Annotated in this window: 95 protein-coding genes, 1 pseudogene and 1 other annotated feature; of the genes and pseudogenes, 34 read left to right on the top strand and 62 right to left on the bottom strand. The window is 43.8% G+C overall.

The genetic code is table 11. The features are described 5' to 3' along the window. Positions 1–191 precede the first annotated feature (191 nt). Entirely contained in the window at positions 192–635 is a 444-nt protein-coding gene (locus tag JFC07_RS02145; protein WP_198328000.1) for a MarR family winged helix-turn-helix transcriptional regulator, read from the bottom strand. Between the two features lie 213 nt (positions 636–848). Between JFC07_RS02145 and JFC07_RS02150 the strand changes: the two genes are divergently transcribed. Further along, on the top strand, positions 849–1,376 hold the full coding sequence (locus JFC07_RS02150) for a cytochrome b (protein ID WP_191692129.1): 528 nt from the start codon (positions 849–851) through the stop codon (positions 1,374–1,376). 91 nt (positions 1,377–1,467) lie between these two features. Next, positions 1,468–1,662 (top strand): annotated as a pseudogene (locus JFC07_RS02155) (IS1595 family transposase); the annotation flags it as partial. A gap of 199 nt (positions 1,663–1,861) precedes the next feature. Here the strand turns inward: JFC07_RS02155 and JFC07_RS02160 are convergent. Beyond that, positions 1,862–3,042, bottom strand: a protein-coding gene (locus tag JFC07_RS02160; protein WP_198328001.1) for an IS3 family transposase whose coding sequence is annotated in 2 segments (ribosomal slippage) — positions 1,862–2,757 and positions 2,757–3,042 — 1,182 coding nt in all. Because the reading frame shifts where the segments join, the coding sequence is not laid out codon by codon here. Continuing rightward, positions 2,651–2,767, bottom strand: a sequence feature (AL1L pseudoknot). It overlaps the preceding gene by 117 nt. Positions 3,043–3,076: 34 nt before the next feature. On the opposite strand from JFC07_RS02160, the gene JFC07_RS02165 reads away from it, so the two are divergent. Continuing rightward, the gene (locus JFC07_RS02165; protein ID WP_227678241.1) at positions 3,077–3,508 is read left to right on the top strand and encodes a transposase family protein; all 432 of its coding nucleotides are present in this window, start codon (positions 3,077–3,079) and stop codon (positions 3,506–3,508) included. A 156-nt stretch (positions 3,509–3,664) separates the two neighbouring features. On the opposite strand, the gene JFC07_RS02170 is transcribed toward JFC07_RS02165, so the two are convergent. The 9 genes from JFC07_RS02170 to rluF form a co-directional block, all read right to left on the bottom strand. Beyond that, complete coding sequence (locus tag JFC07_RS02170) at positions 3,665–3,964, bottom strand: AtuA-related protein (protein WP_198328003.1); 300 nt, start codon at positions 3,962–3,964, stop codon at positions 3,665–3,667. After that, positions 3,965–5,308, bottom strand: a complete 1,344-nt coding sequence (locus tag JFC07_RS02175) for an acyclic terpene utilization AtuA family protein (protein WP_198328004.1) — start codon at positions 5,306–5,308, stop codon at positions 3,965–3,967. A gap of 22 nt (positions 5,309–5,330) precedes the next feature. Beyond that, positions 5,331–6,620 (bottom strand): CitMHS family transporter, encoded by a 1,290-nt coding sequence (locus tag JFC07_RS02180; protein WP_198328005.1) that lies wholly within the window; start codon positions 6,618–6,620, stop codon positions 5,331–5,333. A 368-nt stretch (positions 6,621–6,988) separates the two neighbouring features. Further along, positions 6,989–8,344, bottom strand: a complete 1,356-nt coding sequence (locus tag JFC07_RS02185) for an aminotransferase-like domain-containing protein (protein ID WP_198328006.1) — start codon at positions 8,342–8,344, stop codon at positions 6,989–6,991. A gap of 126 nt (positions 8,345–8,470) precedes the next feature. Beyond that, entirely contained in the window at positions 8,471–11,596 is a 3,126-nt protein-coding gene (locus tag JFC07_RS02190) for a site-specific integrase (protein ID WP_198328007.1), read from the bottom strand. Beyond that, on the bottom strand, positions 11,593–13,833 hold the full coding sequence (locus tag JFC07_RS02195) for a site-specific integrase (RefSeq protein WP_198328008.1): 2,241 nt from the start codon (positions 13,831–13,833) through the stop codon (positions 11,593–11,595). The genes JFC07_RS02190 and JFC07_RS02195 overlap by 4 nt, the downstream gene beginning before the upstream one ends. Then, positions 13,817–14,368, bottom strand: coding sequence for a hypothetical protein (locus JFC07_RS02200; RefSeq protein WP_198328009.1), 552 nt, complete (start codon positions 14,366–14,368; stop codon positions 13,817–13,819). The genes JFC07_RS02195 and JFC07_RS02200 overlap by 17 nt, the downstream gene beginning before the upstream one ends. Positions 14,369–14,850: 482 nt before the next feature. Next, a complete protein-coding gene (ppiC, locus tag JFC07_RS02205; RefSeq protein WP_193031961.1) occupies positions 14,851–15,129 on the bottom strand; it encodes a peptidylprolyl isomerase PpiC in 279 nt (92 codons plus the stop codon). A 169-nt stretch (positions 15,130–15,298) separates the two neighbouring features. Further along, positions 15,299–16,291, bottom strand: coding sequence for a 23S rRNA pseudouridine(2604) synthase RluF (rluF, locus tag JFC07_RS02210; RefSeq protein WP_198328010.1), 993 nt, complete (start codon positions 16,289–16,291; stop codon positions 15,299–15,301). 429 nt (positions 16,292–16,720) lie between these two features. Between rluF and JFC07_RS02215 the strand changes: the two genes are divergently transcribed. Next, positions 16,721–17,716, top strand: a complete 996-nt coding sequence (locus JFC07_RS02215) for a diaminopimelate dehydrogenase (protein WP_198328011.1) — start codon at positions 16,721–16,723, stop codon at positions 17,714–17,716. A gap of 139 nt (positions 17,717–17,855) precedes the next feature. Here JFC07_RS02215 and JFC07_RS02220 read toward each other — a convergent pair whose 3' ends face one another. From JFC07_RS02220 to JFC07_RS02265, 10 genes are all read right to left on the bottom strand, one after another. Next, the gene (locus tag JFC07_RS02220) at positions 17,856–18,569 is read right to left on the bottom strand and encodes a DarT1-associated NADAR antitoxin family protein (RefSeq protein WP_198328079.1); all 714 of its coding nucleotides are present in this window, start codon (positions 18,567–18,569) and stop codon (positions 17,856–17,858) included. A gap of 248 nt (positions 18,570–18,817) precedes the next feature. Then, positions 18,818–20,137: a short-chain fatty acid transporter gene (locus tag JFC07_RS02225; protein WP_198328012.1), complete on the bottom strand. Its 1,320-nt coding sequence runs from the start codon at positions 20,135–20,137 to the stop codon at positions 18,818–18,820. 232 nt (positions 20,138–20,369) lie between these two features. Beyond that, positions 20,370–21,623 (bottom strand): NAD(P)/FAD-dependent oxidoreductase, encoded by a 1,254-nt coding sequence (locus tag JFC07_RS02230; RefSeq protein ID WP_198328013.1) that lies wholly within the window; start codon positions 21,621–21,623, stop codon positions 20,370–20,372. Positions 21,624–21,699: 76 nt separating this feature from the next. Next, positions 21,700–22,728 carry an ornithine cyclodeaminase family protein gene (locus JFC07_RS02235; RefSeq protein WP_198328014.1) on the bottom strand — a complete coding sequence of 343 codons (1,029 nt, stop codon included), beginning with the start codon at positions 22,726–22,728 and terminating at the stop codon, positions 21,700–21,702. A 237-nt stretch (positions 22,729–22,965) separates the two neighbouring features. After that, positions 22,966–24,252, bottom strand: a complete 1,287-nt coding sequence (gene amaA, locus JFC07_RS02240; RefSeq protein WP_198328015.1) for an L-pipecolate oxidase — start codon at positions 24,250–24,252, stop codon at positions 22,966–22,968. A 14-nt stretch (positions 24,253–24,266) separates the two neighbouring features. Further along, positions 24,267–25,727 carry a Na+/H+ antiporter NhaC gene (gene nhaC, locus JFC07_RS02245; RefSeq protein WP_198328016.1) on the bottom strand — a complete coding sequence of 487 codons (1,461 nt, stop codon included), beginning with the start codon at positions 25,725–25,727 and terminating at the stop codon, positions 24,267–24,269. A gap of 151 nt (positions 25,728–25,878) precedes the next feature. Beyond that, positions 25,879–27,369, bottom strand: coding sequence for an L-piperidine-6-carboxylate dehydrogenase (gene amaB, locus JFC07_RS02250; RefSeq protein ID WP_198328017.1), 1,491 nt, complete (start codon positions 27,367–27,369; stop codon positions 25,879–25,881). 141 nt (positions 27,370–27,510) lie between these two features. Continuing rightward, positions 27,511–28,962 (bottom strand): 2-oxoadipate dioxygenase/decarboxylase HglS, encoded by a 1,452-nt coding sequence (gene hglS / locus JFC07_RS02255; RefSeq protein WP_227697949.1) that lies wholly within the window; start codon positions 28,960–28,962, stop codon positions 27,511–27,513. A 152-nt stretch (positions 28,963–29,114) separates the two neighbouring features. Continuing rightward, positions 29,115–30,386 carry a 2-aminoadipate transaminase gene (locus JFC07_RS02260; protein ID WP_198328019.1) on the bottom strand — a complete coding sequence of 424 codons (1,272 nt, stop codon included), beginning with the start codon at positions 30,384–30,386 and terminating at the stop codon, positions 29,115–29,117. A gap of 290 nt (positions 30,387–30,676) precedes the next feature. Next, complete coding sequence (locus JFC07_RS02265; RefSeq protein WP_198328020.1) at positions 30,677–31,633, bottom strand: LysR substrate-binding domain-containing protein; 957 nt, start codon at positions 31,631–31,633, stop codon at positions 30,677–30,679. 232 nt (positions 31,634–31,865) lie between these two features. Between JFC07_RS02265 and JFC07_RS02270 the strand changes: the two genes are divergently transcribed. Then, positions 31,866–32,279 carry a hypothetical protein gene (locus JFC07_RS02270; RefSeq protein WP_198328021.1) on the top strand — a complete coding sequence of 138 codons (414 nt, stop codon included), beginning with the start codon at positions 31,866–31,868 and terminating at the stop codon, positions 32,277–32,279. A gap of 141 nt (positions 32,280–32,420) precedes the next feature. Here JFC07_RS02270 and JFC07_RS02275 read toward each other — a convergent pair whose 3' ends face one another. After that, entirely contained in the window at positions 32,421–32,861 is a 441-nt protein-coding gene (locus JFC07_RS02275) for an MgtC/SapB family protein (protein ID WP_102076692.1), read from the bottom strand. 291 nt (positions 32,862–33,152) lie between these two features. Between JFC07_RS02275 and JFC07_RS02280 the strand changes: the two genes are divergently transcribed. Continuing rightward, positions 33,153–33,629, top strand: a complete 477-nt coding sequence (locus tag JFC07_RS02280) for a CinA family protein (protein ID WP_193031940.1) — start codon at positions 33,153–33,155, stop codon at positions 33,627–33,629. Here JFC07_RS02280 and JFC07_RS02285 read toward each other — a convergent pair. From JFC07_RS02285 to JFC07_RS02340, 12 genes are all read right to left on the bottom strand, one after another. After that, the gene (locus JFC07_RS02285; protein ID WP_198328022.1) at positions 33,626–34,306 is read right to left on the bottom strand and encodes a DUF421 domain-containing protein; all 681 of its coding nucleotides are present in this window, start codon (positions 34,304–34,306) and stop codon (positions 33,626–33,628) included. The two genes, JFC07_RS02280 and JFC07_RS02285, sit on opposite strands and share 4 nt — an antisense overlap. Positions 34,307–34,554: 248 nt before the next feature. Further along, on the bottom strand, positions 34,555–35,121 hold the full coding sequence (tehB, locus tag JFC07_RS02290; RefSeq protein WP_191692090.1) for a tellurite resistance methyltransferase TehB: 567 nt from the start codon (positions 35,119–35,121) through the stop codon (positions 34,555–34,557). Positions 35,122–35,161: 40 nt separating this feature from the next. Continuing rightward, positions 35,162–35,836 carry a glutathione S-transferase gene (locus JFC07_RS02295; protein WP_198328023.1) on the bottom strand — a complete coding sequence of 225 codons (675 nt, stop codon included), beginning with the start codon at positions 35,834–35,836 and terminating at the stop codon, positions 35,162–35,164. A 260-nt stretch (positions 35,837–36,096) separates the two neighbouring features. Next, positions 36,097–36,732 (bottom strand): hypothetical protein, encoded by a 636-nt coding sequence (locus JFC07_RS02300; protein WP_198328024.1) that lies wholly within the window; start codon positions 36,730–36,732, stop codon positions 36,097–36,099. 281 nt (positions 36,733–37,013) lie between these two features. Then, the gene (locus tag JFC07_RS02305) at positions 37,014–37,598 is read right to left on the bottom strand and encodes an alpha/beta hydrolase (RefSeq protein ID WP_198328025.1); all 585 of its coding nucleotides are present in this window, start codon (positions 37,596–37,598) and stop codon (positions 37,014–37,016) included. A gap of 57 nt (positions 37,599–37,655) precedes the next feature. After that, positions 37,656–38,021 carry a hypothetical protein gene (locus tag JFC07_RS02310; RefSeq protein WP_198328026.1) on the bottom strand — a complete coding sequence of 122 codons (366 nt, stop codon included), beginning with the start codon at positions 38,019–38,021 and terminating at the stop codon, positions 37,656–37,658. A 42-nt stretch (positions 38,022–38,063) separates the two neighbouring features. Beyond that, positions 38,064–38,585 (bottom strand): hypothetical protein, encoded by a 522-nt coding sequence (locus JFC07_RS02315; RefSeq protein WP_198328027.1) that lies wholly within the window; start codon positions 38,583–38,585, stop codon positions 38,064–38,066. A gap of 864 nt (positions 38,586–39,449) precedes the next feature. After that, positions 39,450–41,495, bottom strand: coding sequence for a choline BCCT transporter BetT (gene betT / locus JFC07_RS02320; RefSeq protein ID WP_198328028.1), 2,046 nt, complete (start codon positions 41,493–41,495; stop codon positions 39,450–39,452). Between the two features lie 330 nt (positions 41,496–41,825). After that, positions 41,826–43,526, bottom strand: coding sequence for a choline dehydrogenase (betA, locus tag JFC07_RS02325; protein ID WP_198328029.1), 1,701 nt, complete (start codon positions 43,524–43,526; stop codon positions 41,826–41,828). Between the two features lie 258 nt (positions 43,527–43,784). After that, positions 43,785–45,299, bottom strand: a complete 1,515-nt coding sequence (gene betB / locus JFC07_RS02330) for a betaine-aldehyde dehydrogenase (protein ID WP_227678237.1) — start codon at positions 45,297–45,299, stop codon at positions 43,785–43,787. 112 nt (positions 45,300–45,411) lie between these two features. After that, positions 45,412–45,987 (bottom strand): TetR/AcrR family transcriptional regulator, encoded by a 576-nt coding sequence (locus JFC07_RS02335; protein WP_191692074.1) that lies wholly within the window; start codon positions 45,985–45,987, stop codon positions 45,412–45,414. 461 nt (positions 45,988–46,448) lie between these two features. Continuing rightward, the gene (locus JFC07_RS02340; RefSeq protein ID WP_198328030.1) at positions 46,449–47,177 is read right to left on the bottom strand and encodes a cupin domain-containing protein; all 729 of its coding nucleotides are present in this window, start codon (positions 47,175–47,177) and stop codon (positions 46,449–46,451) included. 323 nt (positions 47,178–47,500) lie between these two features. Between JFC07_RS02340 and JFC07_RS02345 the strand changes: the two genes are divergently transcribed. Further along, positions 47,501–48,700, top strand: a complete 1,200-nt coding sequence (locus JFC07_RS02345) for a sugar transporter (RefSeq protein ID WP_198328031.1) — start codon at positions 47,501–47,503, stop codon at positions 48,698–48,700. Between the two features lie 117 nt (positions 48,701–48,817). Here JFC07_RS02345 and arfB read toward each other — a convergent pair whose 3' ends face one another. Next, positions 48,818–49,231, bottom strand: coding sequence for an alternative ribosome rescue aminoacyl-tRNA hydrolase ArfB (arfB, locus tag JFC07_RS02350; RefSeq protein ID WP_198328032.1), 414 nt, complete (start codon positions 49,229–49,231; stop codon positions 48,818–48,820). A 330-nt stretch (positions 49,232–49,561) separates the two neighbouring features. On the opposite strand from arfB, the gene uvrA reads away from it, so the two are divergent. Beyond that, positions 49,562–52,129 carry an excinuclease ABC subunit UvrA gene (gene uvrA / locus JFC07_RS02355; RefSeq protein WP_198328033.1) on the top strand — a complete coding sequence of 856 codons (2,568 nt, stop codon included), beginning with the start codon at positions 49,562–49,564 and terminating at the stop codon, positions 52,127–52,129. Between the two features lie 120 nt (positions 52,130–52,249). Here the strand turns inward: uvrA and JFC07_RS02360 are convergent, their stop codons facing one another. The 4 genes from JFC07_RS02360 to JFC07_RS02375 form a co-directional block, all read right to left on the bottom strand. Next, complete coding sequence (locus tag JFC07_RS02360) at positions 52,250–53,014, bottom strand: SDR family oxidoreductase (RefSeq protein WP_265088591.1); 765 nt, start codon at positions 53,012–53,014, stop codon at positions 52,250–52,252. Positions 53,015–53,056: 42 nt separating this feature from the next. Then, a complete protein-coding gene (locus JFC07_RS02365; RefSeq protein WP_198328035.1) occupies positions 53,057–53,839 on the bottom strand; it encodes an SDR family NAD(P)-dependent oxidoreductase in 783 nt (260 codons plus the stop codon). Positions 53,840–53,842: 3 nt separating this feature from the next. Then, positions 53,843–54,862, bottom strand: coding sequence for an NADP-dependent oxidoreductase (locus JFC07_RS02370; RefSeq protein ID WP_198328036.1), 1,020 nt, complete (start codon positions 54,860–54,862; stop codon positions 53,843–53,845). A 220-nt stretch (positions 54,863–55,082) separates the two neighbouring features. Then, positions 55,083–56,888 carry an acyl-CoA dehydrogenase family protein gene (locus tag JFC07_RS02375; RefSeq protein ID WP_198328037.1) on the bottom strand — a complete coding sequence of 602 codons (1,806 nt, stop codon included), beginning with the start codon at positions 56,886–56,888 and terminating at the stop codon, positions 55,083–55,085. A gap of 201 nt (positions 56,889–57,089) precedes the next feature. On the opposite strand from JFC07_RS02375, the gene JFC07_RS02380 reads away from it, so the two are divergent. Beyond that, entirely contained in the window at positions 57,090–58,112 is a 1,023-nt protein-coding gene (locus JFC07_RS02380) for a GlxA family transcriptional regulator (RefSeq protein WP_198328038.1), read from the top strand. Between the two features lie 221 nt (positions 58,113–58,333). Here JFC07_RS02380 and JFC07_RS02385 read toward each other — a convergent pair whose 3' ends face one another. Continuing rightward, positions 58,334–59,557, bottom strand: a complete 1,224-nt coding sequence (locus JFC07_RS02385; protein ID WP_198328039.1) for an LD-carboxypeptidase — start codon at positions 59,555–59,557, stop codon at positions 58,334–58,336. Positions 59,558–59,817: 260 nt separating this feature from the next. Here JFC07_RS02385 and JFC07_RS02390 point away from each other — a divergent pair, with 260 nt between their 5' ends. Next, on the top strand, positions 59,818–60,270 hold the full coding sequence (locus JFC07_RS02390; RefSeq protein WP_198328040.1) for a YkvA family protein: 453 nt from the start codon (positions 59,818–59,820) through the stop codon (positions 60,268–60,270). A gap of 118 nt (positions 60,271–60,388) precedes the next feature. Here JFC07_RS02390 and JFC07_RS02395 read toward each other — a convergent pair whose 3' ends face one another. Together JFC07_RS02395 and JFC07_RS02400 are read right to left on the bottom strand one after the other, a co-directional pair. Further along, positions 60,389–60,694 carry a hypothetical protein gene (locus JFC07_RS02395; RefSeq protein ID WP_068408862.1) on the bottom strand — a complete coding sequence of 102 codons (306 nt, stop codon included), beginning with the start codon at positions 60,692–60,694 and terminating at the stop codon, positions 60,389–60,391. Positions 60,695–60,796: 102 nt separating this feature from the next. Continuing rightward, entirely contained in the window at positions 60,797–61,294 is a 498-nt protein-coding gene (locus JFC07_RS02400; protein WP_390625393.1) for a hypothetical protein, read from the bottom strand. A gap of 346 nt (positions 61,295–61,640) precedes the next feature. Here JFC07_RS02400 and dnaQ point away from each other — a divergent pair, with 346 nt between their 5' ends. The 9 genes from dnaQ (at position 61,641) to JFC07_RS02445 (ending at position 71,061) form a co-directional block, all read left to right on the top strand. Then, complete coding sequence (dnaQ, locus tag JFC07_RS02405) at positions 61,641–63,245, top strand: DNA polymerase III subunit epsilon (RefSeq protein WP_198328042.1); 1,605 nt, start codon at positions 61,641–61,643, stop codon at positions 63,243–63,245. 180 nt (positions 63,246–63,425) lie between these two features. Continuing rightward, positions 63,426–65,108, top strand: coding sequence for a hypothetical protein (locus tag JFC07_RS02410; RefSeq protein WP_198328043.1), 1,683 nt, complete (start codon positions 63,426–63,428; stop codon positions 65,106–65,108). A 125-nt stretch (positions 65,109–65,233) separates the two neighbouring features. Next, on the top strand, positions 65,234–66,292 hold the full coding sequence (nudC, locus tag JFC07_RS02415; RefSeq protein WP_198328044.1) for an NAD(+) diphosphatase: 1,059 nt from the start codon (positions 65,234–65,236) through the stop codon (positions 66,290–66,292). 121 nt (positions 66,293–66,413) lie between these two features. Further along, complete coding sequence (locus JFC07_RS02420) at positions 66,414–67,265, top strand: RnfABCDGE type electron transport complex subunit B (RefSeq protein ID WP_198328045.1); 852 nt, start codon at positions 66,414–66,416, stop codon at positions 67,263–67,265. 65 nt (positions 67,266–67,330) lie between these two features. After that, complete coding sequence (nth, locus tag JFC07_RS02425; protein ID WP_198328046.1) at positions 67,331–68,026, top strand: endonuclease III; 696 nt, start codon at positions 67,331–67,333, stop codon at positions 68,024–68,026. Between the two features lie 54 nt (positions 68,027–68,080). Then, complete coding sequence (locus JFC07_RS02430) at positions 68,081–68,677, top strand: DJ-1/PfpI family protein (RefSeq protein ID WP_198328047.1); 597 nt, start codon at positions 68,081–68,083, stop codon at positions 68,675–68,677. Positions 68,678–68,821: 144 nt separating this feature from the next. Next, a complete protein-coding gene (gene metK, locus JFC07_RS02435) occupies positions 68,822–69,988 on the top strand; it encodes a methionine adenosyltransferase (protein WP_198328048.1) in 1,167 nt (388 codons plus the stop codon). Positions 69,989–70,216: 228 nt separating this feature from the next. Continuing rightward, entirely contained in the window at positions 70,217–70,513 is a 297-nt protein-coding gene (locus JFC07_RS02440; RefSeq protein WP_102077162.1) for a DUF3144 domain-containing protein, read from the top strand. A gap of 218 nt (positions 70,514–70,731) precedes the next feature. Further along, the gene (locus JFC07_RS02445; RefSeq protein WP_144297078.1) at positions 70,732–71,061 is read left to right on the top strand and encodes a hypothetical protein; all 330 of its coding nucleotides are present in this window, start codon (positions 70,732–70,734) and stop codon (positions 71,059–71,061) included. A gap of 356 nt (positions 71,062–71,417) precedes the next feature. On the opposite strand, the gene JFC07_RS02450 is transcribed toward JFC07_RS02445, so the two are convergent. The 7 genes from JFC07_RS02450 to JFC07_RS02480 form a co-directional block, all read right to left on the bottom strand. Next, positions 71,418–73,067 (bottom strand): BCCT family transporter, encoded by a 1,650-nt coding sequence (locus JFC07_RS02450; protein WP_102077144.1) that lies wholly within the window; start codon positions 73,065–73,067, stop codon positions 71,418–71,420. A 132-nt stretch (positions 73,068–73,199) separates the two neighbouring features. Next, positions 73,200–74,450, bottom strand: coding sequence for a PQQ-dependent sugar dehydrogenase (locus JFC07_RS02455; RefSeq protein WP_198328049.1), 1,251 nt, complete (start codon positions 74,448–74,450; stop codon positions 73,200–73,202). A gap of 210 nt (positions 74,451–74,660) precedes the next feature. Beyond that, on the bottom strand, positions 74,661–77,258 hold the full coding sequence (gene clpB / locus JFC07_RS02460; RefSeq protein ID WP_198328050.1) for an ATP-dependent chaperone ClpB: 2,598 nt from the start codon (positions 77,256–77,258) through the stop codon (positions 74,661–74,663). 387 nt (positions 77,259–77,645) lie between these two features. Further along, a complete protein-coding gene (locus tag JFC07_RS02465) occupies positions 77,646–78,209 on the bottom strand; it encodes a L,D-transpeptidase family protein (RefSeq protein ID WP_198328051.1) in 564 nt (187 codons plus the stop codon). A gap of 131 nt (positions 78,210–78,340) precedes the next feature. After that, the gene (locus JFC07_RS02470; protein WP_198328052.1) at positions 78,341–79,132 is read right to left on the bottom strand and encodes an SDR family NAD(P)-dependent oxidoreductase; all 792 of its coding nucleotides are present in this window, start codon (positions 79,130–79,132) and stop codon (positions 78,341–78,343) included. 223 nt (positions 79,133–79,355) lie between these two features. Further along, on the bottom strand, positions 79,356–81,080 hold the full coding sequence (locus JFC07_RS02475) for an AMP-binding protein (RefSeq protein WP_198328053.1): 1,725 nt from the start codon (positions 81,078–81,080) through the stop codon (positions 79,356–79,358). Between the two features lie 210 nt (positions 81,081–81,290). Next, on the bottom strand, positions 81,291–82,424 hold the full coding sequence (locus JFC07_RS02480; RefSeq protein WP_198328054.1) for a DNA topoisomerase IB: 1,134 nt from the start codon (positions 82,422–82,424) through the stop codon (positions 81,291–81,293). A gap of 190 nt (positions 82,425–82,614) precedes the next feature. Between JFC07_RS02480 and JFC07_RS02485 the strand changes: the two genes are divergently transcribed. Then, positions 82,615–83,070, top strand: coding sequence for a GNAT family N-acetyltransferase (locus JFC07_RS02485; RefSeq protein WP_265090552.1), 456 nt, complete (start codon positions 82,615–82,617; stop codon positions 83,068–83,070). Between the two features lie 90 nt (positions 83,071–83,160). Here the strand turns inward: JFC07_RS02485 and ppnP are convergent, their stop codons facing one another. The 3 genes from ppnP to JFC07_RS02500 all read right to left on the bottom strand — a co-directional run bounded on the left by ppnP (position 83,161) and on the right by JFC07_RS02500 (position 85,591). After that, positions 83,161–83,445, bottom strand: coding sequence for a pyrimidine/purine nucleoside phosphorylase (gene ppnP / locus JFC07_RS02490; protein WP_198328056.1), 285 nt, complete (start codon positions 83,443–83,445; stop codon positions 83,161–83,163). 232 nt (positions 83,446–83,677) lie between these two features. After that, positions 83,678–84,773, bottom strand: a protein-coding gene (gene prfB / locus JFC07_RS02495; RefSeq protein ID WP_198328057.1) for a peptide chain release factor 2 whose coding sequence is annotated in 2 segments (ribosomal slippage) — positions 83,678–84,700 and positions 84,702–84,773 — 1,095 coding nt in all. Because the reading frame shifts where the segments join, the coding sequence is not laid out codon by codon here. 116 nt (positions 84,774–84,889) lie between these two features. After that, complete coding sequence (locus tag JFC07_RS02500) at positions 84,890–85,591, bottom strand: HAD family hydrolase (protein ID WP_198328058.1); 702 nt, start codon at positions 85,589–85,591, stop codon at positions 84,890–84,892. Positions 85,592–85,786: 195 nt separating this feature from the next. Between JFC07_RS02500 and JFC07_RS02505 the strand changes: the two genes are divergently transcribed. Further along, positions 85,787–86,233 (top strand): hypothetical protein, encoded by a 447-nt coding sequence (locus JFC07_RS02505; protein ID WP_198328059.1) that lies wholly within the window; start codon positions 85,787–85,789, stop codon positions 86,231–86,233. A 19-nt stretch (positions 86,234–86,252) separates the two neighbouring features. Here JFC07_RS02505 and JFC07_RS02510 read toward each other — a convergent pair whose 3' ends face one another. Further along, positions 86,253–86,789: a gamma carbonic anhydrase family protein gene (locus JFC07_RS02510; protein ID WP_191691413.1), complete on the bottom strand. Its 537-nt coding sequence runs from the start codon at positions 86,787–86,789 to the stop codon at positions 86,253–86,255. Positions 86,790–87,031: 242 nt separating this feature from the next. On the opposite strand from JFC07_RS02510, the gene JFC07_RS02515 reads away from it, so the two are divergent. From JFC07_RS02515 to JFC07_RS02550, 8 genes are all read left to right on the top strand, one after another. After that, a complete protein-coding gene (locus JFC07_RS02515) occupies positions 87,032–87,580 on the top strand; it encodes a phosphatase PAP2 family protein (RefSeq protein WP_198328060.1) in 549 nt (182 codons plus the stop codon). A gap of 329 nt (positions 87,581–87,909) precedes the next feature. Continuing rightward, on the top strand, positions 87,910–89,142 hold the full coding sequence (gene carA, locus JFC07_RS02520; RefSeq protein ID WP_191691396.1) for a glutamine-hydrolyzing carbamoyl-phosphate synthase small subunit: 1,233 nt from the start codon (positions 87,910–87,912) through the stop codon (positions 89,140–89,142). 162 nt (positions 89,143–89,304) lie between these two features. Continuing rightward, positions 89,305–92,559, top strand: coding sequence for a carbamoyl-phosphate synthase large subunit (gene carB, locus JFC07_RS02525; RefSeq protein WP_198328061.1), 3,255 nt, complete (start codon positions 89,305–89,307; stop codon positions 92,557–92,559). A 375-nt stretch (positions 92,560–92,934) separates the two neighbouring features. Further along, the gene (gene greA / locus JFC07_RS02530) at positions 92,935–93,411 is read left to right on the top strand and encodes a transcription elongation factor GreA (RefSeq protein ID WP_144297093.1); all 477 of its coding nucleotides are present in this window, start codon (positions 92,935–92,937) and stop codon (positions 93,409–93,411) included. A gap of 497 nt (positions 93,412–93,908) precedes the next feature. Then, entirely contained in the window at positions 93,909–94,859 is a 951-nt protein-coding gene (locus JFC07_RS02535; RefSeq protein WP_227678238.1) for a hypothetical protein, read from the top strand. A gap of 230 nt (positions 94,860–95,089) precedes the next feature. After that, positions 95,090–96,358, top strand: a complete 1,269-nt coding sequence (locus tag JFC07_RS02540; RefSeq protein ID WP_198328062.1) for a putative DNA modification/repair radical SAM protein — start codon at positions 95,090–95,092, stop codon at positions 96,356–96,358. A gap of 57 nt (positions 96,359–96,415) precedes the next feature. Then, entirely contained in the window at positions 96,416–97,288 is an 873-nt protein-coding gene (locus JFC07_RS02545; protein WP_198328063.1) for a TIGR03915 family putative DNA repair protein, read from the top strand. A gap of 170 nt (positions 97,289–97,458) precedes the next feature. Next, positions 97,459–98,877 (top strand): glycosyltransferase, encoded by a 1,419-nt coding sequence (locus JFC07_RS02550; RefSeq protein WP_227678240.1) that lies wholly within the window; start codon positions 97,459–97,461, stop codon positions 98,875–98,877. A gap of 120 nt (positions 98,878–98,997) precedes the next feature. Here JFC07_RS02550 and JFC07_RS02555 read toward each other — a convergent pair whose 3' ends face one another. From JFC07_RS02555 to JFC07_RS02565, 3 genes are all read right to left on the bottom strand, one after another. Further along, positions 98,998–100,437: an APC family permease gene (locus JFC07_RS02555; RefSeq protein WP_193030807.1), complete on the bottom strand. Its 1,440-nt coding sequence runs from the start codon at positions 100,435–100,437 to the stop codon at positions 98,998–99,000. A 211-nt stretch (positions 100,438–100,648) separates the two neighbouring features. Continuing rightward, the gene (gabT, locus tag JFC07_RS02560) at positions 100,649–101,947 is read right to left on the bottom strand and encodes a 4-aminobutyrate--2-oxoglutarate transaminase (protein ID WP_198328064.1); all 1,299 of its coding nucleotides are present in this window, start codon (positions 101,945–101,947) and stop codon (positions 100,649–100,651) included. A 174-nt stretch (positions 101,948–102,121) separates the two neighbouring features. After that, positions 102,122–103,594, bottom strand: a complete 1,473-nt coding sequence (locus JFC07_RS02565) for an NAD-dependent succinate-semialdehyde dehydrogenase (RefSeq protein ID WP_198328065.1) — start codon at positions 103,592–103,594, stop codon at positions 102,122–102,124. A 278-nt stretch (positions 103,595–103,872) separates the two neighbouring features. Between JFC07_RS02565 and JFC07_RS02570 the strand changes: the two genes are divergently transcribed. Then, on the top strand, positions 103,873–104,637 hold the full coding sequence (locus JFC07_RS02570) for an IclR family transcriptional regulator (protein WP_198328066.1): 765 nt from the start codon (positions 103,873–103,875) through the stop codon (positions 104,635–104,637). Here the strand turns inward: JFC07_RS02570 and JFC07_RS02575 are convergent. Next, entirely contained in the window at positions 104,634–105,833 is a 1,200-nt protein-coding gene (locus JFC07_RS02575; protein ID WP_198328067.1) for a CaiB/BaiF CoA transferase family protein, read from the bottom strand. The two genes, JFC07_RS02570 and JFC07_RS02575, sit on opposite strands and share 4 nt — an antisense overlap. 163 nt (positions 105,834–105,996) lie before the next feature. Then, on the bottom strand, positions 105,997–107,181 hold the full coding sequence (locus JFC07_RS02580; RefSeq protein ID WP_198328068.1) for an acyl-CoA dehydrogenase: 1,185 nt from the start codon (positions 107,179–107,181) through the stop codon (positions 105,997–105,999). Positions 107,182–107,356: 175 nt separating this feature from the next. On the opposite strand from JFC07_RS02580, the gene JFC07_RS02585 reads away from it, so the two are divergent. Next, positions 107,357–108,184 (top strand): IclR family transcriptional regulator, encoded by an 828-nt coding sequence (locus JFC07_RS02585; protein ID WP_198328069.1) that lies wholly within the window; start codon positions 107,357–107,359, stop codon positions 108,182–108,184. A gap of 180 nt (positions 108,185–108,364) precedes the next feature. Beyond that, positions 108,365–108,823, top strand: coding sequence for a DIP1984 family protein (locus tag JFC07_RS02590; protein WP_198328070.1), 459 nt, complete (start codon positions 108,365–108,367; stop codon positions 108,821–108,823). A 43-nt stretch (positions 108,824–108,866) separates the two neighbouring features. On the opposite strand, the gene JFC07_RS02595 is transcribed toward JFC07_RS02590, so the two are convergent. Then, positions 108,867–109,019: a hypothetical protein gene (locus tag JFC07_RS02595; protein ID WP_190295508.1), complete on the bottom strand. Its 153-nt coding sequence runs from the start codon at positions 109,017–109,019 to the stop codon at positions 108,867–108,869. A 387-nt stretch (positions 109,020–109,406) separates the two neighbouring features. On the opposite strand from JFC07_RS02595, the gene JFC07_RS02600 reads away from it, so the two are divergent. Both JFC07_RS02600 and JFC07_RS02605 read left to right on the top strand, forming a co-directional pair. Continuing rightward, positions 109,407–111,209, top strand: coding sequence for an FMN-binding glutamate synthase family protein (locus JFC07_RS02600; protein ID WP_198328071.1), 1,803 nt, complete (start codon positions 109,407–109,409; stop codon positions 111,207–111,209). A gap of 56 nt (positions 111,210–111,265) precedes the next feature. Further along, positions 111,266–112,108 carry a phosphodiester glycosidase family protein gene (locus tag JFC07_RS02605; protein ID WP_198328072.1) on the top strand — a complete coding sequence of 281 codons (843 nt, stop codon included), beginning with the start codon at positions 111,266–111,268 and terminating at the stop codon, positions 112,106–112,108. 136 nt (positions 112,109–112,244) lie between these two features. Here JFC07_RS02605 and JFC07_RS02610 read toward each other — a convergent pair whose 3' ends face one another. From JFC07_RS02610 to JFC07_RS02620, 3 genes are all read right to left on the bottom strand, one after another. Next, on the bottom strand, positions 112,245–113,468 hold the full coding sequence (locus tag JFC07_RS02610) for a vWA domain-containing protein (RefSeq protein WP_198328073.1): 1,224 nt from the start codon (positions 113,466–113,468) through the stop codon (positions 112,245–112,247). An 81-nt stretch (positions 113,469–113,549) separates the two neighbouring features. Then, a complete protein-coding gene (locus JFC07_RS02615) occupies positions 113,550–114,413 on the bottom strand; it encodes an AAA family ATPase (RefSeq protein WP_198328074.1) in 864 nt (287 codons plus the stop codon). Between the two features lie 258 nt (positions 114,414–114,671). Further along, positions 114,672–115,289: a hypothetical protein gene (locus tag JFC07_RS02620; protein WP_144297109.1), complete on the bottom strand. Its 618-nt coding sequence runs from the start codon at positions 115,287–115,289 to the stop codon at positions 114,672–114,674. Positions 115,290–115,343: the final 54 nt, after the last annotated feature.

Consider the following 115,343-nt stretch of genomic DNA (forward strand, 5'->3'; position numbering starts at 1 on the left):
CAACGCTAAATCCTGTAAAAGAGCAACAACAGCAAAGATTACAAGCCGCTTAATTTAGCTTGATGGTGACAACTACCTTGAAAAACTCCGATTCTTTATGTTTTATAGGTTTTTACTATTATGATTTATGTCGTTACTACTGATTGTTCTAATTCTTTAGAGGAGTTTGTCCGGCAAATCAGCAGTATTTTTTACCCATCAAGAATGCAGCTATTCTTAACATTATCTATCATGGCGCGACTGACTCGAAAGAATAACGCAAGCTCAACGGCGGTTAAATCCTGCGTGAGCTGGTTTTTAGCCCACACTTCTGCAGCGTTGAGCTTTACCATAATGTCCTCGCCTTTAACCGTCAGTTCGAGCAGTCGACTGCGACCATCTTGCGGATTATCTGTCTTAATAATCAAATCGGCCGCTAAAAGGTCATTCAATGCCCGAGTAATTTGTGCTTTATCACGCTCGATGTAATCTGCAATTGATTTTGCAGTGCTGTGAGGGTTATAACATACGACTTTTAAAGTTCTGATTTGCGTTACTGTTAATTCAAGCCCTTGTCGTTTGATGCCTTCGTGCAATAAATTGATGTAGGTATGCATCAATTGATGTAGCGTTTCACTCATCAAATTTTTAGCCATATAGAAACCTTTATGTAGTTGACTAAGGCAACTATATAAATTAAAGTTGATGGTGTCAACTATATTATGGTTTCTATATACTGATATTCTATACTTACGTTTTATAAGATAACAAAATGGCAATTGAGGTAATTTTTCTGAGTTTGTCGTTTTATATTTGGCAATTTAACTATCTTAAGTGGATTTTTAATAAACTATTTGCAGAGATTTATTATGAATAAGGTTCAACCCCGTATCCAGAAGTGGCCCGCAACGAGTCGTTTATTGCATTGGCTGAGCGCATTACTCTTGCTAGTAACGTGGTGTTTAATTTTGCTTTACGGTAATAATGAGAATCCGCTATACATTAGCCTACACAAAGCATTTGGTATCAGTATTTTATTCTGGACGATTATTCGGTTAATGAATCGATTCTTAACTAACGCACCTCCTGCAGTTCCAATGCCCAGATGGCAAAGCATCATAGCTAGGCTTACGCATTTTGCTCTTTATGCGCTGTTAATAGCAATGCCCATAGCCGGGTTATTAATGTCAGTATATGGTGGTCGTCCTGTTGATATATTCGGATTGTTCGAGATTCCAGTTTTTGTAACACCCGACCGTAGTGCGGCTCGTTTCTATAATGATTTACACACCAATATTATTTGGCCAATGATTATTATATTTACCATAGCCCACGTTGGGGGAGCGTTGTATCATCAGTTTATAAAAAAGGACAATTTAATTAAGCGTATGAGTTAGATTTTAAGAACGCTAGAAAATATTTAAAAAATGGGTTTATAACAACGTTTTTGAGATATTGAACTAAACGAGGCTTTCAATAATTTTTGAGTATACCCTAGCAGAACGAGACTATAATGCCTTAGATATCAGTGAGTTTACCCATTATTGTATTAACCCCTCCAAAAACTTTGTCCATGATAAAAATCATATCAATGGAATAGAGAGTTTTTGAAATCAAGCTAAGCATCATCTGCGTAAGTTTAACGGGATGCCAAAAGAGTATTTCTACCTGTATTTAAAGGAATAAGAGTGGCGTTTTAACGGCAGTGTCCCAAAGTTGCAATTATTAGGGCTAAACTAGTCACCTAGGATAGCTCCTGATAGTAATTATTAAAATTTTGGTGGTGTTCTAAAAAGTATGCTGGCGATAGAAGTCAATAAGAAATCTATGCTAAGTTCTCTGTTTCTATAGGGCTTTCAAGGCTTCAAAAATTTTTCAAGTTTTAATCAGCATACTTTTTGACACACCACCAACCAATCGTGCTATGTAGACGCTTCTTGTTAAACCAGTCTACCCATTCTAGGGTTGCTAATTCAACATCATTAACGCCAGTCCAGCTCTCTTTTAAGTAATGAATCACCTCAGACTTATACAGCCCATTGACCGTCTCAGCTAAAGCATTATCGTATGAATCACCCGTCGTGCCCACAGAGGCTATAAGGCCTGAGTCAGCCATTTTATCAGTGTAGCGAATGGATAAGTACTGAACCCCGCGATCGCTATGATGAATCACATCCTTAGGGTTGTTTCTATCTGCTATTGCTTGATTGAGTGCTGCCATCACCATATCCGTGTTCATACGATTAGACACCTTCCAGCCCACAATAGCACGGGCAAACACATCAATGATAAAAGCGGTATAGACCCAGCCACTCATGGTCTTGATATAGGTAAAATCTGCAACCCAAAGCTGATTAGGACGATGAGCATTAAAGTTACGATTGACTAAATCATTCGCCCGCAGCTGCTCATCACGACTGTTAGTAGTAATCCTACCCTTACCACGCCAGACACCTTGTAAGCCATGCTGTCTCATTAAACGCTCTACGGTGCAACGAGCAACCTTTAACCCGTCAGATTTCATCTGCTGCCAAACCTTACGCGCACCATAACGGCATTTACTGTCCTGCCAGATGCGTTTAATCTCGCTGACATAATAGTCGTCATACTGACTGCGCAGTGAACGCTTGTGTGGGTTGTCGCTTAAGTCTTGAGCACGATAATAAGTTGACGGGGCAATCGGTAATACTCTACAGATTGGCTCGACCTCATACTCAGCTTTGTTATCATCAATAAAACTGATCATTACTTGTGTGGACGGTCGAGCTCCGCCTGGGCGAAAAAAGCAGCAGCCTTACGTATAATCTCATTGGCTTGCTTGAGTTCTCTATTCTCACGTTCAAGCGCTTTGATGCGCTCTTTGTCACTTTGAGCTTGCACTGAGGCAGGTATGGTTTGGTCTATGTACTTCTTGTGCCATGAGCGCAGGGTTTCAGGCGTACAACCAATCTTAGGGGCAATGGCTTGAATAGCTGACCAGGTGGAGGGATAATCACCCGACACTTCAATCAGCATGCGAACGGCGCGGTCTTTAATCTCGGGGGTGTAGTGTCGTGTTTTCATCGTTGTATTCTCTCAGAATGTTGAGTCTCCGACAATACCGGGGCGGTTCAGTAAGAAAAAACAACACACCTTGAAAGCGCAGGTTATCGTTCATTGGCAAACAGGGTTGATACTTGATGTGCAAACCTGCAAAGGGTCAATCCACGATTTTAAGCTCTATAAAGATACTTGTCCTGATTGGCTTCCTGACAATGCTAAATTACTAGCAGATAGTGGCTATCAGGGCATTGCAAAGTTACATGAACAGAGCTTCACCCCCTTTAAAAAGCCACGTGGGGGTCAGCTGTTAGAGATATGCAAACAAGCCAATCAGTATCTCGCTAAGTTTCGCATTATGGTTGAACACAAAATAGGCTTAATCAAATTGTTCAAAATTGTCGCTCATAAATATCGCAATCGTCGTCAGCGCTATGATCTTAGAATGAAGCTGTTTGCTGGTATCATTAATTTCGAGCTAAACCTATGACTTTTGCAAGAGGTCTATTACTTACTGTTTAAATCACCGTCTTAATATTGCAATTGCTACTCGGTTGGCTGCTCTATCCTGACCTGGCCTATAAATTTAAGCGATGTACACTTTTTCTCTATCGAACATAGCACTCTATTGAAGAATCTTGTCCATTTATATGTCTAAATCCAATAATTTAGAACTTAAACTTTTCCCGTGCATATCCTGTGCTAAGGATTTTGTAACACCACCACCTAAGGCTCCATACATAACAAAGTTGAATGCATTAAGGTTTGGCAGTTCATAGCGGACGACCTTTCCTTGCACAATACCCTTGAGCCATTCTTTTACTACCCTCTCAGTAACTTTCTCTTTAATCAACTCATAGTCTTCGCTTTTGAATGCTATAAGCGAAATATTTGATATATCACCTTTATCACCGGTTCGAGAATGAGCTATTTCACGCAATTTCATTTATGTCACCTCACAATATGAAATTTTAATATTTGTATCTTCTTCTGGAATCAAAATTGAGCCTATTGAAACGATCTCTTTAATGTTTGAGCGAATCCCACCACCACCTGCGGGACCATTTGTATAAAGTGACTCTACTTCTCGAATAATAGCTTCAGCCATTACATCATTTTCGACTCTTGTAGCAATACGAAGTCTGACCTCATCCGCTTCCTGCGTACTCAGTATTTTATTTCCATATAATGAGTTAAGTCCGATAAAATCATAACGAATTTCATTGGGTTCTATGTTTTGAGCGGCCAGCCTTTTTTGAATAATTTCTTTTGCTAAATTGGCTCTTTGAACTGAGCCTGAACCCCCATAGCTGATTTCTGCCTCAGCAATATAGCCATCTTTATATCCTATACTGGTTTTTAGCAAACCTGTTTTTGGCTTACCAGACCCGCCAAATACCTTAATAACATTACTCTCTACTTCTTCGACTTGAATCTTGGAAAAGTCAGCAATAACATCGGGAGTCAGATAGTTGGCTGGATCATGGATTTCATACAGTAATTGTTCTTTTACAGTTGCTAGAGAAACCAAACCGCCAGCGTCATCCAGTTTAGTAATGTTATAATCACCTTTTTCATCCACTTCCATAATCGGGAACCCTACGTTCCAAAGTTCTGGCACTTCTTTATATCCAGGATCTGCAAAATAGCCACCCGTGATTTGAGCACCGCACTCCATAAGATGGCCACCTATGGTACCTTTCCCTAGCAGTTCAGTATCTTCAAAAGACCAGCCAAACTCATACATCATAGGTCCAAGAAATAGGGACGGATCAGCTGCTCTACCAGTAATCACAATGTCAGCCCCCGATTCAAGCGCTTGAACAATTCCTCTTGCGCCAATATACGCGTTAGCAGATACAATTGACGAGACAAGGTCTTTGATCTGTTTGTTGTTTTCTAGCAGCGTTTCATTCTGATAATAATTAATTCTTGAAAATACATCATCGCCTGTGACTGCTGCTATTTTCAGATTATGTAGCCCTTGCTTTTGTGCAATATTTTTGATCATTTCGGCAGCCGCTTCTGGATTAGCAGCACCCATATTGGTGACTATTTTTACTTTATTTTTTACACAAAGCGGTAAAACCTGCTCCATGCGATATTCAAGCAAGCTATCATAACCTTGTTTTGGGTTCTTCATTTTTCGTTGCTGTGCAATGGCAATCGTACGTTCTGCAAGACATTCAAAAACAATGTAATCGACTTCTCCGTACTGAATGATATCAAGTGCAGGTTGTAGCCTGTCATCTGAATAACCTGCGCCCGACCCTATTTTGATAGATTTCATAGCATACTCCATTTTATTCTATTTATATAATGACACCGGTAATAACGGCCACTACAGTCATAACTATTGTGGTACCAAACGCCCATTTGAATACGAATTTTTGGTGGTCAGCCAGTTCTACCCCTGCCAAACCAATTAATAAAAAGGTTGACGCTGTCAGCGGGCTCAATGGAAATCCCGTTGTCATTTGTCCCAGCATCGATGCTTGACCAATTTGTATTGGATCAAGTCCGTAGGCACTGGCTGTTTGCGCGAGAATTGGCATGACACCAAAATAATAAGCATCTGGCGTGAAAATTAAACTTAATGGCATACCTATTACGGCGACAATAACGCCCATAGAGCCACCCACAGCCTCTGGAATGATATTGACCAGTGAAGTGGCCATAGCCGTGATCATACCAGTACCTGAAAGAATACCTGTAAAAATACCTGCTGCAAAAATAATAGAAACAACGGTAATCATGCCTACGGATTGGGTTCTTATTTGATCCATCTGATCATTTGGTTTAGGGTAATTTATGAGGACAGCGACTGCGAACGCCACCATAAAGACGATCGGTAAAGGCAACCAAACTTGAACCAAGGCCACAATGGTTAGAATGGTTAAAACCAAGTTGAACCAAAACAGTTTCGGACGGCGCATACTGCGCTCTTCTTCCGTCATCTCATCATGTAAACTGTGCTCCATCTCTTGAACGCCTAAGCGCTTACGCTCTTTTTTTCCCACCAGATATGCTACAAAAATAATCCAAACGATACCCGCTATAAAGGCCGGGATGATAGGATTAAATAATTGTGCCGTACTGACATCTAGTGCGGCTGCGGCTCTTGCGGTCGGTCCGCCCCAAGGCGTTAAATTCATAGTACCTGCGCCAAGAGCCACCATACCCGCCAGTACAATTCTGCTCATCCCTAACTTATTGTATAGAGGTAGCAGCGCAGGAATGGTAATCAAAAAAGTGGAAGCTCCAGATCCATCTAAGTGAGCAACCATCGCAATAATAACCGTCCCTATGGTAATTTTTACTGGATCTCCTTTAACCAGTTTTAAGATCCTCGAAATCATCGGATCAAATAAACCTGCATTGTTCATCACGCCAAAAAACAAAATAGCAAATCCTAACATGATGCCTGTGGGTGCGACACTGACAATACCATCCAACATAAAGGTTCCCAGCTCACTGCCAAAACCGCCAATTAAGGCAAAAACAATCGGTACTAAAATTAGCGAAACAATTACGGATACTTTCTTAGTCAGTATCAATCCCAAAAATACAGCAATCGTCAAAAACCCCAATAAAGCTAACAAATTTACTCTCCTTTTAAAAGTTAACTTCTTCCCTGTAATATCCCTACCAGTCCGCCTTGGCATAAGATAATAACTTGCATCAGACTCTAATAGAAATACCACGGACGGAATACGCTTCCAAGGGTACAGAGATGATTCTTCACATAAAACTGTACCCATTTTTAGTTAAAACCTATGCTTCAAGACAGGTAGTTGATAGAAAAAACGGAGATGTGGAGAGGTAAAAGATTTCTGCAGCAATATCATCAAATATCGCTGTATTCTTAGAGGCTATTTACTGCCTTGGCTTTTTGAAATTACAGGCTAAATGATTTTTAAAGACATTAAAAATAGAGTTGGTGCTGGTAAATGCTGAGAATGAGAAGGCTTTAGTGATTATTAAATATGATTGTCTTAATGAATTTAACAGTGGCTTTATCTATATAGAATTTATTAACCCTTAAGGCAAAATAAGCGGGGTCGGATGGAAAAAACAGATTGCCTGGAGCAATAAAAATATTATTACTTTTTGCATCGTTCACTGCTCTTTTGTCATCCATCGGAATACGAAACCATAAAAAATTACCGCTGGGATTGTGAGGATAAAGCGTGAGTCCGTCAATTTTTTTCAGCGCAGTGATGGCAGCGGCTGACTTCTCATAAGATATGCTTTTAAGGGCTTGTAGATGATTGGCTAAAGCACCGCTGGTGATGAGATGATTGAGAATGTTTTCAGTGATTGAGGAGGTGTTAATGACGGTGATCATTTTTAACCGTGTGAGTGATTTGATCACAGGTTTAGAAGCAGCTATAAAACCGCACCTGAGTGAAGCCGACACTGTTTTTGAAAAACTACTCACATAAATAACTGGACAATCTTTATTAAAAAAGTAACTTGCAGCGTTATTTCTTGTCAATAAAAACGGATCATTTTCAACAATGAGCACATTATAATTCATGCATAGTGCCTGAATAGCCGTCATATTGGGGACAGTCAAGTCTGTCCCTGTCGGATTATGGGCAAAAGGCTGTAAAAATAAAATCTTAGGATGATTTTTTTGGATGACTGACTCTAAATTGTTTAAATCTAAACCAAATCTAGTTCGCTTGATAGCATTTATATGGACTTGATGTAAGTCAAGCTTACTAAATAATGGATAATATCCAGGAGACTCTACGATGACATGATCGTCTTTGGTTAAAAAGTGCCTAATGATCAAGTCCAAACTGTGATTCGTACCATAGGTCATCAATAAGTTCTGAGACTCAACAGTCAACGCGCGCCTACTCAGGATATCCACAATTAGTCCTCGAAGTAAGATATTACCAGATGGATCACCATTACCACGGTCGAAGTGTAATACTTCATCGCTGTCACTTACCTGCCCTAAGTAGCTTTCGAGGTTGAGCCTATCCATATACTCTTTAGGGTAGCGGCCCGCACCAGGTTTATGGTAAGACTCATTGATCATCTGTTGTTCTAATAAATCAATGCCAGTATAAAAAGAGGTTGAATTCAGCATCGGTGTATTGGACAAATCTTCACCGACATAAAATCCTGATTTCGGTAGCGCCTTGATCCAATGTTGCTCGAGTAAGATATTATAAGCATTTACTACTGTATTCTTGGACACCTTGTGTTTTTCTGCCATCGCTCTAATCGAAGGTATTTTATCCCCCACTTTTTTTCTACCAGACTTGATGTCATCAATAACTAATAGGCATATTTCTTCGAACTTCTTCACCTTTCAACTCCAATTTGAATAGAAGACTCATTAAATATCATATTAAACCTTGATAAGCATATCCCTTAAACTTCCTAGTAAGACTGAGCTATGCTGAAGAAACCGTAGAGATAAACTTGGGAGGTATCAATTAGCCAAACCATCAATAATCAGCAAAAAATGCAAAACATAACTCATTAAAGCCGAAGACAATTTTGATTTACCCTTCTGCTTAAGTGGACTAATAACCGTTAGTGCATAACCGTTGTATGTACCTAAGCTAGTAACCTCACCTTCAAAACTAGGGAGTTTTTTTCCGAATTCTTCTACGCTTTTAAGCTGAGCAGCTTTATTGACAACAGGACGATACGTTTTTTTATTCTTCTCATTAATATAGGACTCGGATTCAATACAGCTGATATTTACCCGCCAATACTTGCTTGGTAGAATCTGGCACATGGTATCTAAGTATTTATAAAAACCTTTTTTTTGTTTAAAGGTAAAACGAATCTCACTTTTTGAGGTATTGGTTTTTTCGTAGAATAATTTAAGAATGTGTTTAATCTCATGCCTACTCGCTTTGGATTTATAAAGCGTCTCAAGATTGTCAAAACATTGATACACAAGCGCTTGCTCTTCATGATAATGCAGCGGTGTTGGTGCGATTAAAATATGATTGGAGCGTTGTTTACGTCTTTTAGATATGAGCTTATGATTAAGTGTTCCATCTTCATTTTTCACCAAGCTCAACGCGCGTTCATAAATCATCAACGCATCATCGTACATAAAGTTTAAACTACTGGCCGCACCTAGCATTTGGCCATCCTCAATGTCCCATAGAAGCTTTTCTATCATTTCACGGCTATATCTACCAAACATTGCTGAATACTGCTTTTTATCAATACCAATAGGACCACTACTTAACAGAGATGTCTTCACCTTATCAGCAAACATTAACCTTTCACAATCAACCTTACGATTCACGTATTGCCTAATATTACTGAGATTGACAGCGTTATCTCTACTCTCTAAGGCATATTTATTGTGCTGCTTTAGGTCCATACGACTAGTACCAATCAACTTATTCACAACATCTAAAGGCAGGGTCAATTTAGCCTGCTGCAATTGATGACTTGCGATAATATCAGCGGTATGAATATATGAGCTAAAAGTCGTAATGAGGTTGGCATGACCTGCAAACTCCATTAGCGCATCCCAGTGATTTGTTGAAACGCTGCGCACTTTACCTAAAAAATGAGTTTTAATATCATGGATTTTTATCTCATCATAATCTGTGAATTGCATGACAAGCATTGGGTTACACCTGATTATAAGCGCCATATTCGATATCGCATTATGACGAAAGCTATGTAGGGTAAGATCGTGATAAGCCGTATTTTCTAATATGCGTTTTATTGGCTGCTCAATACTATAACGAGACAATGGAGTGGACTGATACGCTAAAGTAAATAAATAGCGAGAAGACTGACCCTCTTTTAGATGAAAGAACCTTTTAAAATCTTCTAGCTCTTCTGGCAAAAGCAATACTGATAAATAAATTCGCCGCGTACCATCATCTGATTTCAAATCACGATGAGCGTTAGGGCGAACAATGAGGTTGTACTCCATAAAACCTTGATTGTCATATTCGATATCTTTAACCTGCAACCCTAATATTTCACTGATACGCATGCCAGTACGGTATAGCAGTATTGTCACGATGCTAAGCGCTTGTTTATAGTATTCACTCAGCGTCTCTTGCTCAGCGATACAACTAAGAATAGCGTGATAAACCTGATTAGGTATGAGATAACTAGACACTATTTGCGGATCGCCGCCGCCTCTGATGTCGATATCAGGCGCTTGGTAATGCTTCTTTAAAGAATGATGCAGTGAGCAAATAACCGTCTTGGTAAACCCTAGTTTATTTGGATTCTTCTCGGCAATAATTTCGTTGTATATATAGTGATAGTCATGTTTTGAGGAGTGTGAAAAATCAGCTGTACGAGTCCCTGCGATAAAGCCATTACCGATCTCAGACAAATATCGCTTCAAGGTATTGATTTTATTACCACTGGTGAGCAGATCAAGCATCCATCTCACCAGTCGTTCTTGGTTGGGATATAGATTTTGAGTCAATAAGTTTATTAGCTGTGGTTGCGCCTGCTTTTTATCGCCATTGAGTATGGTTCGTATTTCTTTAACTGCATCAGACCTAAAGCGTGCGACTTTGATAGTATCAAGTGAGTCCTCAGTGCTATTGCTAGATTCAATCACTAATTTACTGACGTGTTCATCTGATAGAACCGCACTGGGTGTTTTAATACCCTGAAAATATCTAAGCCATTGCGATGTTGATATTGAGGTTTGTTTTTGCTGACCTGTTAGCACCTGGACCAATTGAACGTCTAAATATACTTCTGGTAGCGTTTGCCAATAGATTGCAATATGTCGTAAGTAGCTAGATCTATTGATGGACTTAACCGTGAATTTCTCTCCAATAAACTCCCCCAGCCTTTTTATCACTTGATGGTATTTAGGAAATTCGTTTTGCGCTTGATGCTGGCGTTGTAGTTTGAGCAGCCATAAGCGACTGATATCATCTATGATAATCAGGCGTGTGTGATACACTTCATCTAAATCGTTTTCTATAGTAACAAGCTCATTGCCATAGTCGGATGATAGTAGCCTGATCGGCATGACCATCATGTCATCAGACATCTGATAAATAGGCTTTTTTTGTTCTAGATAGTTATAAATCTCTCTAAGCATCTTCTCATCGTTATATCCTGCAAAACTAATGAGCGAGAATAAAAACCAGCTGACGCTCTCAAGTAATGAAAAGGTATTCTTTTGCTGCCATCTATCAAACGCTTGTGCGACAATACTCTGAGCTTTTGATAAATATAAAAACGTATCAAAATCATTGATATTTTTTGGACGCTGTGGACGTACAGCAATGATGGGCTTTGGTAATAACGGCAGGTGTCTTTTTTTACGCGCTTCATTAATGTTATCGAAAAAACGCTTGCGCTCGAATAGTGCAAACGGGATAAGATGCGCTGAAACGCTCTTTTCGATGTCATCATAAAGTGCTTCATATAAACCGTTTATCTGCTCGTCTGTGATTAACTCTGGCGACTGATGCTCTTTAATAAAAGCATTCCAAGCGCGTTGGCACATCTCTTTTGTATGCTGTAATGCCTGCTTACGCTTATCCTGCGCTTTTGCTGAGCGCCTCAAATGACCATGTAAAGTCTCTAACTGTGTCATAAAGTCACCTGCTGTAATTCAAGTTCTTCTGCCAGCTGCTGATAAGGTTTTTTAGCAGCTACTATATGCCCTATAGCCAGTGCTGAGTTTTTTCTCCATGCTTCCTGACCCATCATTTCATGACCAAAAATCGCCAAAATAACTGCTTCATCTACTCCCTGCTCATGTAAAAACCTTTGTCCCACATGGCGTGTCCAATCTGGCTTAAAGCGAAAATGAGTATCTAATTCTTTGATAATAATAGCCGGCCTGAGCGCATGAAACTCGCCTTTTTTATCTATAAAATTTAGTAGCGGCCGCTGGCAATCAAAGATTTTATTCACGTCAGTGCTGATATTAGAATCTAAGCGTCCATAGCGCTTAGCAAAGCTTTCTAGATAACGTAAGAAATTTTGCATGGCGTCGTGCAAAAATGAACAAATAGGCACTAAGCGCTGACTGTTAGCGGTCGCCCGCTCCTCCTTATCAGAAATCCAAATGATGCCTGCCTCAAGGTTGATCTGGTTGAGATAACCTGGTGCGCCTTCTACCGCTCTTATTGAAGTTAGTAAAAGAGAGATATGCCATAACCATAAATTATAAAAATTGAATTTCTCTCTATAGTCATGAGCAGTTACTACTTTTTGCTGTAAGTAGCTCATGAATAGACTTACTATCGGATAATCAGGGCTGTTTTGACTACCCATAGCATCATCACTGAGCACTACCTTGGACAAATAATCGACAATGCTGGATTTGTTTTTATGACAGCGAGCGGTAAGGATCTTAATCGCATCGTGGTAGACTTCTTTTATCACCTTAATCTCATGAGAGCTATACCAAGTATCTGCTCTCTTTCTACTATTGCGTGAGGTGATGATAGTGGCCAACTGCGTGCTGCTGACTTCATAGATAAGGATTGTGTATAGTGACTTTTCTATCCTGCCCAAGCTAATTAACGGTAGCTGTAGCGTTGCTCGTAGATCAGTAATGACTTCATTGATCAATACTGAATCTGGGTATCCTTTATAGGTTAAAAATACTCCCAATGGCTCAGGTAATGGGAGTTTGAACTGCGTCAATCGGTTAGCAATAACTGACTCTACCCCTTCTGTTCTAATACGTAGCGGTGTAATATCTAAGTTAATAATAAACTCATACTTTGCTTTACGAACACCAATATCAGTGATTTTTTTATAATTGTTATTGATATCTTCAGCCAACCTTGCAACTGAATGACCGGTGTATAAAGAAAGCAATAAATAGACGATCGCTCGTTTCTTGTCCCTATCGCCTTCACCGTCACTATAATCATCAAACCATTGCCACAGCTTAGAGGCTATATTTTGAATAGCAATGAGCGATAACTGACGAATATTGTTGCTTACAAACCGCTCATTTTTATTAGCATGAGAATATTTTGCCTGTGTTCTTCGATAAATCTGATCGTATGAGAACTTTTCAGTATCTTTTAACTTTGTTTGCTCGAGATGAAAGAAGTCAGGTACGGGATTATCTAACCGCTCACGATAAATATCGTTATCATTTTTTGATTGCTCAAAACTTGTGACTGATACCAGCTCATCAGTATCATCATCCACGTCTGTGTGCGTGACATACTGAATACTTGGCTCATAAATTTTGCCCTTTTTGGTTTGTTTTCTGCCGTAGGAAGTTCGCGTTATGCTATCTCTATTATTAAACGCAAAATCGATGGTTAGATACATCTTGATAAATGATATGAGATTAGGATCATTCTTACTTTCAAGTTCAACTCGATAACGCTCAAACCTCTCATAGGTAGTCTGTAAGCTATCAGCTTGTAGCGTCGAGTAACAATGCCGCCAAATACTGTGATTACGACTTACTGGATTCATCCATTTTCTAGCTTCAATATTAGTCTCACTAATACGTCTAGGTAGATTATTTTGTACAAAATAGAGGAGTAGATGGCATAATTTTGCGACCCACAGCCATTCTTTACTTGGATTGCTGGTATCAAGATTTGGTAGAAGATGGGTACTGGCGATAAATGCTCGAGTTAGATTTTCGGACTTAGTCAGCTTACCTCTATAGGAGTCGTATATTTTTTTGAGATGTTCTGAAGTTAAAGGTTTTGACTGTTCCGCCTCTACGCTAATGTCCATAAAATCATTTGAGACTAAACTGGCTATGGTTATAAAGAAATAACGAATATCAGCAGTATAGATGTCTTCAGTATCTGGTATCAGCGTTTGCACATTATTTGTTATTGACATAGAGAACCTTATCAATTAGTTCAGAGAAGGATGGTATCTTGGTGGGCTGCTGATTAGGGCATAGACTTAACTGGTAGTCATAGTGATGACGCTTGAGGTCTTTAATATCTAAAATATACTGTATGGTCAGAGGTTTATTAAATAGTGCTTGTTGCACTCGATCAGGCATACTAGTTTTTATAGCCGCAAAAAATTTTGGGTTGATAGGATCTAAATTTGTAAACTCATTCATAAGGCAAGACCAAGCGCGCCTTTCAATCTCAGATTTAGAAATATCGACTCTTCTAATAGAGATTTCAGCACCGTCACTCAGTGACCCCACTTCTTTAAAACCCTCAAAAAAGCAATACTGATCATCGATTTCAATAACTTCAAATAATAGTGTCCTACCCGAAGAGAAATCATTAATCTCATCATCGATCCATTCACAAAATATCTGATACGGTTTAATAGCACATTCATGCACTATCAGATTATCCTTTACGTTAATACTTTTGACATTTTTTCTTATTGCCTTCTTAGTGCGCTTCGACATAATCAATGACCTATATTTCAGAGGTGTATACGACCAAAACCACTTACCCTCGATGGGGTAGGCATGCTAAAATATATTTTGGTTGGTATCATATTACCACGATATACTGGTGTCCATAAATATATCTATATTATTATTATACCTGTTATTTATAAATATTCTTATACATAAAAAAACCTGAAGCCCTTTAAAATAATGGGTTTCAGGTTTATAGACATCAACGTTAATTTGGTCGGCGTCCTTGCCAAGGTTGGGGTTTCTTTTATCCTACTTGAAGTCAGTTGCCAATGCTGCGGAGCAATAATTTCACCTTCTATCATCAAAAATTCAGCCAATAGCTCATGTTGTGACGTATTAATACCAAACTTTCAGTGATACCTGGAGGTAATGTGCTTTTTTTGAGTGATGGGCTTATCGTTATTATTTAAGCGACTGGCGTTTTTATATAACTCTCGTGCATTGAGTAAATAAATACCTAACGCTTACGTTCTATAAAGCACTTTAACCACATGCCAGCCAAATTTGGTTTTCACTAAATGTGGGGTAAAAAGTTCGCCGTTAAAGCAAACTTTATCAAATGCTGGTACCATTTGACCTTTTTTAAACTCACCTAAGTTGCCGCCTTTTTTACCTGATGGGCAAGTTGAGTGTTTCTTAGCCAGCACGTCAAACTGCGCACCTTTTTTAAGTTTGGCCATAATGTCATCAGCCAGTTCTTTGTCTTTTACTAAAATGTGTAAGGCGCTAGCGGTACGAGCCATAATGTAAACCCTTTATAAAATATCGATTATCGCGGCATTATATCACTACTGAGTTTGGTGACTAACCTAACTTAAATGCTCTACTGCATCAAAAGTCATTATCCACACAGGCGCTACTCTTTGGATAAGAATTAGTGCCTTTTGAGTAGCGCTGCCACTACCTATCAATTTATCGTTTTGAGGACCGCGAAGAACCTCGACCTTTTGCAGGACGCTTACCATTAGCAGCAGGTTTGCCATTGCCGCCAGCCTTCTTGCTATCCCCGAAAGGACGCTTACCTTTAGAACCCGCTGGTTTTCTAGCGCCATCTTTAGAGTGTTTAGCATTACCCTTTGCTGCGCCCGCTGGTTTTGCCGACTCTTTTGATTTTGATGAAGTATCAGTACGCGGTTTTTTTCGTGGCGACTTACGCGATTTCTTAGCCGCAGTATTGTCTTCCGAAGAAGAGTCTTCTATAGATTTCAGTAAAACAGACAACTCTTTTGGGGTTAAATCTCGCCAGTCTCCAACCGGAATACCCTTTAGGCTCACATTCATAATCCGTGTGCGTTCAAGCTTTACGACTTCATAGCCAAAATGCTCACACATACGGCGAATTTGACGGTTTAATCCCTGCACTAGCGTAATATTAAACACGGTAGGCGCTACCTTAGTCACCGGGCACTTTTTCGTCATCCTGCCCAAAATAGGTACGCCACCTGCTAGACCTTCAATGAAATTATCGGTTATCGGCTTATTGACTGTCACCACATAATCTTTTTCATGGTTATTACCCGCACGTAACACCTTATTAACCAAATCGCCATTGCTCGTTAAAAAGATTAAACCTTGGGAATCTTTATCCAAACGTCCAATCGGGAAAATACGATCGCTATGTCCAACAAAATCAACGATATTGTTTTTCTCAGAGCTTTCTGTGGTGCTCACAATCCCTACTGGTTTGTTCAACGCAATAAAAATGAAATCGTCTGCTTCTCGTGGCTCAATAAGTTGTCCGTTAACTTTTACCGTATCTCCAGCAACCACTTGCGCACCTACTTGAGCACGTTTGCCATTGACGTACACGTTACCTTGTTCAATAAAACGGTCAGCGTCGCGCCGAGAGCAAATACCGCTTTCGCTAATATATTTATTTAAACGAGTCGAGGAAGTGTTAAACATAAAGTGCCATTTTCACCTAATAAAAAGCTTTTTGTACTAAGAAAAAGACTGAATTGAATGAATAATCAATAACGAGATGGCTGACATTATATAGGAAATTCAGTACCTATTTTAAGAGAGATGAACCCAAACCTATTTATCATTACTAAAAACAACTTAGCGACTCATTGAGGCAGTCATATTATATAAAGTACATACTTAAACTCATCTGAAATTTAGTATGACCGCGCCCTATCACTTGTAAACATAATCCTCTAAAATAGATGCCATTTCTACCAATCAGTTATTTATTACAGGGCAGATTACTGCGCATACTTTATCTCACAGTAAGTATGAACTGCATAGCATTGTTACTTGTTACTTGTTACTTGTTACTTGTTACTTTAGCAATAACGGACTGTCCGCTTCATCAACGTAAGGCTAATCATAATGACATCAATAATTAGAGTCGCCATCGCCGGTTACGGTAACCTTGGCCGCGGCGCCCAAGCCGCCATTAAGCAAAGCCCAGACATGCAGCTAGTCTGTGTATTCAGCCGCCGCGATCCTGCCTCCGTCATCCTGATTGACGACAGCGTGCCCGTTTATGCGATGGATGATATTGCCCAATATAAAGACGACATAGACGTGTTGATATTGTGTGGCGGCTCTAAGTCAGATCTGCCTGAGCAAGGCCCAGCGCTTGCTGGTTTGTTTAATATCGTCGACAGTTTTGATACTCACGCCAAAATCCCTGAGTACTTTGCCGCGCTTGATACGCCTGCCAAAAAAGCCAATAAAGTCGCCATGTTGTCTGTTGGTTGGGATCCCGGTTTGTTTTCTATCAACCGCTTATACGGCGAAGCCATTTTACCGGTCGGCGAAACCTACACCTTTTGGGGCAAAGGCTTAAGCCAAGGACATTCAGATGCCGTACGCCGCGTCGACGGCGTCAAATCTGGCGTACAATATACCATTCCCTCAGAATCTGCGATGGAAAAAGTACGTAATGGTGAGCAGCCAACGCTAAGCACCCGCGAGAAACATACCCGCGAATGCTATATCGTGCTCGCCGATGGCGCCGATAGCGATAGCGTACGCAACACCATCGTCACCATGCCGGATTACTTTGCCGACTACGATACCACAGTGCACTTTATTGACGAGCAGACGTTTGAGTGTGACCATCAAAAAATGCCGCATGGCGGATTCGTTATTCGCAGTGGCGTAAGCGGTATGGATAATGCGCAAAACAACCAAGTATTAGAGTTTTCGTTAAAGCTTGGCAGCAACCCTGAATTTACCGCCAGCGTGCTCGTGGCTTATGCCCGCGCTGCTTATAAAATGAATCAAGCAGGAGAGAATGGCGCAAAAACCGTCCTCGATGTCGCACCTAGCTTGTTGTCGCCTAAAACGCCTGCCCAGCTGCGTAAAGAGTTGCTATAAGTACTGGCTATGAATTAGAAATAAAAAAAATCTCCACGCTAAAAACAAAAAGCACCAAGCCATGCAAGCTCGGTGCTTTTTTTATGCTTAACTTTCTTTCTGCTTACTTTCTGCTCAGTAACTTAATTAAAAACATCAATTACAGCAGACCATTTTCTAAAAGTTTAGCCGTATTACTGACTTTAAAGTCATGATATAAATCATAAAACACAATCGGGTCTTCAACGCCATCAAACAACCCACGTTTATTGAGCGCGACAAACATCGCTAGCGAATAGGCCGCACAATAGATAGATTTTTTGGGATTAAACTCACGATCGGTAAAAGCCTGATACTGCATGACCTCCTCATGTAGCTGAGGATTTTGCTTGAGCGCATTGACATACAGCCAATCATAAAACGCAGTCAATGGCTCAAGACTCCACTCCATGCCAAAATAATCATAGCCAATCAGCTCACCAGAGGTTGTTAAACGCTCGTCTTTTTTGGCCTGTCTTGGTGCGACGGTCAGTAAGTCAAGATACGGCCCACCATGTTCGAATACTTTACTAGCTTGCAAGGCATTTTCGACACTATAGGCTTGACCGTCATGCTCATTGGTAATTTTTAAGCTTAATGGACTGAGCGGGAAACTCAGTTTATTGCCAGATTTGCTAGACAGCTCTAAGACATGGCTAAAGCCATATTTTTTGCGAATGACTTGATGCATATCATTGATGGATTTTTTCTTTTGTCTACTGGCAAACCCCACATGGCGCTCAAACCACACCATGTCCGTTTTGACCAAATTGTCACTATTGACTCTAGGCATAAAGACCGGTTGATGCTCTACCGCGTTTGGCGTTTGTTCCATAGGATTCTGTCTTTGTTGCATGGCAATACGCCTTATATCAATGGTCTGGTATAAATATTTGGTTAAGAGAATTGATATGCTGCTTTATCAATGCTGCTTTAAGCGATTCATTTAATTTTAGGATAGCTATGATACCCCATTAGGGTGCGCATTTCATGGGGCGATATTGTTTTTTGCGTGAGGCGTTTTGGTTTTTCAAAAAAAAGCCTCACCTATAAACTAGGCAAGGCGGTTAACTACAGTCTTATTTATAAAAACAACAACCCCAGCCCAATCACAACGCCGCTTACAATCAGCACAATGACACAAAAACCCATGATATCCTTGGCTTTGAGTCCAGCGATTGCCAAGGCAGGCAACGCCCAAAACGGTTGAATCATATTTGTCCAAGCGTCACCCCACGCTACCGCCATCGCAACTTTAGCTGGATCACTACCGAGCATCTCCGCCGCCTCTAACATAATTGGCGCTTGCACGGCCCATTGTCCGCCACCTGAGGGGACAAAAAAGTTAACCAGTCCTGCACTTAAAAAAGCAAAAAGCGGAAGCGTATCCACTGTCGAGACGTTGACAAACGCTTCTGACATCACTCCGGCCAAACCAGAAGCCGTCATCATACCCATAATCCCGGCATAAAACGGGAATTGGACGATAATCCCGCCCGCCCCTTCGACTGCCTCTTGAATAGCAATCAAATACTTACGCGGCGTTCCATGGAATATAATCCCAAGGAATAAAAACATGAAATTCACCAAGTCGAGCGTTAAAGCAAAGCCGTTCTGCACGAAATAGTAAACGATAAAAGCAATACCCAATAAGCCGATGACCATGGATAAAATCCAACTATTCTCTAAGCGCTCCGCTGGGGTCATCGCTGTCTTTGCTGGAAGCGCTTCAACGATAGGGTCTATTAAAAGTTTTGGATCTACCGTAATCGTATCTTCTTGTTTTGGCATCATCAAACGATTTAATAACGGCACGATAATGACCAATGCCGCGACGATAATTAAGTTATAGCTCGCAAAAATGGTAGCACTCGTTGGAATCACCCCAATCTTATCGACGAATGGATGGCCTTCTGTTGCAATGGATAACGGAATCGAACCAGAGAATCCTGCATGCCAAATGATAAAACCAGAATACGCACTGGCAATAAGCAAACGGTAATCCACATTTTCGACACGTTTTGCCAATTCTTTTGCGAATAACGCGCCAATCACCAAGCCAAAGCCCCAGTTTATCCAGCTAGCGGCAAGGGATACCAAGGTGACCAATATAATCGCGCTACTGGGCGACTTTGCAAAGCTTGCCAGTTTGCCGAGCCCTTTTTTAAATATCGGACTACTGGCCAACACATAACCCGTAACCAGCACCAACACCATTTGCATCGAAAATGCCAGTAGTGCCCAAAATCCTTCGCCCCAAAACGCCACCATCTGTATCGGTGAGGAATCGGTCAGACCCAAGCCCATGACAAAAATAACCAAGGTCAAGATAATGACAAACAAAAATGGATCGGGTAAATATTTCTCCATTAAGCTGTTTGAGAAGCGTGTGATTCCTTTCATTTTAAACTCCCTTTTTATTTACATTTACACCTCTTTTCTAAGCTTAATATTACCTCATTTCCATTTTTTTAGGGTGGGTGTTTGACTATCAATGATGCTAACGATATGCCTTAAGCGTTACGATAGAGCACCGTATCTTGCTTATTAATCAGTAGGAATGAAAATAAAATAGATAATGCAAGAAGGAAAGATAGGAGAAGCAGAAGAGTCAGGAAGTTGCTGCGGAAAACGGTTAAAAACTAGCAGTAAAACGATGACTACTAAAGGGCTTGGAATCGATAAATAATGGCTTATTATGGATCATCTCTTCGATAAGACGCCCTGTGACTGGTCCTAATGTCAGCCCCTGATGAGCATGACCAAACGCAAACCACAAGTTATCATGTTTTGATGCAGGGCCAATCACTGGCTTCATATCTGGCATACAAGGCCTTGTCCCGCACCATGCTTCAGACTCCACGGCATCTTCAAGTGGCACAAGTTTTCTTGCATGAGTCAGCACGGCTTCTAGTTGGGCGAATTTTTTTGGCGCGTCTAAATTTGCCATTTCAGCACCCGTAGTAACTCTGATGCCTTGCTCCATTGCACCCATCACAAACCCTTTATCGACATCAAATAAGCTGTGTGAAAGGGCGTTTTTGGGTGTGATCTTAAAATGCTGATGGTAGCCACGCATAGGAAACATCGGTATGTTATAACCCAGTGGCTTGATAAGCTCAGCTGACCAAGGCCCTGCCGCTATCACGACATGCTGACAGACGTAGGTATCATCGCCGCATACAACTTGCCAGCCTTCTGCCGTTTGCATAATATCTGTCACGGTTGACTGCTTAACCTCGCCCGCCATCGCTGCAAAGCTTTTCGCATAGGCTTTTACAAGGCGACTGGGATTTTTTATTTGCCACGAGTTTTTCCAGTGGATACCGCCAATATAATCGGTAACGTTTAGATTTGGCTCTAGGGCTTGCAGCGCTACTAGCGATAGCACTTGATACTCTACGCCTTGCTCCGCAGCCTTTACGGCTTTGCTAATAGCTTTTTCAAAATCAATCGAATGACGATGAAGCTCAATCCAGCCTATTTTACTGACCAACACTTCTGCGCCAGCCGCTTTAATCATCGGCTCGTGCTCATTGGTACAATGCTCAATCAGCGTCGCCCATTCTTTATCGATAACTTCGATATTTTTTGGGCTGGAATGTAGCCAGTACTGAAATAAAGGGCGCTGAAAACCATAAATTGCCGACCAACGGTAGCGAATATCGGTACGGTTATTGGGCAGTACACTAAAAATCTCTTTAGCACTTCGCGGAAAGGGTTTGGTATTGACCGCTTCTCTGGTGATAATGCCCGCATTACCATAGGAGGTTTCTTCTCCTGGGAGCTTTTTATCAAGTAACAGCACCTGCGCGTTGTTTTTTTGCAGATGCCACGCGATAGAGGTTCCTACGATGCCTGCCCCAACTACAATCACGTCATAGCGCATATCAATACTCTTCGAGATCGTTAGACCAAAATAAAAACGTTGTCTTAAAAACTGTTACCTTAATAGCAGCCAGATTTTATAACGCAACAAACTGGCCCAAACCTTCTTTTTTGGCCTTTTGAGCAACCTTTAACGCGACGGCAGCATCGAAGCTTGCCGCGCCAACCGACTTAAACAGCGTGATACCTTTATCAGCATTTAGCTCAATTTGCACTTTTTCATTAACCAAATCACTTAGCGTTCCCGTCAGCTTATCCCACGTCCAAGTACTATCAGCGTCTTCATGAGCTTGGATCAAATCGCCCGCTTCATGCAAGCCGCCCTCGGCATCATCGATAATGACAGACGTGCTGGCTTCTATCACCGAATTGCTCACTTCCTTCATCGATGCTTGATAGGCGCCAACGGCATTGATATGAGCGTCGGCTTTTATCTGCGCCGCTTCGAACAAACCTGACGTCGCGCGCGTTGCCAAATTGATAATATCGGCGTCTTGAATCGCCGCTTCGATATCGTCGCACACCGTAAAATCAACGTCCCATTGTGGGTAGTCTTTTTTAAATTTCTCCTGAAATTTATGCGCGGTCTGCTTGGTTCGGTTCCAAAGATTCACCTGCTTGATATTTGGACGTACGGTAAGAATGGCGTTAAGCTGCTCATACGCCATACCGCCCGTGCCGACCACTGCTACCACACGGCTATCGCGATTGGCTAAATGTTTAGTCGCGATGCCAGACAGCGCCGCGGTACGTACTTGGGTGATATATACCCCATCCAAAAAGGCCAACATCTCTCCTGTGTCATTGTCTGAGACCGTGACATTGGCCATGGTTGTTGGTTTATCACGCTTAGGATTGTCTGGACAGATAGTGACCAGCTTGACGACTGCGTATTCATTAGTACCGTCAAATACCACTGCCGGCATGGATAAATGGCTGCCGGAGCTTTTTGTACTACTTTCCTCAAAAGTGGGAATGACAAGGCGTTCAGGCGTTTTAACCCACGTCGGATGCTCGCCTTGCACGTTGAGTAATTCCTCAATCGCCTCAATTGCCATCGACATGGTCAGCTGTTTTTTTACCGTATGAATGTCTAAAATTCGCATAATGTTCCTTAAACTGCCCTGTAATTTTATTATTAATAATCCCTAAATGTGACATTAAAAAACCTAACAAGCAACCCGCTATTTATTAAAGCTTTTATCACGGTTTATAATTTTAAAATATTCTTAGCGATAAGCTTAAATGTATGACTTACAACGACGGCCATATTGGCTATGATATTTATAAAAATTTAGTCGAATTTTAACCAAGTAAATAACCACACTATGTAAATAAACATGCTATCTGATAATTTTAAGACACTGACCAGCATGGTATAAAGTCAGTCCCAACTCTGTAAAGCCCGATTTAATGCCTGCAAAAGGGATTTTCGCTTCTTCTAACGTCTTAAATGGAATAGGAATACTGTCTCTATTACCAGTCAATATATACTCCGCGAAGCATTTACCCATGAGCGTACCGGTAGTGATGCCGCGACCATTATAGGCGGTCGCGGTCAGCAAACCTTCATCGGGCTCCATCACGCGAAAGATATGATCTTGGGTAAAGCCAAAGCTACCGCACCACTCATATTGCCAATTAAAGGCAGGCAGATCTGGATAATAGCTTTTTTGCACCGCATTGGCCCATGACTGATAAAAGGATTTTGGTTTCATCTGCGTCCCACCAACCGTGCCCAATAATAGGCGATTGTCATTATCACGGCGGAAACTTGATAACGCCAAACGGGTATCCCACGCCCCTGTTTTATAAGGTAAAATGCGCTCTGCCGCCTCGCCGCTCAGTGGTTCAGAGGCGATTTGATAGTAATAAACCAAATAAAATGTTTTCTTAATTTCTGTCCATTCGCCTTCGCTATAGGCATTGGTAGCGATGATGACGCGCTCAGACTTGACGCGCGCTTTGGCGGTTCTTGCATACCAATGACCGTCCACCTTTTCTAGTGCTTCAACGCCAGAATGCTCGTAAATCGTCACGCCAAGATTAGTGGCAACTTTGGCAAGCCCTCTGACATACGCCAGCGGATTGATGGTACCAGCGCGGTGGTCTAATAAAGCTTTATTAATACTGGTGGTACCGCAGTATTCTTGGCATTTGCTGCCAGTCAATACCTCAACATTGGCACCGCGGCGACGCAGCTGCTCGTATCTGATATCGACATCGATTTCACCTTTGGCATTATGCGCCATGTGAAGGTTGCCCGCTTGGGTGGCTTGGGCGTCGATATCATAGCGTTTGATTAGATCAAACACCAAACTTGGTGCTTGTCCAAGCGCTTGGGTCAAACGCTCACCGGCTGCTTCACCCAGACTGATATTCAAGTCATCAGGGCGCGCCCAAGTTCCGGCGTTGACTAGCCCAACGCTTTTTCCCGAGCCGCCACTACCGATGGTTTGGCTTTCAAGTAAGACAACTTTGACGCCTTTTTCAGCCAAATGAATCGCCGCCGACAATCCAGTATATCCGCCGCCAATGATACACACCGCCGCTTGGGTATCGCTACTCATTTGGCTATAAGCGTCAATATTCGGCGCGGTCATGTTCCATAAACACTGCTCTTGCAACATATCATATTCCTTTATTAGCGCGCTTCATTGACAGAAAAAGCAACGTCAACCTCTTCCACCTCAGGCTCTTCGCGCGGTATGAACTTATCAAGGAACGCCCATAACAGCCCAAATAAAGGCGACAACCAACACGCAAACGCAAAAGGTGCATAGGTCAATGTTGCTATCCCAAGTGTCGCTGCTACAAAGCTACCGCCCATATTCCACGGGATAAGGGGTGACAAAAGCGTACCCGCGTCTTCGATAGAGCGTGTCAAGGTCGTGCGCTTATAGCCCATATCTTTATATTTGTCTTGCAATAAACGCCCTGGCAAAACACAGGTCGTGTAAACATCACCAATCAGCGTTCCGACACTCAGCACACTGCCATATGTCGTAAAAACCAACCCCAAACGCGATTTTACGAAATGGTTAATTTTCGCCATGATGGCTTTGAGCGTACCGTAGTGCTCAAGCGCCCCAACAAACCCCAAAGCAAATATCGTTAAGCTGATCACCCATGTCATCGACATAACGCCGCCCTTTGACAACAATTGATCTACCACTTCAAAACCCGTCTCACTGACAAAGCCATTTTGTAAAACATTAAAAACATCACTCACGCCCACGCCTTGCATAAAGACGGCAATCACTGAGCCTACCAGCACACCGCTTAATACGGTCGGTATCGCTGGCATTTTCATCACAGCGGCGACAATGACCACTAACGCTGGCAATAAGGTGATGATACTTAAATTGTAATTGGCCGCTAAGTTATCCTGCAATGCACGAATAGAAGACAAATCGATACTATCGTCACCATAACCCATGCCAATCCAAGCATAGAGCGCCAACGCCGTAATCATGGCGGGCACGGTGGTCGGCAGCATACCTTTGATATGATCCCAAAGGTCTACACCCGCCGCGGCTGGGGTTAAGTTAGTGGTATCTGACAGCGGTGACATTTTGTCGCCAAAAAAAGCACCGGAGACGATAGCACCACCTGTTAGATGTGCGGGAATACCAAGCCCCATACCAATTCCCATCATCGCAAGGCCCACGGTACCAACCGTACCCCACGAGGTACCCGTAGCGACAGAAATAATGGCGCAAATAAGACAGACGGAAAATAAAAACGAGGAAGGCGAGAAAATACTAAAGCCGTAGTACAGAATGGTCGGCACGGTTCCGGCGATAATCCATGCGCCGATGAGCATACCGACGCCCATCAGGATAATCATCGCTGGCAAACCGATTTTAATAACCTTTAAAAACCGCTCTTCCATACCTTGCCAACTACGGCCACGCAGTTTCATAAACAAACCGGTGATTAAAATACCGCAGGCTAAGGGTATATGAGGGGTAAAATCTTTGAAGACGAAAAACTGTATCATCAGAATGATGGCAGTCAATACAAGCGGCGCGATATCAAGTAAAAAGCTAGACGACGGATCATAACCGTCTATATCGGGGTTATGCGTTTTATCATCGATCATAATAGTTCTACCTTCCTTAGTAGTCGTCGATGGGAGTGGCAACCAATCCTTGATTGCTTATTATTTTTGGTCTGCCAAGCTTCTATAAAGTACGCTTGGCAGTTTATTGATAAATACATCAAATTAGCAAAAGTTTGTACTCACCTTTTTATTAACCAAAGCTAATACCTTGGGCAAGTGGCAGCTCTTTTGAATAGTTGATGGTATTGGTCTGACGGCGCATATAGACCTTCCATGCATCAGAGCCAGATTCACGGCCACCGCCGGTTTCTTTTTCACCGCCAAACGCGCCGCCAATCTCAGCGCCACTGGTACCGATATTGACGTTGGCAATACCGCAATCACTACCGCGGTCACTGAGGAAAGTCTCCGCCTCACGCAAATCATTGGTAAAGACGCATGATGATAGGCCTTGTGGCACATCGTTTTGCATCTCGATCGCTTCATCAAAGTCTTGGTAGGTCATGACATAAAGGATAGGCGCAAACGTCTCACTTCTGGCGACATCGTTTTGCTCGTCAAACTCGACAATGGCAGGCGTGACGTAATAGGCGTTAGGATATTTGTCTGCAAGGACGCGCTCGCCGCCCGTGACCGTGCCGCCTGCTTCTCGCGCCTTTTCCAACGCCACTTGCATATTATTAAAGCTGTCTTCATCGATCAGTGGACCAACCAGATTGCCCTCTAGTGGATGACCGATACTGACGGTTTCATAAGCGGACTTGATGCGCGGTAGGATGTCGTCTTTGATAGACTCATGCACAAATAAACGGCGCAATGTCGTACAGCGCTGCCCCGCCGTCCCAACCGCGGAGAATAAAATCCCACGTAACGCTAAGTCTAAATCGGCACTTGGTGCCAAGATCATGGCGTTGTTGCCGCCAAGCTCAAGCAAGCATTTACCAAAACGGTTGGCAACTTTTGGCCCGACTTCTCGGCCCATACGCGTACTGCCGGTGGCGCTCACCAAAGCCACATCTTTATGCTCAACCAAGGCGTTACCGACATCGGTTTTACCGAGTAAGACTTGCGATAGATGGTCTGGCGCATCGCCAAATTTGGCCAAGGCTTTTTCAAACAGTGCCTGACAGGCCAAAGCGACAAGCGGGGTTTTTTCTGATGGTTTCCAAATCACAGGGTTACCGCAGACGATAGCCAGTGCGGTATTCCAAGACCAAACCGCAACGGGAAAGTTAAAGGCTGAGATGACACCAATCACCCCGAGCGGATGCCATGTCTCACGCATGTGATGGCCTGGACGCTCCGACGCAATTGTCAAACCATAAAGTTGACGCGACACTCCGACGGCAAAGTCGCAAATATCAATCATTTCTTGCACTTCGCCTAGGCCTTCTTCTTTGATCTTGCCGGCTTCAAATGACACCAGCATGCCCAAGTCTTCTTTATGCTCGCGCAGCACTTCACCGAGCAGGCGCACCAGCTCGCCACGTCTTGGCGCAGGCACCACGCGCCACTCTTTAAAAGCTTTTTTAGCATTGGCAATCTTGGTGTTGACCTCATCAACGCTGTCCAAGGTCATGCTGCCAATCACAGAGCCATCAATCGGGCTATTGACGTCAAAATCACCATTTTGATATGGTGCTTCTTTGACGCCCATCGCGGCCATATACTGCTTGATCATAATCCATCCCTTTTATTAATTTATACTTCCTTGAAGACTTATTAACTTAACTTGCACCCAGCTAAGTTGCAAAATAATTAATTTCGTACTGCCATTCCTTTTTGGAATGCTCATTAATAGTTCCAATTATCTATGACGGTTTTAGATAACGCGTTTTAAAACTTTACTATTTAGTTGTCCCAAACAGGCTTTGAGACTTTGCGCTTGCAGCGTTTGATAAAGTTCAAGCTCATCGTACACCTGAGCGCCCAAAGCATGCTCAAACGCTTCTTTATTGGTATGAACTTCACCCTTACTTTGTTTGCCGCTGTTTTCGTCGTTTTCATTGTCGTTTTCATTGTCGTTTGTGCTATCGTCATGCAGATTGGACTGAAAAATCCCCGCCGCACTGACGGGTAAAAAATCCTCATAAACGATAGGTTCTAAGCGAATCATTCCTTGCTCAAGCACATCAGTAAGCACTTGCCTTGATATAGAATCATTTATACTTTCTACTTCTAAAGAATCTAGTGTCTGTTCAATGTCAGCAACGACTATATCTGCATCGCTACCAACTGCTTGATAGTAAAAATACGCCAAACCTTCATCATGCAGCGTTTGATAATCATCAGGGAACGCTGCAAATGCACTTTCTAAAACCTGATAATACTCCGAGGCGTTATCGACATTTGGCGTCACAGCTAACTGACGGCGAGCTTGGCTAAGCAATTGGTCATACAGCGCTCTGCCTTTGGGTGTTAAAGCCACGCCGCGCTGCTCAATCTCACCAAAGCGCGCAGTATGATGCCCCGTTTCATAGCCGCCGTTAGGATTTTTAAAGCTAACCGCTTCTTCTAACGCTTTAAAACTGGTCTGACGCAATAAAATAGGACATCTCCGTCTCGGTGGCCCTTCTATAATGGCTTTTGGTGGTATGCCTTTTGCTCGCATACCTGCTTGTACCGCATCGATATCTAAGGTTCGAGGCGTCAGATGGTTGATATGCGGGCCCTTAAAACCAACGACGTCAGCAATGAGTCCGTGTTGGCTTAATAGTTGCTGATAAAGCGCTTTTGAGACGGGTGTTTTGTCATGCCAGCGAAAGGTTTCTAACGCTTCTTTAACAAATCGCTTAGCGTCTTCCGCCGTCAGCCCGCCCTGCTCCTCAAAGCGCTTAATTAAATTAATAACGTTATCTGTAAAGATAGTGCGCTTATCCAAAGCAGCAATCGCTTCTTGTTTTAATGCTTCATCATCTATCAAATCAAGGCGCAATAGAGAAGTAAAAACGCGAAAGGGGCTTTTATTTAATGAGGATGTTTCAAGCGCTCGAAAAGCCGTAGAATGCACAGGCACGCCAGCGGGCGCCAAATCATAGTAACCAACGGGGTACATGCCCATCACCGCAAACAGCCTGCGCATCATGCTTAGCTCAGCGGCGGTGCCTAATCTGATCGCACCGTGGCGCTCCATACCTAGCCTATCAATCTCTCCGGTGTGCTCAAGTTGCTCCCTAATTTCAGGCTGCTTATTTAATACTTCAGTATTCACCTCGCTCACCAAATCAATGAGGTCACCATATAACGGCACTTCTTTTTGGTACATCTCTGACATGGCGATAGAAAAATCGTGGCGAATATCATCGCTATTGATAAAGGTAGGGTTCACAAGTATGTATCCTTTTTAATTAAGGTATTTTTTTAGATAAAAACAGCCGTCTCAGAAACTCTCAGTAACTCACAAAAACTCTCAGCAGCTCACAGACACTATAGCTTTGGCATTTCATTATGAATACTGCTTAGCACCGCCTTTAAAATATCAAGACCCGCCGTTAGGGTTTCAGTCTCAATCGTCAGCGGCGGCAATAAGCGAATAATATGTCGACGCTTACCACTTGGCATCAACAACAAACCCTGCTCGCGCGCTTGTGTTAAGACATGCGCCATCACACTTGGATGCGTGCCATAGGTTGGGTGACGCAGCTCGATACCGCGCATCGCCCCTATTCCTGTAAGCCCATATAGCCATGGAGAGAGGTTTTGCTGCTGCCATTTATTGACAGTATTTTCAATGGTGTTGGCATAATACTGAGCTGATTGCCAGACCTCATCGTCCTGCATGATATCCAAAGTAGCATTTGCCGCCGCACACGCCACTGGATTACCTGAATAGGTTCCGCCCAAGCTCCCTTTTGGCAGACCATTCATCACGCCAGCTTTGCCGACTACCGCTCCAAGTGGTAAGCCGCCGGCGATACTTTTACCGAGCAATAGCAGGTCAGGCTCAATGCCTAAATGCGTAAAGGCAAAAGGCGTACCTGTGCGACCATACCCCGACTGAATCTCATCCATGATGAGTAAGATGCCATGCTCATCACAAAAGCTGCGTAGATATTGGGCAAACGCCGCGGACAGCAGCTGAAACCCACCCTCACCTTGCACAGGTTCTACAATAATGGCGCCGATATTAGCCACATCAGTCTCTACCGCAAATAGACGCTCTAAAGCCGCAATCGCCTGCTGATCGCTGATATCGTTATCAGGACTAGGAAAAGGAATATGGTAGACGCCGCCAGACAATGGCCCTAGCCCGCGCTTATAAGGCGCGACCTTACCATTTAAATTAACCGCCGCCAGCGTACGCCCATGGAAACCACCATCAAAGGCAATGACGCCAGTGCGCCCTGTCTGCATACGGGCGATTTTTATGGCATTTTCGGTGGCTTCTGCGCCGCAGTTGGTGAGCATGCCCGCAAGCTCACCTTTAATAGGAATCCATTCACACAGTCTTGGCATAAAGGTTTGGTATGGCAAGTGAGCCGCGGCGTTATAAGCATAATGAATCAGCGACTGCGCTTGAGTGACAATCGCGCTGACGATATGAGGATGGCAATGACCAAGGTTTAAGACCCCAATACCGCCGACAAAATCAATATAGCAACGGTCTTTATCGTCCCAAACGTTAGCATTTTTACCTTTGATTAATGTCAGCGGATGCACCATCGTAAAGGCATCGGTGACGTTGTATAGCTGCTCCATGGCTGTCTCTTATCTTCCTTGATGAGAGAGTCATTTGAGCAAACTGCTCCACTATCAGCAAACGAATAATAGTTGTGACGCCATTCCTTTTTGTCATTGCCATGCTTATTATTACCATATTTAACTTTAACAAAAAAACCGGCTCAAGGCCGGTGCGTTGCTATCTTTTCAAACGGTACTTTTCAAACTTTGCTTTTACTAACTGTACTTTTTAACCTTGTTAATACCTAAAGGGTTAAACGGTTCATAGTTAAGACTTTCGTAGTTAAAAAGTTCCAATCTGTTTTACATTACAAGATAAAATCCAAGTCTGGCGTAGGCTCCTTTGACTTAGCAAGATAAGCTGAAATCCATTCTATAATGACCTTTATTTTATGCGAGTTGCCCATGGCTAAAGGGTAAGACATATAATAAGCTCCCCTGCCTTTTGAGGCATAGCGCCATGCTGTCACCAGAGCGCCTGATTGCAGCTCTGGCGCAACCAAACGCAGTGGCACCAGTGCGACACCATAGCCAAGTAGTGCCGCTGAAATAGTCGTATGAAAGGTGTCAAAGCGCGGGCCGACAAAGGTACCATCGATACGAATATCCTGCTGTCTAAAATATTCATACCAAGCGCTAGGGCGTGAGCTGAGTTGTAATAACGTGCAATTATCTATATTGCCTATATCACCCATGCATGCGGCTTTGTCTGTTAAATAATCCGGATGACAGACGGCGACATTATACTCATCAAACAACTTAATCGACTCCATGCCGCCCCAAATTCCATCGCCATATAAAAACGCCACATCGACGTTTTGATCTTCAGAAAAAAACGGTCCAGCCAGCTCTTTGATGGTTAAATTAATCAGTGGATTCACTGTACCAAAGCCGTTTAATGCAGGCATCAGCCAGCGCGAGCAAAAAGTTGGATGCGAGACGATTTTCAGCACTTCTGAATTATCACTGTTTGACATCAGACTAGTAGTCGCCGCCTCAATATGTTTGAGGATTTCGAGCACTTCTAAGTAGTAAGTCTTACCAGCGGGCGTTAAAGAGATGCGATGCGGTGTGCGATAAAACAGCGACAGGTTCAGCATTTCTTCAAGCTGCGCGACTTGCTTACTGATAGCGCTTTGCGTCATGTGCATCTCTTGCGCCGCATTGGTAAAACTCAAATGCCGAGCCGCCGTCTCAAAACATTGCAGCGCCGTGGTCGAAGGATACCTTCTAAAAGCAAGTGGGGTTTTATTATCGGGTTTCATAATGTATTGGTTCTTTTAGTTACTTATAAATTATTTTAAAGAATATATGATACACAGATTGACAAACCTTTACCTTTATTCACCTGAGTTTTTTAAGTTTCTTTATTATATTTAGGCATACTGTCAGCTGAATTGTCAGGTATTTTAATTATCAGGGACATAGGAATAAACCTCTAAACTGGCTAAATCTTATTATAAGCAGACAATCAAAAACAATAACAAGGATATAAAAATGAAAACATCGGTAACGCCTAAAAAGCTTCAAAACAAACTATGGATAGCCTTATTAGCTAGTGTGATTGGGCTTAGCGCTTGTAGCAATGAAAGAGAAGATGCAACGGATGTTAGTACAGAGCCCGACACTGCTGACATGACTACGACCAATGACACCGTCCAGTCTACCGATACGCAAGCTGACGAAATGGCGCCTGTAGCCACTACGACAGACAACGAGACCTCGACCACCACGGCGACCACTTCTACAGGCACTACTGCCACCTCGACTGACGCGACCGAGAATGATGGAGATCAAACCTATTATTCTGGCGTAGATGGTGCAGAAGATGAAGAAAAAGGCGTTGATGCTGTGGTTGTTAATGAAAACAATCCAAATCTCGATCAAACACCGGCAGAGGGCGTGCAATAAATTTGGGCTTGGCAAACCGCATCGCTATACGCAATAAATAAACCGCACAGCAACAGAGACATAAAATAAGCGAGAACCATGATGGTCTCGCTTATTTTATGTCTAATATCTTTTATCCGATCATATTAAATAGCTTAATTATCAATCTTTGCGCCTATGCTTTGGCTTAAAGGGTTTGGAGAATTGCAAAATGATAAATCCAACGACTGAGAGGATAATGGCAATTTCATAGCGCCCATAGGCGACCGAGATACCAATTGCCGCTGTATTCCATAGCCCAGCGGCGGTTGCCGTGCCTTTTGCCCCATTCTCGTTTTTAAAAATAGCCCCACCCCCAATAAAACCCATACCAGTTATGATCGCATACATGATACGAGCTTCTGCGTCCGAGCCTTGATAAATATCCATACCTACCAACATAAAAGCGCACGAGGCAATCGTCACCAAAGGAAAGGTTCTGAGTCCCGCACCATTGTCTTCAAGCTCACGATTAAGGGCAATCGGCAGCGACAGTATAAAAGCAATGCCAAGCTGAAAGGCATGGTAGGTTAAAATCTTCATACTGATATCAAATGCAAACATAGCTATCGCCTAAAAGTCCGTTTAAAGGGTCATCAATCTTATTTAAAACCCAGTCTCTTCAGACTAAGTTAAAAACTGCTTACCTATCAAATATTTTATACTATATAAAGATATTACAAGAACTAATCCTAAAGCTAAATAACATTTAGTGAAGAAAGGTAAGTTTTAAAAAACCGTTACGCAAATTCATCAATCCATAAATTGAATAATTACGAGCAAAGTACTGTAATAGTTTAAGTGAATAGTGGTTGTTTTTATTTTACGAGCTTTAATAAAGAAAAGGAGGCAGGCGTGACCGATAGTTGTGCAAAATTACTCGCTGATAAAGGATTGACGGTGGTCTTTATTGAAAGCGCGACCGCGGGCTACTTAGCGCATCGCTTTTCTGTCAGTCCATATTCTGGTGATGTATTAATGGGTGGCCTAGTATGTTATGACGTTTCGATAAAAAAGCAGGTATTAAAAGTACCTAGCCAATTAATTGAGGACTGTACGCCTGAGTCGTTAGAAGTGACGCGTGAGCTGGTCATCAAAGCCAAAAAAATGTTTGAGGCCGACTTACATGTTGCCTGTACGGGACTGTTAAAGCCTGGCGGCTCTGAAACCGAAGAAAAACCCGTCGGCACGTTTTTTTATTGTATCGGCTATCAAGGCGAGATTTATGATTTTCGCAGCCTGTGCCACGGCGCTCCTGAGCAAAAGCTACGCAGTATAAACAGCCTTATTTGCAAAAGTATTATTGAGGTGGTCACCAGTCATACTGCTTAATTTACAAACTTGGTTTTGAGCGCTTTCGCCCATCCTTTGGAATGCTGACAACGCTTGCACCTCTCATTTGCCACTTCGATATATTGTACATGACCGCAGTGCATGCAAGCATAGGGATGACCGCTTTCTAATACCGTTGCCTTTTTAAATTCTTGCGGAAAAATAGGCAGTCCATACTGCGTTTTCTCAGGCTCAAATAATAACACGCTAAAATCACCATCTGTTTCGAGCAACCCTACTTGAACTTGGCCTAAATGACGCACGCCTTTTTGGCGCATTTCTGAAAAGAACTCATCGTGCGACATTTTGCCCTTTTTGACGTCCTCTAAGACCAATAAACCATCCTCGACAATACAAGTCGGCTTACCTTCTAAGATAAGCTCAAAAATTTTGTACCTTGTCGAGCACCAAGTAAAAAACCGATAAAGTAGCAAGACAATACTCATAATAAGCACTGCTTGAATCAGCGGCAAATCTTCTGTAAACATCGGGTCGCCTGCGATAGAGCCCAATGACAAAATAATGGTTAATTCAAAAATAGAGAGTTGGCGGATGCCGCGCTTGCCCGTAAAGCGTAATAATAAAATAATCAGGCAAAACATGATGATGGTACGTATGGCGATTTCTGCCGCAAAAGACCATGTGGTGTCATAAATAAAAATACTGAACCAATCCATGTTATTTTTCCATTATTCTTTTTTATCGTGTTATTTTTTTATCGTGTCATTTCTCTAAGTATGAGTATATTAAAAAAACGACTGCTCCGCTGTATAGTGCGTTTGTTATTGCTGTATAGGTTTGTAAAATTTTTAATTAAAAAAGGCTGCTAACGCTGTGGTAAATATAGCGCTAACAACCTTGTGAATTGACAGTATGACTAATGTGATCTGATTAAGATTTCTTGTCTAACATCACTTAACATTGCTTAACTGGGCTTACGTGCCAACATGGTAGTAAACTGTAATTGCGCGCCGTTATGCATGGTGCCGACGTCTTCATTATATTTAATCAACTCCCAGCCCTGATACATGTCGCGTAATTGCCCTTCGTTTAGAGTAAACGGGAAATTAACCGGACATGGATAGGCTTGAGTGTTCATGGCACAAACAATCAAATTATAACCACCAGCCAGCGTATGCGCCTGCATATCGGCAATGACAGCGTCAACGCGCGCGGGGTCAAGGAACATCAGGGTCACCGTACAGCTGATAAAACCATAATCGGCATCAAGGCTGGCACGATTGATATCGTACACTTCGGCTTTGAGGTTTGTAAGTCCTTCTTGTTCAACAATGTCTTGTAGCATATTGATAGCGCTAGGATTGGCATCTATCGCCGTCACATTAAACCCAAGTTGGTTAAGATATAAAGCATTGCGCCCATTTGAGCAGCCCATATCGAGCGCAGCGCACGGCTCAATAATCTGGCACGCTTCTACGACTTCACTATGAGCAGGATTCAAGCCGTAGCGGCTATTGAGATCAACGGTCATGGCAACCTCTTATATGTAATTGAGAGATTTTATCATAGCACTAATGACAATCGATGAAAGCGGCAGGAAAAACCACCACGTCATCTTTTTCTTGCCAGGGCGCAAACTTGGTCATCGCTTGCAAAAAAAGTGGATGGTTGAGCCAGTCTTGTAGCCAGCGCTGCAAATTTGGATAAGGTAAATCGTAAAAAACCTTGCGATTCACATGCGCAAATTGACGGACAAACGGCATGATACCGATATCAGCGATGGTTATACTCTCTCCTAGTAAATAAGGATTTTTGATTAATAACTCCTCTAACATTTGTAAAAAAGCTTCACCTCGTTGTCGATACTCTGCTTGGCTCATATCGAGATGGCGGTCGGCGTATTTATAGCGATCGAGCCAATATTTAAACTCATTGTCGTTTTTATCAATCAGCGCATTTGCTTGCGGCAAAGTCTGGGCAGCAAGCATCCCTTGCGCATCTTGCTGTTCAAGCGCCCATGTCATTATCTCTCTACTCTCTTCAATCACTGTGCCATCTAAAAGCTGCAAAACAGGCACCGTGCCTTTTGGGCTAATCGCTAGCATTTGCGGCGGCTTATTTTTTAATGTTATCTCGCGCAGCTCGACCTGCAGCCCCGCAAACAACAACCCAAGACGGGCGCGCATGGCATAAGGACAGCGACGAAAAGAGTACAGACGAGGATAAGAGGAAATCGAAGGAGTCATAGACGTGTTTCGCAGTTTGATTAATCTTTATCGTTTTAGGCTTAAAAGTTATTATGTATAGCTTGGCTTATCATAACAATGACCACACTTGCCTTCAATGGTAGGCTTTAATTTTAAAAATTTTTACTTAATACAAAAAAGCCTCGCTATCATAAAAGGATAGAGAGGCTGATGTTTAAGATGATTTTTAATATGACATTTAACTTATAGCATTGTAAGGATAGTTTTTTGAAATTATAGTTTTATTTTTGCTTAGGCTATTACACACTTTTAGATTTTGGTAGGTCGTACTCGATTCTCTCGACCTCTTTATCTTGCAGTTCCATAATCAAGCAATAGCCTTTTATAGCGCCATCGTACGGCACATTAGACCCACGCTCTTGATAATGCGTGCGGATACGCTCTTTAATAATACTTTTACGCGCAGCTTCATCCAGTTTGGCAAATCCGCTTGGCAAATCTACCTGAGTCCAAAGTGCAGCGCCCCAACGAGACAGCCAATTGGCGTTGTCATCAAACTTAAAATCAACATCGGCGTATAAACGATATCGAGGCTGCGGCACAGAACCCTGTGCTATCTCGTCCTTAATCTGGGCGATATCTTCTGCAAATGGCTCATAAGGCAAATCGAGTACCGAAAATAACTTTGCTAAAAACTCTTCGGCGCTAAAGTATTTATCCATATAGCTGCCGTCAAGGCCAAGATGCTTATTGGACAACACATGACGCAGGCGTTCGCAAGCAGGCATGGTATGCTTTAGTGGGTAACCCATGGTTTTGACAATATATTGCGCGCGATATTCTAACGTATCTATTTGCGCGATGACGTATTGTGCGAGAGGATGGCACGGCTGAAAACGGCGGGTAAATTTGGATGGCTGGGCAGATTGGCTCATGATGATGAAGACCTTATATTCCTATAACTCCGACGAAAAAGTATAAAATCAGGCACAAATGAGGATGTCGGAGTACAGGCTCATGCGCTTTACCAGGATTGTTTTATATCGTGCTGGAAGTTGCAAGGTTTGTACGCTGCCACCAATTGCAATCATGATGATTTGCAATAAATGACGAGGACAAAACTGTTAAACCCACGATAGTTTATTCAATGATGATAGCACATCAGCCCATAGAAAATAAATACGCGATCATGACTTCTTTTTAATCAGCAAATATCCTAATCTTCACTATGATACGTCGCCTCATCCATCCAAACGATAGGGTCTTCACACAGATGTACCAAGTGATACCAAATATCACTACTGCGAGCGATACGGTGATGACCGCCGTCAAAATAATCGACTTCCCAGCTATCCGGCAGATTAACCAAAGTTCGCCTAGCGACCGCCACATCCAAGCTTTCATCGTCGACCTCTACCATCACTCGCATCATCTCAGTATTTGAGGTCGGAAACGACAATTTCATATCGGCTACGGCGGGAATACGGTCCGCTAAAACATCACTTGGATAAATACACGGCACAATTAAGAGCGCCCGCAAGTTATATTTATGGGCAAAATGATTGGCAAACCAAGCGCCAAGCGAATGCCCTGCCAACACCACGCGTGGATACTCTTGCATTTTTTCTTGAATTAAAGCATCGTAAATCTTAAAAATTTCTGCAAAATTTTCGCGGTAATTGACCGTTTGACAATATTTCGGCTCGCGCTTGATACACGTGTATTTACTGGTCTCGCAACTTGAATCGAGACCATGGAAAAACAGTAAAAACGTGTCGTTATTTTCGATAGGAAACATCATAGCTTTCTCCTTTTATCATTATTTTTTAGTATTATTTTTAATAATTTTATCTATTGTTTAAACCGCTTTTTGATTGGCAATTTGCGCTTGGTATAAACACAAAATCTCCTCACAAGCCTGCATTGAGAGATTCTTTGCAAAGCCCTTACCAAACCAAAAATCATAAACCGCTTGGATAATGGATTTTACCGCCTCAGCATCTTTTGGTTTTTGCGCTGTTAATTTACGCGCAATATCTTTTGCTTGAATATCGGACTCATTGTAGGGCGCACTCCAGCCTACACAATAGCGATAGAGCACATCATTAATAGCCAAGATAAATATAGCATCAGCCACGCCATACTGTTCAATAAATTGCTCTAACATCGAACAGCGCTCGTCATAGAGTAAAGGCTCTATCGGCATCTCATTGCGCTCAGTCACATACTCACTGCTCACTACGTGCGAGGGCTTGCTAAAATCCTCCTACAGCAATGGATAAGATCCGCCAATTCCGCCCTTCTCCACCACATTAAAGCGCCAAATGCCATAATGCGTATCAATGTCTTTGGTATCAATGCCCTTATAAGGCACAACGATAAACCACTGCATCAGCGCATCGCTATCATAAATGACATGCGTACTGCCAATACGCACCGCTTGTTTCGGTAAAACGTCCGTATATAAATACTCGATATCATCGCTATAAAGTTTTGCCTTTTCTACGTTTTCAGCACTGACATCACCGAGCTTAGCCCTTGCCTCACCTATGTTTCGGCACAGCCGAAACGGCGCGACAAAGCTCAAGGTATCATCGGTATTATTGACAAAATATACATCATCTTCATAATTATTTATCGAAACCGTCTCAAGATAAAATAATGGGCTTTTACGTACCCGCCCTTTCTCATCATTCGCCAATGCCGTTATTCCAGATAGTTTTGCGCCATCCGACCACTGCACATTGTCTATACGTTTTTGCTCAAATTGATAGGTTAACTTTGTCATCGTTTTATCCTTATTATTTTGGCATCCAGTTTTGATTTTTGATTGCTTATCGCATTATTTTCTATATTTTTATTTCGTATTTTCTTTGGATTCTTTTAAGCGCAATTTTAAGCCAGCCGAGTCTGTTCGCCATTTGCTTAAATAACGTTATTGGCTATAAAATTAGTGAAGTTAATTGGTTTTATAATGTAAGATTGGGTGTTTTTTATAATTGTTTAGCCGTAGTTTCTCATTATCGTCGCGCTATTTTTTAGCGTTATAAATTTTAAAAAACTAACATTAACAGGCGTTTTTCTGTTCAGTTATTTTGCTTATTAATCAATATTTGGTGGTGTATCAGAAAGTATGCTGGTTAAAAATTAAACAATTTTTGAAGCCTTGAAAGCCCTATAGAATCAGAGAACTTAGCATAGATTTCTTATTGACTTCTATCGCCAGCATACTTTTTAGAACACCACCCAATATTTTTTTGGGGGTTTAGGTTTGGATTTGTGCAGGCGTGATTGTTTAGGATTAAACGAAAATAACATTATTCAAAATGTTTGCTAAAGACAACTCAGTTAAAAAGTGAAGCGTTGCGCCCCGAGGGTTAACGGTTTGTCCTGTTATTTTTGCCTGACTCAATAACTATAATATAAAAACTGATGAAAATAAAGCGGCTAAAAAAGCTGTGCGACAACCGCTGTCGCCCAATCACTTATTACTAAATTTATCATTAAACGCAATATGTGTTGAGCTAATTTATATAAAAAACCCCATAAGCTGTATGCAACTTATGGGGTTATCTTTTGCCAGATGATTAATCACATCTCTAACATCTAGCAAGCCATATACTGGCGTTTGATGAATGATTTAATAAATGAATTAACGTTCTAAATGCAGATACTGCATATGACATTCGTACTGATGCAAGATATCGACCAGCACTTGCTCTTTGGTATAGCCAACCAAGTCATACTCTTGCGAGCCATCACTTAAAAACACCTCAGCACGGTAATAAAACTCGGCCTGCTTACTGGAAGTATTGAGGGTAAAGTTTGGTCGCTCAGCTTTGATGAGATTGACTTCATAAATAAAGTCATCTTCATCACCATGCCCGACGCGCAGTTTTACCCCATCTATCTGACCGTCGTCTTCGTCCGTTGCAGCATCGATATTTTTACCAATGCTGGCCAAATTTCGGATATCCAGTGAGGTTTTAAGACCGCCTGCTTTTAGCTCGTTTTCTACCTCAATCATGGCAGGCTTAACGACCGTCTGTAAAAAGCGTTCGACTTGCTTGTGACTTGGGAAGCTGACGATACGCTGCAAGCGCGCTTTCCAGCCTTTACCGCTATCGAGCACGTTTGCCGTGCCAACCGTACTGGCTTTGCGCTTGTTGCCCTCTTCTTTTAGTGATTTCCACATAGCCATCATGTAAAGCAGCAAAATAAGCGAGAACGGCAGACCAGCAATGACGGAAACCGATTGTAGCGAAGTAAAACCACCCGCAAACAATAAACCTAAAGTAATCAAACCTGTGGCTGCTGCCCAAAACAGACGTAACCAAACAGGCGCGTCGGTATCATTGGTCATGCCTTTTGAGCTTAGATTTGCAAGCACTAAAGCGCCTGAGTCAGCAGACGTCACAAAAAATATCAGGCCAATAAATACGCCTGCCAATGAAAAAACATCGCTATAGGGGAAGTATTCAAACAAGGCAAACATACCCATCGCGGCGTCATTGACGGCGATTTCACCGAGCTCAGTTGCGCCATTGGCGACCAAATCTATCGCTGAATTACCAAAGATGGAGAACCACGCAAAAATAAAACCAAGCGGGATAAACATCACGCCAAAGACAAACTCACGCAAAGTGCGACCGCGGCTAATACGCGCGATAAACAAACCGACAAAGGGCGCCCAAGCGACCCACCATGCCCAGAAAAATATCGTCCAACCTGACTTCCAATCAGCGCCAGCGCTGCCATCATAAGCATAGACATCAAAGGTTTTAAAAACAATAGTCTGGAAATATTGACCAATATTTTGGGTAAAGGTATTGAGCAAATAAACGGTATTACCTAGCACCAATATGGCCAATAGTAGCAATATCGATGACAACATATTAAATTCGGATAAACGGCGTACGCCTTTTTCAACACCGGTCATAGCAGAAATAGCGGCAGCAACAACCACGCCTAAGATAATCAGGCTCTGCACCATTTTGCTCGATTCGATACCGAAAACATGTGTCAAGCCTGCGTTGGCCTGCAATACCCCAATACCTAAGCTGGTGGCGATACCCATCAAGGTACAGACGACGCCAAAGGTATCAATACCATCACCAAGCCAGCCTCTGATTAAGCGCTCACCAAATATCGGTGTCAGCGGTGAACGTAGCGCGAGTGGCATGTTTTTACGATACGCAAAGTACGCCAATGCCATACCAATGAGCGCATAAATACCCCAACCATGAAGACCCCAGTGTAAAAAGGTTTGCGACAGCGCTTCACGCATCGCTTCAGCACTGGCAGGCTCTAAGCCCGTATGCGGCGTGAGATAATGCATCAACGGCTCAGAGGCACCAAAGAATAATAAATCAATCCCGATACCGGCGGAGAATAGCATCGCCGCCCATGCTAAAAAAGGAAACTGAGCTTTTTCGTGATCTTGTCCCAGCTTGATATCGCCGTATTTGGAAAAACCAACAAACAAAGCGAAAATACTATAAGCGGCAACCACCAGCATATAATACCAGCCAAAACTCTCTGATACCCATGCCATACTGGCGCTTAATAATGCCTCACTATAATCTGGCAAGGCAATCGTCCAGATAATCAATAAAATAGAAATAATAGCTGAACCTAAAAAAACCGTCTTATTTAGAGTCAGGGGTTTCGTCGCATCTTCTGATGGCGAGCTGTACATAAAAGACCTCAATAGGTAAATGAAACAGGGTCTGATATTGCTTTGTCCGTCATAGTCTTATGAATCTTAAACTCATAAGGTATAAATAACCGCATGACGCACAAAGCAGTACCAATTAATAAAAACTGAAAGATAAACGATTAGAAAAACAGCGACGCGAATGCTAAGTAAATTTAACCTCAATGGTTTTCATCTCTATAAACATAAGCGCTGATAAAAAAGACCTTTACTACGAAAGGCCTTTTGATAGAAATGGACTTATATTACTTATTGTTTATTAGTTCACGCAGTTGCCTAAATACTCGTTTAGGCATTCATTTAAAAAGGCGTTTAAACGACAGAGTTATAAACGCGCAGCGGTTCGGCTCTGAGCGGTGCGCCATTGGCAACGTAATAATCTGCTGTTGAACGTGGTAATTGCTTGCCTTTCATCTTATCAACGATTTTTTCAGCGAGCATAATGGTGGTTGCGTTCAAATTACCACTGATGATATTTGGCATAATCGACGCATCGACCACGCGCAAGCCATCGATACCGTGTACCAGCCCTTCGCCATTAACCACCGAATAATTACCTTCGCCCATCGCACAAGTACATGAGGGATGATAAGCCGTCTCACTATGGTTACGGACATACTCGTCTAGCTGCGCATCGGTCACCAAATCATCGGTCGGCGCAATAGCTCGACCACGATAAGGGTCAAGCGCTGGTTGATGCATAATCTCACGAGTGATACGCATCGCCGCGCGAAACTCTTGCCAGTCCTGCTCATGCGACATATAGTTAAATAAAATGCTTGGATGCGCGCTTGGATCTTTTGAAGTTAGCTTGACACGCCCACGACTTGGCGAGCGCAATGAACCCACATGCGCTTGGAAGCTATGCGCTTTCACCGCGCTGCGGCCGTCATAACGCACGGCCAACGGCAAGAAATGATACTGAATATTAGGATGGGTAAACTTCTCATCGGTACGGATAAAACCGCCGCCCTCAAACTGATTTGACGCCCCAAGTCCGGTGCCATTAAACAACCATTCCGCACCAATCGCTGGCTTATTCCACCATTTATTGGCAGGCGCAATTGAGACCGGTAGCTTACATTCATACTGCATATACAGTTCTAAATGGTCTTGTAGATTATTACCAACGCCCGGCAGCTCTAAAATCTCGTTAATACCCAAATCTTTAAGCCATTGACCAGGGCCAATGCCAGAGCGCTGCAACAGTTGCGGCGAGGCAATCGCACCCGATGAAACAATCACTTCGCGAGACGCATAGAATTTTTTGATTTGACCTTGATGCTCAACTTTAACACCGACAGCACGCTTACCATCAAAGAGAATCACATCGGTCAATGCACCCGTTAAAATAGTGATGTTACTGCGCGGTTTGGCACGGTCAAGATACCCACGCGCGGTGGATGCGCGGCGACCATTTGGCGTGACGAAGCGATCCATCGGCCCAAAGCCCTCTTGCTGATAGCCGTTTAAATCCTCTGTACGCGGATAGCCAGCTTGCACGCCCGCTTCAATCATCGCTTCAAATATTGGATTGACGCCAGGTTTTGAGGTAGTCATTTCAACCGGACCACCGACGCCATGATAGTCATTTTCGCCTGCATCGCAGTTTTCTGACTTTTTAAAATAGGGTAAGCAGTCGAGATACGTCCAGTCCTCTAAGCCTTTAATTTTCGCCCAATCATCAAAATCTAGCGCGTTACCACGGATATAGCACATCCCATTGATGAGTGACGAGCCGCCCAGCCCTTTACCGCGGCCACAGTCCATGACGCGGTTATTCATATAGGGTTCGGGATCTGTTTTGTAGCCCCAGTTATACGTGGTGCCTTGTAGCGGCATGGCGAGCGCCGCTGGCATCTGGGTGCGAAAGTCTAAGCGATGGTCTGGACGACCCGCCTCTAACAGCAACACCTTAATGTTGGCATCTTCGGTCAAGCGGGTGGCTAGCACGTTGCCTGCTGAGCCTGCGCCGACGATGATGTAGTCATATTCAGGTGTGGTTGATATCATAAAACGCTCCATAAAATTAAAAATATCCATCATTTCATAGCAGTAAGGCGGCGCGAAAAGGAAAAATTATTCCTCTCGCCTTAACCTTACTGTTTAAAAATTCTGGTGGTGTTCTAAAAAGTATGCTGGCGATAGAAGTCAATAAGAAATCTATGCTAAGTTCTCTGTTTCTATAGGGCTTTCAAGGCTTCAAAAATTGTTCAAGTTTTAATCAGCATACTTTTTGACACACCACCAAAATTCTTACCGTACAATTGCTTAAAATACCGATTCAAACTTGCCAAGCTCTACTTGGATAGATTTGGTCTGCGTATAGTGCTCAAGGGCTTCGATGCCGTTTTCGCGGCCAATACCAGAATGCTTATAACCGCCTACTGGCATTTGCGCAGGCGACTCGCCCCACGTATTTAGCCAGCAGATACCCGCCTCTATCTGCCCAATAACGCGATGCGCGCGGGTCAAATCAGCAGTTACCACTCCTGCTGCCAAACCGTACTCGGTATCATTGGCACGGCGAATCACTTCTTCCTCAAGCTCGTAGGTCAATATCGACATGACTGGACCAAATATTTCCTCACGTACGATGGTCATATCATCGCTGCAATCGCTAAACACGGTCGGTGCAACGAATGCCCCATTGGCAAGCTCGCCTGCCGTGATACGTTCGCCGCCCACCAATAAACGCGCACCGCCCGCTTTACCTTGCTCGATATAACCAAGCACTCGCTCCATATGCGGGAAGCTAACCAATGGCCCCATATTGATGCTCTCGTCCAGCGGATTGCCGAGCTTGATACGCTTAACACGCGTCAAGATTGCCTCTTCAAACTTGGATTGTAGCGCTTTTGGGATAAAGACGCGCGTGCCATTGGTACAGACCTGACCTGTACTGTAAAAGTTCGCCATCATGGCAATATCAGCAGCGGTATCGATATCGGCATCGTCGAAAATGATCAATGGTGATTTACCACCAAGCTCCAAGGTTACGTCTTTAAGCGACGATGATGCGGCGCTTGCCATGACTTTTTTACCTGTTGGCACGCCGCCTGTGAATGAGACCTTGGCGATATCAGGATGCTGGGTTAATGCTTCGCCAACTTTATAATCCCCTTGCACGACGTTAAAGACGCCGTCTGGTAAGCCTGCTTCGGTGAAGATTTCTGCCAGTTTTAGTGCCGTTAACGGTGTGACTTCTGAGGGTTTAAAAATCATCGCATTACCAGCAGCCAATGCTGGCGCTGCTTTCCACATCGCAATTTGAATCGGATAATTCCACGCACCGATACCTGCTACCACGCCGAGTGGCTCGCGGCGGGTATAAACAAAACTGCTATCACGTAGTGGAATCTGACGACCCTCTAACATTGGTGCAAGACCCGCATAATACTCAACGACATCAGCACCAGTGACGATATCGACATACTTGGTCTCAGAAAGCGCTTTACCCGTGTCTTTGGTTTCGAGCAATGCTAATACATCATTACGCTCGCGCAAGATCGCAACTGCGTTTAATAAAATCCGGCCACGCTCAACCGCGGTCATCGCTGCCCACACTTTTTGACCTTGTTGCGCGGCTTTTACCGCCTCATCGATTTGCTCAGTCGTCGTTTGTTGAATGATAGCTAACACTTCACCTGTCGCTGGGTTGATATCTTCGAAAGTTGATAAAGAATCATCGACCGCCAAATAGCGACCATTGATATAAGCGGTCTGTGTTTGTGTTAAGTCGATAATATCTGTTAAGTTATTTATGATTGTCTGAGTAGCTGTCATAAGTTTTCCTTAGGGCGACGGGTTCGCTTTATAAAAAAGCTTTTTTATAAAGTCTTAAAAACAATGTCGTCATGGATTAAAGGTGAAAAATAAAAGTAGTTTGTATGCATTTTTAAGCGTCAAAGTCACGCTGCGTCATAGTTATCAAGCGTGTACGTATTGAGGCTTTGTCCGAAATATCTATACCCGAAAAGTCAGAGAGCCAAATTCCATCAGCAACCAGACGCACCATACATAGCGTTTCGGTATTGTCCGTGGCAGCGTGTTTTTTTAGCTGCTCGTTTGACCATTCAGCCCAGCGTTCGCGCAGCATCCTATCTCCTAGCATCAAGACATATAGCGTGGCTTGGCTATTAAACTCGGCTTGACCTTTTTCGCCCAAACTGATGGTGGCATCGATATAAGCGCGGGTAAACGAGCCGTAGCTGACCGGATCTTTTGCCATCGCTTGATTGACTTCCGCCTCAAACTTAGCCATCGCGTCATAAAACACCTCTAAGATGAGCGCGTCCTTGGTGGCAAAATGATGCATCACCCCGCCTTTGGTCACGCCGACGGCATCGGCTACCGATTGGAAGGTCACTTTAGACAAGCCCTGCTCCAAAGTGATGCGCGCTGCTTCATCAAGCAGCGCCCGCCGTATAAGCTCTGGCTGTTTTTTACGTTTATGAGCGTTTTGAGTTTCCATTTTTATCTCGATATTAGCGCGTCAGTTTAACTAAAAATAATTTGGGCTTTAAAAGAATATGTTTTACGTCAATCTCAACTTATCGTAGGCTTTTGATTTTTATAGAATTTAAAATTCTAATTGTTTTAACTGAAATTTTAAAAAATAAGTAAACCAATACCTTAGAAAAATAAGTTGAGAGTGGGGTATGTTTTATTAATATAGAAGAAAAAATAGTTTCTTTTAAAGAAACCGTACGGTTGGTATTTTATAGAAATAAAGCAGCAATGTGAAGGGCGAGTATGTACTGAGGAGTTACAGAACATTATTTTAATAACTTTCTATATTTTATAGCTAATTATATGTAAATGGCGTCAAATCTATTTTTCAGAAAAATAGTTCTGACGCCTTTTTTATAGTGAAGCAGTAGCCTGTAAACCATTAAAGTCACTATTAATAATTGCTAAAGCTACGTTTGCGTACTATTTTTCTTCTACTTTAGCGCCAATGACTTTAGACAGGTGACCAGTTTTGAGATAAACCGTAGCACCGTGCACGCCTGCTTTTATTTGCGGTAGTGCATCCACTGGCAAACGTAGCCAACCACCGCGAGTATAGGTTTTAGCATTATCTGCTAGTTCAGCATCTATCAGCTCACCATCTAGCACCAGTATCTCAGCGCCGCCTTTGATTGTGTCGGTAAATATTGCGTTTATAAATACTGTGTCGGTAAATAGGGCTTCATTGGCCTTTAAACGCTGTAAGCTGACCTGTTCGCTGTCATCTGAGAATAACTGACAGACCTCACGATTGTCCTGTATTTGCCAGTTTGCCCAATCGTTAGTATCGATAGCAACATAACGTGTCTCAGTGGCTGGCATTTGCCAAAGTTTGACAAAAATAACTGCGCCCTCTTTACTATACGGCTGATGGCCAGAATTTGGTGGATTGCGTAAGTACCAACCTGCTGGATAATCGATATTATCTGCCGAAAAAGTTCCCGATAAAACCAAAATCTCTTCGCCGCCTGGATGCATATGATGTGGAAAATAGGACTCAGGCGCATAGCGGACGATACTGGTGGCACGGGCTTTTTCTGCGCCGACGCGGTCGAGCATGACACGCTCGACGCCGTTTTGCGGTGATGGCACCCATTGATAGTGTTCGGGTGCCAATGCTGCACGGCGAGTAAAATCTGCATTAATCAGCATAAAATAGTTTCTCGAGTTTAGATTTAATGCTGTAGATTATCCTCTGATTTACAGCGGCTGACAAACAAGACCCTGTTCTTATTATTAAAAAATCGTATTTACGCGGCTCAAAGTAAGTTTGTAGCGGATAAACGCTTAACCTGAACAATCCTGCCAAGATTCTTGCTAATTATCAAAAAATTACTTTAACTGCTGCCTCTGACTTGCTATCTTGCCCTCCTCTTTTTCATCATTACGACCCATGCCGCCGTTATTCTTAAACTCATGAATTATTTTTCAGCTAATTTGCACTATTAGCGCCTTCTTTATTTGTATTGGATCATATGAAACATAACCTTGAGGTGAGCGCAAATGCTCGCCGCACTCAGTATTTCCAAGTATTTTTAATGGGCGTTAGCGCCTTTATTATGAATACCACCGAATTTGTCCCCGTTGCCCTATTAAGCGACATCGCCCATGATTTTTCTATTACCACGGCTGAGACTGGCTGGATGTTGACGCTATATGCGTGGATTGTCGCGGCGATGTCATTGCCATTGATGCTGCTCACCAGCCGTTTTGAGCGTAAAAGCTTACTTTTGGGCTTGTTTGTGGTGTTTATTGCCAGCCACGTCTTATCCGTATTTGCGTGGAGCTTTGATGTATTGCTGATTAGCCGCGTGGGTATTGCGCTATCACACGCGATATTTTGGTCCATCACCGCCGCGATTGCGATACGCGTAGCACCGGAAGGTAAAAAAGCACTGGCGCTTAGCGTGCTTGCAACCGGTACTTCATTGGCGATGGTGCTTGGCGTGCCTCTAGGACGCTTAGTCGGTCAATGGTTTGGCTGGCGAGCGACCTTTGGCGGTATTGGGGTGATTGCTTTTATCGTCTTTCTCTTGCAAGCAAGGCTATTGCCAACACTACCCAGTATGTTTGAAGGCTCGTTTAGAAAAATTCCAGAATTGCTCAAGAATCCGTTATTGGTCTGTTTGTATTTGCTGATTTTATTAGTCTTTACCGCGCACTATACGGCTTACTCTTATATCGAACCTTTTATGCGGCAGGTTGGTGCTATTAGTGAAAATTCAGCTACTTTTATACTGCTCCTGTTTGGCATCGCTGGGATTGCAGGCAGTGTGATTTTTAGCCGTTGGGGTGATCGCTTTAATACCAGACTGATGCTGATATCGATCATATTAATGCTGATATCTATGCTGGTATTATTATTTGCCGTGACTTCTATCTGGGCGCTGAGTTTCATTGCGTTACTGTGGGGCGCGGCGCTGATGCTGCTGATTATCTCTATGCAAGCCAAAGTCATCATGGTTGATGTCACGGCGCAAGACATGCTGATGTCGATGTTCTCAGGGATTATTAACTTAGGGATTGGTGCAGGTGCGCTATTCGGTGGTTATGCAGTGACGCATATTTCCATATCAAGCGTGGGCTATGTCGGCGCCGCTATCGCTGGTGTGTCGCTGCTACTGATGTTATTTATGATAAAGCGCTTTCCCGAATTAAGCAGAAGACTTGGTTAATTAGAAGGCTTGGATAGCTAAAAACTTGATAGTAAATAAGCATAAAAAATGCCAGCCACTTAAATGGGCTGGCATTTTGCTGTTTGCTTTATTAAAAATACCGAGTAAGCCGTTTATTTAATAATCCACTTTACCGCGCAAGGCTTTTGTTTTGCCGCGCTGGGTTTTTTCATCAACGCGTTTACGTTTGGCATTTCTACTAGGTTTGGTCGGCCTGCGAGTTTTATTGACATGAGTGGCTTGAATAATAAAGCTTTGCAGCCGCTCAAGCGCATCAATTCGATTGCGTTCTTGGGTACGAAACTGCTGCGCTTTAATAATAAGTACGCCTTCTTTGGTGATTCGGCTGTCTTTACTGTCCAATAAGCGCTGCTTAATGACATCGCTCAAGCTTGAAGCATGAATATCAAAACGCAGATGAATCGCAGAGGACACTTTATTGACGTTTTGCCCGCCTGCCCCTTGCGCGCGTATGGCGCTAATGTCCACTTCGCTGTCATTCAGACTGATATTATTGCTGATAAAAATCATAAAACACTTTTATAAATGATTAATAGATAAGGTTAATGATAAAGCATTCGCAGTTAACACGCTACTTGCCCGCTTAATAGCGGTCAAAACGTCATATTTTTTAACCTCTATAATCCGCAATTTGTCGGGTAAACCTTATAAATGTTATCGTTTGACGTTGCTGTGTCTATCCTCTGTCTATAAAGCGTAAGCCTGCGCAGTGATTTTATTTTAAGGTGATAGGATGACGTTAAGCAGACACGATATTAAAAGAACACCGTATTAAACAGACACGGTATTGTTAAACCAAAGCGTTGACGAGCTGATTTTAGTCAAAGGAATAAGCGTTGTATGACAACCAATAGTAAGAAATCTAATCATAAAAAATCTAACACTTCTCTCAAAAATCACAACCTTGCCGCTGATGAAAGCATTCAGGTCAGGGGCGCACGAGTGCATAACCTCAAAAATGTCGATGTGGATTTACCGCGTAATGCACTGGTTGTTTTTACTGGCATATCAGGCTCAGGTAAATCGTCGCTGGCATTTGGCACTCTGTTTGCTGAGTCGCAACGCCGCTACCTTGATTCGGTATCGCCTTATGCACGGCGCTTGATTGACCAAGTTGGCGAGCCTGATGTCGATTCGATAGAAGGCTTGCCGCCCGCCGTCGCCCTGCAACAGCAGCGCGGTACGCCGTCGGTACGTTCATCAGTTGGTAGCGTGACGACGATTTCAAATGGTCTGCGTATGTTGTACTCGCGAGCGGGCGAATACCCTGCTGGGCAAGATATGCTGTATGCTGATGCTTTTTCGCCAAATACGCCAGAAGGTGCTTGCCCTACTTGCTCAGGTATTGGTCGCGTGTTTGAGGTCACAGAAGATTTGCTCGTGCCTGACAAGACAAAAACCATTCGAGAACGCGCCATTGCCGCTTGGCCACCGGCATGGCAAGGGCAAAATCTGAGCCGGATATTGACGACACTTGGCTACGATATCGACAAACCTTGGAACACGTTATCCAAGGAAACGCGCGATTGGATTTTATTTACCGATGAAACCCCAGAAGTGCCAGTTTACCCAGAGTACAATCTCGAGCAAGTACGCGAGGCGATTAAAAAAGGCGAAAAACCCAATTATAAAGGCACCTATGCCAGCGCAAAAAATTTCGTCTTACATTCTTTTGCTACGACCCAAAGTCCACGTACCAAAAAACGCGTGGCGCAGTTTATGCAAATTTCAGAATGTCCAAGCTGCCATGGCAAAAAGTTAAAACAAGAATCGCTGTCGGTTAAATTTGCAGGGCTTGATATTGGCGAGTTATCACAATTAGCCTTAACTGAACTGGCGCTTAAACTTCACGACGCTGCCAATAAAAAACTCAGCGATGATATGCCCGATCGTGAAAAAGCCATCGTCGCCAAGCGTATTGTTAGCGATATTTTATCGCGTGTAGAAGCGTTAACCAGACTTGGGCTAGGTTATTTATCACTTGAACGCACCACACCTACCTTATCACCTGGCGAGCTACAGCGCCTAAGACTTGGCACCCAAATTCGCTCTAAACTATTTGGCGTGGTTTATGTGCTCGATGAACCGTCCGCTGGCCTGCATCCTGCCGATACTCAGGCGCTATTAGGCGCTCTAGATGAACTGGTAGCGGCGGGTAATTCATTATTCATTGTCGAGCATGATGTCAGCGTCATTCGCCACGCCGACTGGATAGTCGATGTTGGACCAAAAGCGGGCAGTCATGGCGGTGAAATCATGTATAGCGGCCCTGTCGAAGGATTGCGAGATGTATCTGATTCTTATACAGTGCAATATCTTTTTAGTAAAGACACAGCAACTCAAAAGTTAAAAACTGAGCAACCAAGACGACCTAATCATTGGCTAAAACTTGCTAATATCGAGCGTAATAATTTACAAGGGCTAGATGTGGCATTTCCTTTAGCGGTATTAACCACAGTGACGGGTGTTTCAGGTTCGGGCAAATCGAGTTTGGTTAGTCAAGCGTTGGTTGAACTGGTCTACAATGCGCTAGGGCAAAAAACCGTGATTGAAGCACCCACCGATGAAGCGGCTTTACTGGAGCAAGAACAAGAAACACCAATAGGCGGAGAGATAGTCAGTGGGATGGAGCATATCAAACGCTTAGTCACTGTCGACCAAAAAGCCATCGGGCGCACACCGCGCTCAAATCTGGCGACTTATACCGGACTGTTTGACCATGTGCGCAAATTATTTGCCGCCACCAAAGAAGCAAAAGCAAGGCATTATGATGCCGGACGTTTCTCATTTAACGTTAAAAAAGGACGTTGCCCAAATTGCGAAGGCGTCGGTTTTGTCAGCGTTGAGCTGCTATTTCTGCCGAGTGTTTACTCGCCTTGCCAAGTGTGCCATGGTCAGCGCTACAATGACGAAACCTTAGAAATTACTTATCAAGGTAAAAATATCGCCGAAGTGCTTGATTTAACAGTTGAAGCCGCTGCTGAATTTTTCATTGATGATGCCCCAATTATGCGCGCCTTAGATGCCTTGCTAAAAGTTGGGCTTGGCTATCTACGGCTTGGGCAACCAGCGACCGAGTTGTCTGGTGGCGAAGCACAGCGTATCAAACTTGCTACCGAACTGCAGCGTACCCAGCGCGGCGATACGCTGTATGTGCTCGATGAACCAACGACTGGCTTACACCCTTCTGATGTCGCGCTGCTGATGGCACAGTTAAATGGGCTGGTCGCAACTGGTAATACGGTGATTATGATTGAGCACGATATGCAAGTCGCTAGCAACAGCGATTGGATTATCGATATGGGCCCGGGTGCTGGCGATGAAGGTGGGCTTATTGTCGCAGAAGGCACACCTAAAGAGGTAGCGAAATCCAAAGACAGTCGCACTGCACCTTTTTTATTGACTTAGTATTGATATAAAAGACAGTACACTAACTAAAAAACGGAAATATGCAATAAGAAAAACCGCATCACTATTAAAGTCATGCGGCTTCCTATTTTTAAACATCGGTTTTTTAAACATGCATTGCTAAGCAAGCATACCACCATCGACAACCACGGTTGCGCCCGTCGTATAGCTTGAGGCGTCAGACACAAGATACAATACCGTGCCCGCCATCTCATCAGGATTAGCGACGCGACCTAAAGGAATCGCATGTAGCGCCATCTTTAAGACTTTATCATTGGTCGTTAACGCCGAGGCAAACTTGGTATCGGTCAGACCCGGCAATAACGCATTAACGCGAATGTTTAATGGACCACATTCTTTGGCAAAGGCTTTGGTCATGCTAATCACCGCAGCTTTAGTGATTGAGTAGATACCTTGCTTATCACCGGCGACCAAGCCATTGACCGATGCCGTATTTAAAATAACACCGCCGCCCTGCTCGCGCATCATCTTACCGGCAGCCGTCGACATAAAGAAATAACCGCGAATATTGACTTCAACGGTCTTATCAAAAGCCGCTAGATCCGTATCTAAGATATGCCCATAATAAGGGTTTGCCGCGGCGTTATTGACCAAGATATCAATTTGACCAAATTCGCTTTTGATATGCTCAAAAATTGCCTCAATCTGATCCATATCGCCCACATGACAAGCAAAGGCGCTGGCTTTATGACCATCAGCGATGATGCTATCCGCGACCGCTTGGCAAGCATCAATCTTACGGCTAGAGACAATCACATGCGCGCCTCTTGACGCCAATAAGCGGGCAATAGATTCGCCAATACCGCGGCTCGCACCCGTAACCAAAGCAATCTTACCTGTTAAATCAAATAAGTCTTTCATCATTATTCCTTATATTTTTGAATATTTTAATAAATACTTTTGATGTTAAGCCAACATGCCGCCATCAAGGGTAAAGGCATGACCATTCATAAAGCTACTTTCATCGCTCGCCAGCCACGCAATGGCGCCAGATACTTCATCGACATCTCCCAATCGGCGCATTGGGCTGGCTTTGATGGTCGCTTGCTGGGCGCGCTCGTCCATTTTTGCCATGGTGTTTTGCACCATAGGGGTGTCAATAAAGCTTGGACAAACGGCGTTAAAACGAATATTGACGCGGGCGTATTCATGAGCAGCGGATTTGGTCAGTCCCATGACTCCATGTTTTGCGGCGCTATACGCTGACAATAATGGCGCAGAGCGCAAACCAGCAATGGAGGCGACATTAATCACATGACCGCCGCCATTGGTCGCCATACAAGCAACAGCAGCGCGCATACAATGCCAGACGCCTTTTAAATTTACGGCAATATTACGATCAAAGTCCTCGTCACTTAGCTCATGCATCGGCGCCGGTTTATGGTCAATACCGGCATTATTTATCACCACATCAAGGCCGCCCAATGTTTCCATGGCAAAGGCAAAGAGAGCGCGCACTTCATCGCCACTCGTCACATCGACTTTTTTAAAGACGATGCTATTGCCCGCATCTTGCCCTTGCTTGGCAACACCTGCACCCATCTCTTCGGCCAAATCCCCAATGACGACTCTCGCGCCGCGACTGGCGAGCAGTAGCGCACTTGCCGCACCGATGCCAGACGCGCCACCGGTGATTAAAATACGTTTACCAGTGACGTCTGATGCAATTCCATTTGTATTCAATGTCATGATTTATCCCTCTACCTTAAGTACCAGTTTGCCGAAGTTTTCACCTTTAAATAGCATCATCAAAGTATCTGGGAACGTCTCGATACCTTTGACGATATGGTCTTTTACTTTAATGTCGCCTGACCCAATCCAGCCAGCAATATCTTTCATCGCCGTCGGATACTCTTTAATATTATCAAAGACGACGATGCCTTCCATACGCGCACGATTGACCAACAGCGACAAATAATTTGATGGCCCTTTGACTTCTGTGGTGGTGTTATATTGGCTAATCGCACCGCAAATCACGATACGCGCATGCAGATTAATTTGCGTCAGCACGTCATTTAAAATATCGCCGCCGACGTTGTCAAAAAAGACATCGACGCCGTTTGGACAGGCCTGCTTTAAGCCTTTTTTCACATTTTCGTTTTTATAGTCGATTGCCGCATCAAAACCCAGCTCATCGACTACAAATTTACATTTATCAGGACCGCCTGCGATACCGACGACGCGGCAACCTTTGAGTTTGGCAATTTGCCCAACTAAGCTACCAACCGCGCCCGCAGCGCCAGAAATAACCACAGTCTCGCCAGCTTTTGGTGCGCCGGTTTTTAATAAGCCAAAATAGCCCGTCATACCCGGCATACCGAGTACGCCTAAGTAATAAGACAATGGCGCAAGGTTTGGATCGACTTTATGTAGCCCTGTGCCATCGCTGACTGCGTAGGACTGCACGCCATTATGTCCTACGACATAATCACCAACGGCAAACTTCTCATGTTTACTTTCGATGACTTTACCTACCGTTCCTGCACGCATTACCTCGCCAATCTGTACGGGCGGTATATAAGATTTTGCATCGTTTAGCCAACCACGCATTGCAGGATCCATCGAAATATATTCAATTTTTATCAGCAGCTCACCATCTGCGATAGTCGGCAGTTTTGACTCACTGTAATCCCAAGTCTCGGCACTCGGTGCGCCAACTGGTCTTGCTTTTAAGCGCCATTGTTTATTAATCTGTTTGTTATCAGCTGTCATTATTTATTCCTTTAAAATTGTATAAAAGTTATTGGTATCGTTTGCTCGAAAATCGTTTGTTTAAAATAAGATAAAGATAGTAAGGAGCGTTATGCTGGTATAATTCTTTCTCGCTTGCTGTGCGCTTTGCACTCCAGAGGCTTCGAAAAATTTATCCCAGCATCACTTTTAGCATCCTATTAATAGATATTGTTATGGTGAAAACTTACCAAACAGTCTCTTAAAACCATTCTGCTTGCATATTGGTACAGACCGCATTGTCATTATTTAGCAGCTCAATATCGCGATTGATTAACGGCAATTCCCAGTCGATAAAGTATTTTGCCGCTTGGATTTTGCCATGATAGAAGTTTTGCTTATCAACGTCGGCCGTATCATTTAATAGTTGTTCCGCTTTACTCGCTTGGCGAATCCAAATCCAACTGACCACGATAGAGGCAAAGATATTCATCAAGGCCTGCGCATTACCCGTCAGCGTTAGTGCTTTTTCCGTTTGCAGGATTTTACTTAAATGCACCAATACTTCATGCAAATGACCCATATAAGGCATCAATTTACCGGCAAGTTTGGCAGTCTCGGGTGTACTGATACTTTCTAAGTCTTGAGTAATTTCACGTTTTAAAATTTGAATACCAAGACCTTTGTTTTGCCATAACTTACGGAATGACAAATCTAGTGCCTGTACGCCATTTGTGCCTTCATGAATGGGATTAAGACGGTTATCACGCCAAAACTGCTCGGCTTGATACTCACGTGTATAGCCTGCGCCGCCCAATACTTGGATGCCTAGATCATTGGCTTTTGGACCATATTCAGACGGCCATGCTTTGAGAACTGGCGTGAGCAAATCTAGCAATTCTGAGAGCTCATTTTTTAGCGTAGCGTCTTCACACGTATTGATACGGTCGATTAGGTTTGAGCCATATAAGCACAAGGATATCCCACCTTCGGAATAGGCTTTTTGCGCCAGCAGCATGCGCTTAACGTCACCATGCTGAATGATTGCCGTCGCCGCATCTTCAGGCTTATTATTAGGCGCAATTCTGCCCTGCGTTCTGTCTTTAGCATAATCGAGCGAATATTGATAACCGCGATAGCCAATCATCGCCGCACCAAAGCCAACTGCGATACGCGCTTCGTTCATCATTTTGAACATATAGCGCAGGCCAAAATGCTCTTCACCGATAAGATAGCCGTGACAATCGCCTGCATCGCCAAAACTTAACGCCGTAGAAGTTGCGCCGCGATAGCCAAGTTTATGAATAAGTCCAGTTAAATGGACGTCATTACGCTCGCCGACTGATAAATCATCGTTTAAACGATACTTGGGTACGGCAAATAACGAAATACCTTTAACGCCAGCAGGTCCACCCGGCACTTTGGCTAATACCAAATGCACGATATTGTCAGACAGTTCGTGATCGCCTGCTGAGATATAAATCTTGCTGCCTTTGATACGGTATGATCCGTCTTCTTGTTTCACGGCAGTGGTTTTGATATCGGCAAGCGACGAGCCTGCATGTGGTTCTGTTAATGCCATGGTGCCAGTGAATTCACCGGTTAGCATACGCGGCATAAAGGCATTTTTAATCTCATCACTGGCGAAATGAGAAATGACATTAATCGCCGCCGTGGTTAAAAACGGATAAGCGGTGGTCGATGGGTTGGCTGCCATAAAATAGCCTGCTACCGCCGTCATCACGGTTTCGGGTAATTGCATGCCGCCATCGTCAAAACTATAACGACCTGCGATAAAGCCTGACTCGCGAAAGGCATCAAAAGCAACCTTTACGTCGTCTATCATGCTGACTTTTTTGCCATCAAACTGCGGCTCGTTTTTATCCGCCACGTGGTTGTGCGGTAAAAACAAATCGGTGGCGATTTTATTGGCAGTGCCTAATACCGCATCAAAAGTTTCACGGCTGTGTTCTGCAAACTTCGAATGCTTGGTTAAATGCTCAACCCCTAATACATCGTAGAGTTGAAACGGTAATTCAAAGTCATTGATCAGTGTATCTGCGGCCATAGTCATTTCCCTATTATGATAATGATAAATAAGCGGTGATGGACAAGTGATGCATTGATATTAATCTAATTTAACGCCTTACCGTATTGTCATTTATGACATAATTATGGTCAAATACGACAAAACTCATGTGTTAAATTAGAAAAACCTCGTCAAGAAACGTCATTTTTAATAAGTATTTTGAAAGGAAATTACGTAGCCATGCCCTACTTCAAACCCTTTAACGTCATCATTGTCGGTTTCGATGGCGTGCTTGGCAGCGCTTTGACAGGCGCATTAGATTTATTTTCTTTTACCGGAGTGAGTTGGCAGCGGTTTTTGAATGAAGAAGTAGAACCAAGGTTTAACGTACAAATTGCCAGTCTTGGCGGCGTTGATATCAGATGTAGCAACCGCTTAATCATGCAAGCGCATAGCGATATTCAGGAAGTCACAGAGTGCGACTTACTATTAATTCCAACCATTGGCGATTCCATCGATAAAGTCTTGAGCCAAAATAACGCTCTAATTCCGCATTTGCAGCGACTGGCAAATACCAAAGCCGATATCGCTAGTAACTGTAGCGGCGCGTTCTTTTTAGCAAAAGCAGGCTTGCTCGATGGCAAAGTAGCTACCACCCATTGGGGTTATGCCAGTAAGTTTAAGGCAGATTTTCCACTGGTTGATTTGCAAGAAAACCAATTTGTCACTCAATCAAAAAGCCAGTCAAAAGAACAATCGGGCAATATATTTTGTGCGGCAGGCGGTAGCGCCTTTTATGACTTGGGATTATTGTTAATCGAGCGTTATTGCGGGCGTGAAATTTCTACCCAAGTGGCGAAAACCCAAATTATTGATAGTAAAAGAGGCAATCAAAACAGCTATACCAATGTGACGTTGCATAAACCGCATTCAGACCAGCTGGTTAAACAGGTACAAGAATTTATCGAAGAGAATTTTAGGCAATCTATGCAGGTGAGCCAGTTAGCAGACATGGTGAATATCACCCCGCGCACCTTAAATAGACGCTTTCAATCTTGTGTTGCTATGCGCCCGATTGAGTATATTCAAGCGGTGAGAATTGAGCAGGCAAAGCGTTTGTTAGAATTAGGAGATGTGACGATTAAATCGCTAGCGGAGCAAGTTGGCTACGATGATATTTCATCATTTACTCGCTTGTTTAAACGCGCTACTGAACTGACGCCGAAAGAATATCAGGATAAATTTTCGAGACTGGCGATTTAACTTTATAGTGTATTTTTTCAAAGTAATACGTTGCTGAAGCAAATTTATCACAGCAACAATTTTATATAATTAATTCGATATAAAAACGATACAGCGAGACGAAAAGTTGTTTTTCGCAGCATCTGTCGGCGTAGGCACAGCACGCAAGAAAAACAACTTTTCATTGAGCGACTTGATAGTTACGTATCTGATTTATTTAGATTCGACTATAGACCTAAATTTTATTGCCACAAGCCTTCGACATGAATGGCATCGGCTTTAATCGTTGGATAATCATTAAATGCCAACTGATAGCCACCGAAGTTATTGGCGCTGATTTGACACGTCGCGCCAAGTGGAAAACTGTGTTTCTGACCAATATGACCAAAGTGCATGCCATTATAAATCGGCAATCCTGTCAGCTTATGCAATTGACGAATTACGGTGGCGACATCATAACGCTTGTCATAACTGTCCTCACCACTACCCGATAACGCACCAAATACAATCGCTTGCTGACCTTTAAACACCCTTGCCAAATACAAATCATATAGCATGCGCTCGATACGGTAAGCTTGCTCGCCGACGTCTTCTAAAAATACGATACCATCTTTGATCCGTGGTAAGTACTCACTCCCTGCCAGTGCCGATACTACGCTGAGATTGCCGCCCCAAATGGTGCCGGTTAGCGTTTTAGGTTCAGTGTTTGTCAAAATACTGGGTAAATTTACACTGGTTAAAGACGCATCTGCTATATTAATCGTCAAATTAGAATTGGTTAATGCTTCTACGAATTGGCGACAGCTGACTTGATCCGGTTTGGTTTTGCCAAACTCGCTATAAAGCATTGGCGCCGCAAGCGAGCTCATACTGCCTTTTGCCAGTAGCGCACACTGGATCGCCGTCACATCGCTAAAGCCCGCCAGTATCGTACCGCGCTCCTTCATAATACGCCCAAGCGTTGACCAATCCACCATTGGTAATACTCGCACTGCACCGTAGCCACCACGTACCCCAAGTAGCAGTTTAGGTGCTTTTATCGCACCCGTAGCGATGTTTTGTAAGTCACTGGCACGCTGCGAATCCGTACCCGCAAAGCGCAAATACTGCCGTTTGGTAATTGCCGGATTATCCACTTTAAAACCCGCGCAGGCTAAACGCTCTAACGCCAACTCATTACGTTCGTCACTACCACCGACATTAGAGCTAGCAAAAAGCCGCGTTTCAATCGTTGGGACGATACATCTTGCTGGCGCTGGTTGTGCCTCACCTTTAAAAGACAAATGCTCATCTGAAAACGCTGTTGGTAAATCATCCTTGGTAAGCTGCGTACCGCTATCTTGCTCAATAGCATTTGTAGCCAACGCCCGAGTGATATTTTGCGTCGCTAGAAGCCCTGCTCCGGCACCAATACCAACGTGACGTAAAAACTGGCGACGATTTAACTTGGATGATATCTTAGTCATGATGCTACCTTTTTTACCGTTTAATTGCTGCTTACCCTAGCAACCATTATTGAAACAAAGCGCGTATTATAACGCAGGTTAGGATACTATTTAGTACTCGAGCAGTATAGAACGCTTAAGTCAGGAGCATTTGGCATTTTAATAGACAACAAAACGATACAGAGTTACTTGCCGTCTTATTTGGCTACAGACCCGACTCTTGCTATAGTAAAACGCGTTGAACAACAAACAATAATGATAGATATAAAAGGATTATAAAGATGGCTGAGCAAGAAAGTGCAAAAGAGAAAGACAATAAAAGTCTGATCGATAGTATTAAAATCATCTTAGGTAAAGAAGATAAGCTGAAGGATCAACTCGAAAAAGAAAAAGGTCTTGAGAGTTATGCTAAGGATTTGCTGTTGCTGATGAGCTTAGTCAAAGACTATTACCAAGGCAACTATCGCAATATCCCTTATAAAACCATTTCAGCAGCCGTGGTTGGCCTGCTTTACGTGATCAACCCTATCGATATCATTCCTGACTTTATCCCCTTTATCGGTCATATCGATGACGTCTTGGTGCTCAGATTTTGTCTAAAACTTGTAGAAAAGGATTTGGCAAAATACAAAAACTGGAAAAATGAGCAAACAGCGTCGAAAGACGAAAATTCAAAGCCTGGCAATAAACAGCTAGAGGATAAAAGTAAACGCTTAAAGAAAACAGATAAATAATCTGGTAAGCAATCTCATAAAAAACACGGTCAATGACGCATGCACTGACCGTGTTTTTTATAGGCCTAAAATAGAAATCTTTTAAATGTATTTAAGCACTTAGCCTTTTAATTTTTTATTAATCAGGCACATCATAGCTTGGCTTTTCTGGATTTAGACCAAACGAATATACAAAGGTTCCTATAAGGCTATTAATGATAATAAATGGCAAATCAATGGCCACATGGCCGAGTAAATAGCGGCCGATGAGCCACGACACAATCAACATAATTATGAAAAATGCGCCGAGGTATCTTAAGATAGTTGGATGTTTGAGATGATAAGGCTGCTCAGGTTTTGGTTGTTTATCGAGAATATAGGTTCTTACTGCCCAACCGGCCGCGTAACAAAATCCACCCAACACCACATAACTAAAAAAATTCATATTGCCCGACTCTGATTAGAGGGTTGTTTATCATAAATACTGATTTATAAGGACTTTTTAAATACTGTCATTTCAAGCTTTGTCGTTTAAAGCATTGTCATTTCAAATACTGTCATTGACGTTATCAATCACAATATTGGCGTGAGGATTGGCTAAAATATCGGTATTAACGTCATCACATTCGACGCGATAAATGGTATTGGCACCGCGATAAATGTAAGACAAGTACTCACTATCTAGTAGCGGATCGATATTGGCATAAACAGGCTTCACATGCGCCAACACCAGCACTCTATCTGGACGACCAATCACCGCATCGACATTATCAGGGTCGATAGAAAAATACGTCGGGATATCACTTTTTGCAAGCACCTCTAACGGTTCAGCGTCATCCCAAACGCGCTTAGCGCTAGCAGGCTCTTTCATTTGCATGACCCAACCGCCGCCCTGTTGGCTAACTTTTATTTGCGCCGGCTCATCACGACTGACTGTGTAGCAGCCTGCAAATATGGATAAATCCGCTGGCGCCTCAGCTTTTTTGGCATCAGCTGGCGTATTACTGTCATTACAGGCACTCAAAAACAGCGCGCTACTTGCCATTAGAGCGACCATTAAAGGCATTAATTTTTTATTCAAAACATTCGAGCTTACGGACATCATGGATTTATCCTGCATTGGTACATAAAAGCTTATATTGTGCTTATTGTGCTAAGGCATGTCCGCACAATCACAGCTATTTTAACAGAAAACGGCAGCGTTACCGCTATGATATGTGCTTTTGCCCTTTTATGGTTTTTATTCCTAGCAGTCACTGATAGATAAGCGACCATAAACAAGCAAGATTTGCTATACTCAACCCTAAAATAGATGGTGCTAGCCTGTGCAAAAATAACGCTAGAAACCCTCTTTGCTCGATGTTTATTACTTATTAGGCTCATACTTTTTTATGTCAGAAAACTCTACTTCAGCGCGTTCATTTAATACGAGCAATCCGCTTGCTGCCAAAGCAAATACGACGGTTGCCTATACCGACGGCGCTTGTAAAGGCAATCCAGGTGCTGGCGGCTGGGGCGCGCACTTAATATTTAGCGATGGGCAGACGCAGGATTTGTATGGCGGTGAACAAGTAACCACCAATAATCGCATGGAGCTGATGGGTGCGATACAAGCATTGACCCATAGTCCGCGTGAGCAAATCCTTGAGATTTGGACAGACTCAAGCTATGTGAAAAAGGGTATCACCGAATGGATTGAAGGCTGGAAAAAACGCGGCTGGAAAACGGCCAGCAAAAAACCGGTGGCCAATCAAGACCTTTGGCAGCAATTAGATGCGCTTTGCCAGCAGCGCGATGTCGCTTGGCACTGGGTGAAAGGTCACGCCGGACACGCGGGCAATGAAAAAGCTGACGAGCTAGCAAACTTGGGCGTGACGTCTAGCAGTGAAGATTTGAAAACCGCTAGCTTGCAAGATTCTGCTAAAAAAAAAGACCGACTGATGACTGATAACAAGCAGAGTCCGAGCAATGATTGGTTAAAATTTGACCCATTAGGCTTTGATATGATGGATGATGAGCTTGATGAGTCGCTATTAGATGGTCAAAATCTTACTGACGATATGGTAAATACAATATCAAATCCAATGGCAAACACAGATATGTTAGTAGAAGAGAATCACAGTCCCTATAATGCTAATGAACCCATGAGAAATACTGTTATGTCAGATATAGATACGAATATGGATACTGAAGTAGAAACTAAAACGGAAGCTCGCATAGACACGGACACACCGACATTCGATGGTGACACTAGCCGAGCCAATCCGCATTTTATACCCCTGCTACCCAAACCTATCCACCGCCATGAATCTGACCGCCAGCTCATTATGGATACGGAGACCACCGGTCTTGACCCTATGAAGGGCGACCGCATTATTGAGGTCGGTATCGTAGAGTTAGTCGGGCGTAAATTTACCGGCGAGAAACTGCACGTCTACATCAATCCGAAGCGCGGAATGGATGAGGAGGTGATTCGTATTCACGGAATCTCTGAAGCGTTTTTAACCGATAAACCGACCTTTGATCAAGTGGCTCAAGCGCTTTATGACTTTATGGACGGTGCCGAAATCATCGCTCATAACGCTACCTTTGATATGAACTTCTTAAATATGGAGTTTGCCAAAGTTGGCATGCACGACTTTGCCGAGCGCGTACGAGTGACCGACTCTTTGATGATGGCAAAACAGCAATATCCGGGGCAAAAAAATACCCTAGATGCTCTGGTTCGTCGCTTAGATGTCGGTAAACAAGACCGTACTTTCCACGGCGCATTACTTGACTCGGAGATTTTGGCGGAAGTTTATCTGGCGATGACCGGTGGGCAAGTCACGCTGGCGATTGAGGAAGATACCCAAGCCGATGGCGGACATACTGCCCATGCAAACTTTGCCGATTTGGCGGCTTTATTGCTCGAGTCAAGCAGTAATGAGAGCGCCAATCAAGGCTGGTATGCGTCGCTTGCGGACGATTATCCTGCGCTTAAAGATAAAATGTAACCCGTGAAGCATAAGTCATTAAAACGGTTTTTTATATGAACATAACGCCTTATACTGACCGTTAAGTAAGTAAATCTTGATTGTTATGCCGATAAGCGTTAAAACCTTATTTATAGACATTTTCAAATGCTCATCTAAACCTTTGCTATTTTCATCAGTACGTCATGGAAAAAAACAACTATGAATCCTTCTACACAAATGAAATTAACCGCCCCGACCTTGAGTGTGACTGATTTTAACCTACCATCGCTGCATTTATTGCACGATGAAATTAAGGTTATTTTAAAAGATACTGAAATTCATTTGGGCGAATTTAATGATGATGATAGCCAAGCGCCTTTATTGTTAGACTCTATTATTGTCCTAAAACAGCTGTCTTGTATTTTTCAGCTGATATCTTCGGTCGGGGCAGAAGTGCTCAATAACGCCATCGTCAATGGCTTGCAAAAACTTTATGACAGCCGTGATAATAATGATAATGCTTTGATTATGGATTTATCAGAAGCCATTATGACGCTTGATCGTTATATTGAGTTTATTTTGCTGACCGAATCGGTAGAGCCGACTTTACTCCTGCCTATCATCAATAGACTCAACGCTCATGGGCAAGCAGCACCGATCGATGTCGATTATTTTGCCGCGTTTGGTCATAGCAGCGTCATTATCGCTAATCCTGAAAACAACTTTCAACCGCTTAACGAGCTCAATCTTGATAGCGAATTATTAACTTATGCTTATCGTAGTGGACTTGGCGTTGCCTTATTAAATCAAGACGGTAAGGTAAGTGAGGATGAGCAGCAAAAGCTCGATGCGATGTCGGCAGCGTGCGCCTTGATAGCAGCAAATACCAACAGCCTGTTTTGGCAAGCAGCCACCGCTGCCGTTACGGATATTGCCAGCATTTTGCCGCTAAGCTTAAGCCAAAAACACACGCTCATTTATTTAGAGCAGCAGTTTCAAAGCTATCTGCCAGTAATGGACACGCGCTTTGCGCACTTGGTCAGCTTTGCTTGCCAGCGCGATACCAAAGAGGCACAAACGCTGCGTGAACTATATGCCGCCAATCAATTGGAAGACTCACAGCGCAAACAAATGGCGCAGTTCCTATTTGGACCCAATCGTGCTTTAACCGATACCTTAAACACCATTATTCAAGCGCAAATCAACACCATCAAAGAAAATGTCGATAGCTACGCACGCGGTGATTCTATCAACCCTGTTGATATGCAAACCTCGCAAATCACCGAGCAACTGACTGAGCTGCGTTCAGCTTTTCAGTTATTGGGTCTGGCAAATGCTGCAAACAGTCTCAATGCTGCCGCAGAAGCGGTGAAAAAATGGCGCGCGCCTACGCCAGAAGATTTTGACCATTTATTACTCGCTTTGATGCACGCAGAAAACGCCACTATCGCCATGGCAGAGATGCATACCCCTGGGGCAATCTATTTACCTTTGAATAATCCGCATATATCATTGCATCAGCTGAATACTGCCTATGATACCCTGATACAAGAAAGTCGTACGGCGATTGCCAGCGCCGAACAAGCCATCACCGATTATTTGGCTGAGCCTGAGCGCGATGTATTAAATATTCAAAATATTCCTGAAATGCTGCGCCAAGTGTCAGGTGCAGTGCGCTTTTTACAGCTGCCAACGCCCGCCAGTATGCTTAGCCAATTGGCAAGTTATTTGCAGCAGCGTATCGGCAACGGCGCCCGCTTAGATGATGGTACTTTGGCTTATATTGCTGATGTCATTATGGCCGTTGACCATCATTTAGATGGCTTTGAAAACAATCGCCCAGTCAGTAAGCAAGCGTTAGATGTTGGGCAACAAAGCTTAAGCCAACTGCTTGCGGCATAATTTTAGCGTACTAAATAAGTAGATTAGATAGCTTACTTATTTAGTTATCATCTAACTGCTTATTTTAAACAGACTCCTACCCAAACGGATAAGAGTCTGTCTTTGATTGTTTGGAAACTGAACCTATGAGCCACGCCTTTATACTTCGTGACGAGACGATTTTATGTCGTCAAACGCCTCATGGCTGGTGGCCTATGCAGGTTGAGTTACCACAGTCTGATATCGATAACCCAGCGTTAAACACTCATGACACTCATAGCACGCAGCGAGCCTATCAAGTTGGCCGAGTGACACTATTTGAAAGCCTAGCGCCGACTCATTGGCTACCTAATGATGATAGCCGTCAAAACAAAAACAGCTTGACTGCTTTTGAAAGCGAAACTGCTAATACATTTACTACTAATGCTTTTACGTCAAAAGCTACCTTAGCAATGACTTATGATTATGCGATAGCAAATCATGTTACGTTGCCTAAAATTTTAGAAAATGCTGAGTTAGAAAGTCGCGGTTTAACAAGCAATAATAAAGAAAAAAATACTTTAGGTAATGACGAGTGTGCTTTTATTGCGTATCGCCTGCTTATTACACAGCTGCCATTTGCCTTATCTGACCAACTTAGCCAAGCCATACAGTTGTTACGCTGGCAAGCAGACACGCAGTTTTGTAGTCGCTGCGCAGCTCCTGTTGTCCATACCAACCACGGTGAGCGCGCGATGGTCTGTCCTGTTTGCCGCTTACGCCAATATCCACGCGTGCAGCCGTGTATCATCACCGCTATTACCCGACCCAATCCGCAAACGGGTGCCATGCAAATTTTATTGGCGCACCATCATCGTTATGGGCAACAAAAAACTCCTCAACAAGCGCTACAATATGGTTTGATTGCCGGTTTCGTAGAGGTCGGTGAAAGTTTAGAGCATGCGGTGGTACGCGAAGTGGCAGAAGAGGTAAATATTAGTCTCAAAGACATTCGCTATGTCAGCAGTCAACCTTGGCCATTTCCGTCCAATTTGATGCTCGGCTTTCGGGCGGCGTATGCGGGTGGAGATATCGTCATACAAGAAAACGAGCTGTCACACGCCGATTTTTTTGACCTGACAAATTTACCAAAAATACCGTTTAAAGGTAGTATTGCCTATGCACTGATTGCACAAATTGCTCATGAACAAGGCATCTCGCTCTAATCGATATTTAATTTATAAGACCAAGATGTCTTTTATTAAATATCAATACTCTTGATAAATAACGCTATTACCCTATTTGTTCATATTAGCACTTAGTACTAATATAAAGGTTTTACATTAAATGCAAAGCACTACCAGTAACAACAGCAATCTTATCCGTCTTACCAATCTACCTATCTTGTTCGATAGCTTGGACCTAGAGCGCTTACCAGCCGCAACCCAAGCAAAGATTGCGCGTATTGACGCCTGCTTGCCGCAAACCCAATGCGGGCTTTGTGACCATGCCGATGGCTGCTTGCCGTATGCGGTGGCGATTGTTATCGACAATGAGCCTTATAATAAATGTGTGCCCGGCGGTCAGCCGGTGACTGATGCGATTGCGCAAATCATCAATCAAGATAGCAGCGATACACAACCACTTAACGCTGAGCCGTCAAAATGGCCGATAGATTCCAGCTCGCAGCGTCCAGTAGAAGTGCGCGCGGTGATTCGAGAAGATGATTGTATCGGCTGTACCAAGTGTATCCCCGCATGCCCTGTTGACGCCATCGTCGGGACTGGCAAGCATATGCATACTATTTTTACGGACTTATGCACGGGCTGTGAGCTATGTATTGCGCCCTGCCCAGTTGATTGCATAGACTTAGTCACCGTTGAGCGTACCCAATCGACAACTGAGCGCACGCTTGAACAAGAGGATTTGCGCCAACGTTATCATACGCATTTAAGACGCGTTAGTAAGCAGCTAGCGGATAGCAGCAATAGCAAGCCGGTGGTCAGCATGGTAGAAGCCAAGCTAAATAATGCCGCCAGTCAATCGTTAAATATCAGCGAAGAACAAGCAAAAAATACCATTGCCGCAGCTAAACTACGCAGTAAAATCAAGAAGTTAGAAAAGCAGCTGAGCGTGCGTCCAAACGCTAGCAAACAGACGGAGCTTGAAGCATTACAAGCTGAGCTTACCCAACTTTAATGGCTGATACTCTCTTTTGAATAACCAATGAATAAAATAATGAATAAAACAGTGCTAACAATACCATGAGTAAAACCGTTAAACATAAAACTGCCGATACGCCGCCATCGAGGCGCATGCCCAATCGTGATGTACGGCCGTTTTTTGAGAAACTGGCTGCGACGATTGATGAGCCAGTGACTGAGCTCAATTATAACAGCAACTTTGAGCTGCTTATCGCCGTCATATTATCGGCGCAGGCGACCGATGTCAGCGTCAATATCGCCACCAATAAGCTTTATCCGGTTGCCAATACGCCCGAGTCCATTTTGGCATTAGGCGAAGAAGGACTAAAAGCGTATATTAAGAATATCGGTTTATATAACGCCAAAGCCAAAAACGTCATCAAAACTTGCCGTGACTTGATTGAGAATTTTGATAGCACCGTTCCTGATAACCGTAAAGATTTAGAGTCTCTAGCAGGCGTTGGGCGTAAGACGGCAAACGTGGTGTTAAATACCGCTTTTGGACAGCCGACGATGGCGGTCGATACCCATATCTTTCGCGTCGGCAATCGTACTGGCCTTGCTACGGGTAAAAACGTGTTAATCGTTGAGAAAAAACTGCTCGAACGTATTCCCGATGACTTTATCGTAGATGCGCATCATTATTTGATTTTGCATGGGCGCTATACTTGTCAAGCTCGCACGCCAAAATGCGGCGCGTGTCCTGTTTATGAAGAATGTATGTTTAAAGACAAAGCCAAGTTTTTAGAGCTTTAAAGACTTTTAAAGATTTTCTTTCTAAGTACTTCAGCTTTAACTTAAGGAAGCAGGATGCAAACCTTGACCGCACTCGTATTTGACGACTTTGAAACTTTAGACTTATTTGGACCTATTGAGCTATTTGGTAGTTTACCTAACGAGTTTCACATTCAGTTTGCGTCAATGAAAGGTGGTATCATTCATAACCATCATGGTGTTGCCTTGCAAACTGTCGCAGTAGCAGAGTTAGCTCATCAAACGAATATACTATTGGTCGTCGGCGGTAAAGGTACACGTCCACTGATTAATGATAGTCATTTTTTGCAGACCTTGACCATGCTCGCTGACAATGCCGACTGGGTACTTAGCGTCTGTACAGGTAGCGCTCTATTGGCGAAGGCAGGTGTTTTGGACCATAAACGAGCGACGTCGAACAAGCGTGCTTGGCAATGGGTGACCGAACAATCAGATCAGGTGGATTGGATAAAGCAGGCGCGCTGGGTCGTAGATGGCAAGTTTTACACTTCTTCAGGCGTCACAGCTGGCATGGATATGGCGCTCGGCTTTATTGCTGACAGACAAGGTCGCGATAACGCAAAAGAAGTTGCTGTCTATACAGAATACCGTTGGCAAGAAGATAGCCGCCTCGATGATTTCTACAATAGTTAGGCGTCATGGCTGACACTAGAGTTTTAGCTCGATTCACGTTAAAATACCATAATTTTTTGATTCACTTTTACCTTCTATTTTCCGTTAACATTTAATAATGACTGATTTTATATATTACAGTCCCTGCAATTAAGCGATCCCACTATGCGCGAATACAACTTATTTACCTCAGAGTCTGTGAGCGAAGGCCATCCAGATAAAATGGCTGACCAAATCTCAGATGCTATCCTTGATGCCATTTTACGCCAAGATTTACATGCCCGTGTGGCGTGCGAAACGCTGGTTAAGACAGGTGCTGTCATACTGGCAGGCGAAGTCACCACGACTGCCAATATCGACGTTGAACGTATCGTCCGTGATACGGTAAATGGCATCGGTTACCATCACTCAGACTTGGGCTTTGATGGCGAGACCTGTGCCGTTATTAATATGCTGGGTAAGCAATCTCCTGAAATTGCTCAAGGTGTCGATCGTAGCGATCCTGAAGAACAAGGTGCCGGCGACCAAGGCTTAATGTTTGGTTATGCCAGCAATGAGACCGAAGTATTGATGCCAGCGCCTATCGAATATGCCCATCGCTTGATGGAGCGTCAATCTGAGCTGCGCCGCGGCGGTGAGCTGCCTTGGTTACGTCCCGATGCCAAAGCACAAGTGACCCTCAAATACGACGGTAATAAACCGATTGCCATTGATGCGGTGGTGTTATCAACACAGCATGATCCAAGCATCTCACAAACAGATTTGCAAGAAGCGGTCATGGAATCGATTATCAAACAAGTACTGCCAGCAGACTTATTGCACGCTGGTACGCGCTATCATATCAACCCAACTGGCAAATTTGTCATCGGTGGTCCTGTCGGCGATGCTGGTTTGACTGGTCGTAAAATTATCGTCGATACTTACGGCGGTATGGCGCGTCATGGGGGCGGCGCCTTTAGTGGCAAAGATCCTTCAAAAGTCGATCGCAGCGCTGCCTATGCAGTACGTTATGTGGCCAAAAATATTGTCGCTGCCGGTATTGCCGATCGCTGTGAAGTACAAGTCAGCTACGCGATTGGCGTTGCTGAACCGACTTCGATTTCGATTAATACTTTTGGTACTAATAAAATCAGCAATGATGAAATTATTAGCTTAATTCGTAAGCATTTTGACCTACGTCCTTATGGCATCACGCGTATGCTCAATCTATTGCAGCCGATGTATCAGCAAACTTCAACCTTTGGACATTTCGGTCGTCAAGGCTCTGAAACTGCCTTTACGTGGGAAAAAACGGACAAAGCGGAAATTTTAAAAGCCGATGCAGGTTTATAAGACTGTTTACTTGTTTGCATTTTTTAGATGTATTCGGTCTTTATACTTATCAAGTTTAAAGACCGCCATGATATATTCAAATTTACTTACCATTCTTAGGAGTCGCTTATGTCTCAAGATAATATGCCAGACAATGCTCAAAATGACGCGCTAAACGACGCTTTAAATGACGCTTTAAATAATAGCCAAAACGACGAAATTGATACCGCTCTTGAAATCACTCCTGAAATGCAAGCGTTCTATCAACGTGCTGACGAAATCATTGGCGTCGCCAATAGTCAACTGGGCCCTAACGCTCACTCAGGCCAAGTTGGCGCGTCATTGCTGTATGCAGCAGCGCGTTATAGTGCGTCAGTTGCCTCGATTGGCTTTGTAAAAGGCGATGATTTTGCTAAAGAAAAAGACGATATCGTTGAGTTTTATACCAAACAATATCGCCAAATGTTAAGCGACAACTTGACTGATTACGCACAAAACTTTGATAAATATGTGCAGCTTAATAAAGAGGATAAACCTGCGCAGTAAGTTTATAAAAGCTCTAAGTTTATAAAAGCTCAGTCAAGAAACGTATAAGAATTAATATCAAAAGCCCAAGCCTTCGTAGCTTGGGTTTTTTGTTACTCTAATAATATGCTTATTAAATATCAGCGACGAATTAAAAAACGAATAGCACATTTGCTTTTTGTTTGAAACTGGCGTTTAATGCAAGAATAAATGATAAAAACGATATAAGGATATTTATTATGCGCGCGCTCTCTACTTTCAAACTTACAGTCACCATAAGCTTTATGCTAGCTTTAGCAGGTTGTAACAATATTAGTTCTAACTCAAACCCGATGCCTGATAGCACGCCCATTCAGCCGCCCGCCTCTAACACCAGTCAACCCCCAAAAGGCCTTGTAGCACAGTGTCCAACCTTTGACCCTGCAAAAACCATGTGTACAGCGCAATACGATCCGGTCTGCGTAAAAACGCAAGTCGGCTCAGTGATAAGCTATCGTACGGCGGGCAATGCTTGCTCAGCTTGTAGCACTCCTGAAGCCGTCAGCTATGTCAAAGGTGAATGTTTATAGTGACAGTGTGGCTGTAAAATTGTCGTTGTGAAAACTACCAGTTTAAAACCTATAAATGATTAAATGTCCATAAAAAATCCTAAGACAACGATGCATCTTAAGATTTTAAATGACAATTATTATATTGTGTTTTTAAGTAAAACCAACGGCAGCTAACTACATGATTAGTTTAATAAAAACGATTTTAAAGCCGATATTTTTAGAACCGCTAACAGTAGGTTCGCTTTAAATCAATCAGTGCGACTGGGATGAGTTTTGCGTAGCCTCTGTGATAGCGGCAAGCAAGGAAAATTTATACCAGTTGCACGTGCTAACTCACGTATCTATTGATTTTACACCGACTATACGCAGCTTAATTAATCACCTTTAACAATTTTAGGCGGACCTTTTAATAAGTCCTCATCGACAAACTCACTGGCCGAATTATGGTCAGCTGACTCATCAGTAATATAACGCTGCTGATTGCGATATAAGATAAGTCGGTCGCGGCTCATACCGCGCAGTAACGCATACATCATCACAAAGATGACCAACGCAAAGGGCAGACCTGCCACGATAGCCGCCGCTTGCAGGGCATCTAAACCGCCCGCTGCCAATAATATGGCAGCAATCAAGCCTTGCATCAACGCCCAAAATAAACGCTGGATTTTGGGTGGATTGGTATCACCGCCCGCCGTCAGCATATCGATGACAAAACTGGCTGAGTCTGATGAGGTCACAAACCAAAGGACAATCATCACCACAATTAATAAGGTAATCGGTTTGGTCAATGGATAATATTCAACCAGCTTAAAGATGGCACTACCGTAATCGGCTTGCACTGCCGCGACCAATCCTGGGCTAACTACCTCAGGATTCATGCCGGCGAGCAGCTCCATTTGTATCGCCACACCGCCAAAAGTCGTAAACCAAAAAAATAAAATCGTCATCGGTATCAGCAGCACGCCAAATACAAACTCACGAATGGTACGTCCACGGCTGATACGCGCAATAAAGACACCGACAAATGGCGACCAGCTGACCCACCATGCCCAATAAAATATCGTCCAAGCTTTTTGCCAATCGGTATTACTATAGGCTTCGCTCCACGTCGACAACGTGACGATGTTTGCCAAGTAGTTGCCTACGTTTTCTATAAAACTGTCAAAGATAAATAGCGTCGGGCCTAAAATTACCATAAACGCCAATAAAATACCGGTCAGCCCCATATTAATATCACTAAGACGTTTTATGCCTTTATCAAGACCGAGCATCAGTGAACCACAAGCTAATGAGGTCACAAAAGCAATGATAATAAACTGTATCGTTAAAGTAGAGGGAATACCAAATAATCCCTCAAGGCCCGCGTTAATTTGCATAACGCCAAGACCTAAAGAGGTCACCACCCCAAACATCGTCCCAAACACGGCTAAGACATCGACCGTATGCCCCCATTTACCATAAATCCTTTGTCCAAGAATAGGATAAAGGGTTGAGCGTATCGATAATGGCAGGCCACGGCGAAAATGGAAATACGCGAGCGACAGCGCAACAATGGTATAAATCGCCCATGCATGCAGCCCCCAATGCAAAAATGACAGATTCATCGCTTGTTTTGCCGACTCAAGGGTTTCTGCTTCCCCAAGCGGCGGTGCCATAAAATGATATAAAGGCTCAGCCGTCCCCCAATACACCAGTCCAATCCCGATGCCCGCCGAAAACAACATTGCAATCCATGAAAATAAGCTATATTGCGGTCGCTCCGTCTGTTTGCCTAGACGTATATCACCGTAGCGACTGGCAGTCAGATAAATACAGAATACCAATGCCATATTGAATAAGATGATAAACAACCAGCGGAATTTTTCGGCGATAAACGCCTGTAAGAAGCTAAAAAGTGTTGCTGCCGTTTCAGAAAATAACGAACCAAAGATAATAAAACCGACGATTAAGACACTTGAGGTAATAAACACCGGTTTATTTACCTTTGGAAAGGGTCCAAGTTTACTTACTTTTACTTCGTTCATTGGCTAAAACCTTAAATTTAAGAAAGGCTACCTTAACAAACTGCGCCCTAATTATCAATTTACTACAAGATAAGGGCGACTAGACTCTTTTCTTAGTAATATGACTCGCAGTCTAATTAGTTATTTAAATGGCTATCGAGGTAGTAATTGCAGCAGCCTACCTTTATCGCCATCTTCTAATAACCACACTTGCCCATCGACAGTTAAGACACTACGAATTCGTTCACCCATATCATAGCGGTAGCGTTCGGCAGCGCCGTTATTGTCAGCAAACTTAACCACGATAAGCGCTTTTGAGGATAAGCCGCTGATAAGGGCATTACCTTGCCACGCTGGGAAATCATTATATTTACCAGTCTGATAAATGCTCATCGACGACGGTGATATTACAGGCGTCCACGATATCTTTGGCGCGACGAAATCAGGGCGCGTATCATGATCAGGGATATCCGTCCCGGAATAATTGCGTCCGTTCGAGACCACGGGCCAGCCGTAATTATTGCCTTTTTCTATCAGATTAAATTCGTCACCACCGCGCGGCCCCATTTCATGCGCCCACAACCTACCTTTATCATCGAATGCCATACCAAGTACGTTACGATGACCAATCGTCCAAAATTGGGCGGCAATGTCGCTACCATTTTGTGCAAATGGATTATCGGCTGGCACTGAACCATCGGCATGTAATCTGATAATTTTGCCCAGATTCACCCTCATATCTTGGGCTGGTGTTTTTTCTTGACGCTCACCTGAGCTGATATATAAATACTTACCATCAGGTGAAAAAAGCAAGCGATGGCTATAATGCCCTTGTCCTTTTAGTTTCGGGGTTTGCTCCCAGATGGGCGTTATGGCTTGCAAGCGTGGCGCGTCAGTATCTAAGCCCGTTAACGTCGCTTTGATAACTTTTGCCCCAAATTTATTACTGTCGCTTCCTGCACCTGCCTCGACATAGCTGATATAAACATTATTAGAAGTGGAAAAATCTGGTGCAAGAATGATATCGCCAAGTCCGCCCTGCCCGCCATACGCTACTTTTGGTATGCCAGTCACCGCTGTCTTGACACCTGTTGCCGTATCAACAAGCAAAAGCTCGCCTGCTTTTTGGGTCACAAGAAGCTTGGGTGGCTGATTATGAATGCGAGGTAATGCGGTCATTGCCCAAGGTTCATCAAAGCTAGCAACCGTCTTGGTTGTAAATGTGGGTTTTTCAGTATTAGCTAGGGACTCCTTGACAGAGGCTTGTCCTTCTTTATACTCGGAAAGGTCTTTATTGGTATTGACGGCGGCAGGATTGGAGCATGCAGAGGCACTAAACAGCAGTGATGTCATGACTAATGATAATAGTAATGGCGTATTTGTCGATTTTTTATTGTTCATCATCCTGATGTCATCTCCCTTAAATTTTTCATATTCTTATATTGAGCTATCATTATTTATACCACAATCAAAGCGCGCAAACGGTAAATAATATGGGCGCACAAAAAAACCCCCTTACCTGCCTATATAAGATATAGAGAAGTAAAGGGTTTTTAGGTTTATACCATTCAGCAAATGATATTTAACCAATGGACGTTAAAACGAACGTTTATTTTAGCTCATTCTAAGCTTATCAAAGGTCAACTCATCATCAGCGCCGACATCGATTTTGATGATATCACCTGGGACGAAATCACCGGCCAACAGTTTCAATGATAATGGGTTTTCGATCTCTTGCTGAATAGCACGTTTTAGTGGACGCGCACCATACACAGGATCATAACCCACTGCGACCAGTTTATTCATCGCATCTGCCGACAGCTCGATATCCATCTCACGCTCTTGAATACGCTGACGTAAGCGATCCAATTGAATATCAGCAATACCAGCCATTTGCGACATGCCAAGCGGATGGAAAACCACAATCTCATCAATACGATTGACGAATTCTGGGCGGAAATGCTGCCCGACCGACTCCATGACTTCCGCTTTGATATCCTCGTAGCTCTCACCGACCATTTCTTGGATTTTATGCGAACCCAAGTTACTGGTCATAATAATAACGGTATTTTTAAAGTCGACCACGCGGCCTTGCGAATCGGTCAAGCGACCATCGTCTAGCACTTGTAGCAAGATATTAAACACGTCAGGATGCGCTTTTTCGACCTCATCAAACAATATCACGCTATAAGGCTTACGGCGTACCGCTTCGGTCAACGTACCGCCCTCTTCATAACCGACATAACCTGGAGGTGCGCCCACCAAACGGCTAACGCTGTGTTTCTCCATGTACTCACTCATGTCGATACGAACAATTGCATCCTCACTATCAAACAAGAAGTTCGCCAGTGATTTGGTCAACTCCGTTTTACCAACACCCGTTGGCCCAAGGAACAAGAACGAACCTGAAGGACGATTCGGGTCGGACAAACCAGCTCGGCTACGACGCACCGCATTGGCGACAGCTTCGACAGCTTCATCTTGACCGATGACGCGCTCATGGAGCTTTTCTTCCATTGCCAGCATCTTGTCACGCTCGCCTTGCATCATTTTGCTCACTGGAATACCAGTCGCCGCTGCTACAACTTCGGCGATTTCGTTATCCGTGACTTTATTACGTAGCAGTTTTACACCGCTATCTTCACCGCTTTGCTCTTTTTGCTCTGCCAAATCAGACTCGTGAATACGGCGCTCAAGTTGCGGAATGGTTTCATACTGCAGCTTACTCATGGTCTCGTAGTCGCCTTCACGACTGGCTTTATCATAAGCAATACGCGCTTTATCCAGCTCGTCTTTTAGCTGCTGACTGCCTTTAACGAGCGCTTTTTCTGCCTGCCAAATCTCATTAAGATCCGCGTATTCTTTTTCTAACTCTTCAATTTGGCTATCAAGTACTTTACGCTCTGCTTGCGCGCCCGCGTCTTCTTCGTTTTTGAGTACTTCACGCTGCATTTTTAACTGAATTAAACGGCTATCTAGCTTTCCGAGTGCTTCAGGTTTGCTGTCCATCTCCATACGTAGGCGACTTGCCGCTTCATCGATCAAATCAATTGCCTTATCTGGCAATTTGCGATCGGTAATATAACGATGGCTCATGCGCGCTGCCGCAATAATCGCGCTGTCTTGGATATCGACACCGTGATGCAACTCATAACGCTCTTTTAGACCACGCAAAATCGCAATGGTGTCTTCAACCGTTGGCTCATCGACCAATACTTTTTGGAAACGGCGCTCAAGGGCGGCATCTTTTTCGATAAATTGACGATACTCGTCCAAGGTCGTCGCACCGACACAGTGCAGCTCACCGCGAGCAAGCGCAGGTTTTAGCATATTGCCTGCATCCATCGCGCCTTCTGACTTACCGGCGCCGACCATGGTGTGCAGCTCATCAATAAATAAGATGACATTACCTTCTTGCTTCGCCAAATCACTCAGAACCGCTTTGAGACGCTCTTCAAACTCACCGCGGAATTTTGCCCCCGCAATAAGCGCCCCTAAGTCTAACGACAATACTTCTTTACGGCGCAGTCCTTCTGGCACATCACCATTGATAATTTTTTGCGCCAAGCCTTCAACGATGGCGGTTTTACCAACACCTGGTTCACCGATGAGCACAGGGTTGTTTTTGGTACGACGCGATAGCACCTGAATGGTACGGCGAATCTCTTCGTCACGACCAATCACCGGATCGAGCTTACCAAGCTCCGCCTGCTCAGTTAAATTAATGGTATATTTATTCAACGCATCACGCTGATCTTCGGCGTTTTGATTATTCACCGTTTCATCACCTCGCAGTTGCTCAATGACCGCTTTTAGTTTACTTGCCGTCACCCCAGCACTTTCAAATATCTTTTTGGTGTCGCCTTGCTCAGCAAGTGCCAACATCACCCATTCAGTGGCGATAAAATCATCGCCCTCTTTTTGCGCTTGGCGATCGGCCAAGTTCAAAATCTTCACCGAATTTGGGTTTAGATTAACGTCACCAGTTGGCTCGCTAATTGTCGCCTGATTGTCAAGCGCTTTAGCCACGCCATTTTTTAATGCTGGAATAGACGCGCCGGCTTGCTGACAGATAGATAAGTTAGACTCATCTTGTAGCAATACGGCCAGCAAATGCACAGGGTCAATCCCAGTGTGGTCGCGACCTAGCGCCAAACTTTGGGCTTCTTGAATCGCTGATTGCAATTTTTGGGTAAATTTCTCGAATCTCATAGTGTGTCCTTTAATCATTAATAGTCGTTTGTATCTGCTAGTCGCTGCGGCTTTTTATAAGTATTAAGATGCCGTAAGCTTTTCGTTGTTATCTATATAAGGTTTGTTGAGTAATATTTCAATGTCATTTTAACTATTGTCAATAGTATTTATTGACTTTTTGGTATCGACCTATACAGCATATATGAGCAAAAATAAAATCTGCAAAAAAAATAAAACCTTACTCATAACAATGATATAACGTTAAAGTATTAATAGGCACATTTATAAGAGATTTCAAGAGAGATTAATAAAGAAAAATTAGGAAGTCTTGAGGCTGTACGGACACAGAGAAATATATTTTAGCGGACGACTAAAACAGTTAAATGCGGGAGATTAACAAACTATTTATTCTACAATTTCGATCGGTGTACCAACATTTACCGCAGCTATGATTTCATCCATCTCATCATTGGTCACGGCTATACAGCCTTCCGTCCAATCGCGTTGCTGGTTCAGTAGACCCAATGCACCAAAACCGTTTTTTTGCCCATGAATCATGATATCACCGCCAGCACTGACACCTCGCGATTTGGCTCGGGCTTTATCGGTAGTATTTGGATAACTTATGTGGATAGAGCGGTAATATCCAGATTTTTCATTTTTATAATCAAGTGTATAAGAACCTATCGGAGTGCGCTGGTCACCTTGTTGCTGCTTATGTCCAATAGGATTACCACCGAGCGCAATGTGATAAGACTTAATCACTTTATCATCACTTAGTAGCTGCAGGGTACGAGCGGATTTATCGACAAAAACTTTATCAACCACAATATTGTTAAGCATGGCTTGTTTGTTCTTTGAAACACCCTCAGCAGCAACGGCACTCGTGCTAGTCATGATAGCGAAGCTAATACCCATGACAATAAATAACCAAGGTGAATATTTACTATTTATATTGAAAAAAGACATAGCTTTTGCTTCTTAAAGGTAAGCGTTCATTGATAAAATCATCTTTGATAAGAGAGCAAAAGACTATGCCAAGTTTATGCAAACGTTATAAATTAAACTTAAATTTGCTGCAATCAAAATCTAAAATCACCTTACACCATACGAATTGCACCATCTAGGCGAATCACTTCACCATTTAAGTAAGCATTATCGATAATATGTGTGACCAATTTAGCAAACTCACTAGGGTTGCCCAAACGCTTCGGATAAGGCACGCCTGCTTCTAGCTGTTCGCGCGCTTTTTCAGGGATAGTCTCCATCATCGGCGTGGCAAAAACACCAGGAGCAATCGTCATGACGCGAATACCGTGACGTGCCAGCTCACGCGCTAGCGGTAAAGTCAAACCAACGACGCCCGCTTTCGATGATGAATAGCTTGCTTGCCCTACTTGCCCATCAAAAGCCGCGATAGATGCGGTATTGATAATGACACCATTATCAGCATTCTTCTCTGCGTCGCTTTCTGTATTATTGCCGTTCGCCACGCGCTTAGCAATACTGGCCGCCACCAAACGTGCGACGTTAAAAGAACCCACGAGATTAATATTAACCCCGCGGCTAAAAGCATCAAGATCCGCTGGATTGTTTTCACGATCAAGCAGCTTTTGTACCACAGCGATACCTGCACAGTTAATGGAACCTTGCAGACCACCAAACTCTTTTTCAGCCAACTCAACGGCCGCTTGCACCTCATCGCCACTGGTCACATCACAACGTACAAAGCGTACATTGTCACCTAGCTCATTGACCAAAGCTTGCCCAGTTGACTCGTTCAAATCAGCAATGACGACCTTGCCGCCTTGAGCGACGATAGCGCGAACCACTGACTCACCTAAACCTGACGCACCGCCGGTAACCAAAAAACTGTGTTGTTCCATTTGCATAATTATTCCTTTAATCGAGGTTTTTACTGGTATTTTTTAAGCTAACCATAATGAATTCACTGTAAAATAGATACAGTGCGACTGGGATGAATTTTTCGTAGCCTCTGCGGTAGTAGCAAGCAAGGAAAATTTATACCAGTCGCACATAACTATTAGCGTAACGATGTTATCTTGAATGGACTATACTTTATTGTCTTAAACGGCTATCGAAATCTCCAATAATCTATGCCGCAGACAAACTGCGCAGCAAGAAACGCTGGATTTTACCGCTTGGCGTTTTTGGTAATTCCGCGACAAATTCAACCTCACGCGGATACGCATGCGTCGATAGGCGTCTGCGAACCAAATCTTGAATTTCCTTGGCAATCTCATCTGTCCCTTTAATGCCTTCTTTTAGCACCACATAAGACTTAATCGTATGACCGCGCACTTCATCTGGCACGCCAACGGCGGCGGATTCTGCCACTGCCTCATGCTCGAGCACGGTGTTTTCCACATCCGTAGGCCCTACGCGGTAACCTGCCGTTATAATAATGTCATCATCACGCCCAGAGAACCAATAGCTGCCGTCACTATGGCGCTCGACTACATCGCCAGTCAAATAGTAATCATCCACAAAGGCGTCTTTTTCATTCCAGCTATAACCGCAGAAATAAAACGCAGGCGATTGGCTAACCACTACGGCAAGCTGTCCTTGTTCACCATCAGGCAATACTTGCATGTCATCATCCAATACGACGAGTGTGTGACCCGGTAGCGCCATGCCCATCGAACCAGTAGGACATTCATGTGCTAATGCATGGTGCGCACAGCAGGTCATACCCGTCTCTGTTTGGCCGTATTGGTCCTTTACTTGGCAGTTCAAATACGTCTCAACCCAATTAACCACTTCGGTATTTAAAGTTTCGCCTGCTGAGTTGGCACAGCGCAGTGATAAACGGGCGCTAGCATCGTCATGTGATTTCTCAAACACACCGCTCGATTTCATCATCCGAAACGCCGTTGGCGAAGAGGCCAAATTGGTAATCTTATGACGAACCATAAAGTCGCGGGTATTGGCAGCATCAAAGCCCGCCTCGTTAAAGTAAGTCGTGACGCCCATCAATAAAGGCCCCGTAATCGCGTAATATAGCCCATATGCCCAGCCGGGATCGGCCATATTCCAATAGTTATCATCAGCGCGCAAATCAATCGCATAGCGCATATACAGATAAAAAGCAGATAGCGCTGATAACGGCACACTGACGCCTTTTGATTTACCGACCGTACCCGAGGTAAACATTTGCAAAAACGCTGTATCTTCATTGAGCAAAACCGCCTCTAGCGTTTGCGGCTGGGTCGCCATCATCTGAGCACAATTATCATCAGCCCATTTGCTTTCACTATCAGCTTGCGCATCATTCTGACTGCCCACCATGACCATTTTGGTCTGCTCGGCTAAGTCTTCGAATTTACTGCGGTTATCAATATTGGTAAAAACCACTTTGGTATTGGCTTTATCCATGCGGTATTTAATCGAATCATAGCCAAAAGCGGTAAATAGGGGTTGATAGACTGCGCCAATCCGCCAAGTCGCTAGTACAATGGTGAGCAGCTCAGGGGTACGCGGGAGCATGGTCGCTACTTGGTCGCCAACTTGTACGCCGTAGGATGTTAATAAATTGGCCACTTGCGCACTTGCTTTATCAAGCTCTGCAAAAGTCATGCGCGTCACATTACCAGCCGTATCTTCATGCACTAAGGCTAGATTATCGCCGCGCCCGTCACGCACATGACAACCACAGCAAGCCATATAAGCATTTAAACGGTCATCTAAATGCTCGCCATAGATTTCTGCCAATAACGCATTCATATCAAAATTATGATAGTAATCGTTGTAGCTCGTTGGTGTGTGGGTAGTATCTTTAGTAGAGTTTGCGGACGAATGATTGGAAGAGGTGGTGTTCATAAGCTAATCCTTTAGCAATAGAGAGTCGCTGACGATAGACGATATCAGCACTTTATTAGAAGTCAAACAGTCCTATCCTAGTCACTATTTGCTCTTATGGTTTGCGCATATAAAAATGCGTATACTCTATTAGTAACGCATTTTTATATTTATATCAATACATAACGTATCATTTTTCAGAAATTAATACGAGTTTTGCTAAAAATAAATTTATTGGATAGCATTTAAAAAGCCTAGCAGCGCTTTCTCTTCGCAGCTTTGATATTGTTTGGTACGGCCACGGCGCGCTTGTTTATAACACTCAAAAAACTGCCCTGCTAAAAAGCGCTCGATAATAACCGGATTGATATAAGACGCTCGGCAAACAGCAGGCGTATTGCCAAGCTCTTCTGCGACTTCTTTGACCATATCAACGACCAGCTGCTGGCGCTCATTGCTATTAGCCTCACTGGCTAATATTTCTCTGCCATTCGAGCTCTGCAGCTCATCGTACAAATAACTGGCCGCAAGGACGCTTGCCATCCAAGTACGAAAATCCTTGGCGCTATATACATTGCTGCGGTATGTCTTGCCCTCACTATAATGACCGCCAGTATGCGACCGTATATAGTCATTGATATCGCTACTATCGACGACTTGCTTATCACCATTATCATCCAAATATTTAAAAATCTGATAACCTGGCAGCTCAGAGCAGGCTTGTACAATCTCAATTAAGCGCTCGTCTTGCAGTTCAATATGATGCTCTTTGGCACTTTTCCCGACAAAATCAAACGCCAAGCCATTATCCGTTTCGCTGACGTGCCTGCTACGTAAGGTGCTTAAGCCATAGCTTTTATTCATCTTCGCATAGCGGCTATTACCGATACGAATTAAGGTAGTTTCCAGCAATTTAACCACGGCAGCAAGTACATTGGCGCGTGATAGTGGCGCTGCTTCCAAGTCTTTTTCTACTTGCGCACGTAGGTTTGGCAACGCCTCAGCGAAACCTATCATGGCATTAAACTTAGCTTGGTCACGCACGCGATCCCACTCGGGATGATACAAGTACTGCTTGCGCGCTTTGTCATCGCGGCCTGTCGATTGCAGATGCCCTTTATCATCTTGGCATATCCAAACCTCTGACCACATTGGCGGTATCACCAATGCATCAAAACGCTGACGCAACGCTTTATCTTTGACCGTTTTGCCGGTGGCGTCTTTATAAGTAAAGCCGCGGCCCCAACGCCTACGCGTAAACCCTGGCTCATCATCGCTGACGTAGCGTAAGTTGGCCAAGCGCGCCAAATGTTCATAATCATGGCGCACATCTTGCGTGGTTGTTTGGTCATCTAGCTTCGCCATAAAAAATACTCAATTAATCAAATAGTCGTTTTAGGATAATGAATTGCGGCTATTTTTGCTGTTTGTTTGCCACAAGCAAAGTGTAATCGATGTGTAAAACACCGCTTTGAAAGGTTCTAAACGATGAGATTTTAAGCCATAATTCGCTGAACCCCACAACTTAAGTCAAATAAATATAATGACAAATACTTTGATAAAAATAGTCCCGTTATTTATAGCTCCATTGTCTAAAGCGGATTACGACGCTTGGTTAAAATTGTGGCAAAGTTATTTAACCTTTTATGAAACTCGCTTGCCACCAAGTACCACAGAAAAGACATGGCGCAACCTGCTTGATGACGATATGCCGATTTATGGTTTTGGCGCTTGGCAGGATGAAATGCTAGTCGGTATCACGCATGTGGTACTACATCCCAATACTTGGAATACCACAGAATGCTGTTACTTAGAAGATTTATACGTTAGTGAGGCGGTTCGCGGGCGAGGCGTTGGACGCGCACTGATCGAACAGGTGTATGAATTTGCCAATAACAAAAACTGCAACCGTGTTTATTGGACGACGCAAGAAGACAATGCGACGGCGCGCAATCTCTATGATTCAATCGCTACTAAAACTGATATGGTGCAATATCGCAAAGATTTATGACTTAAACTTATCTAAAAACACAGCCATAAAAAAACGCCAAGTGTTAAACGCTTGGCGTTTTTTTACGACACAAATCTAAACTAAAAATGATTATTTACCATAAGTACATAAATAAGCACTTTCAACGTCTACTTTTACTTGAAACTTCTGATTGGCTTCAACGGTAAATTGCTCGCCCGCATCAAAGGTTTGCCACTCATCACTTTCTGGCAATTTGACCGTCAATGCCCCACTGACTACGCTCATGGTTTCAAATTCGCTGGTACCAAACTCATACTCGCCAATTTCCATCACGCCAACAGTAGCTGGCAGAGTTGCCGTTTGAAAGGCAATAGAAGTTACTTTATTATCAAAATAGTTATTAACGCTTGGCATAATTTTCCTTAAGTCGTTTCGTTTAAAGTTTGATTAGTGATTAAAAAGTTTGATTGGTGATTAAATAGCAGCAATAGTCTATCTATAACAGCATAGCAATTTAATAACGAATACTCGGCTCTGTTGTTCGTAAACTCTCAAAGTCGCTCGTTTATCTTTATTAAATCGCCTTTATAATAGGCTATTGCTGTTCCTTTTATGTATAGCAGTCGATAGTACGTATAGCCTAAATTTACAGCCCAGCTTTTAAGCTTGCTTCGATGAATTGATCGAGGTCGCCATCTAATACCGCGCCAGTATTAAAGGTTTCAACACCAGTACGCAAGTCTTTGATACGCGAGTCGTCAAGTACATAAGAGCGGATTTGACTGCCCCAACCGACATCAGATTTATTATCCTCGACCGCTTGCTGACTCTCCATGCGCTTTTGCATCTCAAGCTCATATAACTTGGCACGGAGCATTTTCATCGCCGTCGCTTTGTTACCATGTTGGCTACGCTCGTTCTGACAAGTGACTACCACGCCACTTGGCTCGTGAGTGATACGCACCGCAGAATCGGTGGTGTTCACGTGCTGACCACCCGCGCCTGATGAGCGGTAAGTATCGATACGCAAATCGGCTGGGTTGATATCAATCTCAACGTTGTCATCGATTTCAGGCGATACAAAAACGGCGGCAAAGGAAGTATGACGACCATTATTACTATCAAATGGTGACTTACGCACTAAGCGATGCACGCCAATTTCGGTACGTAACCAACCAAAGGCATAATCGCCTTTAATCTCAATCGTCGCTGACTTAATGCCAGCGACACTACCTGACGATACTTCGATAACTTCGACTTTAAAGCCATGAGATTCGGCCCAGCGCGTGTACATCCGCAGCAGCATTTCCGCCCAATCTTGCGCTTCGGTGCCACCACTACCCGACTGGATATCCAAGTAGCAATTGTTCGGATCCATCTCACCGCTAAACATCCGGCGGAACTCTAAATCTGCAACGCGTTTCTCCGCATTGTCGAGCTCTGCTTGCACATCAGCAAGCAAGGATTCGTCTTCTGCTTCTACTGCTAAATCAAGCATGGCAGCGGCATCTGCTAAAGTCATTTCAAGCGAAACCACAACATCGATGACGCCATCAAGCTGACTTTTTTCTTTATTAATCTTGGTCGCGCGCTCTGGATCATTCCACAGCTCAGGGTTTTCCAATTCTAAATTGACTTCCTCTAAGCGTTCTTGCTTACCGTCGAAGTCAAAGATACCTCCGCAAATCCTGCCCACGCTCAGATAAATCTTTGATACGTTCTTGATACGGATTGATTTCCATAAAGTTTCCTGTCTTTTTAAATAAATATCTTACTGATGTGGCGCTATTTTAAATGAGATTGATGCTAAATAGTTGGCTAATTAATACTGCCTTTATATTAAATAGCTATAGACCAGCTAAATCGTCCAATCTTCTACTGCCCAGCGATGGGCAAGCGCGTGCGCATGTAGCGCATCATCGGGTGACACGCAGATAGCCACATCCGCCCATTCGAGTAATGGGATGTCATTTTTGGAATCTGAATAGGCATAAGTTTTATCAAAAGTGATACCCGCTAATTGCTTTTTATTAAGCCACTTGTCTAGATGGTAGATTTTACCTTCTTTAAAATTGGGCTTATCGGTTAATTTACCGGTATAACGCTCGTTTTGTATCTCAAGTGGCGTCGATAGTACATTACTCTCTTCAATACCAAAACGCTTAGCAATCGCCGACACTACAAAATCATTGGTGGCAGAAATAATCACCACGTCGTGACCCTGCTCGACGTGATGACAGAGCGCCTCCATGGCTTTTGGGCGAATATGCGGCTCGATTTCCGTCTTAATATAATCTTCGCGTAGCTCATGCAGTCTGTCCATCGGTAAGCTACTTAAAAATTGCGCGACAAATTCATTGTATTCGGTCGCATCGAGCGTACCTTCGATATAATCTTGATAAAACTTTTGATTGGCGGTGCGATATTCAGCTTCGTCAACCAGATTATGCTTGACGATATACTCGCCCCATAGGTAATCGCTATCGACATCGAGTAACGTATGGTCTAAATCAAAAAGTGCCAACTCTTTTGGAGCTTGTCCCGCTTGTGTTGCCTGCATAATGGAGCCTTGTTTTTATTAATTAAAGGAATGATTTTTTGACTATAAAATATGTTAGAAAATTATTGGATATAAAACGTGTTGCATCATGCGCTATAAGTCTACTGTTTACTAAACATAATTATGCTAACTTATTTACTTTAATATCTCATTACCTTATCTTTAATCTGCTTGATAATAACAATAGAGAACTGTATGAAAGCGCCTGATGATAAAACTGCTTTGTCCAACCGACCGCGACGTCCTGCCCGCTCCATCAGAGAAATCAGGCGACGGCAGTTAGGCAAAAGCTATCAATCGCCTTTAGAGCGTCTACTTTATGCGCTGTTAAACGCTCTGTTATATGGTTTTGGCGGCTTACTTATCGACCTTGCCATCGTTGTTATTCGCTCCATCGCCGGTATGGGCAATGGCGAGATATTCTGGCTATTCACGCCGTTTATGCTAGTTTTGGGGGCGTTAACGGGTTTTATTGTCGGTAAAAGCGCCGGCGCTGAAAGCGTCAATGCTTTAAATATCGATGATACGAGTAATAATTATTACCTTAATGACCATTCTATACGCCATGATATCTTCCGCGGACTGATTATCGGTATTATCATTTTTGCCGTTATTTGGCTTATCATGATGCTAATGGCATAAAATTCCGCTTTCTGATGCCTCAATCAGGCATCGCTATTTCTGTTAGGCCGGTTTTAAATTTCTGACAGCGCTCCGCATAATGCATAGCTGATAGCTTTAACATTGCCGCTTGCTCATCGCTTAAGGTTTTGACCACTTTTGCCGGCGCGCCCATCACCAGCGAATTATCCGGTATCTCTTTACCTTCAGTAACCAAAGCTTTGGCACCAATGATACAGTTTTTACCGATTTTGGCATTATTCAATACCACCGCGCCAATACCAATCAAGCTATTATCACCAACTTCGCAGCCATGCAGCATCGCTAAATGGCCAATGGTGACGTAATCGCCGATTTTAACCTCAATCCCTGCATCGGTATGAATGACGCTGTTTTCTTGCACATTACTATAATCACCGATATGAATGCGCTCGTTGTCACCGCGAATCACCGCGCCAAACCAGACGTTGGCTTGATGACCCAAATACACATCGCCTATCACCCGTGCGGTATCAGCAACCCAACCATTAAATGGTACGGCAAACTCTGGCGTTTTGTCTAAATATTGATAAATCATCATCCATCCTTAGTGGTTATTTTTATACAAGTTTATATATGGTAAAAAGCGTGCCACAAATAAATGTGACTTAAAGCATGATAGTTGTAAAGAAAGATAAAAACTTTATAGTATAATGCTGCCGCCAATCAATAGAGCAATTAGAATTTAGAATAAAGCCGTATGCCATTTATCCCTATAAAATAACTATAGAATTTTATAGAGACAATCAACGCTCACCAACCTTTTTTAGGATCGCAGTGATGATCAGCAAAAAATACGCCCCTATCGTTTTATTATCGACCAGCTTGATGGCTGCCATCCCTGCCCACGCTGACAGTAGCACTACTAGTAAGGTAGGCGATGTACTGGCCTTTGCCATTCCAGCTGCTGCTTACGGTAGCACTTATTATATGGATGATAAAGAGGGTCGTCAGCAATTTTACTATTCATTTGCGACCAACGTTGCTACGACGCAAGTCCTAAAGTCGGTGATAGACAAAGAGCGACCCAATGGCCGTGATGAGGATTCCTTCCCTTCTGGCCATACCTCGATGGCGTTTCAGGGTGCCAGCTTTATCCATAAACGCTATGGCTTAGAATATAGCATTCCTGCGTATATTGGCGCAGGTTTCGTGGCTTATAGTCGTGTTGAAGCCGATGAGCATGATGTGGCCGACGTGGTGGCAGGGGCAGCATTAGGAATTGCCAGTAGTATGTATTTAACCAAAAGCTATTATGACGACCAAGTGCACATCGCCACCAATTTAGCACCCGACTATTATGGGGTATCGGTGCATTATAATTTTTAATAGCACTTATTTATCCCATTTGAAAGCACTAAATACAGACATTAGAAATAACAGAAGAGATAAGATGCTAGCCCTTAACGCAAAACTCTAGTATAATGCGCAAAATCTGTGCCAAAGCGAGCGGACATGATGCAAGTTACTCATTCACCCTTAGTGAATCCTGTACCTTTTCATCTATGATGTCTTCTCGCTTTTTTGTGGAAAAAATTTGGCTTCAGCCCTTTTTTATGTGTATTTAGCAGTATTTAAATACCTCTAAAAAGCCATTTTAGAACAAACTTTTTATCATAAAACATCACGGCACTCACCCATAACAGCGGAGGCAACCCTTGAATTCATCGGCAGAAATACAAGCAATTTTGGCACTAGCAGACGGTACTATTTTTCGCGGTTTGAGTATCGGTAGTCTTGGTCATCGTGTCGGTGAGGTGGTATTTAATACAGCCATGACAGGGTACCAAGAAATTCTAACTGACCCAAGTTACGCGCGCCAGCTGGTCACGCTTACCTATCCGCACATCGGCAATACTGGCACCAACGCTGAAGATGTCGAATCTGGTAATGGCCATCAAGTATGGGCTGAAGGGCTTATCATTCGTGACGCGACGATGGTCACTTCAAACTTCCGTAACTCAGAGTCATTGACGGATTATTTACAGAACCATGATACGGTCGCCATTGCTGATATCGATACCCGCCAGTTGACGCGCTTATTACGTGATAAAGGCGCACAAAACGGTTGTATCATGACCGCTTCTAATGGCGCAACGATTAGCAGCGAAGATGAGCAGCAAGCGATTAAATTGGCGCAAGAATTCGCTGGTATCGAAGGCATGGACTTGGCAAAAGAATGCTGTACGCCGAAGACGTTTGAATGGACAGCAGGCAGCTGGGATTTATCAGATACACTACTCAACCGCGATATACCGGGCAGCCATGATAGCGGTACGGGCGGCTTTTTTAAACAGCTTGGCACCCATGTTGACTCAAAATACAACGTTGTCGCCTACGATTTTGGTAGCAAAACCAATATCCTGCGTATGCTCGTAGACCGCGGTTGTCATGTGACGGTCGTACCCGCCCAAACGCCTATTGCAGATGTGTTAGCAATGAATCCAGACGGTATCTTCTTATCAAATGGTCCTGGCGATCCTGCGGCTTGTGATTACGCTATCGATGCGGTCCGTCATATCATTGAAGAAACCGACATTCCAACCTTTGGTATCTGCTTAGGTCATCAGCTCATTGGTCTTGCCAGCGGTGCCAACACTATCAAAATGAAAACCGGTCATCACGGTGCCAACCATCCTGTCCAAGACTTAGCCACTGGTACGGTGATGATTACCAGTCAAAACCATGGTTTTGCCGTTGATGAAGACACCTTGCCTGATAACGTTAAATCTACCCATCGCTCATTATTTGATGGTACCAACCAAGGGATTGAGCTGACCAATAAGCCGGTCTTTAGCTTCCAAGGGCACCCAGAAGCCAGCCCTGGCCCACATGATGCTGCGCCACTGTTTGATAGGTTTGCGGATATGATGGCAGCGGCGAAAGCGTAAATAATTAATAGTTAACCGCAAACAGAGAATAAATATAAGTATAAAGCTTGAAGCACAGATGGTGGTTCAAGCTACACCCTAGCAGACACGATAAGTATTATCGAACATATCGTTAAAATACAGATTACTCAAAATATCACCCAAACGAAGGTAGCCCTAACTATGCCAAAACGTACCGACATAAAAAGCATTCTTATCATTGGCGCAGGCCCCATCGTCATCGGTCAAGCATGTGAGTTTGACTACTCAGGCGCGCAGGCGTGTAAAGCGCTAAAAGAAGAAGGCTACCGCGTCATCTTGGTCAACTCAAACCCTGCAACCATCATGACCGACCCTGTCATGGCTGATGCGACTTATATCGAGCCGATTACCTGGCAGACGGTTGAGCAAATCATTGCTAAAGAGCATCCGGATGCTATCCTGCCAACGATGGGCGGACAGACAGCGCTAAACTGTGCTTTAGACCTAGACAAACATGGCGTCTTGACCAAATACAACTGTGAATTGATTGGCGCGACCAAAGACTCAATCGAGATGGCAGAAGACCGCAACTTATTTGATAAAGCCATGAAGCGTATCGGCCTTGAGTGCCCGCGCGCTGAAACCGCTGAAACCATGGAAGAAGCCTTTGCAACCCAAGAAAAAATGGGCTATCCGTGCATCATTCGTCCGTCATTCACCATGGGCGGTTCAGGCGGCGGTATTGCGTACAATCGCGACGAATTTATCGAGATTTGTGAGCGCGGTTTTGACTTATCACCAAACCATCAACTACTTATCGATGAGTCTCTCATCGGTTGGAAAGAATATGAGATGGAAGTGGTTCGTGATAAAAACGACAACTGCATCATCATTTGTGCGATTGAGAACTTTGACCCAATGGGCGTGCATACCGGCGACTCAATCACAGTCGCCCCAGCACAAACTTTAACCGACAAAGAATACCAAATCATGCGTAATGCTTCATTAGCCGTACTGCGTGAAATCGGTGTGGAAACAGGCGGCTCAAACGTCCAGTTCGGTATCAACCCTGACACGGGTCGTATGGTCGTCATCGAGATGAACCCGCGTGTCTCACGCTCATCGGCATTGGCATCAAAAGCAACCGGCTTCCCGATTGCTAAAATCGCTGCCAAATTGGCGATTGGTTATACCCTAGATGAATTGCAAAATGACATCACAGGCGGCAAAACGCCAGCGAGCTTTGAGCCGGCGCTCGATTATGTTGTGACCAAAATACCTCGCTTTAACTTTGAGAAATTCCCACAAGCCGACAGTGTGTTATCAACCCAGATGAAATCGGTTGGTGAAGTGATGGCAATCGGTCGTAACTTCCAAGAATCGATGCAAAAAGCGCTGCGCGGCATGGAAACCGGCAATGATGGTTTTGATGAGCAAATTGACTTAGCAAAAGTCAGTATTGAGAAAGCCCGTAGCGAGATTAACAATCGCTTAACCATTCCAACGCCTGAACGGATTTATTATCTTGCCGATGCTTTCCGTATCGGCATGAGCGTCGATGAAGTGTTTAATTTAACCAAAATCGACCCATGGTTTTTGGTACAAATTGAAGACATTGTCAAAACCGAAGCACAAGTTAAAGCCTTAGGCTTTGGCGGTTTAACTGAGCAAAATCTGCGTAGCTTTAAGCGTAAAGGCTTATCAGATTTACGTTTGGCAAAATTGCTTGGCGTCTCACAAAAACAGCTACGCAAAAAGCGTTGGGATTTAAACGTTTATCCTGTCTATAAACGCGTCGATACCTGTGCGGCAGAGTTTGCCACCAGCACCGCTTATATGTACTCAACGTACGACAGCGAATGTGAAGCCAATCCAACGGATAACAAGAAAATCATGGTTATCGGTGGTGGTCCTAACCGTATCGGTCAAGGTATCGAGTTTGACTATTGCTGTGTTCACGCAGCCCTTGCCATGCGCGAAGACGGCTACGAGACCATCATGGTTAACTGTAACCCTGAAACGGTTTCAACCGATTATGACACCTCAGACCGTCTGTATTTTGAGCCAATCACCTTAGAAGATGTACTTGAAATCGTCCGTATCGAAAATCCAGACGGCGTGATTGTGCAATTTGGCGGTCAAACGCCATTGAAACTGGCGCGTGCCCTTGAAGCCGCTGGCGTCAAAATCATCGGTACCAGTCCTGATGCGATCGACCGTGCTGAAGACCGCGAACGCTTTCAGCATATGATTCAGCAATTGAACCTTGTGCAACCAACCAATGCGTTAGCGACAAGCTTAGAAGATGGTTTGGTTAAAGCCAAAGACGTTGGCTATCCGCTAGTAGTCCGCCCATCATATGTACTTGGTGGTCGCGCGATGGAAATCGTCTATAACGAAGACGAGTTAAGACATTACTTGCGCACCGCGGTACAAGCATCGAATGAAGCGCCTGTACTCCTTGACCGCTTCTTAGATGATGCCATCGAAGTCGATGTTGACTGTGTCTGCGACGGCACTGACGTGGTGATTGGCGGTATCATGCAGCATATCGAACAAGCTGGCGTGCACTCTGGTGACTCGGCTTGCTCATTGCCGCCTTACTCATTATCAGATGAGCTTTGCGATAAAATGCGCGCGCAAACCGTTGCGATGGCAAAAGAGCTTGGCGTCGTCGGTTTGATGAACGTTCAGTTCGCGGTAAAAGGCGAAACGGTTTACATTCTAGAGGTGAACCCACGTGCAGCCCGTACCGTACCTTTCGTATCTAAATGTATCGGTACGTCATTAGCACAAGTCGCGGCGCGCTGTATGGCTGGTACCTCGTTAAAAGATCAAGGTTTTACCACTGAAATCGTCCCAGCATTTTATGCGGTCAAAGAAGCGGTATTCCCATTTGCTAAATTCCCGGGTGTTGACCCAATCTTGAGCCCCGAGATGAAATCAACTGGTGAAGTGATGGGTGTGGGTAAAACCTTTGGCGAAGCATTCTACAAAGCGGTTATCGGTAGTAATGAGCGCCTGCCAGGTCTACCAACTGAGGGCGAAACCAAAACTGTCTTTATCTCGGTGCGTGATAGCGATAAAGAACAAGTTACTCCTATCGCTCGCCAGCTTCTAGATTTTGGCTTTAACATTGTTGCCACCACTGGTACGCAAAAAGTACTGGCGGAAAACGGTATTGAATGTAAGCAAATTAACAAAGTCACCGAAGGTCGCCCACATATCGTCGATGCCTTGAAAAATGGCAAAATTGACCTTATTATCAATACTACTGAAGGCAAACAAGCGCAAGAGGATTCATTCTCTATCCGCCGCAGTGCCCTACAAGGTAAAGTATTCTACGTCACGACATTAGGCGCGGCAGATGCAGTTTGTAAATCTTATGCGATTGACCTACCGTTTGATGTGTATAAGCTACAAGATTTGCATGAACAAGCAAAGACTATCGCTTAGTACTATTGACTTGGTGGTATAATTTCAGTAGATTAAGCATCATAGTGACGTTTATTTAAAAGCGTTGGCAAAAATTATGTCTGGTTTTTATACGACTATAGTACTTAAAAAAATTGTACTTTAGAAAAATAAAGTTTTTAAAAGATAAACCTAAAAAGCATAGTGGCTGAACTGCGACTATGCTTTTTATTACGTAAGGTTAAGGCGTCTTTTCGGTAAGTGTATCCGTACTGATAGTTAATCGCTAAGTGTGCAGTTACTTACGACGCAGCCTCAACCTCATTCTTTTTATATTACATACTCATTGCAACAACACTGACACCATCTCACTATTCACTAGGAGATGGTGTGGTGTTATTGGTTTAAGGAAAAAACATGCAACGTTATCCCATGACTCCACAAGGACATGCGGCGCTAGAAGCCGAACTAAAACAGTTAAAAAGTGTCGACCGTCCACGTATTACAGCGGCCATCGCTGAGGCGCGCGAACACGGCGACTTAAAAGAAAACGCTGAATACCATGCCGCTCGCGAACAACAAGGTTTTTGCGAAGCGCGTATACGTGATATCGAAGCCAAGCTTGGCGCTGCACAGGTCATCGACCCTACTACGCTACCAAATGATGGCCGAGTGGTATTTGGCGTGAGTGTGGTCATTGAAAATATGGATACCGAAGAAGAAAAACAATACAAAATCGTTGGTGATGACGAAGCTGACTTTAAAGCTGGCAAAATCTCAGTCAACTCGCCGATTGCGCGTGGTTTGATTGGCAAGTCTGAAGGCGACGAAGTCCGTATCGAAACGCCCAAAGGCATAGTCGAGTATGAAATCATGAAAGTGATTTACGATTAATCTTGCTTATTTTGTAGATAAATAGATCACCTTTAAGAAAAAGCTTTCGATAACAAAAGCTTTTTTTGTAGATAGGTATAGTTAATTAGATATAAAAACGATACAACTTTTCATTGAACGATTTGATAGCTACGTATCTAATTTATTTGTATTCAACTATATATTTTTAGTGCAACTTATAGATGCAAAAAATAGTACACAACGTCATTATTAGTAAAATATTAGTTACACAATGCAGCTTTTTTACTCAATTCTTTTTAGCGCATAATTGTTCACACATTAAGTGCTAAGCATTTGACTAAAATAATGATGGAATGATAGCAAGTGTTGGCTATCATAAGTACCTTTGCCCTCGTTATTTGACATGGTTTACATGCTCATTTGACGAGGGTTTTTTCTTATATAAGCGTTGTTTTCCTCAACCTTGTTTTTTTAAATTTTATTTTTTTGCTACTTCATTAGCGGCTTTATTTACTGCTACTTTAAAGGAATCTATTATGACCACGCCAATCAATACGCCAGCATTTCAGGCTACGAATAAAAAAGCGCTTAAACATGCCTTCATTAAAAAAAACACTATTCCTACAGCCATATCAATGGTCTTAGCGGGTAGTTTTCTGTCGCTAGCTGCTGCCCATGCCGCACCTGAAGTAACGGTTGTACCATCTGTGAGCAGCAGTACCACAGTGGTCGAAAGTTACTCAGACGGCAAAACAGCGGTTATCACTGCAACGCCAAATGGCATTACCATGCAAGATGGCATGCCGTTTTACAGTACACAAGTGAGCAATGTGCCTCGTTATATGGTTCGCTCAGGCGCTAATACTGTCGTTACTCAAGGCAATGCCACGGTCACGAGCGTACCTGTGACCAACCAAGTCACCAATCAAACCAGTAGAGTTGACGTCATAGCGGTTCCAACGACCAGCGTGACCGAAGTCTTGCCGGTGACGCCGGTGACCCAGTTGCCCGTCATCAATGCCCCAACGACTACTATCGTCACCAACCAACCGGCAACGACGCAAATCGTTTCTACCTCTTTAGATACTCTGCAATTGACCCCAACTTTTAGCACGCCTGATGTGGTTAATGCTCAAACCAAAGTCATGAAAATATTAAAAAATAAAGATGGTCGTGAAGTGGCCGTACCCGCCAATCATATCGCGCCTGGTGACGTCATCGAATATCACACCACTTATACCAATACCACCGCGCAGCCTGTTACCGATATCAATGCCATGGTTTCTCTGCCAAATGGCGTGCAATTATTGTCACTAAACAGTCCGTTACCAACGCTTGCCACCACTGGCGGCGATAGCTATCAAACTATTCAGCAAGTAGGCAATACTGTGGTTGTAAAAGAAAACTATTCTGGTCTTAAATGGAACTTGGTTGATCTAAGTCCAAACGCTGCTCAGACCGTCGTTATACGTGCGAAGGTTCAGTAACGACTATCTCATAAAACATCATATTTTATTAAATGGTTACTCTAAAGCCTTGCAAACGCGGGGCTTTTGTCATCTTAAAGAAGTATGAATACCAACTATTCTTGTTAATATTTTTAGTGTTCTAGCGACACTAGTTGTCGTCTTGTTTATATAATTATCCTACCTTTACAATGACTTAAGCTTAATTTTGCTAAAATACATACCTATAAATGATTTGGTAAATAGCGCTTATGGCAACCATCAATTATGAACGCCTGCAAGGTAAGCTCAATATCTTAGCAGACGCTGCTAAGTATGATGTTTCGTGCTCATCCTCCGCTGGTACGCGCAAAAACCAAGGCGGTGGCCTCGGTGATGCCTCAGCAACCGGTATTTGCCACAGCTACACCGAAGATGGTCGCTGCGTGAGCCTGCTTAAAATCTTGCTAACCAATCACTGTATATACGATTGCGCATATTGTACCTCGCGTAAAAGCAATGACACGCCGCGCGCCGCTTTTAGTGTCGAGGAAGTTGTTGATTTGACCATGCAATTTTATCGTCGTAATTATATTGAAGGGCTTTTTCTCAGCTCAGGTATCTTTAAAAGCGGCGATTATACGATGGAGCGCTTGGTCGAGGTCGCCAAGATATTGCGGACACGTGAACGCTTTAATGGCTATATTCACCTTAAGACTATTCCGGGCGCGTCAAAAGAATTGCTACTAGAAGCGGGATTGTATGCCGATCGCCTTAGCGTCAATATTGAGATTCCAACCAAATCAGGACTGGCTTTGCTCGCTCCAGAGAAGTCGCATGATGAATTAAAAGCGCCAATGGAAACGGTTAAAACTGAAATTATCACCATCAAAGAGAGCCGTAAAACCCATAAAAAAACGCCTAAATTTGTGCCAGCGGGTCAGACCAGTCAGATGATTGTTGGCGCCAGCAATGAGACCGATTTGCAAGTCATACAGCTATCGAGCCATTTTTATCAGCAATATGATTTAAAACGTGTTTATTACTCAGGTTACGTGCCGATGTTGTCCGATAGTCGTCTGCCAGCGATTGGGACGCCTGTACCGATGATACGTGAAAACCGTCTGTATCAAGCGGATTGGCTGATGCGTTTTTATGGTTTTGGTGCGCACGAAATCGTTGAGCCTGACTCGCCGTTCTTAGATTTGGACTGTGATCCAAAGCTGGCTTGGGCAATCCGCTATCGTGAGCACTTTCCCGTTAATATACAAACCGCCACTTACGAGATGATTGTGCGCATTCCCGGTATCGGTACTAAGACCGCTAAGAAGATAGTCAAAGCGCGTAAGTTTAATCAGTTGACGCTTTATCATCTCAAAAAAATGGGCGCGGCGGTCAATCGAGCTAAGTACTTTATCGCAACAACGGGTAAAAACGAGCATTTGGCGCATTTAACCCGTGATAACTTCCGTCAGTATGTACTGGCGCAAACGCAAACCAAATATAAAGACCAACGCAACGGACAATTGGCGCTGTTTTAATCAGCATGGTTTTAGTCGGCATGGTTTTAATTGTCACTATTTTAAATAGGAACATAAATGTCACAGCTGATGCAAAGTCACGATTACATTGTCGGTCACTTAACGCCTAGTATTGTGCTTTATGAGCCCAGTTTTGAAGGTTGGCTCAGCGCCGTATTTTATGTCTATGCCAATAAGTTACAGGACGATGAATCCCTACAACTAATTGCTCACGACTGCTATATACCATCGTTGATTGCGCAGGCAACAAGCGTAGCAACGGATGCAGACAACGCCGAACGCGTACTAACCAAGCTGCATAAACTTTTAGGTCGCTCAGGTATGCGCAATATCCTCTGGGGATTTTTATCAGAAAAAGCTCATATCGGCACGACTTTATTCCAAGTGGTAAAATACGCCATTGACTACCCTAGCCGCTCTATCATGGAAGATTTAGGTAACTTAAATGTTTTAGAATTGGTACAAACCGTCAAGTCTGTTGCCCGTGAAAGACATCGCATGGAAGCATTTGTGCGCTTTGAGCATACCACTGACGATATCTACTTTGCCCGCGTTGAGCCTGATTTTAATGTACTGCCTTTGATTGGTGAGCATTTTCGCCAGCGCTACCAAGACCAGCATTGGGCGATTTATGATGTGGCGCGCGGCTATGGCATTTATTATGACAAAAGTAAAAGCACGCCGTCGCGCCCTGCTGCCCTGCAAACCATCACTAACCTAGATGATGCGGTACTGCGTAATCCTGCTAGCATTCATAGTAAGGACGAACAGCGTTATCAAAAGTTTTGGCAAGGCTACTTTACTAATGTCAATATCAAGGAGCGTAAGAACCCACGGCTACATAAGCAATATCTGCCGCAGCGCTATTGGAAATATCTTAGTGAAAAGCAAGTGCTACCAAATGCTGAGCATTTACAAAAACGTCGCTAGTTTAGTAACGATACCTATTGCCAAATGCTTATTCTTAGCTAAAAAACTCTTACTCTCAGCTAAAAAAAGTATGGCAAATTTGACCTTATCTTTTTATCTTGGTGGTTGAGTTTTCAGTACTTTTAACTGACAATAGCAGCTTGATATCTTATTTGGTGACCGACGCTATTATGAAAGTTATGCGCTTACTGTCGTCCTTAAAGCATGATGAATCCGAGCGCGGCATTTTTCATCTGGGTCGCGCTTTGGTTAAAAATGGGCATACTTCCATTATTATCGCTAGCGCCGATGAAGAAAATGACTTGGTCAAACGCCTAAAGCGCGATGGTAATATCTACCATCAGCTGTATATGAATAAGAAATCTTGGCTGTCGCTGCTACAAGTCGCCCCGCTGCGCCGCCTGATTGAAAAATACGATCCTGATGTTATTCATGTGCATTCGCGCACCCCAGCATGGATATTGCATTTGGCCTTGCGCCGCGCCCGCCTCAAGCGTCGGCCAAAACTGGTCTCGACCATGTACGGTTTTTATCCGATTAATAAATACTCACAAGCGCTGCTCGATGTCGATACCATCATCACGGTCTCTGATAGCGTCACCAATTATTTAAAAAAAGGTCTACGCCGTGAGGAGCTAGAGCCTAAAGTTATTAAACGTATTTACCGTGGTGTCGATACGCGCCGTTATCCGTATCGACACAACCCTTCTGTGTATTGGCTGCGGCATACGTTCGCTGAATATCCTGAACTTGAGCACAAAAAATGGCTGGTTTTTCCGACCATTATTGGCAATGAATATGGGCAAGAATGGCTGATTGATATTTTGGGTAATCTGCAAGAACAATTTCCCAATATTCACGTCATTATTATGGACGATGATTACCGCGAAGGTGATGTGGCGCATGAAGATTTCCGCCAGCGCAGCAATACGCTTGGACTGTCTGAGCGCATAACTTACGTCGGCAGCAAACGTAATGACATGCGCGAATGGCTGTCGGCGGCCAATATCGTCATGGCGCTTGCCAATGAGCCAGAATCGATTGGCATCAATGCCCTGCAAGCAATTCACTTAGGTACGCCAGTCATTGGCTGGGATCAAGCGGCCTTTAGCGAGATACTACAGCCACTTTATCCGCAAGGATTGGTCAAAAAATACAACGCCAAAGCGCTCTGCAAGGCAGTGCGCAACCAGCTAGAGAGTGTCACCCGTCCTGAGATGACCAATAAATTCACCATGCGTGAGATGATTGAACAAACCCTACTCGTCTATCAAGGGTTATATGACCAATCGCTTGCAGAAGAACAAGCGCAGGCGGATGCAGCGGCGATTAAAAAAATTAAGAAAAGTCTGAAACCAATGACAAAACCTTTTGATAAACCTTCTGATCGTTTAGTCAATCAAGAGCCTGCGCTACCCATTACTCTCAAAAAGGATAAAATAATAGCGCAAGATAACGCGGTTATGAAATCTGATAAAGAAGTTGTGCAACATAAAGACAGTATCACTTTAAAGGATAAAAAACTGGATAATGCCTCTTTAGATAAGAACGCTTTAAAGAATGATGCGTTAGATAATAAACCGTTATAAAATGCCAATCTCGCTAACGGTTTGGTGCAAGATTATTGGTTGATAAGATTGATGCTGTGAATATGTAAAGAAAGCCTAACGCTTACGCTAGGCTTTCTTTATTTTGAACAAATCTTATTTTTATTTAGGCGGATTATCTTTCAACCATAGCTGATTGACGATTTTTAACTCGCGTAGCTCTTCTGCCATAATAGCTTCACTGATGCCTGGATATTTGACGACGGCATAGCTATAAAGACCGATACCGAGCGCTGTCCAACCAAAGAAAATCCACCACTCGATAGCGCTGAGCGCTGACGGCATACCCGGCATATATAAGATGAGCAAGCCAATACCCAGTACAATGGTAAACATACCGACCAATTTGCCCGCTGGCACTCTAAACGGGCGCACCATATCTGGCTCACGGTAGCGCAAGACTAAGAAAGAGATGGCGACACAGGTATAAGCAATCACGATACCAAAACCACCAGCATCAACAATCCATACTAGCATCTTACGACCAAATAATGGCGCAAGCGTCGCTAGACCACCAATCAATAAAATGGCGTTTTTTGGCGTCTTATACTTCGGATGTAGCTTACCCAAAAATGCAGGCAACATATGGGCTTTTGACATGGCATAAAGTAAGCGACTGCCACCGATTAAAAACGCGTTCCAACTCGATAAAATGCCTAATACACCGCCAATGACTAGTAAAATACCCGCCCATTTGCCATGCCACGCATTGGTCATCGCGTCAGCGGTCGCCAAGGTTGAGCCTTGTGCTTGAATGAGCGGCAAAGTGCGACCGACACTCCATGCTACGCCGACATACCACATCACCGCAATAATAATAGAGACAATCAAAAACTTACCAATATTAGGACGGGTCAGATCAATCTCTTCGGCCGCTTGCGGAATCACGTCAAAACCAACAAACATAAACGGCACCATGACAATCACCGTCATCATACCGCCGATACCACCGATAAAGGCAGGCGCTTGTACAGCGGTTGAATTCGCAGGATTGTAAATTACCGCACCAATAAACAATAACGTACCGACAAATAAAATACCGAGTACGGCTGTTTTTTGGAACCAAGCGCTGACTTCCATGCCGCGAATATTAAGCCAAGTGACGATGATTGAGCCTAGCATACCGACGCCAACCCACGTGGCATAAACGTCCCAGCCCGCTATCGTCCACAGATAGCCTTGGTTATAATTGGGAATAAAATATTCAACTACCGTCGGCAGCGCTACTGCTTCAAAAGCAACGACCGAGAAGTAACCAAATAAAATACTCCAAGAGCAAATAAAGGAAACCGTGACCCCGAGCGCTCGGTGGGTATAGGTATGCTCACCGCCGGTGACCGGCATTGATGACGCTAGCTCTGCATAGTTAACACCAATCATGATAACGGCCAGACCACCAATCATGAATGCTAACATCGCGCCCCATGTGCCCGCCGCTAAAATCCAGTCCCCTGCTAAAACGACCCAGCCCCAACCAACCATAGCACCGAATGCTAAAGCAATAATGTCAAACATGCCCAGCGATTTTTTTAGCTCAGACATAACCTACTCCTTGTCCGTGTGTCATCCGTGTCAGCCCTTTTAAACGGTACTGATACCCACTATTTTTATGTAATAGGGCGCTGCCCTTTCTTATCTTTTACTGCCTATCGAGCGATAGGTTTAGTATTTAAAAAATGCTTAGCAGAGACAGCAACGGCGTCTTGATTTGCAAGGCGCCGTTGTAAAACCACCACTCAAAGCAGCACTGTCATTATCCTAAGCTTAAGCTTTCATTTTTTGAATTAACGCCTTGAGCGGTCAAAATACCTTTGATAATATCAAGGCCTTCTTGTAGCACTTCGTCCTCCACTGTGAGCGGCACCATCACACGAATGGCGTTGCCAAACATACCACAAGACGCAAGCAGCAATCCTTGCTCGAAAGCTTTGGCTTTTAGGTTGGCAGTCGCTGCCGCATCAGGCTTGCCATCGTTGTCGATTAGCTCAAACGCTAACATCGCGCCTTTATGGCGAATATGACCGATGCTGCTTAGGTTCAAATCTTTTAAAAATGCTTCGATTTTGTCACCAATCTCGATACTGCGCGCAAGTAAATCTTCTTCTTCAATCACTTCCATGACAGCAAGCGCAGCCACACAAGCCAATGGGTTTCCAGAATACGTACCGCCCAAACCGCCGACTTGCGGGGCGTCCATGATATCAGCGCGACCGATAACGGCAGAAATAGGATAGCCACCCGCTAAGCTTTTAGCACTGGTCATCAGATCCGGCTCAACGCCCAATTGCTCAGACGCAAACAAGGTACCGGTACGAGCAAAACCACACTGGACTTCATCAAAAATCAGCACGATACCATGCTCATCGCAAATCTCGCGCAGCGCTTTGGCAAACGATGGTGTCACTTGATGGAAACCGCCCTCGCCTTGTACGGGCTCAATAATCATCGCCGCCACTTCACTTGGATCGATGTCCGCTTGGAAAATCATCTCAAGGCTATGCAATGCTTGCGCTTCGGTAACGTTTAGCTCTTCTGCTGGGAATAACGCATGGAACACAGGGCCTGGCATCGGACCAAAGTTCTTTTTGTATGGCAATACTTTACCCGTTAGGCTCATGCACATTAGCGTACGACCATGCCAACCACCAACGAAAGAGATGACACCCGGACGACCGGTTTTTGCACGGGCAATTTTGATACAGTTTTCGACCGCTTCTGCGCCCGTAGTCAAGAACAGGGCTTTTTTCGGACCGCTGATAGGCGCTTTTTCGCAAAGCTTTTCAGCAAGCTCGACGTAGCATTCATAGTTAACCATTTGCGCGGCAGTATGGGTAAATCTGTCTAGCTGCTCGTGCACACGCTGGGTGATTTTTGGATGGCTGTGACCAGTATTCAGTACTGAGATACCGCCGACAAAGTCAATATAACGATTGCCTTCGATATCCCACACTTCTGAGTTTTTTGCTTTTTCGGCAAAAATAGGAAAGGCAATGCCAAGGCCTGTTGGCAAAACAGCTTTACGGCGCGCAAGTAATGATTGATTGGTAGTCATAAGAATATCCTTTTCTTTTTTCTTTACGTAGATGCCAATGATGGTATGGCGGTTTATAAAATAAGCCGTGGCTAAATTTGGGATTCATGCTACTGAATCCCGTTAAATGCTAGGTGAAAATCTATAAAAAACAAATGGTTAAAATATAAAACAGCTAACCATTAGCTCTAACTATTAACTAACATCAGAGCACCAATATTTGGTCACGACATATTCTTCGATGCCGTATTTTGAGCCTTCGCGGCCAAAGCCTGATTGCTTGACGCCGCCAAATGGTGCGACTTCGGTAGAAATAAGACCGGTATTATGACCGATGATGCCGTATTCTAAACCTTCAGTGACACGCCATGAGCGTGCATAACTGCCACTATAGAAGTATGCAGCCAAACCATAGATAGTATCGTTGGCTTGACGAATGACGTCGGCTTCGTCTTTAAAGGTAAAGATGGTGGCGATAGGACCAAAGATTTCCTCATGGGCGATATCCATGTCGCTGCTGATATCAGTAATCACGGTTGGATTATAAGACAGCTCTGATGCGCCGTTGGTGCTGCCGCCCGTGATAAGGGTTGCACCTTTATCTAGCGCGTCTTTGAGCAGCGCTTGTACTTTATCCAACGCTTTTTTGTTAATTAAAGGACCAATATCCACGCCTTCATCCATGCCGTTACCGACATTAAGCTCAGCGACTTTTTTCACAAAGACGTCGAGGAATTTGTCTTTGATACTATCTTGCACGTAGACACGGTTGGCACAAACACAGGTTTGACCCGCGTTACGATATTTAGAAGCAATTAAGCCTTCAGCGGCTTTTTCAAGATCGGCATCATCAAAGACGATAAATGGCGCATTGCCGCCGAGCTCTAATGACAGTTTTTTGATGGTTGGGGCGCACTGTGCCATCAAGGTACGACCAACTTCGGTAGAGCCAGTAAATGACAGCTTATGAATGCGTGCATCGCCGGTTAGGATATCGCCGATGGTTGACGATTTGCCCGTGACGACTTGAATAACGCCTGCTGGAATACCGGCTTGCTCAGCCAATACCGCTAATGCCAATGCAGAAAATGGCGTTTCGGTCGCAGGTTTGATAATCATGGTACAGCCTGCTGCTAGTGCAGGAGCTGCTTTACGGGTAATCATCGCTGCTGGAAAGTTCCAAGGCGTGATGGCCGCGCAAACACCGACCGGCTGTTTTAAGATGACATGGCGCAATTGGGTTTGATTGGCAGGGATAACATCGCCGTATACGCGCTTACCTTCTTCAGCAAACCAGCGGATAAAGCTATTGGCATAGCCAACTTCCCCGCGTGATTCGGTTAAAGGCTTGCCTTGCTCGGCGGTCATAATGATGGCCAAATCTTCTTTATTGGCATCGATAAGGTCGGCCCACTTTTGCAGTAGTTCCGCACGCTCTTTGGCTGTTTTGGCCGCCCACGTGATTTGCGCCTCATGAGAAGCCGCAACCGCGTCATTGACATCATCGGTCGTCAGGCTTGGCACGTTACCGATGACATCACCGTTAAAAGGATTGCTCACGTCGATAGTCGCGGCATCACTGGCATCATGCCAGCCGTCTTTGATAAAGCACTGCTGTTTGAGTAGGTCTGGATTTGCTAATTGTAGCGTATTTGACTGTTGTGACATGTTGACACTCCTTGTCAGTGTTATTGTGCAAATAAGGTTTGCAGATTTATAGTGATAAATGAATAACTAAAAATAAAAACGACTGAAAATAAAAGGTTATGACTTAAATAATTATTGATAACTTGTTATTTGTTCAATATACTGAACATGTATTCTATATATGAGACATTATTATAAGAATGATAATCCCTTATTTGCAACCCCTATTATCAGTTTTGTGCTGATTTATCATTTTATTTTGCTACTTCCTTAATTTCATCGTCTTTTATAGGTTTCTTATGAGCACCACTACCGTTCCTGCTTTGGACAAAACTTTTCAAATTTTAGATTTAATAACTGACAGCGCCCAACCTTTAGCGGCGGCGCATATTGCCAAAGCGCTTAACCTGCCGCGCAGCTCAACCCACAATATTTTGCAAAGTTTATTAGCCAAACATGTCATCTATAAAGACAGCGACAGCCGCTTTCATTTGGGCTCGTATTTGATGTATTGGGCGGGCAAATATGAGCAGCAGCAGGGCGTCATCCAGCTATTTAAAGACCTTATTGTCCAGTATCCTATTCTACTTCAACATACGGTGACGTTGTCCAAGCTCGATTTTGGTGAAGTGGTGTTTTTGGCTTGTCATGAAGCGCCGGCGCCGCTTGGCTTTACCTTTCGCGCTGGTGTGCGCGTACCGGCAGTATTCTCTGCCACTGGTAAAGCCATGCTTTCCACCTTTTCTATGGACAGCATAAAATCCATCTATGCCAGCGGCTTCCCCACGCCTATTACCCAATATGGTGTCGATAATTTTGCAGATTTATCCACCGAGCTGACGGCTATTAAAAACAGTCGTATCTCACTTGATGATGGGCAACTGCGCGAAGGTATGTATTGCTTAGGTACTTATATTCGTAACGCTTCTGGCAATGCTATTGCAGGTATGGCAGTCAGCTTTTTACAAGCAGAATATGAATCCAAGCGAGCTGAGGTCAGTGCGGTACTGATTGAATTGGCAGAGCAAATTGAGCAGCGTTTGGGTTTTAAGGACGAGCATTAAACAATTCCATCGGCTTTAAGCTTGGCGATCATCTCGCTGTCATAGCCCAAATCAGCAAGTGTGCTATCGGTATGTTCGCTCAATTGCGGTGGCGGCGACCGATAAGTGACCGGTGATGCGGATAACTTAATCGGGCTGCCTAGTGCGCGAACAGGGCTGCCTTGCGCAGCAAAATCAACCACCATCTCACGCGCTTGAGTCTGCGGCATCGCCAGTGCTTCAGAGATATTATGAATCGCCCCGCTCGGGATTCCTGCTTTATCTAACACCTCTAACCAATAAGCACGCGGCTGCTTAGCGAATTGTTCGGTTAACTTATTACAAAGCAGTTCACGATTGGCAACGCGTTGTGGATTGGTCATAAAGCGTTCGTCCGTATTCCAATCAACGCCCAATACGTTACAAAGCTTGGCAAACTGACTGTCATTACCGCAGGCTAAGATAAAGTGCGACGCGCCTTTTGCCTCGAATACTTGATAAGGCACGATATTGGGATGCTGGTTACCTAGTCTTGGCGGCACTTTATCTGATGCCAAATAGTTCATGCCGACGTTGGCGAGCATGGCAAGCGCGCTATCAAGCAATGCCACATCGACATGTTGCCCAAGTCCGGTATGCTGACGCGCTAATAGAGCAGCTTGAATACCGATGGTCAGCTGTAACCCTGCAAACAAATCAACGACTGCCACGCCAACCTTATGCGGTTCGCCATCGCTTGGACCGGTAATACTCATCAGTCCTGACAAGCCTTGAATGATATAGTCATAACCGGGGCGCTTGGCATCAGGCCCTGTCTGCCCAAATCCCGTTAATGAGGCGTAAATAAGACGCGGATTGTCTTGTTTTAAACTGTCATAATCTAAGCCGTATTTTTTTAAACCGCCAACCTTAAAGTTTTCAACGACGATATCGCTATCGGCGACAAGCTGTTTGATAATGGTTTGTCCGGCAGGTGTGGTGATATCGACGGTGAGGGATTTTTTATTGCGGTTAATAGTGGCGTAATAAGCAGAAGTGTCATCGCTGAATTTTGGCGGTGCCCAGTGCCGCGTTTCATCACCGATATGTGGACGCTCAACCTTGATGACTTCAGCGCCCAAATCTGCAAGTACTTGTGTACAAGAAGGACCGGCCAATACTCTCGATAAATCAAGCACCTTAATACCGTGCAATGCACCTTTTGCCATATCCGTCATAATAATCCCTTATTGTGTCGCGTATTTTTTGATCATAAAATTGTTCTTCGTCATTTAATGGCCAAGCAGTTAAATGATGAAAAACAACTGAAAAACGTACGCTACTGTTTAAAATCTGCTTATAGGAAGCCAAACAGTAGCGCACGTAATTAGCTAATAACGCTTAATAAAATGCTTGAATACCCGTCTGCGCACGACCTAGGATAAGCGCATGAATATCATGTGTACCTTCGTAGGTGTTGACCGCTTCTAAGTTCATGACGTGACGGATAATGTGGAACTCATCCGAGATGCCGTTGCCGCCGTGCATATCACGCGTAACACGCGCGATATCGAGCGCCTTACCGCAGTTATTACGTTTAATGAGTGAAATTATCTCAGGCGCGGCATTGTCTTCATCCATCAGACGACCAACACGTAACGCCGCTTGTAAACCTAAAGCGATTTCCGTCTGCATATTGGCAAGCTTCAATTGCACAAGCTGGGTTGCAGCAAGTGGACGACCAAATTGCTTACGGTCTAGCGTGTATTGACGCGCCGCTTTCCAGCAAAATTCAGCCGCGCCCATTGCGCCCCATGCGATACCATAACGAGCTTTATTTAAGCAACCAAATGGCCCTTTTAGACCACGGATATCTGGGAAAGCATTGGCCTCAGGGACAAATACCTTGTCCATGACAATCTCACCGGTAACTGAAGCACGTAATGAAAACTTACCTTCAATCTTCGGCGCTGATAAGCCTTTCATACCTTTATCTAAAATAAAGCCGCGAATCTCATCGGCGTCGTCTTTTGCCCAAACGACAAATACATCAGCGATAGGACTGTTGGTAATCCACATCTTATTACCCGTCAGCTCATAACCGCCATCAACCGCACGCGCACGGGTCGACATCGAGGCCGGATCTGAGCCTGAATCTGGTTCCGTCAGACCAAAACAGCCGACATACTCGCCAGTGGCAAGTTTCGGTAGATACTTTTCTCTTTGCTCTTCGGTGCCATATGCCCAAATAGGATGCATGACTAAGCTCGACTGCACGCTCATCGCCGAACGATAACCTGAATCCACCGCTTCGACCTCTTTAGCAATCAGACCGTAGGCAACACTTGATAAACCGGCACAGCCATAACCTTCAATCGTCACGCCAAGTAAACCCATCTCACCCATTTGACGCATGATATTGCGATCAAAGTTCTCGTTACGATTGGCCTCTAAAATGCCAGGCATCAGCTCTTTTTGAAAAAACTGACGGGCGCTGTCAGTGACCATGCGCTCTTCATCAGTTAATTGGTCGCGTAATAAAAACGGATCTTCCCAGTCGAAACTTGGACGCTTAGATGTTGCCATGTGGAACTCCTTGTTATCAGTCTTCCTGACCGATGAGTAGTGATTAATGAGTAAATCGCTTATATAAATGATTGACTTGTTAATTCCGCTATGCGAAACTTAGTTTCATAATTTAAATCTATTTAAGCAAAGTTTTACGGCGCTGTAAACCTTTATCAAAAAAAATGAGCATAAAATGGCAAAAAATGTATCGGCAGCTCTGCCACTACTCGATCGAATGACCACTATTCTTGTGCAAAGTAAGGACGATAACGATAGGCAGTTTGTCACCGCACTGGGCCGTGGACTGACTTTATTGGCTGCCTTTGAGCAGCATAAGCAGCTTAGCCATCAGCAATTGTGCCAGATGACCGCCTTGCCAAAAGCCACTATTACTCGGCTTATTCATACCTTGATGACGCTTGGGTTTTTACGTATGACCGAGCACGGACAATATCAGCTGGGCAGTAGCGCGGTGCGATTAAGTGCTACCGCGTGGAGTCGTCATGACATGGTGGCAACTGCTGAACCATTGCTGCGGCAATTTGCAAGTAGCAATGAGGTATCGGTGAATTTGGCAACCGAAGTCGAAGGAGAAATGCGCTATCACGCTTGTTGTCGTAGCCCTGCTCGCCTATCAGTCAATTTGCAAGTTGGCTCAGCCGTACCTGTCGCCCGCACTGCCATTGGTCGCGCTTTTTATGCAGCGAGCTCGCCAGCGAGAAAGGCGGTGATTCGTAGTAATCTACAAGAGCATTTATCCAAAGAAGAGTATGACCGGGCACAATCTGCATTAAGTGAGGCGACGGAGCATTATGTAAAATACGGCTATACGGTATCCGATGGTGAGTTTTCTACCGATATATTGGCGGTCGCCGTTGGCGTCTTTGACATCGCAACTGGGCAGTATGCGTATTCGCTCAATGCCAGTGTGCCGAGTGCCAATTGGCAAGCAGATAAATATGCAGCGATGATTGTGCCAAAATTGCAGGCGTTGGCTGAAAGGGTTGGCAGTGGTGTTTAGAAAAGTTGAGTGGATTTATTTATTTTTTAGCGGTGTATAAAGGTGTTGGTAATGCGATGAGAGCACAAAATTATTTGGTGGAAGTGCTATATAATTTTCGGCAAGTGGTTTGTGTTAAAGAATGAGAAGCGCTAAACTTTAAAGCAAATATCAATAATAATAAAAGTATTGGAGTCAACCATGAAACTCGCCGAAGCCCTCCTCATCCGTAGCGATATGCAAAAAAAGCTCGCCCAAATTAAAGGGCGTATTCGTAGCAATGTCAAAGTCCAAGAAGGCGACGCGCCAAACGAAGACCCAAACGCGCTGATGATTGAAGCCAGTCAAGTCATTACTGAATTATCGGCTTTGATTGAACGTATTCACCGAACTAACGCTGTCGCTCAGTCCAATGAAGGTCAATCGATGCTGACACTATTGATCGAACGTGATACCTTAGAGATGCGCCATAAGTTATTGATTGAGGCCATTGAAGCCACTGATACCGAGGTTGACCGTTATAGCCCTCGCGAGATTAAATGGCATATCATGGTTTCGGTTGCCGGTTTACAAAAGCAAGCCGACGACATCGCGATGAAGCTGCGCAAAATTAATATTTTCATTCAAGCCAATAACTGGCAAATTGACCTTGTAGAATAAGTATTTTTAAACCATTGATATGAGAATTTTCTGTCCGTTTTATTTATTTAACAATACTATTCGATAATAAACGGATAGACTGCCCCTTTGGAACCGACTGGGCGAGTGTCAGACCCCAAACCGCCACAGCAGGGGGTTGAAAACATACTGTAGTGGCTGCTACGCGTTGCGGGCAAACGCTTTTTTTACCATTCATGCCCTGCACCCGTCACAACCCACAAGGCACTATTTAGACCTTACTACCAGACACTGACAGTCGGTTTCAATCTTATTTTTAATGCTTTTCGTTATTGCCATTGAGTGCCTTTTCCTTATCTTCGTCACCAAATCATCAGCAGAAAATCATTTGAAATAATCAATCAGAGCCGATTACATCTAAAAACTGTTATTTCGAGCGCAAAATTAGCACTCTGTTACCCAATTAAACCATCGCAGTGATATCATATGTGTATGATGTACGCGATAAATTTAAGCATTTAATCCATTCTTAATAACCATGTTTATGACATGGTTATTTTGTTATGGATACTTTGTTTTTTATCATCGCGTTTTTATTATTTACGTAACACTGTTGAGTATCGTTATGCCCCAATCTCGTACCAATCTAAACCCAAAACCCAAACAGGATTCTCCTTATTTAGTTGGCGTTATGTTGCGCTACAGTACTTTTGCCGCTGCAACCCTGCTGTTTATAGCAGGGCTGTTATTGATGAATTGGTGGCTGATTATTCTTGGCGGATTGGGTGTGGGTTTGGGGATTTATGATGTCATACAGGCAAAGCATGCCATCTTAAGAAACTATCCAGTTGCAGGGCATATTCGCTATGTGCTTGAAGATTTTCGCCCTGAAATTCGCCAGTATTTATTAGAAAATGACAAAGAACAAGTGCCGTTTTCACGCCAGCAGCGCGCGCTAGTGTATCAACGAGCCAAAAACGTCAGTGATACCAATGCTTTTGGTACGCTTGATAATTTATACGCGCACGGTAAAGAATGGTTTTTGCAATCAGCGGTCAGCCAACCGTTAGAAAATAAAGACTTTCGTATTATCGTTGGCGGCGAGCGATGTCAACAGCCGTATGATATGTCGGTATTTAATATCTCAGCGATGAGCTTTGGGAGTTTATCGGCCAATGCCATTATGGCGCTTAATCAAGGCGCTAAATTGGGCGGCTTTACTCATGATACTGGCGAAGGCGCCATCAGCCCTTATCATCGTAAGTTTGGTGGCGATTTAATCTGGGAGCTGGGCACCGGTTATTTTGGCTGCCGTGATGAGCTTGGCAATTTTGATCCGCAGTCCTTTGCCGAACAGGCAACCGATCCGCAAGTAAAAATGATTGAGATTAAACTCTCGCAAGGTGCAAAACCAGGTCAAGGTGGCGTACTGCCAGCAGAAAAAATCACGCAAGAGATTGCGGATACGCGCCACGTGCCGATGGGTAAAGACTGTGTGTCGCCCTCTTCGCACAGCGCCTTTAGTACGCCGCGTGAGTTGGTGACTTTTTGGCAGCAGCTACGTGATTTATCAGGCGGTAAACCGGTCGGCTTTAAGCTGTGTGTCGGTCAGCCATGGCAGTTTATGGCGATTGTAAAAGCTATGATAGAGATGGACAATTATCCTGACTTTATCATCATTGACGGCGCTGAAGGCGGTACAGGTGCAGCGCCCGTTGAATTTATGGACAACGTCGGTATGCCGATGGTTGAAGGCTTTATGCTCGTGCATAATACTTTGGTTGGTGCAGGTATTCGCGATAAGATTAAGCTTGGCGTTAGTGGTAAAATCGTCTCAGGCTTTGATATTGCGCGTATGATTGCGTTGGGTGCTGACTGGTGTAACTCGGCGCGCGGCTTTATGTTTGCCGTTGGTTGTATCCAATCGCGCTCATGTCATACCAACACTTGCCCGACTGGCGTTGCTACCCAAGACCCGTATCGCCAAAAAGCTCTTGATGTACCAAGTAAAGCTGAGCGCGTGGCAAGTTTTCATAAAAATACGCTAAAATCACTTGCCAGTATCGTTGGTGCGGTTGGTCTTCAGCATCCAAGCCAATTACAGCCGTATCATATCGCCCGCCGTTTAGACGATGGCCAGATTAAGCTGTTATCGAAGTTCTTTTACTTTGCCGACCAAGGCGCCCTGCTTGAGGAAAATGCTCGCGCCGACGTCTTTAACCAAATGTGGGTGATGGCAAATCCTGATAGCTTCCTTGCCAATAACGATGCGCTGATCGCTTATAACAAAGACTCGCGTGATAAAGGTAAAGAAACCAATGCCCAAACCACCCAGCACCCCGATGATTCGGTAGATCTCATCGATGGTGGTCTGTTAATTGGTAACGTCAATAATACTTTCCGCGAAATTCCGCCATTAGATGATTAAGGATTATGACGTTTTTTAGACCACCTAACGTTATCCTATAAAAAGATAAGTCATCGATGCCAAGTTCTATATTTAGGTTCCCTTACTCATTGTTGGCGGCAGCGCTGGTTGCATTAAGCATCAGCGCTTGCCAGCCAGCAGAAGATAATAACCATGACGCGATAAGTAGTGATGGCAAAAATTGGTCATGTCAGGCGCAAAACACGCCCTTTGCCTATAGCGTTTGCCGTATTGATGCAAAGGCGCTGACCGACACGCGTTATTCATTACAGCTATTTTGGCAACAGAGCGATAGCAATACTGATAACAACCAGCCGCTACTGACTTTTGATGCTTTATTAGCATCGCTACCTTCTAACCAAACCCTCAACTTTGCCATGAATGCTGGCATGTATAATGAAAATTATGCGCCGATTGGCTATACGGTTATCGAAGGTGAAGAGCTGCGCGCATTAAATATTAAAGAAGGCGGCGGCAACTTTCATCTGTTGCCCAACGGCGTCATGTGGTGGGATAAATCTGGCAAAGTAAAGATTACCGAAAGCAAAATACTGGATAATCAACTCAAAAGTGGCAATGCGCAGCCTTGGTATGCGACGCAATCGGGTCCTATGTTAGTCATCAATAATGAGATTCACCCGCAGTTTAAGCCTAACAGCACTTCGCTTAAGCTACGTAATGGCGCAGGTGTTTGCAGTGATGGCAGCATACAATTTGTCAATAGCGAGGCGCCGGTGAGCTTTTATCAATTTGCCGCGCTGTTTAAAGATGAATTAAGCTGCCCAAATGCCTTATTTTTAGATGGCGGTATCGCTTCGGCACTCTACGCACCAAGCATTGATAAGCACGATAAAAAAGAGATGGGCGTGATGATTGCGCTGATAGAAACAAAGAATTAGCAAAGCAAGAGTAAAAACAGAAATTAGCAATTAGAAATTAGAAATTAGAAATGAAAAAATAGCCGCTATATTTTATAACGGCTATTTTATGCGTGTTTAAAAAATAAATAAAGTAAATGATTCTTACAACTGTCCTTTAGCGCGCCAGATAATTGGTCATCTCTTCCACACCATGCAAGGTCATCGGATACATTTTATTGTCGAAGAGTTTTTTAATCTCAACGATGGTTTGGGTGTAATTCCAATACGCAGGATTTTCCGGATTGAGCCAAGCGACTTTATCAAAATGGGCCAGTACCCGTTTTAGCCAAACGATGCCCGCCTCATTATTCATATATTCGACGCTACCGCCAATCGTCATCAGCTCATACGGCGACATCGACGCATCGCCGACAAATATCACCCGATATTCGCGACCATAGGTATTGAGCAGCTCATAAGTCGGCATCGGAGCGCTGTGGCGACGATTATTGTCTTTCCAAACATAATCATATAAGCAGTTATGAAAGTAAAAAAACTCTAAGGTTTTAAACTCGTTTTTGGCCGCAGAAAACAACTTTTCCAATGCTTCGACGTGAACATCCATACTGCCACCAACATCAAATAGCATCAGCACTTTGACACGGTTGCGGCGCTCAGCTTGCATATGAATATCGAGCACACCTTTTTTAGCGGTGCGCTTAATGGTTTCGTGAATATCTAGCTCATCGGCGCTGCCGGTACGTGCAAATTGGCGCAAGTTGCGCAGTGCCATTTGGATTTGGCGCGTGCCAAGCTGATTGTTATCATCAAGATTGCGATATTTGCGCTGCTCCCACACTTTAGCCGCGCTGCGTTTACGTGACTCACCGCCGACGCGCACGCCTTCTGGATGGTCGCCATAGGCACCAAATGGTGACGTGCCGCCAGTGCCGACCCATTTACTACCGCCTTGATGACGCTCTTTTTGCTCTTTAAGACGCTCTTCAAGCGCTTTCATCAGCTCTTCAAGCGAGCCGTATTTTTTCAGCAAGCGCCGCTGCTCTTCGGTCAGATTTTTTGGATCAAGTTTTAAATCTAGCCATTCTTTTGGAATATCCGTCAACTTTGCGAGCAGCTCATCCATATCAAGACTATCGACGCCCTCAAAATAATCTGCCATAGCACGGTCAAATTTATCAAAGTGACGCTCGTCTTTGACCATACAAAGCCGAATCAATCGATACATATCCTCGCGACTGGCAAAAGTAGATAGCTGTGGGTTTTCAGGATGCGGCTGCATCATCAGCCCTTGATCTAAGGCCGCGTTTAGGTCAAGGAGCTCACGCGTACTGACTGGCACGCCGTAGGTCCGCAGGGTATAGAACAATTTGATAAACATAAAAGTCGCATCACTTATTGGCTGATAGAGTTACGAGTTGGACTGCTTCATTAGCGTCAATTATGACAAACGAGCTATCGCTTAACGACGCATCATATTGGCAAAACGCTGCAATAAACTCACATCGGCTTCGTTTTTCAGCAGCGCGCCATATAGCGGCGGAATAGACTTTTCCCCGCGTAAGTTTTCTTCCAGCTCGTTTTGTGCCATATCATCAGCCAATAATAGCGTCAGCCAATCGACCAATTCCGACGTTGATGGTGGCTTTTTAAGCCCTTGAATATTACGCAGCTTATAAAAAATATCGAGCGCATCATTGACGAGTTTTTCTTGGATATTGGGGAAATGCACCTCAATGATTTGGCGCATGGTATCTTCTTCTGGGAAGTCGATATAATGGAAGAAACAGCGGCGTAAAAACGCATCTGGCAGCTCTTTTTCATTATTTGAGGTGATGATAACCACCGGACGCTGCTCGGCAGTGATGGTCTCGCCTGTTTCATAGACATAAAAAGACATTTTATCGAGCTCATGTAGTAAGTCGTTTGGAAACTCGATATCGGCTTTATCAATCTCATCAATCAATAACACACTGCGCTCATTACTGGTAAAGGCCTCCCACAGTTTACCGGGCTTGATATAGTTACCAATCTCATAAACCTTATCATCACCCAACTGCGAATCACGTAAGCGCGATACGGCATCGTACTCATATAGCCCCTGCTCAGCTTTGGTGGTTGATTTGATATGCCACGTAATCAGCGGCATCCCTAAGCTCTCAGCAACTTCTTCAGCCAGTAAAGTTTTACCAGTGCCCGGCTCGCCCTTAATAAGTAGCGGCTTTTGTAACGTCATTGCCGCATTAACGGCCAGCTGCAAATCATCGGTAGCAATGTAGTTTTGCGTACCGGTAAAGCTTTTTTTCGTTTTATCAGTCGTGCTCATAATACATTCTCAGTTATTAGAAAAAGTTATTAAAATCAGTTATTGTTATCCGTTAAATATAGTAGAAAGCTTAGAGAAAGTCGTTAGCAGATACCTAATTATTTAGATTAGCACAGTGCCATTAATTGCCAAAGTACTCATGCGTTCGTAGTTATCATTGACTGGCTGTACAGCCGATAAATGAGTATAAAAAAAGACACGCAGGGTGTCTTTTGTCTAATAAATATCTACAGCAAAAAGCTTTATTACTCATATCTATTATTTGCGGTCTTTTTTTAAGCTAACCTCAGCTTTAGGCTTACTTAATTCAGTCCTAGCCAATTCAGGTTTAGACGACAATGCTGAATGGTCAAACGACTCTGATAAACCCGCGTCGTCTGCTAAATAATTACCAGTAGTCAATTGGGCAGTCGCTTGCGCATCATCCGCCGTACGGCTGCGAGCTTTATCCAAGCTGGACTCAAACGCGCCGCGAATCAGTTGCCAGACAAAACCCACAAACAAGCCCACGACCAACACCACTAAAATCGGCAGCATATTGGCTATCGCGCCAGCCGTATCTTTCATCATAATCGCATAAACGACACTGATACTCGCCGGCGCAATCACACTAGGATCACCAAGCGCCGTACCAGGCGCGAGCAAGACGGCAAACAATATCATCCAACTCATACCACCAAGCGGGCGCGGCAAAATGCGAGCAACCAACAACCAGAGTATCAAAACGATAATGACGCCGCCAAGATACGCATACATAGGTAAGTCTGCGGGTGGCACATCTTTGACCAGTTGCCCCCACCAAATCGTAATCTCACCGAGGATATCACTGATAGCGCCTATCGGTAAGCTGTCTATAATGCCTTTTAACCAATCCATGCGTGTTTCTTTACCTGCGTTTATTACCTGCGGCGCGTAAGGCGTCAAGCGGTA

The organism is Psychrobacter faecalis (genome assembly GCF_016107575.1).
Taxonomy (GTDB): Bacteria; Pseudomonadota; Gammaproteobacteria; order Pseudomonadales; family Moraxellaceae; genus Psychrobacter; species Psychrobacter faecalis.

What these genes read in the sequence shown, in the direction of transcription:
- JFC07_RS02260 (WP_198328019.1), bottom strand. Translation starts at nt 30,386, where the DNA reads ATGGAGCAGCTATACAACGTCACCGATGCCTTTACGATGGTGCATCCG.
- JFC07_RS02200 (WP_198328009.1), bottom strand. Translation starts at nt 14,368, where the DNA reads ATGTCGAAGCGCACTAAGAAGGCAATAAGAAAAAATGTCAAAAGTATT.
- JFC07_RS02145 (WP_198328000.1), bottom strand. Translation starts at nt 635, where the DNA reads ATGGCTAAAAATTTGATGAGTGAAACGCTACATCAATTGATGCATACC.
- JFC07_RS02385 (WP_198328039.1), bottom strand. Translation starts at nt 59,557, where the DNA reads ATGACTAAGATATCATCCAAGTTAAATCGTCGCCAGTTTTTACGTCAC.
- JFC07_RS02605 (WP_198328072.1), top strand. Translation starts at nt 111,266, where the DNA reads ATGCCAAGTTCTATATTTAGGTTCCCTTACTCATTGTTGGCGGCAGCG.
- carB (WP_198328061.1), top strand. Translation starts at nt 89,305, where the DNA reads ATGCCAAAACGTACCGACATAAAAAGCATTCTTATCATTGGCGCAGGC.
- arfB (WP_198328032.1), bottom strand. Translation starts at nt 49,231, where the DNA reads ATGATTTTTATCAGCAATAATATCAGTCTGAATGACAGCGAAGTGGAC.
- JFC07_RS02440 (WP_102077162.1), top strand. Translation starts at nt 70,217, where the DNA reads ATGCAAGCGTTCTATCAACGTGCTGACGAAATCATTGGCGTCGCCAAT.
- JFC07_RS02420 (WP_198328045.1), top strand. Translation starts at nt 66,414, where the DNA reads ATGCAAAGCACTACCAGTAACAACAGCAATCTTATCCGTCTTACCAAT.
- JFC07_RS02595 (WP_190295508.1), bottom strand. Translation starts at nt 109,019, where the DNA reads ATGAATGGTAAAAAAAGCGTTTGCCCGCAACGCGTAGCAGCCACTACA.
- JFC07_RS02410 (WP_198328043.1), top strand. Translation starts at nt 63,426, where the DNA reads ATGAATCCTTCTACACAAATGAAATTAACCGCCCCGACCTTGAGTGTG.
- JFC07_RS02270 (WP_198328021.1), top strand. Translation starts at nt 31,866, where the DNA reads ATGAAAACATCGGTAACGCCTAAAAAGCTTCAAAACAAACTATGGATA.
- betA (WP_198328029.1), bottom strand. Translation starts at nt 43,526, where the DNA reads ATGATATCAACCACACCTGAATATGACTACATCATCGTCGGCGCAGGC.
- JFC07_RS02315 (WP_198328027.1), bottom strand. Translation starts at nt 38,585, where the DNA reads ATGACAAAGTTAACCTATCAATTTGAGCAAAAACGTATAGACAATGTG.
- nth (WP_198328046.1), top strand. Translation starts at nt 67,331, where the DNA reads ATGAGTAAAACCGTTAAACATAAAACTGCCGATACGCCGCCATCGAGG.
- JFC07_RS02295 (WP_198328023.1), bottom strand. Translation starts at nt 35,836, where the DNA reads ATGACTCCTTCGATTTCCTCTTATCCTCGTCTGTACTCTTTTCGTCGC.
- uvrA (WP_198328033.1), top strand. Translation starts at nt 49,562, where the DNA reads ATGACAACCAATAGTAAGAAATCTAATCATAAAAAATCTAACACTTCT.
- JFC07_RS02275 (WP_102076692.1), bottom strand. Translation starts at nt 32,861, where the DNA reads ATGTTTGCATTTGATATCAGTATGAAGATTTTAACCTACCATGCCTTT.
- JFC07_RS02550 (WP_227678240.1), top strand. Translation starts at nt 97,459, where the DNA reads ATGAAAGTTATGCGCTTACTGTCGTCCTTAAAGCATGATGAATCCGAG.
- JFC07_RS02565 (WP_198328065.1), bottom strand. Translation starts at nt 103,594, where the DNA reads ATGTCACAACAGTCAAATACGCTACAATTAGCAAATCCAGACCTACTC.
- JFC07_RS02505 (WP_198328059.1), top strand. Translation starts at nt 85,787, where the DNA reads ATGAAAGCGCCTGATGATAAAACTGCTTTGTCCAACCGACCGCGACGT.
- JFC07_RS02455 (WP_198328049.1), bottom strand. Translation starts at nt 74,450, where the DNA reads ATGATGAACAATAAAAAATCGACAAATACGCCATTACTATTATCATTA.
- JFC07_RS02220 (WP_198328079.1), bottom strand. Translation starts at nt 18,569, where the DNA reads ATGGAACAAACGCCAAACGCGGTAGAGCATCAACCGGTCTTTATGCCT.
- rluF (WP_198328010.1), bottom strand. Translation starts at nt 16,291, where the DNA reads ATGTTTAACACTTCCTCGACTCGTTTAAATAAATATATTAGCGAAAGC.
- amaA (WP_198328015.1), bottom strand. Translation starts at nt 24,252, where the DNA reads ATGTTGCAAGAGCAGTGTTTATGGAACATGACCGCGCCGAATATTGAC.
- JFC07_RS02475 (WP_198328053.1), bottom strand. Translation starts at nt 81,080, where the DNA reads ATGAACACCACCTCTTCCAATCATTCGTCCGCAAACTCTACTAAAGAT.
- JFC07_RS02590 (WP_198328070.1), top strand. Translation starts at nt 108,365, where the DNA reads ATGAAACTCGCCGAAGCCCTCCTCATCCGTAGCGATATGCAAAAAAAG.
- JFC07_RS02465 (WP_198328051.1), bottom strand. Translation starts at nt 78,209, where the DNA reads ATGTCTTTTTTCAATATAAATAGTAAATATTCACCTTGGTTATTTATT.
- JFC07_RS02375 (WP_198328037.1), bottom strand. Translation starts at nt 56,888, where the DNA reads ATGGCCGCAGATACACTGATCAATGACTTTGAATTACCGTTTCAACTC.
- dnaQ (WP_198328042.1), top strand. Translation starts at nt 61,641, where the DNA reads ATGTCAGAAAACTCTACTTCAGCGCGTTCATTTAATACGAGCAATCCG.
- JFC07_RS02540 (WP_198328062.1), top strand. Translation starts at nt 95,090, where the DNA reads ATGGCAACCATCAATTATGAACGCCTGCAAGGTAAGCTCAATATCTTA.
- JFC07_RS02340 (WP_198328030.1), bottom strand. Translation starts at nt 47,177, where the DNA reads ATGCTGATTAATGCAGATTTTACTCGCCGTGCAGCATTGGCACCCGAA.
- JFC07_RS02335 (WP_191692074.1), bottom strand. Translation starts at nt 45,987, where the DNA reads ATGGAAACTCAAAACGCTCATAAACGTAAAAAACAGCCAGAGCTTATA.
- ppnP (WP_198328056.1), bottom strand. Translation starts at nt 83,445, where the DNA reads ATGCCAAGCGTTAATAACTATTTTGATAATAAAGTAACTTCTATTGCC.
- clpB (WP_198328050.1), bottom strand. Translation starts at nt 77,258, where the DNA reads ATGAGATTCGAGAAATTTACCCAAAAATTGCAATCAGCGATTCAAGAA.
- betB (WP_227678237.1), bottom strand. Translation starts at nt 45,299, where the DNA reads ATGACAGCTACTCAGACAATCATAAATAACTTAACAGATATTATCGAC.
- JFC07_RS02430 (WP_198328047.1), top strand. Translation starts at nt 68,081, where the DNA reads ATGCAAACCTTGACCGCACTCGTATTTGACGACTTTGAAACTTTAGAC.
- metK (WP_198328048.1), top strand. Translation starts at nt 68,822, where the DNA reads ATGCGCGAATACAACTTATTTACCTCAGAGTCTGTGAGCGAAGGCCAT.
- gabT (WP_198328064.1), bottom strand. Translation starts at nt 101,947, where the DNA reads ATGACTACCAATCAATCATTACTTGCGCGCCGTAAAGCTGTTTTGCCA.
- JFC07_RS02545 (WP_198328063.1), top strand. Translation starts at nt 96,416, where the DNA reads ATGTCACAGCTGATGCAAAGTCACGATTACATTGTCGGTCACTTAACG.
- JFC07_RS02390 (WP_198328040.1), top strand. Translation starts at nt 59,818, where the DNA reads ATGGCTGAGCAAGAAAGTGCAAAAGAGAAAGACAATAAAAGTCTGATC.
- JFC07_RS02225 (WP_198328012.1), bottom strand. Translation starts at nt 20,137, where the DNA reads ATGAAAGGAATCACACGCTTCTCAAACAGCTTAATGGAGAAATATTTA.
- ppiC (WP_193031961.1), bottom strand. Translation starts at nt 15,129, where the DNA reads ATGGCTCGTACCGCTAGCGCCTTACACATTTTAGTAAAAGACAAAGAA.
- JFC07_RS02300 (WP_198328024.1), bottom strand. Translation starts at nt 36,732, where the DNA reads ATGAGCCAATCTGCCCAGCCATCCAAATTTACCCGCCGTTTTCAGCCG.
- JFC07_RS02285 (WP_198328022.1), bottom strand. Translation starts at nt 34,306, where the DNA reads ATGGATTGGTTCAGTATTTTTATTTATGACACCACATGGTCTTTTGCG.
- JFC07_RS02400 (WP_390625393.1), bottom strand. Translation starts at nt 61,294, where the DNA reads ATGGCAAGTAGCGCGCTGTTTTTGAGTGCCTGTAATGACAGTAATACG.
- JFC07_RS02365 (WP_198328035.1), bottom strand. Translation starts at nt 53,839, where the DNA reads ATGACATTGAATACAAATGGAATTGCATCAGACGTCACTGGTAAACGT.
- JFC07_RS02470 (WP_198328052.1), bottom strand. Translation starts at nt 79,132, where the DNA reads ATGCAAATGGAACAACACAGTTTTTTGGTTACCGGCGGTGCGTCAGGT.
- JFC07_RS02500 (WP_198328058.1), bottom strand. Translation starts at nt 85,591, where the DNA reads ATGCAGGCAACACAAGCGGGACAAGCTCCAAAAGAGTTGGCACTTTTT.
- JFC07_RS02150 (WP_191692129.1), top strand. Translation starts at nt 849, where the DNA reads ATGAATAAGGTTCAACCCCGTATCCAGAAGTGGCCCGCAACGAGTCGT.
- nudC (WP_198328044.1), top strand. Translation starts at nt 65,234, where the DNA reads ATGAGCCACGCCTTTATACTTCGTGACGAGACGATTTTATGTCGTCAA.
- JFC07_RS02510 (WP_191691413.1), bottom strand. Translation starts at nt 86,789, where the DNA reads ATGATTTATCAATATTTAGACAAAACGCCAGAGTTTGCCGTACCATTT.
- greA (WP_144297093.1), top strand. Translation starts at nt 92,935, where the DNA reads ATGCAACGTTATCCCATGACTCCACAAGGACATGCGGCGCTAGAAGCC.
- JFC07_RS02450 (WP_102077144.1), bottom strand. Translation starts at nt 73,067, where the DNA reads ATGAACGAAGTAAAAGTAAGTAAACTTGGACCCTTTCCAAAGGTAAAT.
- JFC07_RS02515 (WP_198328060.1), top strand. Translation starts at nt 87,032, where the DNA reads ATGATCAGCAAAAAATACGCCCCTATCGTTTTATTATCGACCAGCTTG.
- JFC07_RS02380 (WP_198328038.1), top strand. Translation starts at nt 57,090, where the DNA reads ATGCCCTACTTCAAACCCTTTAACGTCATCATTGTCGGTTTCGATGGC.
- JFC07_RS02345 (WP_198328031.1), top strand. Translation starts at nt 47,501, where the DNA reads ATGAAACATAACCTTGAGGTGAGCGCAAATGCTCGCCGCACTCAGTAT.
- hglS (WP_227697949.1), bottom strand. Translation starts at nt 28,962, where the DNA reads ATGTCAGAGATGTACCAAAAAGAAGTGCCGTTATATGGTGACCTCATT.
- JFC07_RS02215 (WP_198328011.1), top strand. Translation starts at nt 16,721, where the DNA reads ATGACATCAATAATTAGAGTCGCCATCGCCGGTTACGGTAACCTTGGC.
- JFC07_RS02610 (WP_198328073.1), bottom strand. Translation starts at nt 113,468, where the DNA reads ATGTTTATCAAATTGTTCTATACCCTGCGGACCTACGGCGTGCCAGTC.
- JFC07_RS02230 (WP_198328013.1), bottom strand. Translation starts at nt 21,623, where the DNA reads ATGCGCTATGACGTGATTGTAGTTGGGGCAGGCATCGTAGGAACCTCT.
- JFC07_RS02480 (WP_198328054.1), bottom strand. Translation starts at nt 82,424, where the DNA reads ATGGCGAAGCTAGATGACCAAACAACCACGCAAGATGTGCGCCATGAT.
- JFC07_RS02235 (WP_198328014.1), bottom strand. Translation starts at nt 22,728, where the DNA reads ATGCGAATTTTAGACATTCATACGGTAAAAAAACAGCTGACCATGTCG.
- JFC07_RS02570 (WP_198328066.1), top strand. Translation starts at nt 103,873, where the DNA reads ATGAGCACCACTACCGTTCCTGCTTTGGACAAAACTTTTCAAATTTTA.
- JFC07_RS02175 (WP_198328004.1), bottom strand. Translation starts at nt 5,308, where the DNA reads ATGAAATCTATCAAAATAGGGTCGGGCGCAGGTTATTCAGATGACAGG.
- JFC07_RS02265 (WP_198328020.1), bottom strand. Translation starts at nt 31,633, where the DNA reads ATGAAACCCGATAATAAAACCCCACTTGCTTTTAGAAGGTATCCTTCG.
- JFC07_RS02195 (WP_198328008.1), bottom strand. Translation starts at nt 13,833, where the DNA reads ATGTCAATAACAAATAATGTGCAAACGCTGATACCAGATACTGAAGAC.
- JFC07_RS02395 (WP_068408862.1), bottom strand. Translation starts at nt 60,694, where the DNA reads ATGAATTTTTTTAGTTATGTGGTGTTGGGTGGATTTTGTTACGCGGCC.
- nhaC (WP_198328016.1), bottom strand. Translation starts at nt 25,727, where the DNA reads ATGATCGATGATAAAACGCATAACCCCGATATAGACGGTTATGATCCG.
- JFC07_RS02555 (WP_193030807.1), bottom strand. Translation starts at nt 100,437, where the DNA reads ATGTCTGAGCTAAAAAAATCGCTGGGCATGTTTGACATTATTGCTTTA.
- JFC07_RS02190 (WP_198328007.1), bottom strand. Translation starts at nt 11,596, where the DNA reads ATGACACAGTTAGAGACTTTACATGGTCATTTGAGGCGCTCAGCAAAA.
- JFC07_RS02575 (WP_198328067.1), bottom strand. Translation starts at nt 105,833, where the DNA reads ATGACGGATATGGCAAAAGGTGCATTGCACGGTATTAAGGTGCTTGAT.
- JFC07_RS02445 (WP_144297078.1), top strand. Translation starts at nt 70,732, where the DNA reads ATGCGCGCGCTCTCTACTTTCAAACTTACAGTCACCATAAGCTTTATG.
- JFC07_RS02620 (WP_144297109.1), bottom strand. Translation starts at nt 115,289, where the DNA reads ATGGATTGGTTAAAAGGCATTATAGACAGCTTACCGATAGGCGCTATC.
- JFC07_RS02370 (WP_198328036.1), bottom strand. Translation starts at nt 54,862, where the DNA reads ATGACAGCTGATAACAAACAGATTAATAAACAATGGCGCTTAAAAGCA.
- JFC07_RS02535 (WP_227678238.1), top strand. Translation starts at nt 93,909, where the DNA reads ATGACCACGCCAATCAATACGCCAGCATTTCAGGCTACGAATAAAAAA.
- JFC07_RS02600 (WP_198328071.1), top strand. Translation starts at nt 109,407, where the DNA reads ATGCCCCAATCTCGTACCAATCTAAACCCAAAACCCAAACAGGATTCT.
- JFC07_RS02360 (WP_265088591.1), bottom strand. Translation starts at nt 53,014, where the DNA reads ATGATGAAAGACTTATTTGATTTAACAGGTAAGATTGCTTTGGTTACG.
- JFC07_RS02615 (WP_198328074.1), bottom strand. Translation starts at nt 114,413, where the DNA reads ATGAGCACGACTGATAAAACGAAAAAAAGCTTTACCGGTACGCAAAAC.
- JFC07_RS02305 (WP_198328025.1), bottom strand. Translation starts at nt 37,598, where the DNA reads ATGATGTTTCCTATCGAAAATAACGACACGTTTTTACTGTTTTTCCAT.
- amaB (WP_198328017.1), bottom strand. Translation starts at nt 27,369, where the DNA reads ATGATCAAGCAGTATATGGCCGCGATGGGCGTCAAAGAAGCACCATAT.
- betT (WP_198328028.1), bottom strand. Translation starts at nt 41,495, where the DNA reads ATGTACAGCTCGCCATCAGAAGATGCGACGAAACCCCTGACTCTAAAT.
- tehB (WP_191692090.1), bottom strand. Translation starts at nt 35,121, where the DNA reads ATGACCGTTGATCTCAATAGCCGCTACGGCTTGAATCCTGCTCATAGT.
- JFC07_RS02580 (WP_198328068.1), bottom strand. Translation starts at nt 107,181, where the DNA reads ATGGCAACATCTAAGCGTCCAAGTTTCGACTGGGAAGATCCGTTTTTA.
- JFC07_RS02585 (WP_198328069.1), top strand. Translation starts at nt 107,357, where the DNA reads ATGGCAAAAAATGTATCGGCAGCTCTGCCACTACTCGATCGAATGACC.
- JFC07_RS02170 (WP_198328003.1), bottom strand. Translation starts at nt 3,964, where the DNA reads ATGAAATTGCGTGAAATAGCTCATTCTCGAACCGGTGATAAAGGTGAT.